The sequence below is a fragment of the Streptomyces novaecaesareae genome (genome assembly GCF_000716875.1).
GTDB lineage: Bacteria > Actinomycetota > Actinomycetes > Streptomycetales > Streptomycetaceae > Kitasatospora > Kitasatospora novaecaesareae.
In genome coordinates, this window is sequence record NZ_JNWQ01000004.1 from 1 (window position 1) to 115,343 (window position 115,343).

The 115,343-nt window shown below is 72.5% G+C and carries 95 protein-coding genes and 1 tRNA gene (1 of these 96 running past the window's edge); 65 read left to right on the top strand and 31 right to left on the bottom strand.

Features of this window, described 5'->3' with window-relative positions; all coding sequences use genetic code 11:
* The 4 genes from OP86_RS02425 to OP86_RS02440 all read right to left on the bottom strand — a co-directional run.
* The coding region (locus tag OP86_RS02425) for a serine/threonine-protein kinase (RefSeq protein ID WP_033330732.1) at positions 1-954 on the bottom strand (954 nt) is incomplete at its 3' end.
* A gap of 273 nt (positions 955-1,227) precedes the next feature.
* Positions 1,228-4,974: a multifunctional oxoglutarate decarboxylase/oxoglutarate dehydrogenase thiamine pyrophosphate-binding subunit/dihydrolipoyllysine-residue succinyltransferase subunit gene (locus OP86_RS02430; protein WP_030254855.1), complete on the bottom strand. Its 3,747-nt coding sequence runs from the start codon at positions 4,972-4,974 to the stop codon at positions 1,228-1,230.
* Positions 4,975-5,207: 233 nt separating this feature from the next.
* Entirely contained in the window at positions 5,208-6,395 is a 1,188-nt protein-coding gene (locus OP86_RS02435) for a sensor histidine kinase (protein ID WP_078588382.1), read from the bottom strand.
* A 117-nt stretch (positions 6,396-6,512) separates the two neighbouring features.
* Entirely contained in the window at positions 6,513-7,250 is a 738-nt protein-coding gene (locus tag OP86_RS02440; RefSeq protein WP_030057574.1) for a response regulator transcription factor, read from the bottom strand.
* Positions 7,251-7,867: 617 nt separating this feature from the next.
* Here OP86_RS02440 and OP86_RS02445 point away from each other — a divergent pair.
* From OP86_RS02445 to OP86_RS02460, 4 genes are all read left to right on the top strand, one after another.
* Positions 7,868-8,590 (top strand): rhomboid-like protein, encoded by a 723-nt coding sequence (locus tag OP86_RS02445; protein ID WP_051829582.1) that lies wholly within the window; start codon positions 7,868-7,870, stop codon positions 8,588-8,590.
* 227 nt (positions 8,591-8,817) lie between these two features.
* Positions 8,818-11,211: an endopeptidase La gene (lon, locus tag OP86_RS02450; protein ID WP_030057572.1), complete on the top strand. Its 2,394-nt coding sequence runs from the start codon at positions 8,818-8,820 to the stop codon at positions 11,209-11,211.
* A 51-nt stretch (positions 11,212-11,262) separates the two neighbouring features.
* Positions 11,263-11,829 (top strand): GtrA family protein, encoded by a 567-nt coding sequence (locus OP86_RS02455; RefSeq protein ID WP_078588383.1) that lies wholly within the window; start codon positions 11,263-11,265, stop codon positions 11,827-11,829.
* Positions 11,830-11,846: 17 nt separating this feature from the next.
* Entirely contained in the window at positions 11,847-13,061 is a 1,215-nt protein-coding gene (locus tag OP86_RS02460) for an ROK family transcriptional regulator (protein ID WP_030254858.1), read from the top strand.
* 72 nt (positions 13,062-13,133) lie between these two features.
* Here the strand turns inward: OP86_RS02460 and OP86_RS02465 are convergent, their stop codons facing one another.
* Positions 13,134-14,171: an ABC transporter permease gene (locus OP86_RS02465; RefSeq protein WP_030254862.1), complete on the bottom strand. Its 1,038-nt coding sequence runs from the start codon at positions 14,169-14,171 to the stop codon at positions 13,134-13,136.
* Between the two features lie 126 nt (positions 14,172-14,297).
* Here OP86_RS02465 and OP86_RS02470 point away from each other — a divergent pair, with 126 nt between their 5' ends.
* Positions 14,298-14,747 (top strand): MarR family winged helix-turn-helix transcriptional regulator, encoded by a 450-nt coding sequence (locus tag OP86_RS02470; RefSeq protein WP_234434749.1) that lies wholly within the window; start codon positions 14,298-14,300, stop codon positions 14,745-14,747.
* 158 nt (positions 14,748-14,905) lie between these two features.
* Positions 14,906-16,456, top strand: coding sequence for an MDR family MFS transporter (locus OP86_RS02475; RefSeq protein WP_030057567.1), 1,551 nt, complete (start codon positions 14,906-14,908; stop codon positions 16,454-16,456).
* Between the two features lie 143 nt (positions 16,457-16,599).
* On the opposite strand, the gene OP86_RS37685 is transcribed toward OP86_RS02475, so the two are convergent.
* Together OP86_RS37685 and OP86_RS02485 are read right to left on the bottom strand one after the other, a co-directional pair.
* Complete coding sequence (locus OP86_RS37685; protein WP_030057566.1) at positions 16,600-16,848, bottom strand: hypothetical protein; 249 nt, start codon at positions 16,846-16,848, stop codon at positions 16,600-16,602.
* Positions 16,849-16,874: 26 nt separating this feature from the next.
* Positions 16,875-18,056, bottom strand: a complete 1,182-nt coding sequence (locus OP86_RS02485) for an inorganic phosphate transporter (RefSeq protein ID WP_030057565.1) — start codon at positions 18,054-18,056, stop codon at positions 16,875-16,877.
* Positions 18,057-18,389: 333 nt separating this feature from the next.
* Here OP86_RS02485 and OP86_RS02490 point away from each other — a divergent pair, with 333 nt between their 5' ends.
* Entirely contained in the window at positions 18,390-19,970 is a 1,581-nt protein-coding gene (locus OP86_RS02490; RefSeq protein ID WP_157849648.1) for an NlpC/P60 family protein, read from the top strand.
* Between the two features lie 111 nt (positions 19,971-20,081).
* On the opposite strand, the gene OP86_RS02500 is transcribed toward OP86_RS02490, so the two are convergent.
* Positions 20,082-22,361 carry an FdhF/YdeP family oxidoreductase gene (locus OP86_RS02500; RefSeq protein WP_030254872.1) on the bottom strand — a complete coding sequence of 760 codons (2,280 nt, stop codon included), beginning with the start codon at positions 22,359-22,361 and terminating at the stop codon, positions 20,082-20,084.
* A gap of 191 nt (positions 22,362-22,552) precedes the next feature.
* Here OP86_RS02500 and OP86_RS32745 point away from each other — a divergent pair, with 191 nt between their 5' ends.
* Positions 22,553-24,457 (top strand): serine/threonine-protein kinase, encoded by a 1,905-nt coding sequence (locus OP86_RS32745; protein ID WP_037777705.1) that lies wholly within the window; start codon positions 22,553-22,555, stop codon positions 24,455-24,457.
* 69 nt (positions 24,458-24,526) lie between these two features.
* On the opposite strand, the gene OP86_RS02510 is transcribed toward OP86_RS32745, so the two are convergent.
* A complete protein-coding gene (locus OP86_RS02510) occupies positions 24,527-26,458 on the bottom strand; it encodes an FAD/NAD(P)-binding protein (protein ID WP_030057559.1) in 1,932 nt (643 codons plus the stop codon).
* A complete protein-coding gene (locus tag OP86_RS02515) occupies positions 26,455-27,423 on the bottom strand; it encodes an amino acid ABC transporter permease (RefSeq protein ID WP_033330736.1) in 969 nt (322 codons plus the stop codon). The genes OP86_RS02510 and OP86_RS02515 overlap by 4 nt, the downstream gene beginning before the upstream one ends.
* Positions 27,424-28,117: 694 nt before the next feature.
* On the opposite strand from OP86_RS02515, the gene OP86_RS02520 reads away from it, so the two are divergent.
* The 6 genes from OP86_RS02520 (at position 28,118) to OP86_RS02545 (ending at position 34,369) form a co-directional block, all read left to right on the top strand.
* Positions 28,118-29,065, top strand: coding sequence for an ABC transporter substrate-binding protein (locus tag OP86_RS02520; RefSeq protein WP_234434750.1), 948 nt, complete (start codon positions 28,118-28,120; stop codon positions 29,063-29,065).
* 28 nt (positions 29,066-29,093) lie between these two features.
* The gene (locus tag OP86_RS02525; RefSeq protein ID WP_033330738.1) at positions 29,094-30,086 is read left to right on the top strand and encodes an amino acid ABC transporter permease; all 993 of its coding nucleotides are present in this window, start codon (positions 29,094-29,096) and stop codon (positions 30,084-30,086) included.
* A gap of 29 nt (positions 30,087-30,115) precedes the next feature.
* On the top strand, positions 30,116-30,868 hold the full coding sequence (locus tag OP86_RS02530) for an amino acid ABC transporter ATP-binding protein (RefSeq protein ID WP_030057556.1): 753 nt from the start codon (positions 30,116-30,118) through the stop codon (positions 30,866-30,868).
* Positions 30,869-30,934: 66 nt separating this feature from the next.
* A complete protein-coding gene (locus tag OP86_RS02535) occupies positions 30,935-31,924 on the top strand; it encodes an ABC transporter substrate-binding protein (RefSeq protein WP_030057555.1) in 990 nt (329 codons plus the stop codon).
* Between the two features lie 190 nt (positions 31,925-32,114).
* Positions 32,115-33,317, top strand: a complete 1,203-nt coding sequence (locus tag OP86_RS02540; RefSeq protein ID WP_051829585.1) for a serine/threonine-protein kinase — start codon at positions 32,115-32,117, stop codon at positions 33,315-33,317.
* Positions 33,318-33,517: 200 nt separating this feature from the next.
* Positions 33,518-34,369, top strand: coding sequence for a fumarylacetoacetate hydrolase family protein (locus OP86_RS02545; RefSeq protein ID WP_030057553.1), 852 nt, complete (start codon positions 33,518-33,520; stop codon positions 34,367-34,369).
* 67 nt (positions 34,370-34,436) lie between these two features.
* On the opposite strand, the gene OP86_RS02550 is transcribed toward OP86_RS02545, so the two are convergent.
* Entirely contained in the window at positions 34,437-35,192 is a 756-nt protein-coding gene (locus tag OP86_RS02550; protein ID WP_106973316.1) for a TetR/AcrR family transcriptional regulator, read from the bottom strand.
* Positions 35,193-35,332: 140 nt separating this feature from the next.
* Here OP86_RS02550 and OP86_RS02555 point away from each other — a divergent pair, with 140 nt between their 5' ends.
* The 3 genes from OP86_RS02555 (at position 35,333) to OP86_RS02565 (ending at position 40,068) form a co-directional block, all read left to right on the top strand.
* Positions 35,333-37,039: a DUF885 domain-containing protein gene (locus OP86_RS02555; RefSeq protein ID WP_030254891.1), complete on the top strand. Its 1,707-nt coding sequence runs from the start codon at positions 35,333-35,335 to the stop codon at positions 37,037-37,039.
* A gap of 256 nt (positions 37,040-37,295) precedes the next feature.
* Positions 37,296-38,834 carry an MFS transporter gene (locus tag OP86_RS02560; RefSeq protein ID WP_234434758.1) on the top strand — a complete coding sequence of 513 codons (1,539 nt, stop codon included), beginning with the start codon at positions 37,296-37,298 and terminating at the stop codon, positions 38,832-38,834.
* A gap of 235 nt (positions 38,835-39,069) precedes the next feature.
* Positions 39,070-40,068, top strand: coding sequence for a trypsin-like serine peptidase (locus OP86_RS02565; RefSeq protein ID WP_051829586.1), 999 nt, complete (start codon positions 39,070-39,072; stop codon positions 40,066-40,068).
* A 164-nt stretch (positions 40,069-40,232) separates the two neighbouring features.
* Here the strand turns inward: OP86_RS02565 and OP86_RS02570 are convergent.
* Positions 40,233-40,304 (bottom strand) — tRNA-Arg (locus tag OP86_RS02570).
* A 198-nt stretch (positions 40,305-40,502) separates the two neighbouring features.
* Between OP86_RS02570 and OP86_RS02575 the strand changes: the two genes are divergently transcribed.
* From OP86_RS02575 to OP86_RS02700, 26 genes are all read left to right on the top strand, one after another.
* A complete protein-coding gene (locus OP86_RS02575) occupies positions 40,503-40,922 on the top strand; it encodes a response regulator (RefSeq protein WP_051829587.1) in 420 nt (139 codons plus the stop codon).
* 94 nt (positions 40,923-41,016) lie between these two features.
* The gene (gene argS, locus OP86_RS02580; RefSeq protein WP_030057548.1) at positions 41,017-42,678 is read left to right on the top strand and encodes an arginine--tRNA ligase; all 1,662 of its coding nucleotides are present in this window, start codon (positions 41,017-41,019) and stop codon (positions 42,676-42,678) included.
* 165 nt (positions 42,679-42,843) lie between these two features.
* Positions 42,844-44,235 (top strand): diaminopimelate decarboxylase, encoded by a 1,392-nt coding sequence (gene lysA, locus OP86_RS02585; protein ID WP_030254902.1) that lies wholly within the window; start codon positions 42,844-42,846, stop codon positions 44,233-44,235.
* A gap of 139 nt (positions 44,236-44,374) precedes the next feature.
* The gene (locus OP86_RS02590; RefSeq protein ID WP_030057545.1) at positions 44,375-45,667 is read left to right on the top strand and encodes a homoserine dehydrogenase; all 1,293 of its coding nucleotides are present in this window, start codon (positions 44,375-44,377) and stop codon (positions 45,665-45,667) included.
* Positions 45,668-45,676: 9 nt separating this feature from the next.
* Positions 45,677-46,774: a threonine synthase gene (gene thrC / locus OP86_RS02595; protein ID WP_051829588.1), complete on the top strand. Its 1,098-nt coding sequence runs from the start codon at positions 45,677-45,679 to the stop codon at positions 46,772-46,774.
* Between the two features lie 377 nt (positions 46,775-47,151).
* The gene (gene thrB, locus OP86_RS02600) at positions 47,152-48,090 is read left to right on the top strand and encodes a homoserine kinase (protein ID WP_030057543.1); all 939 of its coding nucleotides are present in this window, start codon (positions 47,152-47,154) and stop codon (positions 48,088-48,090) included.
* Positions 48,091-48,692: 602 nt separating this feature from the next.
* Entirely contained in the window at positions 48,693-50,792 is a 2,100-nt protein-coding gene (rho, locus tag OP86_RS02605) for a transcription termination factor Rho (RefSeq protein WP_030254906.1), read from the top strand.
* A 140-nt stretch (positions 50,793-50,932) separates the two neighbouring features.
* The gene (locus OP86_RS02610; RefSeq protein WP_063832275.1) at positions 50,933-52,057 is read left to right on the top strand and encodes an LCP family protein; all 1,125 of its coding nucleotides are present in this window, start codon (positions 50,933-50,935) and stop codon (positions 52,055-52,057) included.
* Positions 52,058-52,194: 137 nt separating this feature from the next.
* Complete coding sequence (gene rpmE, locus OP86_RS02615) at positions 52,195-52,416, top strand: 50S ribosomal protein L31 (protein WP_030057539.1); 222 nt, start codon at positions 52,195-52,197, stop codon at positions 52,414-52,416.
* Between the two features lie 147 nt (positions 52,417-52,563).
* On the top strand, positions 52,564-53,640 hold the full coding sequence (prfA, locus tag OP86_RS02620; protein ID WP_030057538.1) for a peptide chain release factor 1: 1,077 nt from the start codon (positions 52,564-52,566) through the stop codon (positions 53,638-53,640).
* A gap of 62 nt (positions 53,641-53,702) precedes the next feature.
* Positions 53,703-54,569, top strand: coding sequence for a peptide chain release factor N(5)-glutamine methyltransferase (prmC, locus tag OP86_RS02625; protein WP_030057537.1), 867 nt, complete (start codon positions 53,703-53,705; stop codon positions 54,567-54,569).
* 87 nt (positions 54,570-54,656) lie between these two features.
* Complete coding sequence (locus tag OP86_RS02630; RefSeq protein ID WP_030057536.1) at positions 54,657-55,304, top strand: L-threonylcarbamoyladenylate synthase; 648 nt, start codon at positions 54,657-54,659, stop codon at positions 55,302-55,304.
* Entirely contained in the window at positions 55,301-55,978 is a 678-nt protein-coding gene (locus OP86_RS02635; RefSeq protein ID WP_078588387.1) for an arsenate reductase/protein-tyrosine-phosphatase family protein, read from the top strand. The genes OP86_RS02630 and OP86_RS02635 overlap by 4 nt, the downstream gene beginning before the upstream one ends.
* A 282-nt stretch (positions 55,979-56,260) precedes the next feature.
* Positions 56,261-57,541: a serine hydroxymethyltransferase gene (locus OP86_RS02640; RefSeq protein ID WP_030254913.1), complete on the top strand. Its 1,281-nt coding sequence runs from the start codon at positions 56,261-56,263 to the stop codon at positions 57,539-57,541.
* 173 nt (positions 57,542-57,714) lie between these two features.
* Positions 57,715-58,995, top strand: a complete 1,281-nt coding sequence (locus OP86_RS02645) for an MraY family glycosyltransferase (protein WP_030254915.1) — start codon at positions 57,715-57,717, stop codon at positions 58,993-58,995.
* 301 nt (positions 58,996-59,296) lie between these two features.
* Positions 59,297-59,740, top strand: coding sequence for a Cg1360 family ATP-synthase-associated protein (locus OP86_RS02650; protein WP_030057533.1), 444 nt, complete (start codon positions 59,297-59,299; stop codon positions 59,738-59,740).
* Positions 59,741-60,025: 285 nt separating this feature from the next.
* Positions 60,026-60,838 (top strand): F0F1 ATP synthase subunit A, encoded by an 813-nt coding sequence (gene atpB, locus OP86_RS02655; protein ID WP_030057532.1) that lies wholly within the window; start codon positions 60,026-60,028, stop codon positions 60,836-60,838.
* A gap of 91 nt (positions 60,839-60,929) precedes the next feature.
* Positions 60,930-61,169, top strand: a complete 240-nt coding sequence (atpE, locus tag OP86_RS02660; protein WP_030057531.1) for an ATP synthase F0 subunit C — start codon at positions 60,930-60,932, stop codon at positions 61,167-61,169.
* A 41-nt stretch (positions 61,170-61,210) separates the two neighbouring features.
* The gene (locus OP86_RS02665) at positions 61,211-61,765 is read left to right on the top strand and encodes a F0F1 ATP synthase subunit B (protein WP_030057530.1); all 555 of its coding nucleotides are present in this window, start codon (positions 61,211-61,213) and stop codon (positions 61,763-61,765) included.
* Positions 61,762-62,577, top strand: coding sequence for a F0F1 ATP synthase subunit delta (locus OP86_RS02670; protein WP_030057529.1), 816 nt, complete (start codon positions 61,762-61,764; stop codon positions 62,575-62,577). The genes OP86_RS02665 and OP86_RS02670 overlap by 4 nt, the downstream gene beginning before the upstream one ends.
* Positions 62,578-62,733: 156 nt before the next feature.
* Positions 62,734-64,308, top strand: a complete 1,575-nt coding sequence (atpA, locus tag OP86_RS02675) for a F0F1 ATP synthase subunit alpha (protein ID WP_030057528.1) — start codon at positions 62,734-62,736, stop codon at positions 64,306-64,308.
* A gap of 32 nt (positions 64,309-64,340) precedes the next feature.
* Positions 64,341-65,255 carry a F0F1 ATP synthase subunit gamma gene (locus OP86_RS02680; protein ID WP_030057527.1) on the top strand — a complete coding sequence of 305 codons (915 nt, stop codon included), beginning with the start codon at positions 64,341-64,343 and terminating at the stop codon, positions 65,253-65,255.
* A 2-nt stretch (positions 65,256-65,257) separates the two neighbouring features.
* The gene (atpD, locus tag OP86_RS02685; RefSeq protein WP_030254929.1) at positions 65,258-66,703 is read left to right on the top strand and encodes a F0F1 ATP synthase subunit beta; all 1,446 of its coding nucleotides are present in this window, start codon (positions 65,258-65,260) and stop codon (positions 66,701-66,703) included.
* A 183-nt stretch (positions 66,704-66,886) separates the two neighbouring features.
* Positions 66,887-67,270 (top strand): F0F1 ATP synthase subunit epsilon, encoded by a 384-nt coding sequence (locus OP86_RS02690; protein ID WP_030057524.1) that lies wholly within the window; start codon positions 66,887-66,889, stop codon positions 67,268-67,270.
* Positions 67,271-67,419: 149 nt separating this feature from the next.
* A complete protein-coding gene (locus OP86_RS02695) occupies positions 67,420-67,920 on the top strand; it encodes a DUF2550 domain-containing protein (RefSeq protein WP_030057523.1) in 501 nt (166 codons plus the stop codon).
* Between the two features lie 44 nt (positions 67,921-67,964).
* Positions 67,965-68,537, top strand: a complete 573-nt coding sequence (locus OP86_RS02700) for a cob(I)yrinic acid a,c-diamide adenosyltransferase (protein WP_030057522.1) — start codon at positions 67,965-67,967, stop codon at positions 68,535-68,537.
* Here OP86_RS02700 and OP86_RS02705 read toward each other — a convergent pair.
* Positions 68,534-69,142 carry a hypothetical protein gene (locus OP86_RS02705; protein ID WP_030057521.1) on the bottom strand — a complete coding sequence of 203 codons (609 nt, stop codon included), beginning with the start codon at positions 69,140-69,142 and terminating at the stop codon, positions 68,534-68,536. The genes OP86_RS02700 and OP86_RS02705 overlap by 4 nt on opposite strands.
* Before the next feature lie 202 nt (positions 69,143-69,344).
* On the opposite strand from OP86_RS02705, the gene OP86_RS02710 reads away from it, so the two are divergent.
* From OP86_RS02710 to OP86_RS02730, 5 genes are all read left to right on the top strand, one after another.
* The gene (locus OP86_RS02710; RefSeq protein WP_030057520.1) at positions 69,345-70,547 is read left to right on the top strand and encodes a sensor histidine kinase; all 1,203 of its coding nucleotides are present in this window, start codon (positions 69,345-69,347) and stop codon (positions 70,545-70,547) included.
* Positions 70,544-71,194, top strand: a complete 651-nt coding sequence (locus tag OP86_RS02715; protein ID WP_030057519.1) for a response regulator — start codon at positions 70,544-70,546, stop codon at positions 71,192-71,194. The genes OP86_RS02710 and OP86_RS02715 overlap by 4 nt, the downstream gene beginning before the upstream one ends.
* Before the next feature lie 211 nt (positions 71,195-71,405).
* On the top strand, positions 71,406-72,275 hold the full coding sequence (locus OP86_RS02720) for a 3-hydroxyacyl-CoA dehydrogenase family protein (RefSeq protein ID WP_030057518.1): 870 nt from the start codon (positions 71,406-71,408) through the stop codon (positions 72,273-72,275).
* 378 nt (positions 72,276-72,653) lie between these two features.
* Positions 72,654-72,977: an STAS domain-containing protein gene (locus OP86_RS02725; protein ID WP_030057517.1), complete on the top strand. Its 324-nt coding sequence runs from the start codon at positions 72,654-72,656 to the stop codon at positions 72,975-72,977.
* Positions 72,978-73,201: 224 nt separating this feature from the next.
* Positions 73,202-75,454, top strand: coding sequence for a hypothetical protein (locus OP86_RS02730; protein WP_051829589.1), 2,253 nt, complete (start codon positions 73,202-73,204; stop codon positions 75,452-75,454).
* 4 nt (positions 75,455-75,458) lie between these two features.
* On the opposite strand, the gene nucS is transcribed toward OP86_RS02730, so the two are convergent.
* Positions 75,459-76,118, bottom strand: coding sequence for an endonuclease NucS (gene nucS / locus OP86_RS02735; RefSeq protein ID WP_030057515.1), 660 nt, complete (start codon positions 76,116-76,118; stop codon positions 75,459-75,461).
* 481 nt (positions 76,119-76,599) lie between these two features.
* Here nucS and OP86_RS02740 point away from each other — a divergent pair, with 481 nt between their 5' ends.
* On the top strand, positions 76,600-76,992 hold the full coding sequence (locus OP86_RS02740; RefSeq protein WP_030057514.1) for an SCO5389 family protein: 393 nt from the start codon (positions 76,600-76,602) through the stop codon (positions 76,990-76,992).
* An 81-nt stretch (positions 76,993-77,073) separates the two neighbouring features.
* On the opposite strand, the gene OP86_RS02745 is transcribed toward OP86_RS02740, so the two are convergent.
* A complete protein-coding gene (locus OP86_RS02745; protein ID WP_030254935.1) occupies positions 77,074-78,222 on the bottom strand; it encodes an LLM class flavin-dependent oxidoreductase in 1,149 nt (382 codons plus the stop codon).
* Positions 78,223-78,613: 391 nt separating this feature from the next.
* On the opposite strand from OP86_RS02745, the gene OP86_RS02750 reads away from it, so the two are divergent.
* On the top strand, positions 78,614-78,937 hold the full coding sequence (locus tag OP86_RS02750) for a hypothetical protein (RefSeq protein WP_030057512.1): 324 nt from the start codon (positions 78,614-78,616) through the stop codon (positions 78,935-78,937).
* 21 nt (positions 78,938-78,958) lie between these two features.
* On the opposite strand, the gene OP86_RS02755 is transcribed toward OP86_RS02750, so the two are convergent.
* Both OP86_RS02755 and OP86_RS02760 read right to left on the bottom strand, forming a co-directional pair.
* Entirely contained in the window at positions 78,959-79,726 is a 768-nt protein-coding gene (locus OP86_RS02755; RefSeq protein ID WP_030057511.1) for an ABC transporter permease, read from the bottom strand.
* Between the two features lies 1 nt (position 79,727).
* Complete coding sequence (locus tag OP86_RS02760; RefSeq protein ID WP_030254937.1) at positions 79,728-80,732, bottom strand: ABC transporter ATP-binding protein; 1,005 nt, start codon at positions 80,730-80,732, stop codon at positions 79,728-79,730.
* Positions 80,733-80,824: 92 nt separating this feature from the next.
* On the opposite strand from OP86_RS02760, the gene OP86_RS02765 reads away from it, so the two are divergent.
* Together OP86_RS02765 and OP86_RS02770 are read left to right on the top strand one after the other, a co-directional pair.
* The gene (locus tag OP86_RS02765; RefSeq protein ID WP_030254941.1) at positions 80,825-81,622 is read left to right on the top strand and encodes an alpha/beta fold hydrolase; all 798 of its coding nucleotides are present in this window, start codon (positions 80,825-80,827) and stop codon (positions 81,620-81,622) included.
* Positions 81,619-81,939, top strand: coding sequence for a hypothetical protein (locus OP86_RS02770; protein WP_033330746.1), 321 nt, complete (start codon positions 81,619-81,621; stop codon positions 81,937-81,939). Before OP86_RS02765 ends, OP86_RS02770 begins: the two co-directional genes overlap by 4 nt.
* 107 nt (positions 81,940-82,046) lie before the next feature.
* Here OP86_RS02770 and OP86_RS02775 read toward each other — a convergent pair whose 3' ends face one another.
* The 3 genes from OP86_RS02775 to mce form a co-directional block, all read right to left on the bottom strand.
* Complete coding sequence (locus OP86_RS02775; RefSeq protein ID WP_030057505.1) at positions 82,047-82,976, bottom strand: coiled-coil domain-containing protein; 930 nt, start codon at positions 82,974-82,976, stop codon at positions 82,047-82,049.
* Positions 82,977-83,083: 107 nt separating this feature from the next.
* Positions 83,084-87,943: a hypothetical protein gene (locus tag OP86_RS02780; RefSeq protein WP_030254942.1), complete on the bottom strand. Its 4,860-nt coding sequence runs from the start codon at positions 87,941-87,943 to the stop codon at positions 83,084-83,086.
* Positions 87,944-88,453: 510 nt separating this feature from the next.
* A complete protein-coding gene (gene mce / locus OP86_RS02785) occupies positions 88,454-88,936 on the bottom strand; it encodes a methylmalonyl-CoA epimerase (protein WP_051829590.1) in 483 nt (160 codons plus the stop codon).
* A gap of 243 nt (positions 88,937-89,179) precedes the next feature.
* On the opposite strand from mce, the gene OP86_RS02790 reads away from it, so the two are divergent.
* The 3 genes from OP86_RS02790 to OP86_RS02800 all read left to right on the top strand — a co-directional run bounded on the left by OP86_RS02790 (position 89,180) and on the right by OP86_RS02800 (position 92,112).
* Complete coding sequence (locus OP86_RS02790) at positions 89,180-90,373, top strand: acetyl-CoA C-acetyltransferase (protein ID WP_030057497.1); 1,194 nt, start codon at positions 89,180-89,182, stop codon at positions 90,371-90,373.
* Positions 90,374-90,455: 82 nt separating this feature from the next.
* On the top strand, positions 90,456-91,412 hold the full coding sequence (gene meaB / locus OP86_RS02795; RefSeq protein ID WP_030057496.1) for a methylmalonyl Co-A mutase-associated GTPase MeaB: 957 nt from the start codon (positions 90,456-90,458) through the stop codon (positions 91,410-91,412).
* A gap of 166 nt (positions 91,413-91,578) precedes the next feature.
* On the top strand, positions 91,579-92,112 hold the full coding sequence (locus tag OP86_RS02800; RefSeq protein WP_030254950.1) for an allene oxide cyclase barrel-like domain-containing protein: 534 nt from the start codon (positions 91,579-91,581) through the stop codon (positions 92,110-92,112).
* 85 nt (positions 92,113-92,197) lie between these two features.
* Here OP86_RS02800 and OP86_RS02805 read toward each other — a convergent pair whose 3' ends face one another.
* The 5 genes from OP86_RS02805 to OP86_RS02825 form a co-directional block, all read right to left on the bottom strand.
* Positions 92,198-92,713, bottom strand: a complete 516-nt coding sequence (locus OP86_RS02805; protein WP_078588389.1) for a MarR family winged helix-turn-helix transcriptional regulator — start codon at positions 92,711-92,713, stop codon at positions 92,198-92,200.
* Between the two features lie 40 nt (positions 92,714-92,753).
* Positions 92,754-93,563 (bottom strand): AIM24 family protein, encoded by an 810-nt coding sequence (locus OP86_RS02810; RefSeq protein WP_030057494.1) that lies wholly within the window; start codon positions 93,561-93,563, stop codon positions 92,754-92,756.
* 248 nt (positions 93,564-93,811) lie between these two features.
* Positions 93,812-94,462 (bottom strand): AIM24 family protein, encoded by a 651-nt coding sequence (locus OP86_RS02815; protein ID WP_030057493.1) that lies wholly within the window; start codon positions 94,460-94,462, stop codon positions 93,812-93,814.
* Positions 94,462-95,100: an AIM24 family protein gene (locus tag OP86_RS02820; RefSeq protein ID WP_033330750.1), complete on the bottom strand. Its 639-nt coding sequence runs from the start codon at positions 95,098-95,100 to the stop codon at positions 94,462-94,464. Before OP86_RS02820 ends, OP86_RS02815 begins: the two co-directional genes overlap by 1 nt.
* 80 nt (positions 95,101-95,180) lie before the next feature.
* Entirely contained in the window at positions 95,181-95,978 is a 798-nt protein-coding gene (locus tag OP86_RS02825; RefSeq protein WP_030057491.1) for a DUF2127 domain-containing protein, read from the bottom strand.
* A gap of 328 nt (positions 95,979-96,306) precedes the next feature.
* Between OP86_RS02825 and OP86_RS37690 the strand changes: the two genes are divergently transcribed.
* On the top strand, positions 96,307-96,624 hold the full coding sequence (locus OP86_RS37690; protein ID WP_030057490.1) for a DUF3817 domain-containing protein: 318 nt from the start codon (positions 96,307-96,309) through the stop codon (positions 96,622-96,624).
* A 111-nt stretch (positions 96,625-96,735) separates the two neighbouring features.
* On the opposite strand, the gene OP86_RS02835 is transcribed toward OP86_RS37690, so the two are convergent.
* On the bottom strand, positions 96,736-98,364 hold the full coding sequence (locus OP86_RS02835; protein ID WP_030254959.1) for a M4 family metallopeptidase: 1,629 nt from the start codon (positions 98,362-98,364) through the stop codon (positions 96,736-96,738).
* A 398-nt stretch (positions 98,365-98,762) separates the two neighbouring features.
* Positions 98,763-100,394 carry a M4 family metallopeptidase gene (locus OP86_RS02840; RefSeq protein ID WP_030254962.1) on the bottom strand — a complete coding sequence of 544 codons (1,632 nt, stop codon included), beginning with the start codon at positions 100,392-100,394 and terminating at the stop codon, positions 98,763-98,765.
* A gap of 496 nt (positions 100,395-100,890) precedes the next feature.
* On the opposite strand from OP86_RS02840, the gene OP86_RS02845 reads away from it, so the two are divergent.
* From OP86_RS02845 to icmA, 3 genes are all read left to right on the top strand, one after another.
* Positions 100,891-101,439 carry a MarR family winged helix-turn-helix transcriptional regulator gene (locus tag OP86_RS02845; RefSeq protein WP_051829592.1) on the top strand — a complete coding sequence of 183 codons (549 nt, stop codon included), beginning with the start codon at positions 100,891-100,893 and terminating at the stop codon, positions 101,437-101,439.
* Between the two features lie 76 nt (positions 101,440-101,515).
* Entirely contained in the window at positions 101,516-101,857 is a 342-nt protein-coding gene (locus OP86_RS02850; RefSeq protein WP_030254965.1) for a DUF3817 domain-containing protein, read from the top strand.
* A 216-nt stretch (positions 101,858-102,073) separates the two neighbouring features.
* Positions 102,074-103,759: a coenzyme B12-dependent isobutyryl-CoA mutase large subunit gene (gene icmA, locus OP86_RS02855; RefSeq protein WP_030057481.1), complete on the top strand. Its 1,686-nt coding sequence runs from the start codon at positions 102,074-102,076 to the stop codon at positions 103,757-103,759.
* A gap of 75 nt (positions 103,760-103,834) precedes the next feature.
* Here the strand turns inward: icmA and OP86_RS02860 are convergent, their stop codons facing one another.
* Positions 103,835-104,386 (bottom strand): TetR/AcrR family transcriptional regulator, encoded by a 552-nt coding sequence (locus OP86_RS02860; protein WP_051829600.1) that lies wholly within the window; start codon positions 104,384-104,386, stop codon positions 103,835-103,837.
* A gap of 522 nt (positions 104,387-104,908) precedes the next feature.
* Between OP86_RS02860 and OP86_RS02865 the strand changes: the two genes are divergently transcribed.
* From OP86_RS02865 to OP86_RS02880, 4 genes are all read left to right on the top strand, one after another.
* Positions 104,909-105,910 (top strand): tetratricopeptide repeat protein, encoded by a 1,002-nt coding sequence (locus OP86_RS02865; protein ID WP_030057479.1) that lies wholly within the window; start codon positions 104,909-104,911, stop codon positions 105,908-105,910.
* A gap of 733 nt (positions 105,911-106,643) precedes the next feature.
* The gene (locus OP86_RS02870) at positions 106,644-107,315 is read left to right on the top strand and encodes a DUF6230 family protein (protein ID WP_030057478.1); all 672 of its coding nucleotides are present in this window, start codon (positions 106,644-106,646) and stop codon (positions 107,313-107,315) included.
* Positions 107,316-107,448: 133 nt separating this feature from the next.
* A complete protein-coding gene (locus OP86_RS33270; RefSeq protein ID WP_051829593.1) occupies positions 107,449-108,099 on the top strand; it encodes a DUF6114 domain-containing protein in 651 nt (216 codons plus the stop codon).
* The gene (locus OP86_RS02880; RefSeq protein WP_030057476.1) at positions 108,096-109,547 is read left to right on the top strand and encodes a hypothetical protein; all 1,452 of its coding nucleotides are present in this window, start codon (positions 108,096-108,098) and stop codon (positions 109,545-109,547) included. Before OP86_RS33270 ends, OP86_RS02880 begins: the two co-directional genes overlap by 4 nt.
* 88 nt (positions 109,548-109,635) lie before the next feature.
* On the opposite strand, the gene pyk is transcribed toward OP86_RS02880, so the two are convergent.
* The 3 genes from pyk to pta all read right to left on the bottom strand — a co-directional run bounded on the left by pyk (position 109,636) and on the right by pta (position 114,543).
* Positions 109,636-111,063 carry a pyruvate kinase gene (gene pyk / locus OP86_RS02885; protein WP_030057475.1) on the bottom strand — a complete coding sequence of 476 codons (1,428 nt, stop codon included), beginning with the start codon at positions 111,061-111,063 and terminating at the stop codon, positions 109,636-109,638.
* Between the two features lie 94 nt (positions 111,064-111,157).
* The gene (locus OP86_RS02890) at positions 111,158-112,381 is read right to left on the bottom strand and encodes an acetate kinase (protein WP_030057474.1); all 1,224 of its coding nucleotides are present in this window, start codon (positions 112,379-112,381) and stop codon (positions 111,158-111,160) included.
* Complete coding sequence (pta, locus tag OP86_RS02895) at positions 112,378-114,543, bottom strand: phosphate acetyltransferase (protein WP_051829594.1); 2,166 nt, start codon at positions 114,541-114,543, stop codon at positions 112,378-112,380. Before pta ends, OP86_RS02890 begins: the two co-directional genes overlap by 4 nt.
* Positions 114,544-114,721: 178 nt before the next feature.
* Between pta and OP86_RS02900 the strand changes: the two genes are divergently transcribed.
* Together OP86_RS02900 and OP86_RS02905 are read left to right on the top strand one after the other, a co-directional pair.
* Positions 114,722-115,003 carry a type II toxin-antitoxin system Phd/YefM family antitoxin gene (locus tag OP86_RS02900; RefSeq protein ID WP_030057471.1) on the top strand — a complete coding sequence of 94 codons (282 nt, stop codon included), beginning with the start codon at positions 114,722-114,724 and terminating at the stop codon, positions 115,001-115,003.
* A protein-coding gene (locus OP86_RS02905) for a type II toxin-antitoxin system VapC family toxin (protein ID WP_030057470.1) crosses the window boundary here: on the top strand, positions 115,000-115,343 show its 5' portion. Its footprint extends 61 nt past the window's final position; the window shows 344 of its 405 coding nt (coding positions 1-344); the start codon lies at positions 115,000-115,002; its stop codon lies off the right edge, out of view. Before OP86_RS02900 ends, OP86_RS02905 begins: the two co-directional genes overlap by 4 nt.

Genomic DNA, 115,343 nt, shown 5'->3' on the forward strand with positions numbered 1-115,343 from the left:
CAGCGGGGTGGGGGGCGTCTTGGGCAGGTCGGAGCGGCGGGGGATCTCGGTGTTGACCTCGCGCGGCAGCCAGTCGTCGCCGAACCGCAGCTGGCCGCCGACCTCCGGGTGGTTGCGGGCGACCTGGATGATCTCGGCGGGCGTCGGGCGGTCCTCCGGGCTCTTCGCCAGGCAGCGCTGGACCAGCTCGCGCAGGTCCGCCGGGACGCCGGACAGGTCCGCCTCCTCGTGCACCACCCGGTAGAGCACCGCGGTGTCCGGGCCGTCGCCGAACGGCGCGGTGCCGCCGGCCACGTACGCGGCCAGGGCGCCGAGCGCGAAGACGTCGGTGGCCGGGGTGACCGGGCGGCCCTGGGCCTGCTCGGGGGACATGAAGGCGGGGGAGCCGATCCGGTAGCCGGTGCCGGTCAGCGCGGTGGCGTCGGCGGCCCGGGCGATGCCGAAGTCGATCACCCGCGGGCCGTCGCCGGCGACCAGCACGTTGGCGGGCTTGAGGTCGCGGTGGACCACCTCGACGCTGTGGATCGCCTGCAGCGCCTCGGCGATGCCGCCCATCAGCAGCAGCACGGTGCGCACCGGCAGGGCGCCGTTCTCGCGCACCACCTGCTGCAGGGACGGGCCCGGGACGTACGCGGTGACCAGCCAGGGGGCGTCGCTGTCCAGGCCGCCGGAGTCGATCACCTGTGCGGTGTAGAGCCCGTGGATCCGCTGGGCGTTGCTGACCTCCTGGGCGAAGCGGCGGCGGAACTCGCCGTCCTCGGCGAACTCAGGGCGCACCACCTTGAGCGCGACCGGGCGCCCGCCCGGGGTGTACGACAGGTAGACCCGGCCCATGCCGCCGGCGCCGAGCCGGGCGAACAGCCGGTAGCCGCCGACCTCCCTGGGGTCGTCCGGGAGCAGTGGCTGGAAGACCGGCGGGAGCTTGCCGGCGTCCCGAGGCGTGTCGGCGGTCATGTGGTGATCCCCCTGGGATTGCGGTGAGGCGTACGGCCGAGGCGGCGGGCGCGATGACGGGCGCCGGCGTCCGACTGGCGAGCCATAACCTATCGATCCGTCAGGAGCTCGTGCACCCGGGCCCCGGATTGGTTGCAGAGCTGCGACCTTGACATGGCTCGGCGGTGAAACGGTTCTCCGTGAAACGAAGCGGCCCCCGCCCTCCCGGATGGGAGGACGGGGGCCGGTGAGCCCTCAGGCGTCAGAGCCCCGACGATTCGGGGCCCCGGTGCGTCAGAGCGAGTAGACCTCTTCGATCAGCGCCTGCTGCTCGGCGGCGTGCCGCTTGGCCGAGCCGACCGCCGGGGACGAGGCCGCCGTACGGGCGACGCGGCGCAGGCGGGAGCCGCCGGCGCTGCGGCCGATGACGACCTGCAGGTGGTCGACCAGGTTCATCGCGATGAACGGCCAGGCACCCTGGTTGGCCGGCTCCTCCTGCGCCCAGACGAACTGGACGTCGTCGCCGTAGCGGGCCAGCTCCTCCTGGAGCTCGGCCACCGGCAGCGGGTAGAGCCGCTCGACCCGGACGATCGCGGTGTCGGTGACGCCGCGCTCGGTGCGGGCGGCCTCCAGGTCGTAGTAGAACTTGCCGGCGGTGATGACCACCTTGCGGACCTGCGCCGGGTCGACGGTGGTGTCGCCGATGACCGGGCGGAACGAGCCGGACAGGAACTCCTCGGTCGCACTCGCCGCGGCCTTCAGACGCAGCATCGACTTCGGGGTGAAGACGACCAGCGGCTTGTGGTGCGGGTTGTGCGCCTGCCAGCGCAGCAGGTGGAAGTAGTTCGACGGCAGCGTCGGCATGGCGACCGTCATGTTGTCCTGCGCGCACATCTGCAGGAAGCGCTCCGGGCGGGCGGACGAGTGGTCCGGGCCCTGGCCCTCGTAGCCGTGCGGCAGCAGCAGGGTGACGCCCGAGTGCTGGCCCCACTTCTGCTCGGCGGAGGCGATGTACTCGTCCACCATGGTCTGCGCGCCGTTGACGAAGTCGCCGAACTGCGCCTCCCACATGACCAGCGCGTTCGGGCGGGTCAGCGAGTAGCCGTACTCGAAGCCCATGGCCGCGTACTCCGACAGCAGGCTGTCGTAGACGGTGTAGCGGGCCTGGTCCTCGGTGAGGTACTGCAGCGGGGTGTAGTCCTCGCCGGTCTTGCGGTCGATCAGGACGGCGTGCCGCTGGCCGAAGGTGCCGCGGCGGCTGTCCTGGCCGGCCAGGCGGACCGGGTGGCCCTCCATGAGCAGCGAGCCGATGGCGAGGGTCTCGCCCATCGCCCAGTCGATGGTGTTGTCCTCGACCGAGGCGGCGCGGCGCTGCAGCTGCGGCAGCAGGCGCGGGTGGACGGTCAGCCAGTCCGGGTGGTTGACCTGGGAGGCGGCGATCCGCTTGACCATCTCCTGGGAGATGCCGGTCTGGATGTTGACCGGGAAGTCGGCCTGCGGCTTGCCGCCGGCGGTCACGGCCGGCGCCTGGGCGGCGTCGCGGACCTCGGCGAAGACCTTCTCCAGCTGGCCCTGGAAGTCCTGGAGCGCCTGCTCCGCCTCTTCCATGGTGATGTCGCCGCGACCGATCAGGCCCTCGGTGTACAGCTTGCGCACCGAGCGCTTCTTGTCGATCAGGTCGTACATCAGCGGCTGGGTGAACGACGGGTTGTCGGCCTCGTTGTGACCGCGGCGGCGGTAGCAGATGAGGTCGATCACCACGTCCTTGTGGAACTCCTGGCGGAACTCGAAGGCGAGCCGCGCGACGCGGACCACGGCCTCCGGGTCGTCGCCGTTCACGTGGAAGATCGGGGCCTCGATCATGCGGGCCACGTCGGTGCAGTACATCGAGGAGCGCGAGGACGCCGGGGCGGCGGTGAAGCCGACCTGGTTGTTGACCACCAGGTGGATCGTGCCGCCGGTGCGGTAGCCGCGCAGCTGCGACATGTTCAGGGTCTCCGCGACGACGCCCTGGCCGGCGAAGGCCGCGTCGCCGTGGATCTGGATCGGCAGCACCGGGAAGGTGGTGCCGCCCTGGTCCAGGATGTCCTGCTTGGCGCGGGCGATGCCCTCGACGACCGGGTCCACGGCCTCCAGGTGGGAGGGGTTCGCGGCGAGCGAGACCTTGATGGTCTCGCCGTCCAGGCCGGTGAAGGTGCCCTCGGCGCCCAGGTGGTACTTGACGTCGCCGGAGCCGTGCATCGACTTCGGGTCGAGGTTGCCCTCGAACTCGCCGAAGATCTTGCCGTACGGCTTGCCGACGATGTTGGCCAGCACGTTCAGGCGGCCGCGGTGGGCCATGCCGATGACGGCCTCGTCGAGGCGGTGCTCGGCGGCGGAGTCGATGGTCGCGTCCAGCAGGGCGATCAGCGACTCACCGCCCTCCAGCGAGAAGCGCTTCTGGCCGACGTACTTGGTCTGCAGGAAGGTCTCGAAGGCCTCGGCCGAGTTCAGGCGGCGGAGGATCCGCAGCTGCTCCTCGCGCTCGGGCTTCGCGTACGGCTTCTCCAGGCGCTCCTGCAGCCACTTGCGCTGCTTCGGGTCCTGGATGTGCATGTACTCGACGCCGACGGTGCGGCAGTACGTGTTGCGCAGCAGGCCGAGGATGTCGCGGAGCTTCATCATCTTCTGGCCGCCGAAGCCGCCGACCGCGAACTCGCGCTCCAGGTCCCACAGGGTGAGGCCGTGCTGGACGACGTCCAGGTCGGGGTGCTTGCGCTGCTTGTACTCCAGCGGGTCGGTGTCGGCCATGAGGTGGCCGCGCACGCGGTACGCGTGGATCAGCTCCATGACGCGCGCGGTCTTGTTGACCTCGTCGTCGTGGGTGGTGGCGACGTCGGTGGCCCAGCGGACCGGCTCGTACGGGATCCGCAGCGACTCGAAGATCTCGTCGTAGAAGCCGTTCTCGCCGAGCAGCAGGCGGTGGATCTCGCGCAGGAACTCGCCGGACGCCGCGCCCTGGATGACCCGGTGGTCGTAGGTCGAGGTCAGCGTCATGATCTTGGAGACGCCCAGGCGGGACAGCGTCTCCGGGGCGGAGCCCTGGAACTCGGCCGGGTACTCCATGGCGCCGACGCCGACGATGGTGCCCTGGTTCTGCATCAGGCGCGGCACGGAGTGCACGGTGCCGATGCCGCCGGGGTTGGTCAGCGAGACCGTGACGCCGGTGAAGTCGTCCATGGTCAGCTTGTTGGCGCGGGCCCGGCGGACGATGTCCTCGTAGGCCTGCCAGAAGCCGAAGAAGTCGAGCGTCTCGGCCTTCTTGATGGCCGCGACGACCAGCTGGCGGTCACCGTTCGGCTTGACCAGGTCGATGGCCAGGCCGAGGTTGATGTGCTCGGGCTTGACCAGGTAGGCCTTGCCGTCCTCCACCTTGTAGCTGTAGTTCATGCCCGGGGCGGCCTTGATGGCCTGGACCAGGGCGTAACCGATCAGGTGGGTGAAGGAGACCTTGCCGCCGCGGGCGCGCTGCAGGTGGTTGTTGATGACGATGCGGTTGTCGATCAACAGCTTCGCCGGCACGGCGCGGACCGAGGTCGCGGTCGGCACCTCCAGCGAGGCGTCCATGTTGGTGGCGACGGCCTTCGCCGGGCCGCGCAGCTGGACCAGCTCGGGGCCGGCAGCGGCGGCGGTGGCGGCCGGGGCCGCGACGGCGGCCTTCGGGGCCGGGGGCGCGGCGGGCGCGGCGGCGAGCGGAGCGGCAGCCGGAGCCGGGGCGGCCGGAGCGGCCGGTGCGGCGGGGGCGGGCGCGGCCGGAGCAGCAGCGGCGGGCGCGGGGGCAGCGGCAGGGGTCGGCGTGGGGCCGGCCTGGGTCGCGGCCTGGGTCACTGGGGTCACCTCGGTACCGGGCTTGTAGTCGGCGAAAAAGTCCCACCAGGCTCGGTCGACCGAGTTCGGGTCCTGGAGGTACTGCTGGTAGATCTCGTCGACGAGCCACTCATTGGGGCCGAAGCCAGTGGAGCTTGCCGAGCTGTTGGGGGTTTCAGGGGACTGTGGCGACACGGCGGCAACCGCCCTCTTCCGCTTCCTTTTGGGATGTTTGGACAGCGGGGATTAAGGCTACGCCCCTGACCAGTGATCGCGCAGTCCCCGGGGGCCAGGCGTCGTCCAGATCACAGTCCTGACCTGCAGTTTGGCTGAAAAAGTACGTTAGGAAGCCGTATCTGAGGGGAAGCGATCGGGCCCGAACAGGCCTGATATTCGGAGGAAACCGGACAAACCCCTACGGAAATTCGCTAACGATCTTCGTATGCGTCTGTGTCGGATCTGTGACAAATGTCCTGGCCCTCGCCCCGGCGCTGCCCGGGCAGGCGGACCTCGATCCGGCAGCCGCGCGGCGACTCGGCCACCGCGATCCGCCCGCCGTGCAGGTCCACCGCCCAGCGGGCGATGGCCAGGCCCAGGCCGGTGCCGCCGTCCGCGCCCGCCCCGGAGGCCGTCGCGGTGCCGCTGCGGCTGAACCGCTCGAAGACCCGGGTGCGGTCGGCCGGCGGGATGCCGGGGCCCTCGTCCTCGACCTCCAGCAGGAGGGCGCCGTGTGCGCCGTCGGGCCGGGCGCGCACCGTCACGGTGCCGCCGGGCGGGGAGTGCTTGCAGGCGTTGTCGACCAGGTTGGCGACCACCTGGTGGAGGCGTTCCGGGTCCGCCACGCCGGTCAGGCCGGACGGGCTGACCTCCAGCGCCAGCCGGACGTCGCCGCGGCGGGAGAAGGCCCCGCCGGCCGTCGCGCCGTCCACGGTGACCCCGCGCAGCACGCCGTCCAGGAACTCGCGCACCTCGAAGGGGCGGGCGTCCAGGTCGACCACGCCGTCGTCGATCTTGGAGAGGTCGAGCAGGTGGGTGACCAGGCGGCCGAGCCGTTCGGTCTGCTCCAGCGCCGCACCCAGCGTCGCCGGATTGGGCTGGACGACGCCGTCCACCACGTTCTCCAGCACGGCGCGCAGCGCGGCGATCGGCGTGCGCAGCTCGTGCGAGACGTTGGCGACCAGCTCGCGGCGGTGCTGGTCGGCGGCCTCCAGGTCGGCGGCCATGGCATTGAAGGCGGCCGCCAGTTCGCCGATCTCGTCGCGCGAGTTCACCTCGACCCGGCGGCTGTAGTCGCCGGAGGCCATCGCGCGGGCGGCCTCCGTCATCTCGCGCAGGGGGGCGGTCAGCCCGTGCGCGAGGAACTGCATGAAGAGCAGCGAGGCGATCATGGAGAAGACCATGATGATCCGGATCTGGGTCTCGGACCGGATCGCCACGACCACCATCCCGGTGGCCAGGAACACGGAGACGATCACGAGCAGGGCGAGCTTGCCCTTGATCGAGCGGACCGGGTCGAGCGGCCGGATGTCGGTCCAGACCCGGTGGGCTGCACGGGCGGCCAGTGTCTGCGGCCGCGCGCCCTCGGAATCCCCGTTGCGTTGCTGTGGAAAGGTCATTGGTCCCCTGTGGTCCCCGCGTGTGTCCCCCCGCGTGGTGGTGCGGCGTCCTGCGGACACGGGCCCCCCGGTGGCCCGTCGCCCGAGGCTCGCCGCGGGACTCGTCGGTGACGAGTCCTAGGAGAGCGGGGCCTCCAGTGCGTACCCGACGCCGTGCACGGTGCGGATCCAGCTGGCGCCGATCTTCCGGCGCAGCGCCTTGACGTGGCTGTCCACGGTGCGGGTGCCGGAGGCGTCGGTCCAGTCCCAGACCTCGGCCAGCAGCTGCTCGCGGGTGAGCACGGCGCGCGGCTGGGCGGCCAGGCAGGCGAGCAGGTCGAACTCGGTCGGCGTCAGGTGGACGTCGCCCGAGGCCAGTCGGACCCGGCGCTGCACGTGGTCGATCTCCAGCTCGCCGAAGCGCAGGCTGCCGAGCGCGGGCGTGCGGGCGGCCTGCTGGGCGCGCTCGACGCGGCGCAGCAGCACGTTGACCCGGGCGGCCAGTTCGCGCATCGAGAACGGCTTGGTCATGTAGTCGTCCGCGCCCACGCCGAGGCCGACCAGCAGGTCCGTCTCGTCGTCGCGCGCGGTCAGCATCAGTACCGGTACCGGGCGCTGGGCCTGGATCCGGCGGCACACCTCCAGGCCGTCGAAGCCGGGCAGCATGATGTCGAGGACGACCAGGTCCGGCTGCCAGGTGTGGAAGCCGTCGACCGCGCCCGGCCCGTCGTGGGCCACGGCGACCTTGAAGCCCTCCGCGCCCAGCCGGGCCGCGATCGACTCGGCGATCGTGGGCTCGTCCTCCACCACCAGCACTCTGCGCTGGCTGCTCACAGTGCCGCCGGTGTTGTGGTTGTCCTGCTGAATTTCTGTCACGGTCACGCCACCGCCCCCAGGGCTGCGGGCCGGCCACCTGTGGGGATGGCGGGGCTCCGCTCGTAGTCTTGTTCCGTCGTGGACTGTGCCGGGTCCGCCGTCCCGTCGCGCGATCGGGAGCGAGGACGGATTGTCGGCCGTCCGCGTCTCCCGCGCACTTCGCAGCGTACGGACAGCGGGTGGTTCCCGGCAGGTGGGCCGGACGTTTCCGGCCCGTGGAGCGGCTGTTCGAGCCGCCCGCGGACCCACTGCACGAGTGGGCACGGGCCGATACCTTACCCGGCGAATTTTCACTGCGTAACGGTACGTATGCAGTCGAGTTGACGCCAAGTCCCCGGTCAGAGGCCCTACTGACGTGTTAATAGGGAGAAGGTCTGGACCAATGCCGGGAATCCGGCAGTCCGTTACGGTGGCGGTCTTCACCGGCTTTTCCCAGGTGCCTCCCAGAACCTCGACGTACCGTGGCCACGACAACACCCGTCCGGGCGGAATCCGCGGCGCGCGCCGGAACGTCGGGCACCGGGCGGGAGCCGTGGCTGCGGGCGTGGAGCGGAGGCGGCATGGCGGGAGTGCGGACGGGGCCCGGCGGGAGCGCACCCGCGGGAGTTCCGTACGGAATGCTCCGGCTCGGCCTGCGCACCGGCGTCGCGCAGTGGCTGCTGGACCGTGTTCCGACGCCCCGGCGCACCCCCTTCACCCTCGGGTACCTCGCCGTCGTCGGTGCCGCCACGACCTTCGCGAGACTCGGTGATCCGGAACTCGTCCAGCGGCTGCAGGAGGCCTCCAGCTCGGACGGGCACAACCTGCTGCACCACCCCTTGCGGGCCCTCCTGCTGAGCGGATTCTGGGTGGCCGGCGAGGTCTGGATGCCCTACCTGTGGGGATTCGCGTTCACCCTCGCCCCGCTGGAGCGCAGGGTCGGACCGGCCCGGGCGGCCGCGGTCTTCGGGATCGGGCACGTCGCGGCCACGCTGCTCTCCCAGGGCGTGGTGATCACCGCGGTGGAGACCGGGCGGATGGCGCCCGAGGTGATGGACTACCTGGACATCGGCGTCAGCTACGGCGTGCTCGCCTGCCTGGGCGCGGTGGCCGGGCTGCTCTCCTGGCGCGGGCGGCTGCTCGCCCTGGGCGGTGCCGGGCTGATGATCGCCGAGCAGATCGCCTCCGACCGGGACGTGGTCACCGCGGTGGGGCACCCGGCGGCGGTGCTCACCGGGGTGGCGCTGTGGCGCTGGCTGCGCCGGGCCGAGCGGCGCCCGCCCCGGCCGCGTCCGGCCGCGGCGACGGCCGGCGGTGCCGCGCCCGCGCGCGGCGGGGCGCACGTGCGGGCCGCGCGCTGAAAGCCGCGCCCGGCGTTCCGTTTACGAATGCTTCCCGCATCCTGAGGATTTCTTGAGAACTTCCCGGTGGTCCCTCCGGAGCACCCCCGGGGGGTGTTTTTGACGGCGCCGCGGCCGGGCTTCCCCGGCCGGACCGTGTTCGCTCACAGCGAACGAGTCACCGGGAACATCCGGCGCTCACCAAGCCTTAGTCAGGTCGACTCAACTTCACTGACTGGGGAGAGATCATGGCATCGACGTCCACTCCGCTCACCCTGCCCGTGCTGCCGCTGGACGACGAGGTCGTCCTGCCGGGCATGGTCGTCCCGCTGGACCTGAAGGACACCGAGGTGCGCGCCGCCGTCGAGGCCGCCCGCTCCGCGGCCACCGGCACCGGCAAGCCGCAGGTCCTGCTGGTCCCGCGGGTGGACGGCTCGTACGCGGCGGTCGGCACGCTGGCCACCGTGGAGCAGGTCGGCCGGCTGGCCGACGGAGACCCGGCCGCGCTGGTGCGCGCCGTGCGCCGGGTCCGCATCGGCGTCGGCACCACCGGCCCCGGCGCCGCCCTCTGGGTGGAGACCACACCGTTCAAGGAGTCCTCGGTCGGCATGCCGGTGGCCGGGCGGGCCGCCGAGCTGGTCAAGGAGTACAAGGCGCTGTCCACCCAGTGGCTGCGCAAGCGCGGCGCCTGGCAGATCGTCGACCGGGTGGCGCAGATCGAGGGCGTCGGCGAGCTCGCCGACAACATCGGCTACGCGCCCTTCGCCACCGCCGAGCAGAAGCTCAAGGTGCTGCTGGAGGCCGACCAGGTCGCCCGCCTGGAGTACGCGCTGACCCTGCTGCGCGACCACCTCGCCGAGGAGGAGGTCAACGACACCATCCGCAAGGACGTCGAGGAGGGCGTGGCCAAGCAGCAGAAGGAGTTCCTGCTCCGCCGCCAGCTGGAGGCCGTCCGCAAGGAGCTGGCCGAGCTGAACGGGGACCCGGCCGACGAGGAGGGCGACTACCGCGCCCGGGTCGAATCCGCCGACCTGCCCGAGAAGGTCCGCGAGGCCGCGCTCAAGGAGGTCGACAAGCTGGAGCGCGCGTCCGACCAGTCCCCCGAGGGCTCCTGGATCCGCACCTGGCTGGACACCGTCCTGGAGCTGCCCTGGAACGAGCGCAGCGAGGACGCGTACGACATCGCCGGCGCCCGCGCGGTGCTGGACGCCGACCACGCCGGCCTGGCCGACGTGAAGGACCGCATCGTCGAGTACCTCGCCGTGCGAAAGCGCCGGGCCGATCAGGGGCTCGGGCTGGTCGGCGGGCGCCGGGGAGGCGCGGTGCTGGCCCTGGTCGGCCCGCCCGGCGTCGGCAAGACCTCGCTCGGCGAGTCGGTGGCCCGCGCGATGGGCCGCAGCTTCGTCCGGGTCGCGCTCGGCGGCGTCCGGGACGAGGCCGAGATCCGCGGCCACCGGCGCACCTACGTCGGCGCGCAGCCCGGCCGCCTGGTGCGGGCGATCAAGGAGGCCGGCTCGATGAACCCGGTCGTCCTGCTCGACGAGATCGACAAGGTCGGCTCCGACTACCGCGGAGACCCGGCCGCCGCCCTGCTGGAGGTGCTGGACCCGGCGCAGAACCACACCTTCCGGGACCACTACCTGGAGGTCGAGCTCGACCTCTCCGACGTCGTCTTCCTCGCCACCGCCAACGTGCTGGAGGCCATCCCCGAGCCGCTGCTCGACCGGATGGAGCTGGTCCGGCTCGACGGCTACACCGAGGACGAGAAGGTCGTCATCGCCCGCGACCACCTGCTCCCGCGCCAGCGGGAGAAGGCCGGCCTCGGCGGCGAGCAGGTCAGCGTGGACGAGGCGGCGCTGCGCAAGCTCGCCGGCGAGTACACCCGGGAGGCGGGCGTGCGCAACCTGGAGCGCTCGATCGCCCGGGTGCTGCGCAAGATCGCCGCACAGGCCGAGCTGGGCGAGCGCGAGCTGCCCACCGCGGTCGGCGCGGACGACCTGCGCGCCCTGATCGGCCGCCCGCACCACGTGCCGGAGGCCGCCCAGGAGCCGGCCGAGCGCCGCACCGCCGTCCCCGGCGTGGCCACCGGGCTCGCGGTCACCGGCGCCGGCGGCGACGTCCTCTACATCGAGGCCTCGCTGGCCGACGCCGAGACGGGCGGCACCGGGCTGACCCTCACCGGGCAGCTGGGCGACGTGATGAAGGAGTCCGCGCACATCGCGCTCTCCTACCTGCGCTCGCGCGGTGCCGAGCTGGAGCTGCCCGTCACCTCGCTGCGCGACCGCGGCGTGCACCTGCACGTCCCGGCCGGGGCCGTCCCCAAGGACGGGCCGAGCGCCGGCATCACCATGACCACGGCGCTGGCCTCGCTGCTCTCCGGCCGCAAGGTGCGCACCGACGTGGCGATGACCGGCGAGGTGTCGCTGACCGGGCGGGTGCTGCCGATCGGCGGGGTGAAGCAGAAGCTGCTCGCCGCCGACCGGGCCGGGGTCACCACGGTGATCATCCCCAAGCGCAACGAGGCCGACCTGGACGACGTCCCGGCCGAGGTGCTGGAGCGGCTCACCGTCCACCCGGTGGCGGACGTGCGGGAGGTGCTGACGCTGGCCCTGGAGCCGGCCGAGGTGCTGGTCGCCGCATAGGGCGGCGTCAACTGAGGGGCCGACGGCATCTCCGCGTGCGAGACTGCGGAGATGCCGTCCCCCACGCAGCGCGCCCTGGCCCGGGTGCCGGACCGGCTGCGCCCCTTCCTGGTGCGACACCGCCGGCTGGTGAAGTTCCTGCTGGTCGGGGGCGGCTGCTTCGCGCTCACCATGGTGATCAACCTCGAACTCAAGTTCACCGTGCTGCAGCACAAACCGGTGGTCGCCCTGACCGTCGCCACCGTGATCGCCACCGTCGTCTCGTACGTGCTGAACCGCAGCTGGGCCTTCCGCACCTGCGGCCGGCAGCGTGAGGCCCTGCTGTTCTTCCTGGTCAGCGCGGTGGCGATCGGCGTCAACGACGTACCGCTGGTGATCTCCCGGTACGTCCTGGACCTGCGCGAGCCGTACGTCAGCTCCTTCGCCCAGGAAGTCGCGGACTTCCTCAGCGGAATGGTCGTCGGCACCTTCATCGCGATGCTGTTCCGCTTCTGGGCGATGCAGCGCTGGGTCTTCACCCGGCTCGCCGAGCCCGCGCCCGCCCGGCCCGCCCTGGTGGCGACGGCGCCCCCGGAACCCGGTTACGCTGCACCCGAGATGCCACGGGACGTGCCGTAAGGGGCGAGGTGAGCCTGATGCGCGAGCCGGACGCCGTCCGGACGGGGCCTGCCAGCCAGCAGGGGATGCGCCGGGCCAACCTGGCCCTGGTGCTCGGGGTGATCGCGAGCGGTCCGCGCTCGCGCGCCGAGGTGGCCGCCGAGACCGGGCTGACCAGGGCCGCCGTCTCCTCGCTCGCCGAACAGCTGATCGCCGACGGCCTGCTGGTCGAGGAGGGCCCCGCCGCCCCCAGCGGCAAGGTCGGCCGCCCCGGCACCGCGCTCGGCCTCAACCCGCTCGGGCCCGGCGGCCTCGGCGCCGAGATCGGCGTCCGGCACCTGGGCGCCTGCGTCGTAGACCTGCGCGGCGAGGTCCGCGCCTGGCGGCGCCAGGAGATCTCCAACCACGGCCGGGAGCCCGCCGCCGTCATGGCCGACCTCGCCCGGCTGCTGCGCTCGGCCGTCGCCGAGGCCGGCCTGCGCCCGGCCGGGCTCGCGCTGGCCGTGCCCGGGCTGGTCGGCTCCTCCGGCGCGGTGCTGCAGCGGGCCGCCAACCTGGGCTGGCGGGACGTCCCGCTGGCCGCCGAACTGCGCGCGGCGCTGCGGCCGGCCCTGGACGGCCTGGCCGAGCTGCCGGTCGAGGCCGACAACGAGGCCAACCTCGGCGGCCTGGCCGAACGCTGGCTGGGTGGCGGCGCGGAGGACTTCCTGTACGTCTCCGCCGAGGCCGGGGTCGGCGCGGGGATCGTGGTCGGCGGCCGCCTGCTGCGCGGGGCAGGCGGCTACGCGGGCGAGTTCGGCCACGTGCCGGTCCACCCCGACGGGCCCCGCTGCGCCTGTGGGGCGCACGGCTGCCTGGAACAGTACGCGGGCGAGGCGGCGGTCCTGCGGGCGGCCGGCCTGGCCGGCGGCCGGGGCGACTGGGTGGCGCGGCTCGCCGACCGCGCCGGGGCCGGCGACGAAGCGGTCCGCGCGGCCCTGGCCGGGGCCGGCTCGGCCCTCGGCATCGCGGCGAGCGGCGCGGTCAACCTGCTGGACCCGGCCGAGGTGGTGCTGGGCGGCGGCTACGCACGGCTGGCGCCCTGGCTGCTCCCCGCCATGCGCGCCGAGCTGGCCGCCCGGGTGACCGTCCGGCCCTGGGCCGACGACCGGCTGGCCGTCTCCCGGCTGGGCCGGCGGGGCCCGCTGCTGGGCGCGGCGGTGGGCGTCGTGCGCGCCGTCGTCGCCGACCCCGGCTCGATCGCGGGCGGCTGACCTCTTCGTCATGCCCCGGAGTGCGGCGAGCCCCCGGCCGGTGGGGCCGGGGGCTCGGCGGAACAGGAGGGCCTACTCGGCGGTGGCGGGCTCGTCCTGCTCGGTGCGGGGGCCGCGCAGCACGGCCAGGAAGGCGATGCCGATGCCGACCAGCGCCCAGATCACCAGGACCAGGATCGGCATCCCCAGGTTGGTCGAGCCGAAGTAGGCGATCGACTTGCTCGCGCTGGCGCCGGCGCCGTTCGGGATCACCGAGCCGATGGCCCGCCAGAACGGCGGCATCATCGGCGCCGGGTAGACCCCGCCCGCGCTCGGGTTGCCCAGGACGACGAAGACCAGCACCGCGATGCCGATGCCGATGATCCCGAACAGGCACTGCAGCGCCATGGTGAAGGCGCCGACCGAGAAGACCACCAGCGCGCCGAGGGCGGACTGGCCGAGGATCGAGCCGGGCAGCGCGTCCAGCACCGGCCCGGCGATGACCGTGCCGCCGATGCCGGCCGCGACCGAGTAGAGCGCCAGGACGCCCAGGCGGATCAGCAGGCGGTGGGTGTTGGCCGGCTTGGAGCCGGCGCTGATGCCCAGGATCGAGGCGACCAGGTAGCCGCCGACGCACCAGCCGATCACCAGGTAGAAGGCGGAGAGGCCGTTGGTGTCGCCCTTGGCGAGCGGCAGGACGTCCTCGACCTTGACCGTACGGCCCTGGGCCTTGTCGATCGCGGTGGTGATGGTCTCGGCGGCCTTGGCGGCGGACGGGCCGCGGGCGCCGCCGACCAGCAGGGTGTCCTCGGTGCCGGTCGGGTTCAGGACCAGCGCGGCGTAGATCTTCTGGTCCTTGATCTGCGCGGTCGCCGTCTCGGCGTCCGGCGCGGTGACGGCCTTGACGGCGTCGTTCGGGACCGCCTCCAGCGCCCCGACCAGCTTGGGGGCGACCTGCGGCGGGGCGACCACCGCGATGGAGAGGTTGTGCGGGGCGGGCTTGTGCAGCGCCCCGATGTAGGAGGTGATGAATCCGAGTTGGAGCAGCAGCACTCCGATCACGAGCAGTGCCGCGCGCGGGGTGACCGCGCTCTTCAGTTCGGCGACGAAACCCTGCCCAGGGGCTGCCATCCACATCTCCTTGCGTATAGGGGGAAACCGGATCATCCAGAGCCGATACTTCATACCATGAAGTAGTTGGCTTGTCGCACCTCCCGTTCCGCGGGTGGGCCGGTGCCGTTGCGCGATACTGGCGCGGTGAGTGACGAGGAAGCCCTGGTGGCGGTGGAGCGCGAGGTCGCGCTGATGTTCCGGCGGGGCCGGGCCAGAGTGGCGGAACTCTCACGCCGGGTGCACCCCGGGCTGGAGGGCATGGCGTACAGCATGCTCGGCTACATCGAGCAGGCCGGGCGGGTCCGGGTGACCGACGTCGGCGTGCACTTCGCGGTGGGCAAGGCGACGGTGAGCCGGCAGATCCGGGCGCTGGAGGAGCTGGGCCTGGTGGCCCGGGAGACGGACCCGCTGGACCGCCGGGCCGCCCTGGTGTCGCTGACCGAGGACGGGCGGCGGCGCTACCTGGCCGCCCGGGACGTCCGGATGGGGCGGGTGCGGGAGATGATCGGCGACTGGTCGCCGGAGGACGTGGTCCGCTTCGGGGAGCTGCTGCGCCGCTTCAACGACGTCCTGGGGGAGGCGCCGGCCGAGTGAGCCGGGCGTTGTCGGTGCGGTGATCGGGGCTCGCGGTGCGGGCCCCTTTACTTGCCCTTGAAGAAAGTTGCCTTATTCAACCATCTCGTCTTATGGTTGCTTAAGGCAACGAACTTTCATGATGCGCGTATCCCGCACGCCAGCGCCGAAGGACCCACATGACCGTGACCACCGGGACCGCGAGCGGCACCGCCGCCGCCGACACCCAACAGATGACCCACCGGCAGGTGATGGAGGCGCTCTCCGGCCTGCTGCTCGGCCTCTTCGTGGCCGTGCTCTCCTCGACCGTCGTCTCCAACGCCCTGCCGCACATCCTCGCCGACCTGCACGGCGGCCAGTCCGCCTACACCTGGGTGATCACCGCGGCCCTGCTCACCCTCACCGCCTCCACCCCCATCTGGGGCAAGCTCTCCGACCTCGCCAGCAAGAAGCTGCTGCTGCAGATCGCCCTGCTGATCTACATCGCCACCTCCGCGCTGGCCGGCCTCTCGCAGAACACCGGTGAGCTGATCGCCTGCCGCGCGCTCCAGGGCGTCGGCGCCGGCGGTGTCGTCGCCCTCGGCCAGATCTGCCTGGCCGCCATGGTCCCGCCGCGCGAGCGCGGCCGGTACAGCGGCTACTTCGGCGCGGTCTTCGCGCTCGCCACCATCGGCGGCCCGCTGATCGGCGGCGTCATCGTGGACACCTCCTGGCTGGGCTGGCGCTGGTGCTTCTACGTCGGCATCCCGTTCGCGCTGGCCGCGATCGTCGTGGTGCAGCGCACCCTCAAGCTGCCGCTGGTCAGGCGCAAGGCCAGGATCGACTACCCGGGCGCGCTGGTCATCACCGCCTCGGTCAGCCTGCTGATGATCTGGATCACGCTGGCCGGCAAGAACTACGCCTGGCTGTCCTGGCAGACCGCGGCCATGGTCGGCGGCGGCCTGGTGCTGGGCGCGCTGGCCGTCGTGGTCGAGCGCCGCGCCGCCGAGCCGATCATCCCGCCGGACCTCTTCAAGTACCGCACCGTCACCCTGGCCGCCATCGCCAGCGTGCTGGTCGGCGTCGGGATGTACGGCGCGACCACCTTTCTCAGCCAGTACTTCCAGCTGGCCCGCGCCAAGTCCCCGACGATGGCCGGCCTGATGACCCTGCCGATGATCCTCGGCCTGGCGGTCTCCTCCGCGGTGGCCGGCCGGCTGATCACCAAGTACGGCAAGTGGAAGGCCTACCTGGTCGCCGGCACCGCGCTGCTCGCGATCGGCTTCGGCCTGCTCGGCACCGCCCGGGCCGACACCGACTACGTGCTGCTCTCCGTGTACATGGCGATCACCGGCGTCGGCCTCGGCCTGACCAGCCAGAACCTGGTGCTCGCGGTGCAGAACACGGTGCCCCGGCACGAGCTCGGCGCGGCCAGCTCGGTGGTCACCTTCTTCCGCACCATGGGCGGCGCGATGGGCGTCTCCGCGCTCGGCGCGCTGATGACCAACAAGGTCGGCCACTACCTGGCGGAGAACCTGGCCGCCGCGCACATCCCGGCCGGGCACGCGGCGGCCGGCGGCGGCATCCCGGACCTGCACAAGCTCCCCGCCCCGATCCTCCCGCTGGTGACGGACGCCTTCGGCCACGGCGTGGGCACCGTCTTCCTCTGGGCGGCCCCGTTCGCGGCGCTGGCCTTCGTCACCGTGCTGTTCATCCGGGAGACCGCGCTGAAGACCACCCAGGAGAACTGACCGGCGGGCGGGAGCCGGCCGGCGGGACGGACCGGCCGGCGACGGGATACGCGAACGGGCCGGGGAGTGTCGAGACACTCCCCGGCCCGTTGCGTCGTGCGCGGGCGGTCCGGGCTGCCTGTCGGCGGCGCGGGCGGTCCGGGCTACTTGCCGGCGATCAGCGACAGGCCGTAGACGACGGCCGCGGCGCAGAGCGCGAAGCAGGTGTACGCGCCGGCCAGGGCCAGCTTCCCGCCGGCCGAGGACTGGGCGCCCTCGCCCTCGCGGGCGGTCAGCGCGGCCTCGCGGCGGGACAGCGCCAGGATGCCGAGCGCGAAGACGGCGACCACGGAGACGGTGACGCCGAAGCTGACACCGGCGGTCTGGGCCAGGGCGTTCCACTTGATGTGCATGGTGAGGGCTCCTCAGTCGGCGGCGCTCAGGCCGCGACCGTGGTCGAGGCGGGGGTGGGGGCGTTCACGCCGGCGGCCGCAGTGACCTCGACCGGGGTGACGTCACTGACGTCGTTGACGTTGTCCGCACCGACCGGCTGACGGCGGGAGATCATCCACATCGCGCCGGAACCGGCGACCAGCACGGCGCCGACCAGGGCGATGCCCCAGGTGCCCTGCTCGGCCAGCAGGGCCGCGCCGCCGGAGACCAGGCCGGCGGCCGGCAGGGTCAGGCCCCAGGTGTAGACCATGCGGCGGACCAGGCTCCAGCGCAGCCGGCCCTTCGGGGCGCCGAGGCCGGCGCCCATGATGCCGCCGGAGCAGACCTGGGTGGTGGAGAGGCCGAAGCCCATGTGCGAGGAGGTCAGGATGACGGTCGCGGCGGCCGACTCGGAGGCGAAGCCCTGTCGCGGACCGATGTCCGCCAGGCCCTTGCCCATCGAGCGGATGATCCGCCAGCCGCCCATGTAGGTGCCGAGCGCGATCGCGCCACCCGCGGAGACGATCACCCAGGTGGGGGGCAGCGCGCCGTGCGGCAGGGCGCCGACCGAGACCAGGGTCAGGGTGATGATGCCCATCGTCTTCTGGGCGTCGTTGGTGCCGTGCGCGAGCGAGATCAGCGAGGACGAGAAGATCTGGCCGGTCTTGAAGCCCTTCTCGGTGCTCGCGTCGCGGCCCTTGCGGGTGATCGCGTAGGCCAGCTTGGTGGCGCCCCAGGACGCCAGGCCGGCGACGAACGGGGAGGCGACCGCCGGGATGATGATCTTGGTGACCACGGTGTCGAAGTTGACGCCGTTCATGCCGACACCGACGATCGTGGCGCCGATCAGGCCGCCGTACAGGGCGTGCGAGGAACTGGACGGCAGGCCGCGCAGCCAGGTCAGCAGGTTCCAGAGGATGGCGCCTGCCAGCGCGGCGAAGATGATCTCGGGATGGACTCCGGCCTTCTCGTTGACGATGCCGCCGGAGATGGTGGTGGCGACCTTCACGGACAGGAACGCGCCCGCGAAGTTGAGGACGGCCGCGATGGTGACCGCGACCTTCGGACGAAGGGCCCCGGTCGCGATCGCGGTGGCGGCCGCGTTGGCGGTGTCGTGGAACCCGTTGGTGAAGTCGAAGGCGAGCGCCGTGATGATCACAACGGCCACCAGGAACGAGATGTGTTCCATACCCAAACAATCGTCGTAGTTGTCGCACGGACGTTGGTGTCGTTCGCGACCGTAGGTCTGCTTGGTAAACGGAAGGTGAACTGAGCCGGGAATCGTGGTTCCGATGGTTGACTGGCGGTGACCGTGAGCTTTCTTCAGGGTGACCTTGATCGCGCTGAGCTGGGCATTGGCGAAGAACGCCCGGGTTCGGACCGGTTTGCTGAGAGCTGTCTCACAGATCGATCGAGAATTAACCTCCCGGTCCGCACGTGCTCTGTTTCCGACGAGTAACACGTGGGAGGATCTGCGGGATCCGGGAGACCGGGACAGGGCACGGGCGGGGAGGACCAACCCATGGGCGGGGCTGCACAGCGAGCGGAGACGGCAGGCGTACGCCCCTGGGTGCGGGCGGCCCTGCGCTGCGGAGCCGTCCTCGCGGCCGCCGCACTCGCCCTGCCGGCCGCGGCCCAGGCCGCCTGGGCCGCACCCGACCCGGGGGCCGGCACGGTCGTCGCCGGCCCGGACCCGCTCGCCGCCGCCAAGGCCACCCTCGGCCCGCTGCTCGACCAGCTGCACGCGCTCTACCAGAGCGCCGAGGCCGCCACCGAGCAGTACAACGGGACGGTGGCCAAGGTCGCCGAGCAGCAGGCCACGCTCACCGACCTCCAGGGCCGGCTGGAACGCCAGCAGAAGCAGGTCGACGCCGGCACCGACATCGCCTCGCAGCTCGCCGCCGCGCAGTACCGCAACGGCGCCGCCTCCGCCTACGCCGAACTGCTGCTCTCCAAGGACCCGTACGAGGCGGTCACCATCGCCGAACTGCTCGCCGCGGCCAGCCGCTCGCAGTCGGAGTTCCTGGACAAGCTGAAGGCCGACCGGGACGAACTCGACGGGCTGAAGAAGCAGACCGAGGACGTGCTGAAGACCACCCAGGCCCTGGTCGCCCAGCAGGACGCGGCCAAGGCCAAGGCCGCCGCCGACCTCACCTCCGTCGAGCAGATGGTGGCCTCGCTGACCGGCGCGCAGCGCACCGAGCTGGAACAGCTGGAGAAGGCCAAGGCCGACGAGGCCCAGCTCGCCTTCCTCGCCTCCGGTGCCCTCGGCAAGGGCGAGCGCACCCCCTCGCTGCAGGGGCGCGGGGCGGTCGCCTTCGCACTGGCCCAGCTGGGCAAGCCGTACCTGTGGGGCGGCATCGGGCCGGACTCCTACGACTGCTCCGGCCTCACCTCGCAGGCCTGGCTGCACGCCGGGAAGCCGATCCCGCGCACCAGCCAGGAACAGTGGGCCCAGCTGCCGCACGTGGCGCTGAACCAGCTGCGGCCCGGCGACCTGGTCATCTACTTCCAGGACGCCTCGCACGTCGGGATGTACATCGGCGGCGGGTTGATCGTGCAGGCGCCGCGGCCCGGGGCGTTCATCAAGGTGTCGCCGATCGGCTCGATGGCGATCCTCGGCGCCGTCCGGCCCGACCCGTCCGGCACGGCCGACGACGCCGGCGGCAGCTGGAAGGTGCCCGAGCTGCCGTCCGGCTGGGACGCCGCCACGCCGATCGCACCGAGCCCGGCCGGCCAGGTACCGGCCCCGCCGGCCACCGGCGGCCCGGCGACGCCGCCGCCGAATCCGGGCACGCCGACCGGCACGCCCACCACGCCCGGCGGGGCGGGCACCCCGACCGACCCGGGCACGCCGTCGGGCACCGGCACGCCGACCCCGACGCAGACCCCGACCGGCACTCCGACGCAGACCCCGACCGGAACTCCCACCGGGACCCCGACCGGGACCCCGACCGGGACCCAGGGCACGTCCACCCCGACCGGCACGGGGAGCCCGGCCGGCACCCCGAGCGGGACCGGCTCGACCGGCGCCACGGCCCCGGGCAGCGCCACCGCGACGCTGCCGCTGGGCACGCTGCCGCTGGGCACGCCGACGCACTGACGGCAGACGCACCGGCCGTACGACAGGAAGGCCGCCCCACGTCCTCGGACGTCGGGCGGCCTTCCTGCGTTCGGTGCGGGGCGGGTGCGCGGACGCGCGCGGGTGCGGGGGCTACTCGCCGCTGTCGGCGGCGAAGCGGATGACGACCGCCTTGGAGGTGGGCGTGTTGCTGATGTCGGCGGTGGAGTCCAGCGGGACCAGGACGTTGGTCTCGGGGTAGTAGGCCGCCGCGCCGCCCCGGGCGACGGGGTAGTGGACGACGCGGAAGTGCGGGGCACGGCGTTCGACGCCGTCCTTCCACTCGCTGACCAGGTCGACGTACCCGCCCTCGGTGAGGCCCAGTTCGGCGGCGTCGGCCGGGTTGACCAGCACCACGCGGCGGCCGCCCTTGATGCCGCGGTAGCGGTCGTCGAGGCCGTAGATGGTGGTGTTGTACTGGTCGTGGGAGCGCAGGGTCTGCAGCAGGAGGCGGCCCGCCGGGACCTCGGGGGCGGTGAGCGGGTTGACGGTGAAGTTGGCCTTGCCGGTCGCGGTGGGGAAGGTGCGGGAGTCGCGGGGGCCGTGCGGGAGGGTGAAGCCGCCGGGGCGGCGGACCTTCTCGTTGTAGTCCGCGAAGCCCGGGACGACCCGGGAGATCCGGTCGCGCAGGGTGTCGTAGTCGCTGGCGAAGTCCTCCCACGGCACGGTGTCCCGCGGACCGAGGACGGTGCGGGCGAGGCGGCAGACGATCGCGGTCTCGGAGAGCAGGCCGGGCGCGGGCGGGCGCAGGCCGCCGCGGGAGGCGTGGACCTGGCCCATCGAGTCCTCGACGCTGACGAACTGGGCGCCGGCGCCGGTGACGTCCCGGTCGGTGCGGCCGAGGGTGGGCAGGATCAGGGCGCGGGCGCCGGTGACCACGTGCGAGCGGTTGAGCTTGGTGGAGACGTGCACCGTCAGCCGGCAGCGCCGCATCGCGGCCTCGGTGACCTCGGTGTCCGGGGTGGCCGCGACGAAGTTGCCGCCCATCGCGAAGAAGACCTTGACCTTGCCGTCGCGCATCGCGCGGATGGTGTCCACCGAGTCGAGGCCGTGCTCGCGCGGCGGCTCGAAGCCGAACTCGTTCTCCAGCGCGTCGAGGAAGGCCTTGGCGGGGCGTTCGAAGATGCCCATCGTCCGGTCGCCCTGGACGTTGCTGTGCCCGCGCACCGGGCAGACCCCGGCGCCGGGGCGGCCGACGTTGCCGCGCAGCAGCAGGAAGTTGACCACCTCGCGGATGGTCGGGACGGCGTGCTTGTGCTGGGTGAGGCCCATCGCCCAACAGACGATGATCTTCTTCGAGGCCAGCACCAGGCGGCCGAGCTCCTCGATCTGCTCCCAGGGCAGGCCGGTCGCGGCGAGCACCTCGGCCCGGTCGGTCTTGCGGGCCTGCGCCTCGAACTCCTCGAAGCCGTGGCAGTGTTCGGCGACGAAGGCGCGGTCGACGCCCTCCTGCTCGACGATCATCCGGTTGAGCGCGCGGAACAGCGCGAGGTCGCCGCCGAGGCGGATCTGCAGGAACAGGTCGGTCAGCTTGGTGCCGTGGCCGACCAGGCCGCGGGCGTTCTGCGGGTTCTTGAACCGCTCCAGGCCCGCCTCCGGCAGCGGGTTGACGCTGACGATGGTGGCCCCGGCCCGCTTGGCGCGCTCCAGGGCGGAGAGCATCCGGGGGTGGTTGGTGCCCGGGTTCTGGCCGGCCACGATGATCAGGTCGGCCTGGTAGAGGTCCTTGAGGCTGACGCTGCCCTTGCCGACGCCGAGCGTCTCGGTGAGCGCCGAACCGGAGGACTCGTGGCACATGTTGGAGCAGTCCGGCAGGTTGTTGGTGCCGAGCCGGCGGGCGAACAGCTGGTACGCGAAGGCCGCCTCGTTGCTGGTCCGGCCCGAGGTGTAGAAGGCGGCGGCGTCCGGGGTGTCCAGGGCGCGCAGCTCCTCGGCGATCAGCGCGAAGGCGTCGTCCCAGGAGACCGGCGTGTAGTGGGTGGCGCCCTCGTCGAGCAGCATCGGCTGGGTGAGGCGGCCCTGCTGGCCGAGCCAGTAGCCCGAGCGCTCGGCCAGCTCGGCGACCGGGTGGGCGGCGAAGAACTCGGCGCGGATCCGGCGCTCGGTGGCCTCCTCGGCGACGGCCTTGGCGCCGTTCTCGCAGAACTCGGCGGTGTGCGTCTTCTCCGGCTCCGGCCAGGCGCAGCCCGGGCAGTCGAAGCCGTTCGGCTGGTTGACCTTGAGCAGGGTGGCGAGGGTACGGCGGGGGCCCATCTGCTCGGCGGCCATCCGCAGGCTGTGGCCGACGGCGGGCAGCCCGGCGGCAGCGTGCTGGGGCGCGGACACCTCGGGGGCGTCCTGCGCCGGGTCGCTCTGCGGGGCCTGCTTGGCCATGACTGCGCTCCTCGGGCTCTGCTGGTCCGGGCCGCCGCACCGTCGCGGGGCCCGGTGCCCATCCTTCCACCTGGCCGGACGCGGGGGGAGGGGCGGAGGGGAGGGGGTGCGGGGTGCAGGGGAGCGGGATGTGGGGTGCGGGGGACGGCGTCGGTAGAGTCGGTCCGTCATGGCGGATGGGGGAGGGGCGCGTGCGAGTCGGTGACGTCCTGGACGGCCGGTACGAGCTGGTGGAGAAGCTCGGCCAGGGCGGCTTCGGAGTGGTGTGGCGGGCCCAGGACACCCGGATGCGCAGGCCGGTGGCGGTCAAGGTGATCGGGCACCACGGCGGGGACCAGGCGAAGGCGGCCCTGCGGTTCGTCCGGGAGGCCTGTGCGGCCGGCAACCTGTCGCACCCGCACATCGTCACCGTGCACGACCTCGGCCAGTGCGAGGTCGGCGACCGGGAGGTCACCTTCCTGGTGATGGAGCTGCTCACCGGCCGCACCTTGACCGAGGTGCTGCGCGAGGGGCTGCCCGAGCCCGCGCTCAGCCTGCGGTGGGGGCGGGAGATCAGCGGTGCGCTGGCCGCGGCGCACGACGCGGGCATGGTGCACCGGGACATCAAGCCGGACAACGTGATGATCACTGACGCCGGGCACCTGAAGGTGCTGGACTTCGGCATCGCCCAGCTGGACACCGGCGCGGGCGGGCTGACCACCACCGGCACGATCGTCGGCAGCCCGGCGTACATGGCGCCCGAGCGGTGGACCGGCGGCCGGGTGGACGGGCGGGCGGACCTGTACGCGCTCGGCTGCGTGCTCGTCGAACTCTTCACCGGCGCACGGCCGTTCGGCGGGGACTCGACACCGGTGCTGATGTATCAGCACCTCAACGAACCGCCCCCGGCACTGGACCCGGCGCAGTTCGGGCTGCCGCCGCAGGTGGCCGGGCTGATCGCGGAGCTGCTGGCGAAGGACCCGGCGAACCGGCCGGCGGACGCCCGTACGGTCGAGCGCAGGCTCGGGGAGCTGGCGGGGTGGCCCGTCGGCGGGGTGGGGGGTGCGGCGACGCCGACGGTGGTGGAGCAGGCCGCGCTGGTGTCTCCGGTGTCGCCGGTTGCGCCGGTTGCGCCGGTGTCTCCGGTTGCGGCGGCAGCAGCGCCGGTGGTGCCGCCCGTGCCGACCGCGCCGCCCGCCGTTCCGCCGACCGCGCCGCCCGCCGTACCCCCCGTCGCGCCGCCCCTCGCCCCGGCCGCGCCGCCGTCGGTGCTGTCGCCGCTCACCACGCCGCCGGTGGTCGCCACGGCGCCCTCCGACGGCGGCCGGGCCGCCCTGCGCGAGCGTCGCTCCGCCGCCTACCGGGCGGCGACCGCGGGCGAGTCGGCGATCCGGCTCCAGGCGATCGCCCAGGAGTGCGTCACCGCGCTCGGCGCCACCGACCGGGACACCCTGTGCACCTGGCGGGACTTCACCTGGTACCTCAGCCGGGCCGGCGACCTGGACGGCGCGATCCGGCTGCTGTCCACCGTGGTGGCGGACATGCGCTCGGCGCTCGGCGCGACGGACCAGGACACCCTCGGCGCCCGGTACCACCTGGTGTGGTGCATCGGCGAGAGCGGGGCGGCCGTCACCGCGATCCGGCTGATGACCGAGCTGCTGCCCGATCTGCACGCCGTCTGGGGCCCGCACGACGCCCGCGTCCTGAAGGCCCGGCACGACCTCGCGGTCCACCACGCCAACCGGGGCGACCTGCAGAGCGCCGTGGTCCAGCTGCACGGGCTGCTGCCGGACCTCGCCCGGGCGCTGGGGGACCGCCACCCGAGCACCGTCCAGGCCTGGCAGGACCTGACCGGCTACCAGCAGCAGCTCGCCCAGGCCGGCCGCAAGGGGGCGGCCGGCGCGCGCCGGGCCCGCGCGCCGAGGATGAACCCGATCCAGGCGCTGGTGCTGGTGCGGCGCCTGCGGGTCTGGGACTTCGCCAACGACCAGGAGGCGCGGGCCTGCATGGACGCGCTGGACCGGGGGATCGGCCTCAAGGGCGTCGCGGACCTCGTGTTCGAGGCCCCGGACCACGTCTCGGACGAGGACCTGGTGGCGGAGATCTTCGGGCCGTAGCCGTAGCCGTAGCCGTAGCCGTAGCCGTAGCCGTCGCCGTCGCCGTCGCTGTCACCCCGCCGCCACCGGTCACGCCGCCAGCGCCGCTGCCGTCGGCAGCGCGGCCAGGGCGCGCAGCAGCGCCCGGGCGGCCGCGTCGTTCTGCCGGAAGGCCGGGGCGTCGGTGCGCGGCCGGGCGAACGCGACGGCCGAGCGCATGCTGGTGTGCGGGCCGAGCGCGGTGCGCCGCGGGTGCGGTGCGCCGCCCAGGGCTGGGTCCAGCAGCCGGCCGTCGGCGGGGGCGATGGTGACCAGGCCGGACCGGTGGGTGTAGTCCGGGTCGTCCACCACCTCCTCCACGATCCGCCCGGCGCGGTGCAGTTCGCGCAGCACCGGGTCGAGGGTGCGGGCCAGCGCGTGCTTGGGCAGGTACGCCTCGACCAGCGCCGTCGCGGTGACGGTGTGCCCGGGCACGGTGGTGCCGGAGGCGCGCCAGGTGCCGGTGGCCTCGTCCCGGTCGACCCGGATTCCGGCGCCGAGGAAGCGCACCACCCCGGCCTCGGAGAGCGCGAGCAGCTGGCGCAGCCGGAAGCCGGGCGGGCCGGAGGCGAGGAAGCCGAAGTAGCCGAAGAACCACGCGTCCAGCTCCTCGGCGATCGAGCGGGCGGTGAGCCGGCCGCTCGCCGCCACCCGGGGGAGCTGGCCGAACAGCGAGAGCAGGGCGAGGAAGGCGCCGAGGTCGGCGCTGTGCGCGGGGTCGGCGCGGCGGTCGGCGTCGGCGGTGACGTACGTGCGCAGGTGGGTCTGGAGCTCCTCGTCGGAGCCGAGTTCGAGGCCGGCCAGCGGGTGGTCGAGCCGTTCGAAGTCGATCCGGTCGGCCGGGTCGGGGACGGCCTCGGCGACCAGGGCGGCCCGTTCGGGGGTGTACCAGCCGTGCCGGTCGTAGCGGGCCAGGAACTCCGGCCAGGGCAGGGTGGCGCGGCCGGGGTGGGCGTGGAACAGCTCGTGGTAGTGCCCGAAGGCGATCTCCTTGGCCATCAGCGGCCAGAAGTCGCGCCGCAGTCGCAGTGGCCCTTCGGTGGCGAGCACGGCGTCCACCGCGGCGGCGTCGAAGTAGCGGGGGAGCGGGGGCGGCGGCCCCTGGAGGCGGTAGCCGGTCTTGGCGTGGTATGGGACGCCGCGCCGGGAGCCGAGGTGGAGCACGGGCTCCCGGCCGGACGGGCGGTAGCGCAGGGCCTCGCCCTCGCCGGTGGGTTCGAAGCGGCCGCCGCGGCCCTCGGTGAGCAGGGCGACCAGGTCGACCGAGGCGAGGCCCAGGCCGCGCAGCACCACCTGCTCGCCGGGGGCGATGCCCGCCAGCTCGGCGGCCACGTCGGCGGAGTAGGCGGGCGGGAGGTGGAAGCGGCCGTGCCGGGCGGCGAAGCCGGCGTCGGCGGCGTGGCGGGGGTGCGGGGCGGAGTCGAGGTGGCCGAGGGTGAGGGCGACGTGGTCGGCGGTGAGGGTCCGGTCGGTGAGGTGGACGGTCTGCGGGCCGTCGGCCGGGCCGTCGATCCGTCGGACGGTGTCCCGGTGGACGGTGACCTCGACGTGCGGCGGCAGGTCGGCGACGGCACGGCGGAACACCCAGTCCAGGTAGGCACTCTGGGCCCGGCGGGTGGGGAAGTCGGTGGGGGCGAGGGTGCGCAGTTCGGCCCGGACGGCCGGGTCGGCGACCTCCCGGTAGGGCGCGAACTCCTCCTGCCGGACGGCCCATTCGGCGAGCGAGGGGCCGGGGCGGACCGGTCCTTCGAGGATGGAGCGCTCGTCGGTGAACATCGTGACGTCCTCGGCCATCGAGTTCATCCGCAGCAGCGGGGACTGGTCGTGGCGCCAGATCCGGCCCGCGCCGGGCGGGTACGGGTCGACCAGGTGGATCGCCAACGGGTGTGTGGCGGGCAGCAGTTCGGCGGCGTTGGCGGCGATCCGCTCCAGCAGGCCGGTCGCCCGCGGGCCGGCGCCGACGATCACGAGCGTCGTCGTCATGCCCCCACCACCCGGCGGTAGGCCGCGCGGGCCCGTTGCAGCGGGGTGGGCGGCAGGCCGTCGCGGGTGGCGCCCTTGGCGAAGTGCCGCTCCACGTAGTACTGGCCGACGGACAGCAGGGTGGTGACCACCAGGTACCAGATGGTGGCGACCATCAGCATCGGGATCACCCGGTACGACTGCAGGTAGACCAGTTGCACCGAGTGGAGCAGGTCGGAGACGGCCAGCACGCTGACGATGCTGGTGCCCTTGAGCGCGCCGATCAGCATGTTCCCGGCGGTCGGCACGATCGCGCGCATCGCCTGCGGCACGACGATCCGGCGCAGCACCCGCCACCGGCCGAGCCCGAGCGCGGCCGCCGCCTCCAGCTGGCCGCGGTCCACGGACAGGATGCCGCCGCGGATCACCTCGGCGGCGTACGCGGTCTCCAGCAGGGTGAGGCCGATGACGGCGGTCAGCGTGGGGCCGATCAGGTTGACCGTCCTGACGGTGACGAACTCGGGGCCGAAGGGGATGCCGAGGCCGAGCGTCGGGTAGAGCGCGCCGATGTTGAAGAAGAACAGCAGCTGCACCAGCGGCGGGGTGGAGCGGAAGATCCAGATGTAGCCCCAACTGATGGTGCGCAGCACCGGGTTGGTGGAGAGCCGCATGGTGGCGAGGACGGTGCCGAGCACGAAGCCGAGGGCGAGGGTGACGGCCGTCAGCCACAGGGTCAGGGTCAGGCCGTTCAGGACGGACCGGGCGGTGAACCAGTCGGCGACGACGCTCCACTGGAAGGCCTTGTTGCGGATCACCGAGTTGACGGCCATCGCCGCCAGCAGCAGCGCCACGGCGGCGGCGACCCACTGGCCGGGCCTGCGGCGGGCGACGATCCGGGCCTCGGGGTCGGGCGGCGGGACGGGGTGGTCGAGGGCGGAGGGGTCGTGGCTGGAAGGGGAGGGCAGGACGTCCTGCGGGGTGGCCATGGCGGAGGCTCCTGGCGGGAGAGCGGACGGGAGTGCGGGCGGGCGGGTACGGCTGCGGTCACGTACGTACGGCCTGGGTGCCAGCCCGCGTCCCTCAACGCGTCCGGCACGGTTGCACTGCACTCCGCCGCGATCGTACGCATGCACGATCGACGGCTGTCAAGGGTGGTCCGGGGTCCGGCGGGGCCGGTCGCAGGGCGACAGGAGATCGCAACAGTGCGGTAACGATGGGTGGTTGACGTACCGCCGAGCCGACTGCTCAACTTGAGGCCATGTACGCCGAGCAGCCCCTGGTCACCCGCGACCACATCGACTTCGGTCGGGTGTGGTCCGCGGCGTGTCGCGGCTGACCCGGCAGCGGGCCGCCCGTCCGGCCCTGATCTCCCTCGGGGAGTCCTCCCTCGGTTTGCCCCGTCGCGGGCCGGGATCCGCCGTCCGCATCTGACGGCTCACCAGGCGCACGCTGCCGCCTTCCACCTCGCACCGCGCTCCCCGTAGTCGTCACGGTCACGTACCCGCGTTCACGGCCGCCCCGCCGCGGCCGCCTCCGGCCTGCCCACCCGCAGCCCACCGGATCCCGCTCACCCGAAAGGTTCCGCCATGCCCGTCGAGTTCCTCGGCATCGCCGCCACCGGCGACGGTTCCGTCCTCGTCCCGGCCCCCTGATCCGTCCCCGCCCCCCGAAAGGCCCCCCGTGAGAACCAGCACCGTCCGCCGCCGCCTGCTCGCGACCACCGCCCTGCTGCCGGTCCTGGCGCTGGCCGCCTGCGGCTCGGACCCGAAGATCGCGGGCGCGGCGGGGGCGGGCGGCCCGGCCGCCACCGCCACCGAGGACGTCGTCTCCGGCCTGGCGAAGTCGGAGACCGCCGCCGCCCTGTTGCCGGAGGAGGTCCGCAAGGCCGGCACGCTGACGTTCGGTTCGTCCTTCGGCGCGCCGCCCAGCGCGTTCTACGCTGACCAGGTCAGCAAGAAGCCCGCCGGGATCGACGTGGACCTCTCCGACGCGGTGGCCAAGCTGCTCGGCCTGACCGTGCAGCGCGAGGAGGCCGCGTTCGAGACCATCCTCCCGGCCCTGGACAGCGGGAAGTTCGACGTCGGCACCGGCAACTTCGGGGTCACCACGGCCCGGCTGAAGACCATCGACTTCGTCACCTACATCGACGACGGCCAGGGCTTCGCGGTGAAGACGGACAACACCGCGATCCAGCCGGTCACCGACCTGGTCCAGCTGTGCGGCCTGACCGTCGGCACCGGCGCCGGCACCACCTTCGAGACCACCCTCAACAGCCGGAAGAACGTCTGCACCGACGCGGGGAAGAAGCCGTACGAGGTCAAGGCGTTCAGCGAGAGCGGCGCGCTGCTGACCGGCCTCCAGCAGGGGCGGGTGGACGTCGAGATGTCCACCATCAACGGCCTGCGCCACCAGGCCGCGCAGGAGGCCTCCGGCACCCGCTTCCTCGGCGAGTTCCACCGCCTCGACGTCGGCTTCGCCTTCAAGAAGGGATCGAAGCTCACCCCGGCCTTCCAGGCGGCGGTCAACCAGCTGATCAAGGACGGGACGTACGAGCGGATCCTGCGCAAGTGGGGGGTCGCCGATTCGGCGATCAAGGAGTCGCAGATCAGCCCGCCCGAGCACGCGTGAGCGCCGACCCCGCCGAAGGAGCCCTCCGATGACCGTCACCACCGAAGCGCCACCGGCCCGCCCCGGACGGGCGGCCGCGGCCCCCGTCGACCTCGACCTCGACGCGCTGGACGGCCTGCGGACCGTCCCCGCCCGGCACCCCTGGCGCTGGGCCGCCGGGATCGCCGCGCTCGTCGTCCTCGCCCAGTTCACCCACGGCCTGGCCACCAACCCGGCCTGGGACTGGGCCACCTTCCGGGTCTACTTCACCGCCGACACGATCCTCCGGGCGATCGGCCGGACCCTCCAACTCACCGCCTACGGCACGGTGCTGGGCTTCCTGCTGGGCGCCGTGGTGGCCGCGCTGCGGCTGTCCCGCAGCGCGATCCTGAGCTCCATCGCCTGGGCGTACGTCTGGGTGTTCCGCTCGATCCCGCTGATCGTCCAGCTGGTGTTCTGGTTCAACCTCTCCTACCTGTACAAGCGGTTCGGGATCGGCATCCCGTTCGGCCCGACCTTCGGCAGCGTCGAGACCGTCGGCGTGCTCAGCGCGCTCGGGGCGGCCGTGCTCGGCCTCGGGCTGCACCAGGCCGCGTTCGCCGCCGAGATCATCCGCGGCGGGATCATCGCGGTGGACGCCGGCCAGCGCGAGGCCGCCGCCGCGCTCGGCATCCCACGCTGGCGGCAGGCGTGGCGGATCGTGCTGCCGCAGGCCATGCGGGGCATCCTGCCGGCCGCCGCCAACGAGGTGATCTCGCTGCTCAAGGGCACCTCGGTGGTCTACGTGATGGCCATCGGCGAGCTCTTCTACCAGGCCCAGGTCATCTACGGCCGGACCGGCCGGGTGGTGCCGCTGCTGATGGTCGCCACCGTCTGGTACGTGGTGCTGACCACCCTGCTGTCGATCGGCCAGTACTACGTCGAGCGCTACTTCGCCCGCGGCGCGCAGCGCACCCCGCCGCCCACCCCGCTGCAGCGCCTGCGGGCCTTCGTCCGCACCACCGCCCGTACCGCCGTCCGTACCACTGGAGGACAGCCGTGACCACGACCCTGACCAAGGCCGCCGCCCCGATGGTGCAGGTCCGCGGCCTGCACAAGAGCTTCGGCCGGCTGGAGGTGCTGCGCGGGGTCGACCTGGACGTGCCGGCCGGCTCGGTGACCGTGGTGCTCGGTCCGTCCGGCTCCGGCAAGTCCACCCTGCTGCGCGCCATCAACCACCTGGAGAAGCTGGACCGCGGCCACGTCGCCATCGACGGCGAGCTGATCGGCTACCGGCGCTCCGGGGACAGGCTGTACGAGCTCAAGGAGCGCGAGGTGCTGCGCCAGCGCACCGGCATCGGCTTCGTGTTCCAGAACTTCAACCTGTTCCCGCACCTCACCGTGCTGGAGAACCTCGTCGAGGCGCCGGTCTCCGCGCTGCGCCGCCCCCGGGCCGAGGCCAGGGCCGCGGCGCTGGCGCTGCTGGAGCGGGTCGGGCTGGCCGACAAGGCGGCCGCCTACCCCCGGCAGCTGTCCGGCGGGCAGCAGCAGCGGGTGGCGATCGCCCGGGCGCTGGCGCTGGAGCCCAAGGTGCTGCTGTTCGACGAGCCCACCTCGGCGCTCGACCCGGAGCTGGTCGGCGAGGTGCTGGACGTCATCAAGGACCTCGCCCGCAGCGGCACCACGATGATCGTGGTCACCCACGAGATCGGTTTCGCCCGCGAGGTCGCCGACACCGTGGTCTTCATGGACGGCGGCGTGGTGGTCGAGCAGGGCCCGCCGGCCGAGGTCCTGGACCGTCCGCGGCAGGAGCGCACCCGGGCCTTCCTGGCCAAGGTCCTCTGACCCGCTCCGTCGCCTCCCCTCCCTCTCAGCCCTTTCAAGTCCCCTTCACCGAGCAGGAGTTCCGCCATGTCCCTACCCCGTCGCGCCCTCGTGACCGCGGCCGCCGCGCTCGCCGCCGCCCTCACCCTGGCCGGCTGCGGCAGCGGTGCCACGGGCGCCGCGGCGGAACTCGCCCCCGGCAAGGGCAGCACCGCGCCGGACGGCACGGTGGTGAACCTGTCGCCGAAGCAGAACCGGGTCGCCACGCCCAAAGTCGACGCGATCGCCGCGCTGGTCCCGGAGGAGATCAGGAAGCGCGGGACGCTGACCGTCGTCGACTCCCTCGGCACCACCCCGCCGCTGGACTTCTACGCGAACGACGACCGGACCGTCATCGGCGTCGAGCCGGACCTCGCCTCCCTGGTCGGCAACGTGCTCGGCCTCAAGGTCGAGTTCACCCCGGTGTCCTGGGAGAACATCTTCGTCGGCCTGGACAGCGGCAAGTACGACGTGGGCTTCTCCAACATCACCGTCACCGAGGCGCGCAAGGAGAAGTACGACTTCGCCACCTACCGGCTGGACATCCTCGGCTTCGAGGCCAAGAAGGGCAGCGGCCTCAAGGTCACCGGCGCCAAGGACCTCGCGGGCCGGAGCGTCGGCGTCTCCAGCGGCACCAACCAGGAGAAGCTGCTGCTCTCGTGGAGCGAGGAGAACGTCCGCAACGGCCTCAAGTCGATCGACATCAAGTACTTCCAGGGCACCGAGTTCTACCTGGCGCTCTCCTCCGGCCGGATCGACGCCTACGTCGGCCCCAACCCGAGCCTCGCCTTCCACGTCGCGCAGAGCGGCGAGACCGAGATCGTGGGCACCTACTCGGGCGGCGGCGCGGACGTCCTCGGCAAGATCGCGGCGACCACCAGGAAGGACAACGGGCTGGTCGGGGCACTCAACGGGGCGCTCGCAGAGGTGATCAGGAACGGCATGTACGGGCAGGTGCTCAAGCGCTGGGGCCTGGACAACGAGGCCGTCCCCACCTCCGAGGTCAACCCGCCCGGGCTGCCCAAGCCCAAGCCGTAGCCGTGGCCGTAGCCCAAGCCGTAGCTGGAGCCGTAGCCGTGGCCGTAGCCCAAGCCGTAGCTGGAGCCGTAGCCGTGGCGAACCCCGGAACATCCGGCCCGGGCCCGTTCACCCGTTCGTCCCCGGCCGCCGCTAAGGTGACCCCTCCGACGGCGAACGCCGGGCGGGCGCGGTCGAGTTGGGGGACGGCATGGAGAAGGGCGACGTGCTCGGCGGTCGCTTCCGGCTGGAGGAACGGCTGGGCAGGGGCGGCTTCGGCGTGGTCTGGCGGGCGACGGACCTGGAGATGCGCCGGCAGGTCGCGGTCAAGATCCTGCTCGCCGAGCACGCCACCGACCGGGAAGCGGTCAGCCGGTTCGTCCGCGAGGCCGAGACGGCCGGCGGCCTCAGCAACCCGCACATCGTGACCGTGTACGACTACGGGCGGACGGCCGTCGGCTCCGGCGAGATCCCGTACCTGGTGATGGAGCTGGTCCGCGGCCGGGCGCTGTCCGAGGTGCTCAGGGGCGGCCTGCCGGACCACGCCAAGGCGCTGCGCTGGATGCGCCACGTGTGCAAGGCGCTGGACGCCGCGCACCGCTCGGGCATCGTCCACCGGGACATCAAGCCCGAGAACGTGATGATCACGGACGAGGGGGAGCGGGCCAAGGTCCTGGACTTCGGCATCGCCCGACTGGTCACCCAGACCGTCCGGCTCACCTCCACCGGCAACGTGGTCGGCACCGTCCCCTACCTGGCGCCCGAGTGCTGGTCCGGCGGCACGGTGGACGGCCGGGCCGACCTCTACGCGCTCGGCGTCATGCTGTACGAGGTCTGCACCGGCGGGCGCCCGTTCCGCGCGGCCTCGGTCGCCGAGTACATCCGCAAGCACCTGGACGAGGTCCCGGCCCGGGTCCGCAGCAAGGACCCGGCGCTGGCCGAGCTGGTCGCCGGGCTGCTCGCCAAGTCGCCCGAGGACCGGCCGACCGACGCCGCCGAGGTGCTGGAGCGGCTGCGCGCGGTCCGGCCGGGGATGCTCCGCCCGGACGACCCCAGCCCGGAGCAGCTGCGCCGGCGGGCCGACCGGGCCTGGCAGCACGGCGCGGCGGGCGAGCCGGCGGAGGCGGTGGAGATCCTCACCGCGCTCGTCCCCGACTTCGCCCGGATCTGCGGCCCGGCCGACCCGCGCACCCTGCGCACCTGCCACGACCTGGCCCTCTGGCTGGCCCGGGACGGCAGCCCGGGCACGGCCGTCGCCCTGCTGGACGAGCTGACGCAGACGCCGGGCGCCGCCCGGGAGGCCCGGGCGGACGCGCGGCGCGACCTCGCGCACTGGCAGCGGGAGGTCGCCAGGCTCGGCCCGGGCCGGCCGCGCGCACTGAGCCTGGCGGTGCTGCTCGGCGTCGGCGGATAGGGCGCGCCTGACGGTTCCCGCCGGGTGTCAACCGTGCAGCCACCCGATCCGGGCCCCTGGCCGGGCCGGGAATCGGGAGGATTTCGCCCATCGGGACGGTCTGGTCCGCCGCCCCGGGGCGTTGGTATACCTCGTTGCCGGACGCGGGAGCGGTGTCCGTGCCGCCCCGTGAGCTGCGACGAAAGGCTGGTGAAGGATCGATGAAGCTCCTGCGCGTCGGACCCCCGGGCGCCGAGCGCCCGGTCGTCCTGGGTGAGGACGGCACCGCGTACGACCTCTCCGGGCGGTCCCGCGACCTCGACGGGGACTTCCTGGCCGGGCTGGACCCGGCCGCGCTGGCCCGGGAGGTGGCCGCCGGCGTCCTGCCGGTGGTGGACCTGGCCGGGCAGCGGGTGGGCGCGCCGGTGGCCCGCCCGGGCAAGGTGGTCGGCATCGGGCTCAACTACCGCGACCACGCGGCCGAGGCCGGGGCGGCGATCCCGGCCGAGCCGGTGATCTTCCTCAAGCCGAGCAGCACCGTGGTCGGCCCGTACGACGAGGTGCTGGTGCCGCGCGGCGGCGAGAAGACCGACTACGAGGCCGAGCTGGCCGTGGTGATCGGCCGCACCGCCCGCTACCTGGACGGGCCCGAGCAGGCCGCCGCGGTGATCGCCGGCTACACGATCGCCAACGACGTCACCGAGCGGGCCTTCCAGTTCGAGCGCGGCGGCCAGTGGGACAAGGGCAAGTCGGCGGAGACCTTCACCCCGCTCGGGCCCTGGCTGGTCACCGCCGACGAGGTGGCGGACCCGCAGGCCCTGTCGCTGCGGCTCTGGGTCAACGGCGACCAGCGGCAGCACGGCAGCACCGCGGAGATGATCTTCCCGGTGCTCGAACTGGTCCGCTACGCCAGCCAGTTCATGGTGCTGGAGCCGGGCGACGTGATCGTCACCGGCACCCCGGCCGGGGTCACCCTGGGCCGCCCCGGCACGCCGTACCTCGCCCCCGGCGACGTCGTCGAGATCGAGATCGACGGCCTCGGCCGCCAGCGCCAGGTGCTCGGCAAGGCGTAGGCCGCGCGGAGCCCCGACCCTTGGCACGGGGGTCGGGCCCCAGAGCCCTCGTCGGGCCCCAGAGCCCTCAGTGCGCCGCCAGCACCGCGCGCAGCCGCTCCGCCCGTGGAGCCTCCGGCCCCTCCAGCGCGAGCAGCCCGGCCAGCACCTGCGCCGTCTGCGGGTCGTGCAGGGCCGTCGCCGCCGCCATCGCGGTGAACTGGTCCACCAGCCAGTCGCGCAGCTCGGCCACCGGCAGCGTCCGCCCCTCGTCCAGCCAGCTCAGCGACGCGCCCTCGACCACCGCGATCCACGAGCGCACCAGCAGCGTCAGCCGCGGCCCGGCCTCCCGCACGCCCAGGTGGCGCAGTGTCCGCCGCAGCGCCGCCCGTCGGACGTCGTCCACGATCGCCGAGGTGCGGGCCGTCTCCACCACCGAACCGCCGCGCAGCAGCGCCGAGTAGCCCGCGTCGTGCTCGGCCACGAACGCGAAGTAGCCGTCCAGCACGGCCGCCAGCTGCTCGGACGGCGTCCCGGCCAGCGGCACGGCGAAGCGGCTGGTCAGCTCCTCGGCGGCGGTGCGCAGCGCGGCCTCGTACAACTGCTGCTTGCCGCCCGCGAAGTAGCGGTAGACCAGCGGGCGGGAGGCCCCGGCGGCCTCGGCGACGTCGTCCAGGCTCACCTCCTCGGGCGGCCGGGAGGCGAACAGCTCCAGGGCGACCGCGATCAGCTGCTCGCGCCGCTGCTGGACCGGCAGCCGCCGGTAGCCGGTGCGGCGCGGGCGCAGGTCGGGTACGGCCGGGGCGGGCACCTGATCGGCTGCCGGGGTGGGGCGGGCGTCCATGGCGGCAGCGTAATGGGTGCCGGACGGAACGGATCCTGTCGCGGCCGAACGGATTTTCGCGGGTCGGCGCGGGTGCGGGGGGCGCGGACCGGGGGCGGCAAAGGGGTTGCAAACCGGCCGTGCCACGAAATGATGTCCGGATGGTTGAAGAACTGATCACCGCCGACGGCAGCACCCCGCGCCGCATCGCCGACGGTTACGTCCGCGCGCTCGCCGAACTCGACCCGCTGACCGCGGTCTACCTCGGCCTCAACCCCGAGGACGACCGGCTGCCCGACCTCTCCCCGGCCGGTGCCCAGGCGATCGCCGACCTCGCCCGCCGCACCCTGGCGCAGCTCGACGAGGCCGAGCGGGCCGGCGCCGCCGACGACGAGGCCGAGCGCCGCTGCGCCCGGCTGCTGCGCGAGCGGCTGACCGCCGAACTCGCCGTCCACGAGGCGGGGGAGCACCTGCGCGCGGTGCGCAACCTGGCCTCCCCGGTGCACGACCTGCGGGAGTCCTTCACCCTGATGGCCACCGGCACCGAGGCCGAGTGGCAGGTGGTCGGCCGCCGGCTGGCGAAGGTCCCGGTCGCGCTGGAGCAGTACCGGCAGACCCTGGCCGCGGGCATCGAGCGCGGCCTGCTGGCCGGTCCGCGCCAGGTGACCACGGTGGTGGGGCAGATCGCCGAGTGGCTGGAGGGGGAGGTTCCGGGCGGCTGGTTCGGGCAGTTCGTCCAGGACGCGCCGCAGGCCCTGCACGCCGAGCTGTCCGGGCACGCGGTGGCCGCCACCGAGGCGCTGGCCGCCCTGCGCGACTGGCTGCGCGACGTGTACGGCCCGGCCGCGGCCGGCACCCCCGACGCGGTGGGCCGTGAGCGCTACCGCCGGTGGGTGCGCTACTGGTCCGGCGCCGACCTGGACCTGGACGAGGCGTACGCCTGGGGCTGGACCGAGTTCCACGACCTGCTCGCCCAGATGCGGGCCGAGGCCGAGAAGGTCCTCCCGGGCGCCGACCCGATGGCGGCGATGGCCTGGCTGGGCACCGACGGCCCCGCCGTCGAGGGCGCCGAGGGCATCCGGGAGCACCTGCAGGGCCTGATGGACCAGGCGATCAGCGACCTCCAGGGCACCCACTTCGACCTGGCCGAGCCGGTCACCCGGGTCGAGTCGAAGATCGCCCCGGCGGGCAGTGCCGCCGCGCCGTACTACACCCCGCCGTCGCTGGACTTCAACCGTCCCGGGCGGACCTGGCTGCCGCTGCTGGGCCGGGAGCGCTTCCCGCTCTGGGACCTCGTCTCGATCTGGTACCACGAGGGCGTCCCGGGCCACCACCTGCAGCTCGCGCAGTGGAACTACGTCGCCGACCGGCTCTCCACCTACCAGGTGAGCCTCGGCGGGGTCAGCGCCAACCTGGAGGGCTGGGCGCTGTACGCCGAGCGCCTGATGGACGAGCTGGGCTACCTCACCGACCCGGGCCACCGCCTCGGCTACCTCAACGCGCAGATGATGCGGGCGCTGCGGGTCATCGTCGACATCGGCATGCACGCGGGCCTGGAGTTCCCGGCGGACTCCCCGTACAAGCCGGGCGAGCCGGTCAGCCCGGAGCACGCCCGCGAGTTCTTCGGGCAGTACTGCGGCCTGAGCGACGACTTCCTGGACAGCGAGCTGGTCCGCTACCTGGGCATGCCCGGCCAGGCGATCGGCTACAAGCTCGGCGAGCGCGCCTGGCTGCGCGGCCGGGCGGCGGCGCGGGCGGCGCACGAGGCGCGCGGCGAGGAGTTCGACCTCAAGGCCTGGCACATGGCGGCGCTCTCGCAGGGCTCGCTGGGGCTGGACGACCTGGTCGAGGAGCTGTCGGCGCTGTAGTCCGTCGTACGGAACCAGGGTCCTGGGGGCTCGTCCCGAAGTCCCAGGACCCTGGTTCTTTTGTCCCGAGAGTCCGATTTGGCGAGGATTTTCCTTGCGATTCCGTCGGGCCGGGGTAAAGGCTGGAAGGCGACTGCGTGACCTCTCCGCCCCACTCCGGAAGGCTCGACCAGTGTCTGTGCAAACCGCCACCGGTCATGAGGACGCGGACCGTCGCCGCTGGTGGGCGCTGGCGGTCATCGCCATCGCCCAGCTCATGATCGTCCTCGACATCACCATCGTGAACATCGCCCTGCCGTCGGCCCAGAAGGACCTGGGCATCTCCGACGCCAACCGGCAATGGGTGATCACCGCCTACACGCTCGCCTTCGGCGGCCTGCTGCTGCTCGGCGGACGGCTGGGCGACCTCTTCGGCCGAAAGCGGGTCTTCACCATCGGCCTGCTGGGCTTCGCCCTCGCCTCCGCCATCGGCGGCGCGGCGGCCTCGCCGGCCATGCTGTTCGGCGCCCGTGCCCTGCAAGGAGCCTTCGGCGCGCTGCTCGCGCCCTCGGCGCTGGGACTGCTGTCGACGACCTTCAGCAACCCCAAGGAACGCAGTACGGCCTTCGGCATCTTCGGTGCGATCGCCGGCAGCGGCGCCGCGATCGGCTTCATCACCGGCGGCCTGCTCACCGAGTACCTGAACTGGCGCTGGTGCCTGTTCGTCAACACCCCGATCGCCGTCGGCGCGGCCTTCGCCGCCTCCTACGTGCTCTCCCGCGACCACATCGCCAAGGGGCGCCGGGTCAGACTGGACCTGCCGGGTGCACTGCTCGGCTGCAGCGGGCTGCTCGCCGTCGTCTTCGGCACCTCCGAGGCCGTGACCCGGGGCTGGGTCGACTGGCTGGTGCTGGGCTCGCTGGGGCTCGGCGTCCTGCTGCTGGCGCTCTTCGTCCTGGTCGAGAAGCGAACCGACCACGCGCTTCTCCCGCTGCACATCGTCGGTGAGCGCAACCGCGGCGGCGCCGCGCTCTCGGTGGGCCTGGCCATGGTCGGCATGTTCGGCCTGTTCCTGTTCCTCACCTACTACCTGCAGGTGATCAAGCACTTCTCGCCGGTGATGTCCGGGGTCTCCTTCCTGCCGATGACCGCCGCGATCGTCACCAGTTCGACGGGCTTCGCGGCACGGCTGATGACCAGGGTGCCGTCCCGCAACCTGATCGCCCCCGGCCTGCTGCTCGCCGCGGGCGGCATGGCCTGGCTGACCCAGATGAAGGTGGACAGCCCGTGGGCGGCCATGGTGCTGCCCGCCCAGCTGCTGCTCGGCTTCGGCATGGGCATGGTGTTCATGCCGTCGATGAGCCTGGCCACCCTCGGGGTCGCCCCGAACGAGGCCGGCGCCGCCTCGGCCACCATCAACTCGGCCCAGCAGGTGGGTGGTTCGTTCGGTACGGCGCTGCTGAACACGATCGCGGCCAGCGCCACCGCGACCTACCTGTCCGCCCGGATCGCCGCCGACCCGCTGGTGCGGGCGAAGGGCGCGGTGCACGGGTACGCGGTCGCCACCTGGGTGGCGATGGGGGTGCTGATCCTCGCCGCACTGGTCGCGTTCCTGATGATCAACCATCGTCCGGAGCCCGGTGAGGCCGCCGCCGTCGAGGGCGGCGCCGAAGCCGCCGCGACAGCCTCCACCGTCCGGGCCGTGGACGGCCGGCCGAGCCCGCGGGCCGCCGCCATGGCCGACGTCAAGGCCAACGTCCGGGCGGGCGGCGAGGTTCGCACGGAAGCGGGGGCGGAGCAGCCACCGGCCGATTGAAACCCGCAGCAAGGTCCTGCAGTCAACCTCCGGCGCCTGCTTGACTCCTGGCCACCGTCCAGGGATCAAGGAGGCGCCGTCGTGCTGCCCGAGACCACGCCCACTGAGGCCCGAGGGGCGCCTGGGTGACGGAATTCTCATCGTCCTCCAAGCCTTCGGTAACGACCTTTCCAGGCGGAGGCGTCATAGTCGTTTGACCGAACGCCGCCACCGAACCCGGGCAGGAGAGACAGGCATGGGGAAGCACCGCCGCAAGAGGTCCGGCCGCCGCCGTCTTCTTGCCCCGTCCCTGTTCACCGCCCTGTCCGCCGTCGTCGTGGCCGCCGCGGTCGCCGGCACGCACGGGCTGGACCTGACCGACGCGACGGCCGCCGGGAAGGCCGCCCGCAACACCCGCGCCGCCGTCGCCCCCACCCCGGCCACGGCGGCACCGGCCGCGCCCGCCCCGGTGGTGGCCCCCACGCCGAGCGGCAGCCCGACCCCGGCCGCCGGCCCGGCGGACAGCCCGACCGCGGGCCCGGTGCCGACCGACTCCGCGTCCTCCTCCACGCCTGCCGCCGCCCCCGACACCCGCGGCGTCGCCCTCGGCGCCACCGCGGCCGCCCCCGCCGCCGACCGCGAAAGCGCCATCGTCGGCGCGCTGTTCAGCGGTTCGGTGGCCGCGGGCAACCACTTCTGCACCGCCAGCGTGCTGCACAGCAGCACCCGCAACCTGCTGCTGACCGCCGCGCACTGCCTCAACGACACCGACGGCGTCACCTTCGCCCCCGGCTACCGGGACGGCTCCGCCCCGTACGGCACCTGGCAGGTGACCGCGATCCACACCACCACCGGCTGGGCCCAGAAGGGCGACGAGGACGAGGACTTCGCGATCCTGGAGACCGCCCCCAACAACGGCCGCGAGGTCGAGGACGTGGTCGGCGGCAACCACCTGGGCGCCGGCGAGCCCTTCGGCGCCACCGTCCGCCTCTACGGCTACCCCGCCGACTCCGAGACGCCCAACCTCTGCACCAACACCACCGGCAAGCAGGGCAGCTACCAGCGGGTCGTCGATTGCCCCTCGTACCCGGGCGGCACCAGCGGCGGCCCCTGGATCAGCGCGACCACCGGTGACGTGGTCGGCGCCATCGGCGGCTACCAGCAGGGCGGCGACGCCGACGACGTCTCCTACAGCGCCTACTTCGACCACACCATCGCAGGCCTCTACATCCAGGTCGAGGCCGCCACCTCCTGAGCCTGCGGGGCGGGAGCGTGCCGGGGCCGGAGCCCGCGGGAGCCGGCCCCTAACCGGGGCCCGAACCGGCCCCGGACCGGTCCCCGGACATGACGAAGGCCCAGATCCGTGGATCAACTCCACTGATCTGGGCCCTGATTACACTCTCGCAATCACTGCGTGAGTGCCCCCGGTAGGATTCGAACCTACGCACCCGCCTCCGGAGGGCGGTGCTCTATCCCCTGAGCTACGGGGGCCTTTCGGCCGGTCGGCGGCTCGCGCTTCCGACGTGGAGAACACTACCAGGCCCGGGCCGTGGTCCGTGCACGGCCCCCTTGGAAGATTTGTAGGGGCCGGGAAGGCGGTCGGGGCGGCCGCGGCGGGCGGGGGAGCGGAAGTGCCCAAAGGCCGGACGGGGCGGCGGGGCCGCGGATACCCTCGGTGAGGTGTCGGGAGTGTCCGGGCGGGTCCTCGTGGTGGACGACAGCGAGGTGATCCGCCAGCTGATCAGGGTCAACCTGGAGCTTGAGGGCTTCGAGGTGGTGACCGCCGCCGACGGCGCCGAGTGCCTGGAGGTCATCCGCCGGGTGAAGCCCGACGTGGTGACGCTGGACGTGGTGATGCCGCGGCTGGACGGCCTGCGGACGGCGGCCCGGCTGCGCGCGACTCCGGACACCAGCCGGCTCCCGATCGCGATCGTGAGCGCCTGCACCCCGGCCGACCTCGACCTGGGGGACACCGTCGGCGTGGACGGCTACCTCGGCAAGCCCTTCGACCCGGCGGACCTGGTGGCTCTGGTCCGCCGCCTGATGCTGCTCGGCGGACCGTCCGGCGGATTTCGCCCTGAGCGAACAGACCGCAGAGATCGCGGCTGAGACCCCCGGCGAGGACGGCGTGGCGGCGCCCGCGGGCGTCTCAACCGGTAAACCGGGTGCGGGCGGGCACCCCGTCTCGCCTACGCTTGGCGTCGTGACCCCCGCAGACCTTTCCCAGGCAATCCAGGCCGCAGTGAGCTCCGCCGTCGAGGCGGGCGAACTGGCCGTCGCCGTGCCCGAGCACGTGACGGTCGAGCGGCCCAAGAACAGGGACCACGGCGACTACGCGACCAACGTGGCCCTCCAGCTCGCCAAGGCGGCCGGCAAGCCGCCGCGAGCCGTTGCCGAGGCCCTGTCGGAGCGCCTGCGAGGGATCACCGGCGTCGCCAAGGTCGACATCGCCGGTCCGGGCTTCCTGAACATCACCCTGGACACCGCCACCGCCGGCGCGCTGGCGCGCACCGTCGTCGAGGCGGGCGAGGCCTACGGCCGCAACGAGGCGCTCAAGGGCCTCAAGATCAACCTTGAGTTCGTCTCCGCCAACCCGACCGGCCCGATCCACATCGGCGGCGTCCGCTGGGCGGCCGTCGGCGACTCGCTGGCGCGCGTGCTGCGGGCCTCCGGCGCCGACGTCACCACCGAGTACTACCTCAACGACGCCGGCGTGCAGATCACCAAGTTCGCCGCCTCGCTGCAGGCCGCCGCGAACGGCCGCGAGGTGCCCGAGGGCGGCTACGTCGGCGAGTACATCGTCGACATCGCCAAGGCGCTCACCGAGGCGATCCCGGGCGTGCTCGACCTCTCCGAGGAGGAGCAGCTGCAGGTCTTCCGCACCGAGGGCCTCAAGCTCATGGTCGGCGAGATCCAGCGCTCGATGGACGAGTTCGGCACCCACTTCGACGTGTGGTTCTCGGAGAAGACGCTGCACGACTCCGGCGCGGTCGAGAAGGCCATCGACCGGCTGCGCGAGCAGGGCCACGTCTTCGAGAACGACGGCGCGGTGTTCCTGCGCACCACCGACTTCGGCGACGACAAGGACCGCGTCCTGATCAAGGCCGACGGCGACAAGACCTACTTCGCCGCCGACGCCGCCTACTACCTCTCCAAGCGGGACCGCGGCGCCGAGGTCGCGCTCTACATGCTGGGCGCCGACCACCACGGCTACGTCAACCGCCTCCGGGCCATCTCGGCCTGCGCGGGCGACGACATGGACCACAACATCGAGGTGAAGATCGGCCAGTTCGTGAAGATGCTTCGCGACGGCGAAGAGGTCCGCATGTCCAAGCGGGCCGGCAACATCATCACGATCGACGACGTGGTCGAGTGGATCGGCGTGGACGCGGCCCGTTACACCCTGGCGCGCTCCTCCACGGACTCGACGATCACGCTGGACATCAACCTGCTGACCAGCCAGAGCAACGAGAACCCGGTGTTCTACGTGCAGTACGCGCACACCCGGATGTGCGGCGTGGCGCGCAAGGCCGCCGAGCTGGGCGTGGACAAGGGCGCGGCCGAGCAGTTCAAACCCGAGCTGCTCGCCACCGAGTGGGAGAACGACATCCTCGGCGCCCTCGGCGAGTTCCCGCGCGTGCTGGCCACGGCCGGTGAGCTGCGCGAGCCGCACCGGGTCGCGCGCTACCTGGAGGACCTCGCGGGCAAGTACCACCGCCTGTACGAGAACTGCATGTTCCTGCCCAAGGGCGACGAGGAGCTCACGGACACGCACCGTGCCCGGCTGTGGCTGGTCGAGGCCACGCGCACGGTCATGGCCAACGGCCTGACGCTCCTGGGCGTGACGGCGCCCGAGCGGATGTAGGAACCACCCCCAAGCGCACTGCGGGGGCGGCACGACGGTCAACGGGGACCGTCGGCCGCCCCTCGCCATAGGTCTCGAAGGATTCACGAGCATGAGTGAGCGAAGCGAACGAATCATTGATGCTGCGCGTGGCGAATGCCCCGCCGAGCGAAGCGAGGTGGGCGCATGAGTCGATCGGCACACCCCGCAGGCCCCCGGCACGGCGACGTGCTCCCCGACGGCCACTACCAGGCCCCGCCGGCGGACCTGAACGCGCTCGACCCCAAGGTCTGGTCCCGCACCGTCACCCGCGACGCCGAGGGCGTGGCCACCGTCGGCGGGATCGACGTCAAGCGGCTGGCGGCCGAGTTCGGCACCCCGGCGTACCTGCTGGACGAGGAGGACTTCCGGGCCCGGGCGCGCGCGTGGCGGGACGCCTTCGGCTCCGACGCGGACGTCTACTACGCCGGCAAGGCGTTCCTCTCCAAGGCCGTCGTGCGCTGGCTGCACGAGGAGGGCCTCAACCTCGACGTGTGCAGCGCGGGCGAGTTGGCGGTGGCGCTGGCCGCCGGGATGCCGGCGGAGCGGATCGCGCTGCACGGCAACAACAAGTCGGTGGACGAGCTGGAGCACGCCGTGAAGACCGGCGTCGGACACATCGTGGTCGACTCGTACGAGGAGATCGAGCGCCTCGCCGCGATCGCCGCCCGCCAGGGCGTCCGGCAGCAGGTGCTGATCCGGATCACCGTCGGCGTCGAGGCGCACACCCACGAGTTCATCGCCACCGCGCACGAGGACCAGAAGTTCGGCCTGTCGCTGACCGGGGGAGCGGCCGCCGAGGCGGTGCGCCGGGTGCTCGGCCACGGCAGTCTGGAGCTGCGCGGCATCCACTCGCACATCGGCTCGCAGATCTTCGACACCGCCGGCTTCGAGGTGGCCGCCCGCCGGGTGGTCGGCCTGCTGGCGCAGATCCGCGACGAGCACGGCGTCGAGCTGCCCGAGATCGACCTGGGCGGCGGCCTCGGCATCGCGTACACCAGCGAGGACGACCCGCGCGAGCCGGCCGAGATCGCGGCCGCGCTGGCCGACATCGTCCGCCGCGAGTGCGCCGCCGCGAACCTGAACGCCCCCCGGCTGAGCGTGGAGCCGGGCCGGGCGATCGTCGGCCCGACGGCGTTCACGCTGTACGAGGTCGGCACCGTCAAGCCGCTGGAGGGCCTGCGCACGTACGTCAGCGTGGACGGCGGGATGTCGGACAACATCCGCACCGCGCTGTACGACGCCGAGTACTCGGTGGCCCTGGTGTCGCGGGCCAGCGACGCCGAGCCGATGCTGGTCCGGGTGGTCGGCAAGCACTGCGAGTCCGGCGACATCGTCGTCCGGGACGCCTTCCTGCCGGCCGACCTGGCCCCGGGCGACCTGATCGCGGTGCCCGCCACCGGCGCCTACTGCCGCTCGATGGCGAGCAACTACAACCACGCCCTCAAGCCCCCCGTGGTGGCCGTCAGGGACGGTGCCGCGCGGGTGATCGTCCGGCGTGAGACGGAGGAGGATCTCCTGCGTCTCGATATCGGATGACGAAATTCTTGTCTCAGATCATGGAACGACCGTAGATCCGCACGGAAAGTCCCCGAGACTGGTACGGACCGAGGTTACCGGCGGCCCCGGAAAAACCCGCCGGAAATAACGAAGCACGATGAATGCAGAGCGGAGTCGGATGATGCGTACGCGCCCGCTGAAGGTGGCGTTGCTGGGCTGTGGTGTGGTGGGCTCCGAGGTGGCGCGCATCATGACGACGACGGCCGACGACCTCGCCGCGCGCATCGGTGCCCCGGTGGAGCTGGCCGGGATCGCGGTACGCCGGGCCGGGCGGGTGCGCCCGGGCGTGCCCGAGCACCTGATCACCACCGACGCCGAGGCCCTGGTCACCCGAGGCGACATCGACGTGGTGGTCGAGGTCGTGGGCGGCATCGAGCCGTCCAAATCCCTGCTCCTGTCGGCCTTCAAGCAGGGTGCCTCGGTGGTCAGCGCCAACAAGGCGCTGCTCGCCAAGGACGGCACCGAGCTGCACGCGGCGGCCGCCGAGGCCGGGGTGGACCTGTACTACGAGGCCGCGGTGGCGGGCGCGATCCCGCTGCTGCGCCCGCTGCGCGAGTCCCTCGCCGGCGACAAGGTCAACCGGGTGCTGGGCATCGTCAACGGCACCACCAACTTCATCCTCGACAAGATGGACACCACCGGCGCCGGCTACTCGGAGGCGCTGGAGGAGGCCACCGCGCTGGGCTACGCCGAGGCCGACCCGACCGCCGACGTCGAGGGCTTCGACGCCGCCGCCAAGGCCGCGATCCTGGCCGGCATCGCCTTCCACACCGAGGTGACCGCGGCGGACGTCTACCGCGAGGGCATCACCGAGGTGACCGCGGCCGACATCGCCTCCGCCAAGGAGATGGGCTGCGTGGTCAAGCTGCTCGCGATCTGCGAGCGGGCGGCCGACGGCGAGTCCGTCACCGCGCGGGTGCACCCGGCGATGATCCCGCTGTCGCACCCGCTGGCCTCCGTCCGCGAGGCGTACAACGCGGTGTTCGTCGAGGCCGAGGCGGCCGGCCGGCTGATGTTCTACGGCCCGGGCGCGGGCGGCTCGCCGACGGCCTCCGCGGTGCTCGGCGACCTGGTCGCGGTCTGCCGCAACAAGCTGGCCGGCGCCACCGGCCCCGGCGACTCGGTCTACACGCAGCTGCCCGCCAAGCCGATGGACCAGGTGGTCACCCGCTACCACGTCAGCCTCGACGTGGACGACCGTGCGGGTGTGCTCGCCCAGGTCGCGTCCGTCTTCGCCGAGCACGGCGTCTCCATCGACACCGTGCGCCAGCAGGGCCGCGACGGCGACGCCTCGCTCGTCGTGGTCACCCACCGTGCCACCGACGCCGCGCTGTCGGCGACGGTCGACAAGCTCCGCGCGCTGGACAGCGTGCGGGACGTGGCCAGCATCATGCGGGTCGAAGGGGAATAAGGAACAGCCATGAACGCCGTTGCCGAGAACGTCGTCCGAGGCGCGCACACCCACCAGTGGCGCGGCCTGATCGAGGAGTACCGGGACCGCCTGCCGGTCACCGCGGCCACCCCGGTGGTCACCCTGCTGGAGGGCGGCACGCCCCTGGTTCCCGCCCAGGTGCTCTCCGAGCGCACCGGCTGCGAGGTCTACCTCAAGGTCGAGGGCGCCAACCCGACCGGCTCCTTCAAGGACCGCGGGATGACGATGGCCATCTCCAAGGCGAAGGAGGAGGGCGCCCAGGCGGTCATCTGCGCGTCCACCGGCAACACTTCGGCCTCCGCCGCCGCGTACGCGGTGCGGGCCGGGATGGTCTCCGCGGTGCTCGTCCCGCAGGGCAAGATCGCCCTCGGCAAGATGGGCCAGGCGCTGGTGCACGGCGCCCGGATCCTGCAGGTCGACGGGAACTTCGACGACTGCCTCACCCTTGCGCGTGAACTGTCCGAGAAGTACCCGGTGGCCCTGGTCAACTCGGTGAACCCGGTGCGCATCGAGGGCCAGAAGACCGCGGCCTTCGAGATCGTCGACATGCTCGGCGACGCCCCGGACATCCACGTCCTGCCGGTCGGCAACGCGGGCAACATCACCGCGTACTGGAAGGGCTACCGCGAGTACGCCGCGGACGGCCTGGCCTCCCACACCCCGCGGATGTGGGGCTTCCAGGCCGCCGGCTCGGCCCCGATCGTGGACGGTCACCCGATCCTCAAGCCGCAGACCATCGCCACCGCGATCCGGATCGGCAACCCGGCCTCCTGGGACTTCGCGCTCGCCGCGCGGGACGAGTCCGGCGGCCTCATCGACAAGGTGACGGACCGTCAGATCCTGTCCGCCTACCGGCTGTTGGCCTCGCAGGAGGGCGTCTTCGTGGAGCCCGCCTCGGCCGCCTCGGTGGCCGGCCTGCTGGCCAAGGCGGAGGCCGGGCTGGTCGACCCGGGCCAGCGGATCGTCTGCACCGTGACCGGCAACGGCCTCAAGGACCCGGACTGGGCGGTGGCCGGCGCGCCGCAGCCGAAGATCGTCCCGATCGACTCCCAGGCGGCGGCCCGCAGCCTCGGACTGCTCGACTAGCGACGGGGCCTGACGCATCGACGGGCCGACCCTTTCGAGGGTCGGCCCGTCACAGTTCTCCGGTGACACTTTTGTGTCAATTCCGCTTCGCATTCCGAGCCGATTTCGCTCCGCTCTTTGACCGGGGAGGGTGTGCATTCCGGCCAGAACCGGCAACACACCAGATCGAAGGCCCACGGGGTGTACCGCTCGGGAACCTCTCTTCGATACTCTGGCTCCGGCCGTGTGGCACATGCCCCGGGCCCGGCACCGTCCGGGCCGCGCCGAAGATCGTGGCAGCCCGCCCCCGACGGGGCCTGCGGCCCTTTCCCCCCACCCCCCACCTCGCACCGACGACGCGCTCCGCGCCGCCCGATTTCCCCAGGAGAGTCCACCGCATGGCCGGTCCCGCGTTCCGTGCCGCCGCCGTCCGGGTCCGGGTTCCCGCGACCAGCGCCAACCTCGGCCCAGGCTTCGACGCCTTCGGACTGGCGCTGGGCCTGTACGACGACGTGGTCGTCCGGGTCGCCGACTCGGGCCTGACCGTCGACATCGCCGGCGAGGGCGCCGAGACGCTGCCGCGCGACGAGCGCCACCTGCTGGTCCGCTCGATGCGCGCCGCCTTCGACCGCCTCGGCGGCCAGCCCCGCGGCCTCGAAGTGGTCTGCGCCAACCGGATACCGCACGGCCGGGGCCTCGGCTCCTCCTCCGCCGCCATCTGCGCCGGCATCGTGGCCGCCCGCGCGGTCACCATCGGCGGCCCCTCGGCGCTGGACGACGACGCGCTGCTGGCCCTCGCCTCCGAGCTGGAGGGCCACCCGGACAACGTCGCGGCCTGCCTGCGCGGCAACTTCACCATCGCGTGGACCGACGAGGAGTCGGCCAAGGCGGTCGCCCTGGAGCCCTCCGAGCAGGTCGTCCCGGTGGTGTTCGTCCCGGCCGCCGAGGTGCTCACCGAGACCGCCCGCGGCCTGCTGCCGAAGACCGTCCCGCTGGCCGACGCCGCCGTCAACGCCGGCCGCTCCGCGCTGCTGGTGGAGGCGCTGACCCGACGGCCCGAACTGCTCTTCGCCGCCACCGAGGACCGCCTGCACCAGGACTACCGCGCCTCCGCGATGCCGGAGAGCGCCGGCCTGGTCGGCGCGCTGCGCGCGGAGGGCATCCCCGCGGTCATCTCCGGGGCCGGCCCGACCGTCCTCGCGCTCACCGACGAGGCGGGCGCCGACAAGGTGCTCTCCTTCGCCGGGCACCACGGCCACGGCGGCGACCCGGCGTTCGCCGCGCACCGGCTGACCGTCGACCGCGCCGGGGCCGTCGTGCTCCCGCTGGACGCCTGAGCAGCCCGTACGGGCCGCCCGTCCGGGCCCGGCGCCGGCACCACGCCGACCCGGGCCCACCGGACACGATTGGCAAGCACAAGGCTGGGGAATGTCTGAGGGGGTCGGTAGTGTTAACCTCATTGCTGCACCAGGTGCCCTCCGGGGCTCGGTGCGCCGCGTCCCGATCCCAGCACTCCACTGCCGTGGAGTCGCGGCGATGCACGGGGCGACGATTCTCCGGGAGCCCACCGCAGCGCGTACGCAGCCTGCCTGCGCGACATGCGGCCGCATCCCGAAGCCGTGACGGCACCTGACTCCCACCCGCGGCCTCCCCCTTGAGGCCAGGACGGGCGGAGCACGGGCCACCGTCACGCGACGGGGGCCCGGGATTCGCAGGGAGCGTGGGGGTTACGCCCTCAGGGGAGGTCGACACACGACCGGCCCACGCGCCAACTCAGCACCACCGTGCTTCATGCACCGCACCTCGCAGCTCTCCCTCGACCGGCTCCCGCCATTCGAGGGATCACCGCCTCGGACCGACGCAGTCGAGCGTTGGTCAGGACAGCACAACCGGTCGCCGAGCCAGACAGGCCGACGTCCGCTCCAGGGAAGGACCCTTAGTGAGCGACTCCACCGATCTGATGGGCGCGCGCCCGGACGCCGAAGCGTCGGACGCAGCCGCCGCCCCCGCTGCCCCGGCGCGGCGCCGCCGCAGCGCTGCCGCGGGCCTGGACGGCATGGTCCTGGCCGAGCTGCAGAAGCTCGCCGCGGACCTTGGCATCACCGGTACCGGACGCATGCGCAAGAGCCAGCTGATCGAGACCATCAAGGAGAAGAGCGGCGGGGACCCGCTGCTCGCCGCCGGTGGCGCCCCGGCCGCGAAGCGCACCGCCGCCAAGGCGGAGGCCGAGGCCCCGGCCGAGAAGCCGGCCCGCCGCACCAAGGCCGCCGCCGCCGCTGCCGCCGTGGAGGCCCCGGCCGCCGCCGAGCCGCAGGCCCAGATCGAGATCCCGGTCCAGGCCGCCGCCGAGACCGCCGCGCCCGCCCGTACCGAGCGCACCCGCCGTCGTGCCACCTCGGCCGCCGGCGCCCCCACCGGCCCGGCCGCCGCCGAGGCCGTGGCCGAGGCCGCCACCGTGACCGTCGCCGAGCCGAAGCAGGCCGAGGGCCGCCCGGCCGAGACCCGCGGCTTCGAGGGCCGTGAGGACGGCCGCGAGAGCCGTCGCGACCGCCGTGACCGCCGCGAGCGCCGTGACACCGGCGAGCGCACCGAGCGCACCGAGCGCCCGGAGGGCGGCGAGCAGGACGGCGACGGCCGCGAGTCGCGCCGCGACCGCCGCAACCGCCGCGAGCGCGCCGACCGCCAGCCCCAGCAGGGCCAGCAGCAGGCCGGTCAGGGCGAGCAGCAGGGCCGCCAGGCCACGCAGACCCAGCAGCCGCAGGCCCAGCAGGGCGGCTACGAGGACGACGAGTTCGGCGAGGGCCGTCGCGGCCGTCGCGGCCGCTACCGCGACCGCCGGGGCCGTCGCGGCCGTGACGGCTTCGAGGCCGCCCCGGGCGTCGTCGAGCCGCAGATCGGTGAGGACGACGTCCTGATCCCGGTCGCGGGCATCCTCGACATCCTCGACAACTACGCGTTCGTGCGCACCTCCGGCTACCTGCCGGGCCAGAACGACGTCTACGTCTCGCTCGCCCAGGTCCGCAAGAACGGCCTGCGCAAGGGTGACGCCATCACCGGTGCGGTGCGCCAGCCGCGCGAGGGCGAGCGCCGCGAGAAGTTCAACGCCATGGTGCGGCTGGACTCCGTCAACGGCATGGACCCGGAGAGCGGCCGCGGCCGCCCCGAGTTCAACAAGCTCACCCCGCTCTACCCGCAGGAGCGGCTGCGCCTGGAGACCGACCCAGGCGTGCTGACCACGCGGATCATCGACCTCGTGTCGCCGATCGGCAAGGGCCAGCGCGGTCTCATCGTCGCGCCGCCGAAGACCGGCAAGACGATGGTGCTGCAGGCGGTCGCCAACGCGATCACCCACAACAACCCCGAGTGCCACCTGATGGTCGTCCTGGTCGACGAGCGTCCGGAGGAGGTCACCGACATGCAGCGGTCGGTGAAGGGCGAGGTCATCTCCTCGACCTTCGACCGCCCGGCCGAGGACCACACCACCGTCGCCGAGCTGGCCATCGAGCGCGCCAAGCGCCTGGTGGAGCTGGGCCACGACGTGGTCATCCTGCTGGACTCGATCACCCGCCTGGGCCGCGCCTACAACCTGGCGGCGCCGGCCTCCGGCCGCATCCTGTCCGGTGGTGTCGACTCGACCGCGCTGTACCCGCCGAAGAAGTTCTTCGGTGCCGCGCGCAACATCGAGAACGGCGGCTCGCTGACCATCCTGGCCACCGCGCTGGTCGAGACCGGCTCGCGCATGGACGAGGTGATCTTCGAGGAGTTCAAGGGCACCGGCAACATGGAGCTCAAGCTCGACCGGAAGCTCTCGGACAAGCGCATCTTCCCGGCCGTCGACGTGGACGCCTCCAGCACCCGCAAGGAGGAGATCCTGCTCGGCAGCGAGGAGTTGGCCATCGTCTGGAAGCTGCGCCGGGTGCTGCACGCGCTCGACTCGCAGCAGGCGATCGAGCTGCTCCTGGACAAGATGAAGCAGACCAAGAGCAACGCCGAGTTCCTGATGCAGATCGCCAAGACCACCCCCGGCTCCGGCGACTGACCGTAGCCGGACGGCTGTCGAAGCACGGAACCCCGGATCGCGCGAGCGGTCCGGGGTTCCGTGCGTTCATGCCCCGGTTGTTCCAGAGTCGGGACAATTGAGGGTCTTTGGATCATGTTGTCCGATTTACTCTGGACCGTATGGCCGAGCACAAGAGGGTTCCGAGTCGCCGCCGCAAAGTCCTGCGGACGGCCGCCTGCGCGTTCGTCGCGCTCGTCGTCCTCGGCGCAGGCGCCGCCGTCTACGCGTACGTCAGGCTCAACGGCAACATCAAGAGCGTCGACATCGACGGCCGCCTCGGCGACGCCCGGCCGCCGGCCGCCACCGACGGCTCCTTCAACATCCTGGTGCTGGGCTCCGACTCGCGCAGCGGCGAGAACGGCGACCTGGCCGACGGGGACACCGGCGACACCGCCCGCTCGGACACCGCGATGGTGGTGCACATCAACCAGGACCACTCGCGCGCGCAGATCGTCTCGATACCGCGCGACACCCTGGTCACCCGCCCCGACTGCACCGACGCGAGCGGCAAGTCCGTGCCCGGCGCCAAGCGCGCGATGTACAACAGCGCCTTCGAGAGCGGCGGCGCGGCCTGCGCGGTCAAGACCACCGAACAGCTCACCGGGCTGCGGATGGACCACTACCTGCAGATCGACTTCGCCGGCTTCGCCCGGGTCGTGGACGCGATAGGCGGGGCCACCGTGACCACCACGGTGGCCATCCACGACAAGGACAGCGGGCTCGACCTGCCCGCCGGGCAGCACCACCTGGACGGGCAGCAGGCGCTGGCCTTCGTCCGCACCCGGCACGGCGTCGGCGACGGCAGCGACCTCGGCCGGATCGAACTGCAGAAGCAGATGGTGAAGTCGCTGCTCCGGCAGGCCGGCGGGGCCGGACTGCTCACCGACCCGGTCAAGCTGTGGTCGATCGGCGACACCGTGACCAAGAGCGTCACCACCGACTCCGCGCTCGGCTCGGTGAACTCCCTGGTGGGGCTCGTCCAGGAGCTCAAGGGGATCGGGCCGGACCAGCTGAGCATGGTCACCCTGCCCGTGGAGACCGCCCCCAGCGACCCGAACCGGGTCGTCGAGCAGCAGCCCCGGGCCGACCAGCTCTGGGCCGCGCTCAAGGCCGACCAGGCCTTCCCGCAGACGGTCGTCTCCGCGCAGCCGGAGAACCCCGCGCAGGCGGCCCCCACGGCTACGCCGACGCCCTCCGCGAAGACCGCGGGCAAGCCCACCCCGAAGGCCACCGCCCTGCGCTGAGCGGGCCCGGAATATCCCGGAACAGGACCCGGTTTGGGAAGATGCGGCCGGTCCTGGCAGACTGGTCCGTCGGTCCCGGTTCACGAGCGGCACTCCAGCCGCCGACCCGGTGCCCTCCCGAAACCTAGGAGAACCCCTTGAAGCCCAACGTTCACCCCGAGTACGTGGTCACCCGTGTGACCTGCACCTGCGGCGCCGAGTTCACCACCCGGTCGACCGAGACCAGTGGCGAGATCCGCGCCGAGGTCTGCTCGCAGTGCCACCCGTTCTACACCGGCAAGCAGAAGATCCTCGACACCGGTGGCCGCGTGGCCCGCTTCGAGGCCCGCTTCGGCAAGCAGCACAGCGCGAAGGCCTAGCGCTCCCTCGGCGCCGGTTCCCGGTGCCCCCGTACTCGTTGTCGGGGGCGCTCGGGGGCCGGCGCCGTTCGCGTCCCACCGTACGTTCCCGCCCCCGTACGTTCCCCACCCCCGCACGATCCGAGCCCCCGGGAAGAAGGCCACCCCATGTTCGAGGCAGTCGAAGAGCTCCTCGTCGAGCACGCCGACCTCGAGACGAGGCTGGCCGACCCGTCCGTCCACGCCGACCAGAACAACGCGCGCAAGCTGGCCAAGCGCTACGCCGAGCTGACCCCCATCACCCGGGTCTACCGGCAGTGGCGGCAGGCCGGCGAGGACATCGAGGCCGCGCGCGAACTCGCCGCCGAGGACCCGGAGTTCCTCGCCGAGGTGAAGGACTCCGAGGCGCGCCGCGACCAACTGACCGAGGAATTGCGGCTGCTGCTGGTGCCGCGGGACCCGAGCGACGACAAGGACGTCATCCTGGAGATCAAGGCGGGCGAAGGCGGCGAGGAGTCCGCGCTGTTCGCCGGTGACCTGCTCCGGATGTACCTGCGCTTCGCCGAGCGGATCGGCTGGAAGACCGAGATCATCGACTCCAACGAGTCCGACCTCGGCGGCTACAAGGACGTCTCGGTCGCGGTCAAGACCAAGGGCAACACCGAGCCCGGCCAGGGCGTCTGGGCCCGGCTGAAGTACGAGGGCGGCGTGCACCGCGTGCAGCGCGTCCCCGCCACCGAGTCCCAGGGCCGCATCCACACCTCCGCGGCGGGCGTGCTGGTCACCCCCGAGGCGGAGGAGGTCGAGGTCGAGATCCTCGCCAACGACCTGCGGATCGACGTCTACCGCTCCTCCGGCCCCGGCGGCCAGTCGGTCAACACCACCGACTCCGCGGTCCGGATCACCCACCTGCCGACCGGTATCGTGGCGTCCTGCCAGAACGAGAAGAGCCAGCTGCAGAACAAGGAGCAGGCGATGCGCATCCTGCGTTCGCGGCTGCTGGCCGCCGCGCAGGAGGAGGCCGAGCGCGAGGCCTCGGACGCGCGCCGCAGCCAGGTCCGCACGGTGGACCGCTCCGAGCGGATCCGGACGTACAACTACCCCGAGAACCGCATCTCGGACCACCGCACGGGGTTCAAGTCGTACAACCTGGACCAGGTCCTGGACGGCGACCTGAACGCGGTGATCCAGTCCTGCGTCGACAAGGACGCGGCGGCCAAGCTCGCCGCGGCCCAAGAGAACTGAGACCGGCGCGCGCCAGCCCACGGGCAGTCCGGAGCCGGAGCGCAGAAAACGAGGTCGTACGGATGAACCTGCTGCTCGCCGAGGTGGCCCAGGCCACCCAGCGGTTGGCCGCGGCCGGCGTGCCGTCGCCGCGCTTCGACGCGGAGGAACTCGCCGCCTACGTCCACAACGTCAAGCGCAGCCAGCTGCACACGGTGAAGGACGCGGACTTCGACGCCCGCTACTGGGAGGCCGTCTCCCGCCGCGAGGCGCGCGAACCGCTCCAGCACATCACCGGGCGGGCGTTCTTCCGCTACCTCGAACTGGCGGTCGGCCCCGGGGTGTTCGTGCCCCGGCCGGAGACCGAGACGGTCGTCGAGTGGGCCATAGACGCGGTGCGCGACATGGACGTGGCCGAGCCGCTGGTGGTGGACCTGTGCTCCGGCTCCGGCGCGATCGCCCTCGCCCTGGCGCAGGAGCTGCCGCGCTCGACCGTGCACGCCTTCGAGCTGGACGAGGGCGCGCTGGAGTACACCCGGCGCAACATCGAGGCCAGCCCGGACCGCGCCCGCGTCACCCTGCACGCCGGCGACGCCACCAAGGCCTTCGAGGACGACCGCTCCTGGGACGGCCGCTTCGACCTGGTCATCTCCAACCCGCCGTACATCCCGCTCACCGAGTGGGAGTACGTCGCGCCGGAGGCCCGCGACCACGACCCGCAGATGTCGCTGTTCTCCGGCGAGGACGGCCTGGACACCATCCGCGGCATCGAGCGGGTGGCCGCGCGGCTGCTGCGCCCGGGCGGCGCGGTGGTCATCGAGCACGCCGACCAGCAGGGCGGCCAGGTGCCGTGGATCTTCAACGAGGAACGCGGCTGGACGGACACCGCCGACCACCGCGACCTGAACAACCGGCCGCGCTTCACGACCGCCCGAAGGGTGGGGTCGTGAACATTGAGCGCAGTACGACCGCGCGTCGGGCTGCGCTGTGACGACCGCTGTGACCGCTGTGAGCCACTCCGGAAGGGGACCGCACCGATGAGCCGCCGCTACGACTGTGCCGATGCCGGGGACCGCGCCACCGGTCTGCGCGAGGCCGCCTCGGCCGTCCGCCGCGGCGAACTCGTCGTGCTGCCCACCGACACCCTGTACGGGGTCGGTGCGGACGCCTTCTCCCCGGAGGCCGTCGGCGAGCTGATGACCGCCCGGGGCCGCGGCCGCACCACGCCCTCGCCCGTCCTGGTCGGCTCGCCGACCACCCTGCACGGCCTGGTCACCGACTTCTCCGAGCAGGCCTGGGAGCTGGTCGACGCGTTCTGGCCCGGCGGGCTCACCCTGGTCGCCCGGCACCAGCCCTCGCTGCGCTGGGACCTCGGCGAGACCCGTGGCACCGTCGCCGTGCGGATGCCGCTGCACCCGGTCGCCATCGAGCTGCTGAACGCCACCGGGCCGATGGCCGTCTCCAGCGCCAACCGGATCGGCGGGGCGTCCCCGCTGACCTGCGACGAGGCCCAGGGCCAGCTCGGCGACGCGGTCTCGGTCTACCTGGACGGCGGAGCGGCCGACCACAGCGCGGCCTCGTCCATCGTCGACGTCACCGGCAAGGTCCCGATCCTGCTGCGGGCCGGCGCGATCAGCGTCGAGCAGCTGAGGGAGGTCGTACCCGACCTGGAGGCCGGCAGTTGACGCCCACCGCCTCGCTCCATGCCGGGCCCGGCATAGCGCCGTACCTGAGCGTGGGCCCCAGGCCGCTGGACCACTTCCGGATCCTGTTCGTCTGCACCGGGAACATCTGCCGCTCGCCGATCGCCGAGCGGCTCACCCGGCGTGAGCTGGACACCCGGCTGAGCCCCCGGGTGGCCGGGCGGATCCTGGTCGAGAGCGCCGGCACCTGGGGCCACGAGGGTGCGCCGATGGAGGACCACGCCGCGACCGTGCTCGACGAGTACGGCGCCGACAGCGGCGGCTTCACCGGCCGCGAGCTGCTGGACGAGCACGTGGTCGAGGCCGACCTGGTGCTCACCGCGACGCTGGACCACCGCGCCCAGGTGATCTCGATGGGCCACGAGGCGGGGCTGCGCACCTTCACGCTGAAGGAGTTCACGCGTCTGGTGCGGACGATAGACCCTGGCACGCTGCCCGACCCCCGGCGCGGCGCCGACGTCACCGAGCGGGCCCGCGCACTGGTCCGGGCGGCCGCCGCCCTGCGTGGCTGGCTGCTGGCCGCCACCCCGGAGTCGGACGAGGTGGACGACCCGTACGGGGCGCCGATCGGCATGTTCCGCAACTGCGGCGAGGAGATATTCCACGCGGTCGACCCGGTGGTCACCGCGCTCACGGGCGTCCCCGCACACCGCTGACCCGCACGGGTACACATACGCGAGCGAGCACGCGAGCGAGCCGAAGGGCCGCGCCGGTGCCGAAAGGGAGAAGCGAGGAGGCCCCGAGATGGGGGTACCCCCGGCCGGAGGCTGGGGGAGAGGGGCATTGGAGCGCCGACCGTCGGCGCCGGTTCGGAGCGGCCCGGAGGCGAGCCGAGCGCCCAAACAGGGGCGGGCCGAACGGCCCCGTCCCGGCGGGCCGGGCGGCGGAAGCAGTCCTAGGCTGGATCCACCCCACCCGCAGCGCCCGGGAGTCCCGCCATGACCGTCACCGATGCCGCGACCGGCCCGACCGCGACGAGGGGGCGCCCCTGGGCGTCCGAGGCCCTGCACCGGGCGGATCCGCAGCTCGCCGACCTACTGGCCGCGGAGGCCGAGCGGCGGGCCGAGACGATCCAGCTGCTGGCGGGGGAGAACCTCACCACCCCCGCCGTCCTGGCGGCCCTCAGCGGCCCGCTGATCGACAAGTACGCCGAGGGCTACCCGGGCCGCCGGCACCACACCGGCTGCTCCCTGGCGGACGCCGCCGAGCTGCTGGCGATCGACCGGGCCCGCGAGCTGTTCGCCGCCCCGCACGCCAACGTCCAGCCGCGGTCGGTGACTTCGGCGATGCTGGCGGCGTACGCGGCGCTGCTGCGGCCCGGCGACGGGGTGCTGGCGATGTCGCTGGAGCACGGCGGCCACCTCAGCTGCGGCTCGCGCGCCAACTTCTCCGGCCGCTGGTTCGCCTTCACCGGTTACGGAGTGCGTGAGAGCGACGGGCTGATCGACCTCGACCAGGTGCGCGAACTGGCCCGGCTGCATCGGCCGAAGGCCATCGTGGCGGGCTCGATCTCCTACCCCCGGCACCTGGACTGGGCGGCGTTCCGGGAGATCGCCGACGAGGTGGACGCCTACCTGATCGCCTCGGCCGCGCAGACCACCGGCCTGGTCGCGGCCGGTGTGGCGCCCTCCCCGGTGCCGTACGCGGACGTGACCGTGGCGGCCACCCACAAGCTGCTGCGCGGGCCGCGCGGCGGCCTGCTGCTGTGCACCGCGGAGCTGGCCGAGCGGATCGACCGCGCGGTGTTCCCGTTCAGCCAGGGCGGCGCGGCGATGAACGAGGTGGCCGGCAAGGCGGTCGCCCTCGCGGAGGCCTCGACGCCCGCCTACCGGGCGTACGCGCAGCGGACGGTGTCCGGGGCGCAGGCGCTGGCGGAGGGGCTTGCAGAGGCCGGAATGCGCCCCCTGACGGGTGGTACCGACACCCACCTGGTGACGGCCGACGTGAGCCCGCTGGGGGTGAGCGGCGCGGAGGCCGAGCGGCGCTGCGCGGCGGCCGGGCTGCTGCTCGGCAAGTGCGCGCTGCCGTACGACCCGGCGCCGCCCGCCGAGGCCTCCGGGATCCGGCTGGGCACGGGCACGGTGACCAGTCAGGGGATGGGCGGGGCGGAGCTGTCCGAGATCGCCGGACTGGTCGCGCGGGTGCTCGCCGGCGGCGCCGTCGCACAGACGGCGGCGCGGGTCCGGGAGCTGGCGCAGGCCTTCGCCGACCGGGCCTGAGCGGGGCCCGTCCACGGGCATCCGGATCTCCTACCCGGGAGGGCGAACCGCGATGCACGTCCCCGGCGTCCGACTCAATAAGGTGTGTGCCGTGGCGACGCACCTCGAACCCCGGGAAGGCAGGGGAGTACCTTCGGTACTTCCCCGTTCGACAGTGATGCAGGAGGCCAGTGGTGCGTGAGTATCTGCTGGTGCTGTTCTGCACCGCCGCGGTCACCTACCTGCTGACCGGCCCGGTCCGGAAGTTCGCCATCGCGGCCGGCGCCATGCCGCCGGTGCGCGCCCGCGACGTGCACCGCGAGCCCACGCCGCGGCTCGGCGGCATCGCGATGTTCGGCGGCCTCTGCGCGGGCATCCTGGTCGCCTCGCAACTCGACAACCTGAGCAAGGTGTTCACCCAGGGCACCGACATCCGCGCGCTGCTGTCCGGCGCCGGGATCATGTTCCTGCTCGGGGTGCTCGACGACAAGTGGGGCGTGGACGCCCTGGTGAAGCTCGGCGGCCAGATGATCGCCGCCGGTGTGATGGTCTGGCAGGGCGTCACGGTGATCACCCTCCCGGTGCCCGGCGTCGGCGCGGTCGCGGTGAGCCCGACCCAGGGCATGGTCATCTCGGTCACCCTGGTCGTCGTCATGGTCAACGCGGTGAACTTCATCGACGGTCTGGACGGCCTGGCCGGCGGCATGGTCTGCATCGCCGCGATGGCCTTCTTCCTGTACAGCTACCGGCTCTGGTACGGCTACGCGATCACCGACGCGGCGCCCGCCGTGCTGTTCAGCGTGCTGCTGATCGGCATGTGCCTGGGCTTCCTGGCGCACAACATGCACCCGGCGCGGATCTTCATGGGCGACTCCGGCTCGATGATGCTGGGCCTGATGCTGGCCGTCGCCGCGATCTCCATCACCGGCCGCGTCGACCCGGACCTGATCAACAACGAGACCGGTTCGCAGACCGCCACCGTGCACGCCCTGGTGCCGATCTACATCCCGCTGCTGCTGCCGCTGACGGTCATCGCGCTGCCGCTGGCCGACCTGCTGCTCGCGGTGGTGCGCCGCACCTGGGCCGGCCAGTCGCCGTTCGCCGCCGACAAGCGGCACCTGCACCACCGGCTGCTGCAGGTCGGGCACTCGCACAGCCGGGCCGTGCTGATCATGTACTTCTGGGCCGCGCTGATCGCCTTCGGCTCGGTGGCCTTCTCGGTGACCAACACCGGCCGCACCGTGGTCCTGACGCTCGCCGGGCTCTGCCTGGTCGGCCTGGTGGTGCTGCTCACCCCGCGGTTCCGGCCGCGGGCGCCGCGGGCGGTGCAGTCCTTCGTCCCGCCGCGGTACCGCCGCCAGTCCTCCGGCCCGATGGCCGAACTCTCGGCGAAGGACAAGCAAATCCTGGGTGAAGCCAGCCGGGAGGGCTCCGCCGAGCGGGCCGACCACGGACCGACCGGTGGCCGTCGCTGACGGGTGAGTTGACGTTCCGTCAGATGCCTTCACCCGTAAGGCGGATCTGCTGCGCCGTTGGTGTGACAGGAGCCACACGTTCATGGTAAAGCTCTCATCAAATAGTTTGTGATACCGTTCACGAGTACCGAGAACACGCCGAAAGAACCTGACAGGTGGATGACTTCCGTCCCTGTCGGTCTCCCTCGACGGGCCCGTCGCTCCTGCGGGCGGCCCTGCGGCGATGCCTCGGTCCCGGTGTCACCCCGCCACCGTCCGTGCCCGTCCCCCGCCACATCGACATGCCGCCGGAGCTGCCGACATGCCGTCCAACGACGCCCGGATCCTCCGAGGCGCCGCGATTCCCACTGCGGCCGCCGGGATCATCGCCATGGCGATCTCCTTCGCCGTCGCCGGCGGGAAGGGGCTGCTCGGCGCCCTCTTCGGCGCGGTGCTGGTGATGGCCTTCTTCAGCTTCGGCCAGATCGCGCTCGACCGACTGACCAGGTCGAACCCGCAGATGATGATGGCCGCGGGGCTGCTCGTCTACACCACGCAGATCCTGCTGGTCGGCATCGTGCTCGCGGTGTTCAAGAATACCGAGCTGTTCAACCGACAGGCCTTCGCCTTCACGCTGCTCGGCTGCGCCCTGATCTGGACGGGCTTCCAGGTGCGCGGTGCACTCAAGGCCAAGACCTTCTACGTCGACACCGACGCCTCGGAAAACAAGGACGACAAGCCCTCCGACACGGGGCGTCAACAGTGACGAGGCCTCACTGTCCCCCCAACGAGGGGGGCGGTGTTTATGCCGCACTGACGGGCTGCTATCGTCCGTCGCAACAACGGAGTACGGGAAGAGGCCTGGTCTGTCCGAACAGCGGACTGATCGCCCCCCGGATCCGCGCAGTCTTCGATGATCCCGCTGTGGTGCAGTCCACTGCCGCGCGGGATCGGCGAGAAACCCATCAAGTTCCAGTGCCGCTCCGTGGCCTCAGGCCACGCCGACACACCGAGGTTGCCGTATCCATGCGTCACGACGAAGGAGTCCGTGGTGAGTGCTGAACTCACGTCCCTCGCCTCAGGCAGTTGCCACTTCGGGGACGCTGGCTGCGGCTTCCCGGCCCCGGGTCTGAACGAATTCGACTTCAAGCCGATCTTCTCGATCGGCAGCTTCTACTTCAACAAGCCGATGCTGCTGTCGATGATCGTCGCAGTGCTGGTGGTCGTCTTCTTCTGGGCCGCGTTCGCCAAGCCGCGCCTGGTCCCCGGCAAGCTGCAGCTGGTCGGCGAGATCGGCTACGACTTCGTCAAGCGCTCCATCGTGCTGGAGACGATCGGCAAAAAGGGCGAGAAGTACGTCCCGATGCTGGTCTCGATGTTCTTCTTCGTGTGGCTGCTGAACATCATGTCGATCATCCCGTTCGCACAGTTCCCCGTGACGGCGGCGATCGCGTTCCCGGCCGGCCTCGCGGCGGTCGTGTGGGTCACCTACATGACGCTGACCTTCAAGAAGCACGGCTTCGTCGGCGGTCTGAAGAACCTCTGCTGGCCGTCGGGCATCCCCGGCTGGGTCATGTTCATCCTGGTGCCGATCGAGTTCTTCTCGAACATCTTCGTGCGCCCCTTCACGCTCGCGGTCCGAGCCTTCGCGAACATGTTCGCCGGCCACCTGCTGATCGTGATGTTCTCCATCGCCTCCTGGTACCTGCTCAGCCCGTCCCTGGGCGCGCTGTACGGCTCGGCCTCGTTCGTCGTCGCCGTCGGCCTGACCGCCTTCGAGCTGCTGGTCCAGTTCCTGCAGGCCTACATCTTCGTGATGCTGGCCAGCAGCTACATCGCCGGTGCCCTCGAAGAGGCGCACTGAGCCCCGAGGCCCTGGCCTCCCATGAACCACCATCCGGAACGCCCGGTGGCCAATCACCACCGGTTCACCACCCCTGCAAAGGACAATTGCAATGACCATGCTCGCTGCTGACGGCGTCGTCGGTTCCATCGCTTCCGTCGGTTACGGCCTCGCCGCCATCGGCCCCGGCATCGGCGTCGGTCTGATCTTCGGCAACGGCGTCCAGGCCATGGCCCGTCAGCCCGAGGCCGCCGGCCTGATCCGCTCGAACATGTTCATCGGCTTCGCGCTGACCGAGGCGCTCGCGCTCATCGGCATCGTCATGCCGTTCGTGTTCGGCACCGGCAAGTAATTCCGGCGTAGACCCTTTCTGAGGAAGGTCCAGATATGAGCATGGCGATCGCCCAGCTCGCGGCCGAGGAGAAGATGAACCCTCTCCTCCCCGCGTGGCCCGAGATCATCATCGGCCTGCTCTGCTTCTTCATCGTCTTCGGTCTGCTCGGCAAGAAGCTCCTCCCCAGCATCGAGAAGGTGCTGTCGGAGCGTCGGGACGCCATCGAAGGCGGCATGGAGCGCGCCGAGGCCGCTCAGGCCGAGGCCCAGGCCCTGCTTGAGCAGTACCGCGCCGAGCTCGCCGAGGCGCGCCACGAGGCTGCCCGCATCGTCGAGCAGGCTCGCGAGCAGGGTGCCGCCCAGCTCACCGAGATGCGCGAGGAGGGCCAGCGCCAGCGCGAGGCCATCGTCGCGGCCGGTCACGCCCAGATCGAGGCGGACAAGAAGCAGGCGACTGCCGCCCTGCGCCAGGACGTGGGCTCGCTGGCCACCCAGCTGGCGTCCCGCATCGTGGGTGAGTCCCTTGAGGAGCACACCCGTCAGAGCGGTGTCATCGACCGCTTCCTGGACGAGCTGGAGGCCAAGGCCGCCGTTGCTCAGGGTGCGGCCAAGTGATCGGCGCCAGCCGCGAGGCCCTCGCTGCCGGCCGGCAGAACCTGGAGAGCCTGACCGACTCCACCTCGGTGGACGCGGCCAAGCTCGCCGAGGAGCTCACCGCCGTCACGGCCGTCCTGGACCGTGAGGTCTCGCTGCGCCGCGTCCTGACCGACCCCTCGCGGTCCGGCCAGGACAAGGCCCAGCTGGTCACCTCGCTGCTGACCGGTCAGGTCTCCGGCGAGGCCGTCGACCTGGTCTCCGGTCTGGTCCGCTCCCGCTGGTCGGGCTCGCGCGACCTGGTGGACGCGACCGAGGAGCTCGCCGCGTACGCCGAGATCATCGCCGCGGACAAGGCCGGCGTCCTCGACGACGTCGAGGACGAGCTGTTCCGCTTCGGCCGGGTGGTGAGCGGCTCGCACGAGCTGCGCGCCGCGCTGACCGAGCCGAAGGCCGGTGCCGTCGCCAAGACCGGGCTGATCAAGAAGCTGCTCGGTGGCCGCGCCAACGCCGGCACCGTCCGGCTGGTCACCGCCCTCGTCAACGTGCCGCGTGGCCGTAGCCTGGAGCAGGGCCTGGAGTCCTACTCCAAGCTCGCCGCCGCGCGCCGCGGCCGCGTGGTGGCCCTGGTCACCACCGCGGTTCCGCTGTCGGACACCCAGAAGGAGCGCCTGTCCGGTGCTCTGGGCCGGATGTACGGCCGCCAGGTCCACCTGAACATCGACGTCGACCCCGAGGTCGTCGGCGGCGTGCGGGTGCAGATCGGCGACGAGATCATCGAGGGCACCGTGTCGAGCCGCCTCGAAGGCGCTCGCCAGTCGCTCGAAGGCTGAGCACCCAAGCAGCACATCCGACCCTCGGTCGGGAAACCGGCTCCCCAAGGAGCCGGCAAAACGTACGGCCGGTTCATACGACCCGGCCGAGAGTCGAGTACTTGCGGCCCTCAATGGCGGGCCGAGGATCGCAAACTAGGAGAGCAGGGAAGCCTGATGGCGGAGCTTACGATCCGTCCGGAGGAGATCCGGGACGCGCTGGCCGACTTTGTCCAGTCGTACCAGCCGGACGCCGCTTCTGTGGAAGAGGTCGGCACGGTCACTGACGCAGCGGACGGTATCGCGCATGTCGAGGGCCTGCCCTCGGTCATGGCGAACGAGCTGCTGAAGTTCGAGGACGGCACGCTCGGCCTCGCGCTGAACCTCGACACCCGCGAGATCGGTGTCGTCGTCCTGGGTGAGTTCGGCGGCATCGAAGAGGGCCAGACCGTGCGCCGCACGGGCGAGGTCCTCTCGGTTCCGGTCGGCGACGGCTACCTCGGCCGCGTCGTGGACCCGCTGGGCAACCCGATCGACGGCCTCGGCGAGATCGCGGCCACCGGCCGTCGCGCCCTGGAGCTGCAGGCCCCCGGCGTCATGGCCCGCAAGTCGGTCAAGCAGCCGCTGCAGACCGGTATCAAGGCCATCGACGCGATGACCCCGATCGGCCGCGGCCAGCGCCAGCTGATCATCGGCGACCGCCAGACCGGCAAGACCGCGGTGGCCGTCGACACGATCATCAACCAGCGTGACAACTGGCGCTCGGGCGACCCGGAGAAGCAGGTCCGCTGCATCTACGTCGCCGTGGGCCAGAAGGGCTCCACCATCGCGTCCGTCCGCGGCGCCCTGGAGGAGGCCGGCGCGCTGGAGTACACCACCATCGTGGCTGCTCCCGCCTCCGACCCGGCCGGCTTCAAGTACCTCGCCCCGTACACCGGTTCGGCCATCGGCCAGGAGTGGATGTACGACGGCAAGCACGTCCTGATCATCTTCGACGACCTGTCGAAGCAGGCCGAGGCCTACCGCTCCGTCTCCCTGCTGCTGCGCCGCCCGCCGGGCCGCGAGGCCTACCCGGGCGACGTCTTCTACCTGCACTCCCGCCTGCTGGAGCGCTGCGCCAAGCTGAACGACGCCCTGGGCGGCGGCTCGATGACCGGTCTGCCGATCATCGAGACCAAGGCCAACGACGTCTCGGCGTACATCCCGACCAACGTCATCTCGATCACCGACGGCCAGTGCTTCCTGGAGTCCGACCTGTTCAACGCCGGCATCCGCCCGGCCGTGAACGTCGGTATCTCGGTCTCCCGCGTCGGTGGCTCCGCCCAGATCAAGGCCATGCGCTCGGTCGCCGGCCGTCTGCGCCTGGACCTCGCCCAGTACCGTGAGCTGGAGGCCTTCGCCGCCTTCGGTTCCGACCTGGACGCGGCCTCCAAGGCCCAGCTGGAGCGCGGTGCGCGCATGGTCGAGCTGCTGAAGCAGGGCCAGTACCAGCCGTTCCCGGTCGAGGAGCAGGTCGTCTCCATCTGGGCCGGCACCACCGGCAAGCTGGACGACGTCCCGGTCGCCGAGATCCGCCGCTTCGAGCGCGAGTTCCTGGACCACGTCCGCCTGCAGCACAAGGACCTGCTGGCCGGCATCGTCGAGACCGGTCTGCTCGCCGACGGCACCGTCGACGCGCTGACCAGCGCGATCGACGCGTTCAAGCAGGGTTACCAGACCGCTGACGGCAAGCTGCTCTCCGAGCAGGCCTGAGTCCGGTAGCGAGGGAAAGGACGTAACGACCCATGGGAGCACAGCTTCGGGTCTACAAGCGCCGGATCCGCTCTGTCACCGCGACGAAGAAGATCACCAAGGCGATGGAGATGATCTCCGCGTCGCGCATCGTCAAGGCGCAGCGCGCGGTGGCCGCCTCCACTCCGTACGCCGATGAGCTCACCCGGGCGGTGACGGCGGTGGCCACCCGGTCCAACGCCAAGCACCCGCTCACCACCGAGAACCCGAGCGCCAAGCGCGCCGCCGTGCTTCTGATCACGGCGGACCGCGGCCTGGCGGGCGGCTACTCGACCAACGCCATCAAGGCCGCGCAGACGCTCACCGAGCGCCTGCGTGGTGAGGGCAAGGACGTGGTGACGTACATCATCGGCCGCAAGGGTGTCTCGTACTACACCTTCCGCAACCTCGCGGTCGAGGCGTCGTGGACGGGCTTCTCGGACAAGCCCACCTACGGCGACGCGAAGACCGTGTCGGCCGGCCTGATCGAGGCCTTCACGGCCGAGACCGGCGGTGTGGACGAGCTCCACCTGGTCTCGACCGAGTTCGTGTCGATGCTGACGCAGAACGCGGTGGAGGCCCGGCTGCTGCCGCTGAAGCTGGACGAGGTCCAGCTCAGCGACCAGACGCCGGCCAAGGCGGAGATCTTCCCGCTGTACGACTTCGAGCCGTCGGCGGAGGGCGTCCTGGACGCGCTGCTGCCGCGGTACGTCGAGAGCCGGATCTACAACGCGCTGCTGCAGTCGGCCGCTTCCGAGCACGCCGCCCGCCGCCGCGCGATGAAGAGCGCGACGGACAACGCCGGCGAGCTCATCAAGTCGCTCACGCGGCTTGCCAACTCGGCCCGTCAGGCCGAGATCACCCAGGAAATCAGCGAGATCGTCGGCGGCGCCAACGCCCTCGCCGACGCTAGCCGCGGGAGCGAATGAGTATGACCACCACTGTTGAGCCGACCACGGCGACGGGCCGCGTCGCGCGGGTCATCGGCCCGGTCGTCGACGTGGAGTTCCCCGTCGACGCGATTCCGGACATGTTCAACGCCCTGCACGTCGAGGTGGACAACCCCGACGGCACGGGCAAGAAGATCCTCACCCTTGAGGTCGCCCAGCACCTCGGCGACGGCATGGTCCGCGGCATCTCGATGCAGCCGACCGACGGCCTGGTCCGCGGTTCGCAGGTCTCCGACACCGGTGCCGCGATCTCGGTGCCGGTCGGCCAGATCACCAAGGGCAAGGTGTTCAACGCCCTCGGTGACGTGCTGAACGTCGACAAGGACGAGTTCGAGTCGCAGGTCGAGGTCCGGTGGCCGATCCACCGCAAGGCCCCGGAGTTCAAGGACCTCGAGTCCAAGACCGAGATGTTCGAGACCGGCATCAAGGTCATCGACCTGCTCACCCCGTACGTCACGGGTGGCAAGATCGGTCTGTTCGGTGGTGCCGGTGTCGGCAAGACCGTTCTGATCCAGGAGATGATCTACCGCGTCGCCGAGAACTTCGGTGGTGTGTCGGTGTTCGCCGGTGTCGGCGAGCGCACCCGTGAGGGCAACGACCTCATCGACGAGATGGTCGACTCGGGCGTTCTGGACAAGACCGCGCTGGTCTTCGGCCAGATGGACGAGCCGCCGGGCACCCGTCTGCGGGTCGCGCTGTCCGCGCTGACCATGGCGGAGTACTTCCGTGACGTCGAGAAGCAGGACGTGCTCCTCTTCATCGACAACATCTTCCGGTTCACCCAGGCCGGTTCCGAGGTGTCGACCCTGCTCGGCCGCATGCCCTCCGCGGTGGGCTACCAGCCGAACCTGGCCGACGAGATGGGCCTCCTGCAGGAGCGCATCACCTCGACCCGCGGTCACTCGATCACCTCGATGCAGGCGATCTACGTCCCCGCGGACGACCTGACCGACCCGGCGCCGGCCACCACCTTCGCCCACCTGGACGCGACGACCGTTCTGTCGCGCCCGATCTCGGAGAAGGGCATCTACCCGGCCGTCGACCCGCTGGACTCCACGTCCCGCATCCTCGACCCGCGGTACATCGCGCAGACCCACTACGACACGGCCATCCGTATCAAGGGGATCCTGCAGAAGTACAAGGACCTCCAGGACATCATCGCGATCCTCGGTATCGACGAGCTGTCCGAAGAGGACAAGATCACGGTGCACCGTGCCCGTCGCATCGAGCGCTTCCTCTCGCAGAACACCTACGTGGCGAAGCAGTTCACCGGTGTCGAGGGTTCGACCGTCCCGCTGTCGGAGACCATCGAGGCCTTCAACTCGATCGCGGACGGCAAGTACGACTCCGTCCCCGAGCAGGCCTTCTTCATGTGCGGTGGCATCGAGGACCTCGAGAAGAACGCCGCCGAGCTGGCGAAGAAGTAATCGCGGCCGGTAGCAGCGAGTGACCGTGAGGGGTGGGCCCCAACCCTGGGACCCACCCCTCGCGTCGCATCGGCTGTGATTCCGGTCAAATCCGTGCCGCCGGTTTCATGCCGGAGGCGCGGGGCCGTTATTCTTACCGAAACTCCCGAGTAATCGGGGGTTGCATGAGCCTAGGAGCCCACGTTGGCTGAGCTGCACGTCGAGCTGGTCGCAGCCGACCGCAAGGTGTGGTCCGGTGCGGCCACCATCGTCGTCGCCCGTACGGCCTCCGGTGACACCGGCATCATGCCGGGTCACACCCCGGTGCTGAGCGTGCTGGAGACCGGTCCGGTCACCATCCGCACGGTGGACGGCGGCACCGTGATCGCCGCGGTGCACGGCGGCTTCATCTCCTTCGCCGACAACAAGCTGTCTCTGCTCGCGGAGATCGCCGAGCTGGCGGACGAGATCGATGTCGCGCGCGCCGAGCGCGCACTGGAGAAGGCCAAGTCGGACCTGGACGAGCACGCCGAGCGGCGTGCCGAGGTCCGGCTGTTCGCGGCGCGCGGCCTCAAGGCCCACGCCTGAGTGTGCCGGACCCCCGGCTTGGCGGGGTCGACCGACGGTCCCGGGGACGCGCGAGCGTGACCCCGGGACTGTCGTCGTAGTTGGTAGGTCAGCGCGGTCGCTTGATACGACCGCTACGGGGAACGCGGGTAGCGAGGAGGTAGGTGAGCATGGTCCTCGCGCTTGTGGTGTGTGCGGCGGTCGTGGCCTTGGGTGTGATCGGCCTGATGGCCTTCGCCGTGCGCCGCCGCCTGATCCAGCGGGTGGGCGGCACGTTCGACTGCAGCTACCGGCTGAAAATGCCCGCGGACGCCTCGACGCAGCCCGACCTCGACGAGAACGGCAAACCCACCTCCGCCCCGGTCCCCCCGACCGACGGCAAGGGGTGGGTTTTCGGTATCGGCCGGTACAGCGGCGACTCGATCGAGTGGTTCCGGGTCTTCTCGTACGCCCCGCGTCCGCGCAAGGTGCTGCCGCGCCGGGAGATCGAGGTGCTCGGCCGGCGCTACCCGGAGGGCCAGGAGGAGCTGGCGCTGCTCTCCGGCTCGGTGGTGCTGCGCTGCCTGCACAACGGGGCGCCGCTGGAGCTGGCGATGAGCGAGGACGCACTGACCGGCTTCCTCGCCTGGCTGGAGGCGGCCCCGCCCGGTCAGAGGGTGAATGTCGCGTAGGTGCGGGGTTAACGCCGCCTAACCTGCCGGGCTAGGGTGGCCGCATGGTCAATCTGACGCGCATCTACACCCGTACCGGCGACGACGGCACCACCGCGCTCGGGGACATGAGCCGGACCACCAAGACCGACCCGCGGCTGATCGCGTACGCCGACGCCAACGAGGCGAACGCGGCGATCGGGGTGGCCCTCGCGGTCGGGGCGCTGCCCGAGGACGTGGCGGCGGTGCTGGTCCGGGTCCAGAACGACCTGTTCGACGTCGGCGCCGACCTGTCCACCCCGGTGGTCGAGGCTCCGAAGTACCCGCCGCTGCGGGTGCTGCAGTCCTACGTCGACCGGCTGGAGGGGGACTGCGACCACTACCTGGAGCAGGTGGAGAAGCTGCGCAGCTTCATCCTGCCCGGCGGCACGGCCGGCGCGGCCCACCTGCACCTGGCCTGCACGGTGGTGCGGCGGGCCGAGCGCTCCACCTGGGCGGCGATCGCGGAGCACGGCGACACCGTCAACCCGCTGACCGCGAAGTACCTCAACCGGCTCTCCGACCTGCTGTTCATCCTGGCCCGGGTGGCCAACAAGGAGCGCGGCGACGTGCTCTGGGTCCCGGGCGAGAACCGCTAGGAGATCTTCTCCGGAGCCTGCTCCGGGGCCTTCTCCTGCGCCACCACGCGGCCGTTCTCGACCCGGACGCCGGCCGGCGCCTCCTTGGGCCACAGCGAGTAGCAGCCCGCCACGACCACGTTGACCACGGCCGCGATGCCCAGCTTGAGGTACCACTGCAGGAACGTGCCGTAGTGGGCGGAGCCCGCGGAGAGCGGGACGAGCAGGGTGATCAGGCCGAGCGTGATCGCGGCGGAGACGACGGTGCGGCCGGCGACCTGCCACTCGTACCTGGTCCGCTCCGGGCCGTACTTCGGCGAGGGCAGCGGCTTGGGGCCGCCGGCGAAGCGGTGCAGGAAGTGCCGGTCGGCCCAGCGGACCAGCGAGGGGCCGTACCCGACCGAGAAGCCGGCGTAGCTCGCGGCGAGCGCGTGCATCCAGCCCGCCTCGGTACCGCCGCGCAGGTCGAGCACGGTGAGCGCGTACAGGGCGAGGTCGACCACCGGGAGGCCGAGCAGCAGCACGGTGCTGGTGCGCCGCCACCGCAGCAGGTAGCGGGCGGAGAGGGCGAGGCCGAGCACGATCCACCAGGAGATCTCGGCCGCGACGATGAGGGTGACGATCACGTTCTGCTCCAGGGCGTTCGGCGGTCTGGGCCTGTCTCCTGGGCCCGGCAAGAGCCCAGGAGACAGGCCCAGACTCCAGCCTCGTGTGCGGGTGCGCCCGTGTCGTCGTCGCGCGGTGCCGTCCGGGCCTGCATCTTTCGATGTAGCGGCCTCCTCCGTGGACCTGAGCGGGGTGGGCCGCCGGGGATGGTGAGATGGGGGAGTGCTCGTACCGTCCGTCTCCCCGCGCCGGTTGGACCGGCTGATCGCCCTGGCCGGGCTGCTCGGCGGCGCCGTGCTGATCGCCTTCAAGGTGTACGACCGGGCCGACCGCCTGCCGTTGTGGTCGGTGGTGCTGCCGATGCTGGTGATGGCGGGACTGGAGCTGGTCCGGCGGACCCGGCCGGTGCTCGCGGTGTCGCTGGGCGGGCTGGCCTTCGCGGCCAGTGTGTTCGCCGGCAGCCTGCTGGCGACGACGATCATGTACACCGATCTGCTGTACGCGGCGGTGCTCTACGGCACCCGCCGGATGTCGCGGGTGCTGCACCTGACCGGCGGTTCGACCGTGCTGGTGCTCTCCAGCCTGGCCTGGTACGCGGGCGGCACCGCGGCCGGACTGCTGATCGTGGTGGTCAGCTCGCTGGTGTTCCTGGCGCCGGTGTGGACCGGCGACCTGGTGCGCAAGCACCGCCAGGAGGCGGAGACCGAGCGGCTGCGGGCCGAACAGACCGCGCTGCTCTCGGAGATGGACCGCCGGGAGGCGGTCGGTGCCGAACGGGCTCGGATGGCACGGGAGTTGCACGACGTGGTGGCCAACCACCTGTCGGCGATCGCGATCCACGCCACCGGCGCGCAGTCCGTCGCCAGGCGCCGGCGCCTGCCCGAGGACGACCCGCTGGTGGAGGTGCTGGCGGTGATCCGGGAGAACAGCGTCCAGGGATTGGCCGAAATGCGTCGCATGATCGGACTGCTCCGGGACAGCGGCGGGGGAGAGGTCGACGAGTCGTACGCGGCGCCCGACCTGGCCGCGGTGGACGCCCTGCTGGCCAAGGCCCGGGCGGCCGGCCAGGACGTCGGGCTGGAGTTCGAGCTGGCCGAGCACGGCGAGCGCGGGGAGGTGCCGGTGCCGGTCGGGCTGGCCGCGTACCGGATCGTCCAGGAGTCGCTCACCAACGCGCTCAAGCACTCCGGGCCCGGACTGGTCCGGCTGCGGCTGGAGTTCGGGCCCGAGGACCTGCGGATCGCCGTCGACAGCCCGTACCGCGGTGAGCCGGGCCGCGGACTGCCCGGGGCCCGGGCCGGGCTGGTGGGCATGGCGGAGCGGGCCGGGCTGCTCGGCGGCAGCTTCGAGGCCGGGCCCGAGGACGGGTACTGGAGCGTGCGCGCGGTGCTGCCGCGGGTACGGGAGAGCGAGGGGCGGGCATGACGATCCGGGTGCTGGTGGCCGAGGACCAGGCGGCGGTACGGGCGGCGCTGGTGATGATCCTGCGGGCCGAGCCGGAGTTCGAGGTGGTCGGGCAGGCCGCCGACGGCGAGGAGGCCGTCCGGCTCGCACTGGAGCTGCGGCCGGACGTGGTGCTGATGGACGTGCAGATGCCCCGGCTGGACGGCGTCTCGGCGACCCGCGAGGTGGTCGCCGCCGGGGCCGCCCAGGTGCTCGTGCTGACCACCTTCGACCTGGACGAGTACGTCTACGGCGCGCTGCGGGCCGGTGCGGCCGGGTTCCTGCTCAAGGACCTGGAGGCGGACACCCTGGTCGAGGGCATCCGGACGGTGGCCCGCGGGGACGGCATGCTGGCGCCCTCGGTGACCAGGCGGCTGATCGGCGCCTTCGCCCGTCCGGGCCGGCAGGTCGGGCCGGAGGCCCGGGAGGCGGTGGCCGGGCTGACCGGCCGTGAGCGGGAGGTGCTGGCCTGCATCGGCACGGGGATGTCCAACGGGGAGATCGCGGCCCGGCTGGAGATGGCCGAGGCGACCACGAAGACGCACGTCAGCCGGATCCTGGCGAAGCTGCGGCTGCGCAGCCGGGTGCAGGCGGCGATCCTGGCCCAGGACCTCGGGCTGACCATCTGACCGTCCGGCCGTCTGACCATCTGACCGTCCGATCGGCTACTTGGGCGGCTGACCAGGTCGGTTGCAGATCACACTCCCGATTGCTATTGCGGGAGGGATTCGGGCACTAGAGTCCCGGGGACGAGCGATGCGGCTCTCCGGTGGTGACCCCTGCCCTGAGCCGCCTTCAGGGCCCGCCCGCGGGGCGGCGACGGCATCGGGAGACCCAGCCATGAGCAATGCGTCCAGCAAGCAGATCGCCGTGATCGGTGCCGGCCTGATGGGCGCCGGCATCGCCCAGGTGTCCGCGCAGGCCGGCCACCCGGTGGTGCTGCGGGACGTCACCGAGGAGGCGCTGCAGCGCGGCCTCTCGGGCATCCGCGCCTCCTACGAGAAGTTCGTTGCCAAGGGCAAGCTGAGCGCCGAGGACGCCGAGGCTGCGCTGGGCCGGATCACCACCACCACCGACCTGGGCGCCGTCGCCGAGGCCGACATCGTGGTCGAGGCCGTGTTCGAGCAGCTGGACGTCAAGGAGGCCGTCTTCCGCGAGCTCGACAAGCTCGCCAAGGACGGCGCCGTGCTGGCCTCCAACACCTCCGCCATCCCGATCACCCGGATCGCCGCCACCACCCAGCGCCCGGAGTCGGTCGTCGGCGTCCACTTCTTCTCGCCGGTCCCGATGATGAAGCTGGTCGAGCTGGTCCGCGGCTACAAGACCAGCGACGAGACGCTGGCCACCGCCCGCGCCTTCGCCGAGGGCATCGGCAAGGAGGTCGTGGTGGTCAACCGCGACGTCGCCGGCTTCGTCACCACCCGCCTGATCACCGCGCTGGTCATCGAGGCCGCCAAGCTGTACGAGTCGGGCGTCGCCACCGCCGAGGACATCGACACCGCCTGCCGCCTCGGCTTCGGCCACGCGATGGGCCCGCTGCAGACCGCCGACCTGACCGGCGTGGACATCCTGCTGCACGCCGCCCGCAACATCTACACCGAGACCCAGGACGAGAAGTTCGCCGCCCCGGAGATCATGGCCCGCATGGTCACCGCCGGCGACCTGGGCCGCAAGAGCGGCCGCGGCTTCTACCCGTACGAGGGCAAGTAGCCGACAGGGCGTGGTCTCCGCACGACACGCCCTAGGGCGGATGACCAGGCGGGCCGTGCGATCGGAGCATCGTACGGCCCGCTCCGCCGAGGGCGGGTGAGTTTCCTCACGCCGGGTGCCGCAGACGGGTGATTTGGGCGGTAATCGAGCGTAGGTCTGGAGACTTCCTGCGTATATTCCCTCGGACGAGTGAAGTTGCTTCAGATCCGGCCGGAACCAGCAACCTGCGGAGCCGGTACACCGTCAGATGAGGGAACCCGGCATTCCGACCGGGTCCGGGTGTGGGGCCACGGCCCGCCCGGAACACCCCCCGCTCCCGCCCCCGGTACGGCCGGGGCGGACCCGCCCGCACCGGCCGTCCAGGCGAAGGAGGAGAGCATGCGCATCACCGGCGACCACACGGCGCTGGCCATCGAAGGCCGCCTCGACGTGCGCACCGCTGCCGACGCGCGGGCCCAACTGCACCAGGCCGTGGACGGCGGCCTCGGCGACCTCGTACTCGACCTCGCCCGGCTGGAGTTCTGGGACGCCACCGGCCTCGGCGTGATCATGGGCACCCACCGGCGGGCCGGCCGGATCGGCCGGCGCCTGGTGCTGCGCTCCGTCCCCGCCCAGCTCCAGCGGCTGCTGGTGGCCACCAAGTTGCACCGCATCCTCGCCGTCGACGGCGGCATCGCCGAGGCGCACGGAGTCGTGCTCTGAGGCCTGCCCGGTAGGCGCTGTCCCGGTAGGCACTGTCCCAACTCCCCAGGTCAGCGCCCCGCACCGGCGCCCGGCCCCGGACCGGCCTGCACGGGCGGGCCCGGATGTGCGAGAGTCTGCCCGTCAGAAGACGGCGACAGGCCCCGAGACCGCCCGCGGCCGCGACCGGGACGTCAGCCGGCCGGCGCGGGGCGCCGGCGGCCGAGCACGATGCGGAGCAGAACGTGGCACAGCCATCCGGGGAGTTCCGGCAGGAGGCGGTCCGCACCCGCGGCGGTGAACTGGTCTCCGGCGGCCTGCTGGTGGGAGTCGGCGCCCCGGACGGATCCGAGGCCCGGCCCTGCCCCGAGGAGTGGCAGCCCCGCCCGCGCCGGATCGGACGCAGCGAGCCCGCCCGCGGCCCGGTCGGCGGCGTCGGCCGGGCGGTCGGCCCGCTCGCGCTCGGCGCCGGGCCCGCCGACCTGCCGCTGCTGGACCGCGAGGCCGACATCGCCGAACTCCTCGGCCTGCTCGCCGAGGGCCGCTCGATACGCCTGGTCGGCCAGGCCGGCTCGGGCCGCAGCGCGCTGCTGTCGGCCGTCGCCGAAGCCGCCGCCGACCTCGCCCCCGGCGGTGTCGTCCAGCTCTGCGGCCACCGCCGCACCGCCGCCGACCTGCTCCAGGACCTCTTCGCCGCCACCCACCACGCCCCCGGCTACCGGCCCGACCCCGCCCGGCTGGCCGCCCACCTCGCCGAGGTCGCCGCGGTCGTCGTGATCGACGCGGCCGAGCCCTCCGACGCCGAACTGGAGCACCTGCTCGCCACCGCCCCCGGCTGCGCCTTCCTGGTGTCGGTCGCCCCGGACAGCCCGCCGCCGGCGGCCGGCTCCCGGATGCAGGACCACCTCGTCGCCGGGCTCTCCCGCTCCGCCTGCCTCGCCCTCACCGGCCGACTGGCCGGACGGCCGCTGGACGTCGCCGAGAAGGCCTGGGCGGTGGACCTCTGGTTCGAGTCCGAGGGCCTGCCGCTGCGCTTCGTCCAGGCCGCCGCCCTGCTGCGCCAGCGGGACGTCGCCGTGGACGCGCTGGTCGCCGCCGAGGACGACCGGATGGACGTCTTCGGCGCCGTCCGGGAGCCCGTCCGCGACGCCGACCCGGCGGTCCGCGAGGACGCGCTGCGCCGCACCGTCCCGCTGCCCTCCGTCGCCGAGACCGCCTCGCCCGCCGTCCGGCTCGCCAAGGGGCTGAGCGAGCCCGCGCAGGCCGTGCTGCGGCTCGCCGTCGCGCTCGGCGGCGAGTGCCCCACCGCGCCGCACCTGCCCGCGCTGATCGACGTCGGCCAGGGCGAGGCCGCCCTCGCCGAACTCGCCGACGCCGGGCTGGCGGTGTCCATCGGCGGGCACCACCGGCTGACCGCCGGCGCGCTCGAACTGCTCGCCCCGCACTGGCCGCCGCTCGGCTGCGTCGACGGCGCCGCCCAGCACTTCGCCTGGTGGGTCGGCCACAGCTCGGTGACGCTGGAGCAGATCGCCGCCGAGGCCGAGGTGGTGATCGGCGTCCTGCTCGCCGACCGGACGGCCGGCCGCCACGAGGCGGTGGTCAAGCTCGCCCGTGCGGCGGCGCCCGCGCTGGCCCTGGCACTGCGCTGGGGCGCCTGGGAGCGGGTGCTGCAGCTCGGCCTGGAGGCGGCCCGCCGGGCCGGCTCGCCGAGCGATCAGGCCTGGTTCCACCACGAGGCGGCCGTGCACGCGATCTGCGTCCAGCAGCCGTCCCGGGCCATCGCCGAGCTGGAGACGGCGCTGACCCTGCGGGCGACCGCGGGGGAGCAGCGCGGGGTGGCCTCCGCGCGCCGGATGCTCGACCTGCTGCGCGCCGACGGGCGGCAGCTGCCGGCCGCCGCGCCCGCGGCGCCCAGCCGGCCGGTCATCCGCAAGATCGCGGCCCGGGTGCCGGCCCGGCTGAAGTCCAGCCGGCGGCGCCGGGTGGTCGTGGTCTCCACGGCCGTCCTGACCCTCGGGGTGCTCGGGACGGCGGTGGCGATGAGCTTCAGCGGGCCGGACGACCGTACGGGCAAGGACCCGCACAGCGGCCGGCTGGACGACGGCGGCGCCCGGGACGCGCCCTTCCCGCAGCCCTCCGGCAGCGGCCCGGGCACGGCCGGCCCGGCGCCGAGCAGCCCGGCGGGGCAGGGCGGCAGCCCGGAGCCCTCGGCGAGCGGCAGCGCGTCGCGCTCGCCGAGCGCCACGCCGTCGAAGAAGCCGAGCTCCTCGCCGGGGGCGACCGGGTCGCAGGCTCCGCAGCAGCCGCAGCCGCCCGCACCGGGCCAGCCGCAGCCGCCGGCGCCGCAGCCGCCCGGGCCGCAGCCGACGAAGCCGGTGCCGAGTCAGCCCACGACGTCTCCGGTGACGTCCCCGAGCGGCCCGTCGACGCCGCCGTCCGCGACGCCGACGACCCCGAGCGGGTCGGCCAGTCCGACCGCCTCGCCGTCGCCGAAGTGACCGGTCAGAACAGCTTGAGCTTGTCGTCGTCGATGCCGCGCAGCTCGTCGTAGTCCAGGACCACGCAGCCGATGCCCCGGTCGGTGGCCAGGACGCGGGCCTGGGGCTTGATCTCCTGCGCGGCGAAGACGCCCTTGACCGGGGCCAACAGCGGGTCCCGGTTGAGGAGTTCGAGGTACCGGGTGAGTTGCTCGACGCCGTCGATCTCGCCGCGGCGCTTGATCTCGACGGCCACCGTGGCGCCGTCGGAGTCGCGGCAGAGGATGTCGACCGGGCCGATCGCGGTCGGGTACTCGCGGCGGATGAGCGACCAGCCGGCGCCGAGTACCTCCATCCGGTCCGCGAGCAGCTCCTGCAGGTGTGCTTCGACGCCGTCCTTGATCAGGCCCGGGTCCACCCCGAGCTCGTGGGACGAGTCGTGCAGCACCTCCTCCAGCGTGATGATGAGCTTCTCGCCGGCCTTGTTCTCCACCGTCCAGACCCCGTCGGCCTCCTTGAGGGCGCACGGCGGGGACATCCAGTTGAGCGGCTTGTAGGCGCGGTCGTCGGCGTGGATGCTGACGCTGCCGTCGGCCTTGACCAGGATGAGCCTGGTGGCGGAGGGCAGATGGGCGGAGAGCCGACCGGCATAGTCGACTGAGCAGCGGGCAATTACGAGACGCACGGTCGACCACGCTAGCCCACCGGGGCCAGTTGATGCGATTCCGCGACGACGGGGTGAAGAAAGCGCGAACCCCGCGAACATTGAGGTTCAGCGGTTCCGCTCCCTTCCGTCGAGGTCTGGCGCCCATCCCCTCGGGTCGCTACGGTGTGTGACGGCACGCTTGCGGGATCGCTGTCAACGGGGATGGAGAGTTCAGATGAACGATCCGGCAGGATCCGGCCAATCTCGTGTACCACGGCGTATTTCCGGAGCAATCCACAGGAATGACCGGCCCGCTCCGCCGTTGACTGCCACGCTGTTCTGAGCGCTGTCGGTGTTCGGGACGTCACGTCCCGTGCCGCCGCCGCTGGTCGCGAAGGTGCCGGAAACGCCTGTCCCACGGTGTTCCGGACACCCCACACGATGTCGCCAACCCTCACCTGAGCTTGGACTACGCACGACCACCCGGGCGCCGCGCGGGTGGACCGCGAGAGGAGAATCCATGTCGCTCGACGTCTCACCGGCCCTGCTGGAGAAGGCCGAGCGGGGCGAGGTCGACGAGCGGGAATTCGTCGACTGCGTCCGCGTCTCCCTGCCCTACGCCTGGGACCTGATCAGCTCGCTGGTCGCCCAGGCGAAGGTCGACGGCACCGACTTCGCCGACAACCAGGTGCCGCCGCCCAGCGAGCAGGCCCGGGGCCAGCTGCTGCGCGCCCTGGCCAGCGATGCCATCCGGGGCGCCCTGCAGCGCCACTTCGGCGTGCAGCTGGCCTTCCAGAACTGTCACCGGGTGGCGGTGTTCCTGCCCTCGGAGGCCAACGAGGCGCGGTACACGCGCTTCACCTCCGTCCGGGAGCAACTGCTCAACCAGTCCGAGGAGCTGCGGGACTGCTGAGCGGCACCACCACCGCCACGGCGCCGGCCACCCCCGTCCCCCTAATCGGGGGGAGGGGGCGGCGGCGCGTGGGGCCATGACCTAGCCCAGTTGCGGCAGGACCTCGGAGCCGAGCCGGGCGATGTTGTGCAGGGTCGCCTCGTGGTCGCCGCTGCCCTCGGCGAGCAGGGCGAACCGGCGGATGCCGGTCCGCTCGGCGGTGGCCAGCAGCCGGTCGGCGCACTGCTGCGGGGTGCCCACCGCGTGCAGGTCGCAGAGGAGTTCGGTGTACTGGCGCGCGTCGCGCATCTTGCGCTCGCGGCCGTCCACGGTGCGGTGCGCGCCGAGCCCGTAGTCGAACCAGCCGGGCATCGCGTTCAGCAGGGTGGACCGGGCCGCCGCGGCGCGGTCGTCGACCTGGGCCACCCCGGCCGCGACGTGCCGCAGGCTCACCCGGCGCAGCTGCTCCTCGCTGCGCCCGGCGGCCAGCCAGGAGGCGCGGTACAGCTCCAGCATCCGCAGCTTGTCCTCGTCCCCGGAGTGCATGCCGAGCAGCATCGGCAGGCCGCGCTCGGCGGCCAGCTTCACCCCGCCGGGGGAGGTGCAGGCGACCACCACGGGCGGACCTGCCACCGGCCGCCCGGTGACGGTGAGCTCCTCGCCGAGGCCCTCCTCGTCCTGGCGCTGGCGCGGGAAGCGCACCGTGCCGGTCTGCTCGCCGAGGCCGAGCCAGCTGCTCAGGGGGGGCCGCCGCACCGGTTCGGTGGCCCGGGGCACCACCGCCACCTCGGGGAAGGCGAACTGGGGGCCGTCCGCGCCGACCCGGGAGCCGCGCAGCCAGCGCAGCAGCAGGTCCAGCCGCTCCGGGAAGCCGTTCTCGAAGGCGCCCACGCCGTCGCCGAACACGTCCAGGTCGATCCACGGCCCGCCGCGGCCGACCCCGAGCGTGAAGCGCCCGCCGGAGGTGAGGTGCAGCAGCGCGGCCTGCTCGCCGAGGGCCACCGGGTGGCGGGTGGAGAGCACGCTGACCGCCGTGCCGACGCCGATCCGGCGGGTGCGGCCGAGCAGCAGCGCGGCCAGCGTGGCGGCGTCCGGGCAGACCCCGTACGGGACGAAGTGGTGCTCGGCCAGCCAGACGCTGTCCAGGCCCGCGTGTTCGGCCTCGACGGCGGACCGGACGGTGCGCTCCAGTGCCTCGCCGTGGCTCTGCCCGGGGAACTGCGCGGACAGCAGGAACAGGCCGACCCGCACCGGCGCGGTGTTCGCCGGCAGGGCCGCGGTGCGCTGGGCCGCGGGCAGCGGCTCGCCCGCGACGGCCGTCACCGGGGGGACGGAGCTCAGCGCCGGCCCGGGCGCGGGCGGCCGGACCCCGACGGGTCGACGGGTCTCGGCACGGGCGCTGGTCTTGGTCATCCTTGGGCCTCCTCGGGTGCGCGCAGGGTCTGCGGGCCCCGCCTCTCCCCCTGTGGGTATCCGATGTCATGTGCCAATGGCACGCTGAGCCCCGAATTTCCCCGATGATCGGGTGGATCTCGGCAAAAACGCCGGAGCACCCGGCGGAGCCGTGATAGTGGCCATTCGGGAGGCCGGCCGGCCGTAGGCTGGAACGGCCCCAGAGCCCCCGGAAGAGAGGCAGTCCGCCGTGTCGCCGCGCCGCAATCGGATCAAGAGCGCCGCCCCCCACGAGAGCACCGAGCCGGCCGCTCCGCTCGGCGGATCGCTGCGCCGCACCGAGAGCTATCAGGGCGACGACTGGGTGGTCCAGACGGTCGCCGGGACGTCGGGGCGGTTCTACCGCTGCCCGGGGTGCGACCAGGAGATCCCGCCGGGCGTGGGCCACGTGGTGGCCTGGCCGATGCACGGCGCGGGGGTGGACGACCGGCGGCACTGGCACCGCGCGTGCTGGGGAGCGCGGGAGCGCCGGGCCTCCAACGTGCTGCGAGGCCGCGGCGCTCCGCGGTACTGACGGTCCTGGCCCGGAACTCCGTTACGCGTCCCGCTGCTTGAGCACCAGCGCGCCGCCGGCCAGGGCCGCGGCCGTCCAGGCGAGGCAGATCAGGAAGCCGGGCCACGGCCCGTACGGCTGGCCGTGCTGCTCGTACACCAGCAGCATCCGCGAGCCCGCGTAGTCGGGGAAGTAGTGGGCCAGGGTCTTGACCTTCGGCACCGCCGAGAGGATCGGCGAGAGCAGGAAGAAGAACGGCACCAGCACCCCGAGCGCGAGCGTCTGGTTGTGCAGCATCGTGGTGACGCCCGCCGAGAACAGGCAGAGCATCGTCAGGTACAGCGCGGCGCCGAACACCGCGCGCAGCACGTGCGGTTCGCCGAGCGTGGTGGAGTGCGAGCCGAGCAGTGACTGGCCGACGAAGAAGGTGACGAAGGCCGTTACCAGCGAGACCACCAGGGCGAGCGTGCCGAGCACCGCGGCCTTGCCGCCGAGCAGGGTCGCGCGCTGGGGGACGGCGGCCAGGGTGACCCGGATCATGCCGCTGCTGTACTCGTTGCCGATCGCCAGCACGCCGAAGACGATGATGGCCAGTTCGCCGAGCATGATGCCGGCGAAGGCCGTCCCGGTGGCGTCGAACGGGGACTGCTCGTTGCGGCGGAACTCGGTGAAGTTGTTGTTGGTGAGCAGGGACAGCAGCGCGCCGATGCCGACGGTGACGACGAAGGTCAGCGCGAGCGTCCAGACCGTCGAGCGGACGCTGCGGATCTTCGTCCACTCGGAGCGCAGGATCGCCGGGAAGGACGCCATCTCAGTTCTCCTCCTGCCGTGCCGCGGCGGTCTGCCGGGCGCCGTCCGCCTTCCATCCGGCGCCCCAGGTGCCGGGTGCGCCGGCCGCGTCCCGGCCCGGTCCGTCGCCCGCGTGGTATTCCACCGAGTCGGCCGTCATCTGCATGAACGCCTCCTCCAACGAGGCCTGCTGCGGGCTGAGTTCGTGCAGCACCACGCCGTTGGCCGCGGCCAGTTCGCCGAGCCGCGCGAGGTCGCCGTCGACCACCTCCCAGGAGCCGTCCGGGCCGGGTTCGTGCCGCAGTCCGGCGCCGGCCAGGACGTCGAGCAGCCGTTCGGGCTCGGGGCTGCGCAGCCGTACGGCGGAGCGGGAGTTGCGCCGGATGAACTCCGGCATCGGCAGGTCGGCGAGCAGCCGGCCCCGGCCGATGACCACCAGGTGGTCGGCGGTGACGGCCATCTCGCTCATCAGGTGGGAGGAGACGAAGACCGTCCGGCCCTCGCCGGCGAGGCGCTTCATCAGGTTGCGGATCCAGAGGATGCCCTCCGGGTCCAGGCCGTTGACGGGCTCGTCGAACATGACGATCTCCGGGTCGCCGAGCAGTGCCGAGGCGATGCCCAGGCGCTGGCCCATGCCGAGGGAGAAGCCGCGGGCCCGCTTGCGGGCGACCGGGGTGAGGCCGACCAGGGCGAGCACCTCGTCCACCCGGCGCTCCGGGATGCGGTTGCTCTGGGCGAGCCAGAGCAGGTGGTCGCGGGCGGTGCGGCCGGGGTGGACGGCCTTGGCCTCCAGCAGTGCGCCGATGTACTTGAGCGGCTCGCTGAGTTGCCCGTAGCGCCTGCCGTCGATGGTGACCCGGCCGCCGGTGGGGCGGTCGAGGTCGAGGATCATGCGCATGGTGGTGGACTTGCCGGCGCCGTTGGGGCCGAGGAAGCCGGTCACCACGCCCGGGGGCACCGTGAAGCTGAGCCGGTCCACCGCGAGCGTCTTGCCGTAACGTTTCGTCAGGTCGTGCAACTCGATCATTCGCGCTCCCTTGCTCCTTGGCAGATTAGGACAAAGCGGATATCGCGGCCCGCTGAGTGGGCCCGCCGGGCGTGCCGGAATACGGTGGGCGCATGACCGAGCTCCCCTCCGCAGTGTCCGTCCGCGAGAGCGGTACCGGAACACCCCTCGTACTGCTGCACGCCTTCCCGTTGAACGCTTCGATGTGGTCGTCCCAGCTGGACGCGCTGCCCGGTCTCACCGGGGACGGAGCCCGGGTGCTCGCCCCCGACCAGAGAGGGTTCGGCGGCACCGAACTGGGCTCCGACGAACCCTCGCTGGACGTCGTCGCGGACGACCTCGCCCTGCTGCTGGACGCCGCCGGGATCGAGCGCGCCGTGGTCGGCGGGCTCTCCATGGGCGGCTACGTGGCGCTGGCCTTCGCCCGCCGCCACCCCGGGCGGCTGTCCGGCCTGCTGCTGGCCAACACCCGTGCCACCGCCGACACCGACGCCGTCCGGGCCAACCGGGAGCGGATCGCGGCCGCCGTCACCGCGCGGGACAGCGTGCAGCTGCTGCTGGACGAGCAGGTCGTGGCCGGGCTGCTCGGGCCCGACTCGCAGCACCTCGTGGAGCGGGTGCGGACGATGATCGCCGCCGCCTCGCCGGCCGCCGCCGCCTGGACCCAGCGGGCCATGGCGGCCCGCCCGGACGCCCGGGACGTGCTGGCGGGCCTCCGGGTGCCGGTCGCGGTGGTGACGGGCGCCCAGGACGCCCTGATGGAGCCGGAGGAGGCCGAAGGGATGCTGCGGGCCCGCCCGGACGCCGAACTGACCGTCATCCCCGGGGCGGGCCACCTGAGCGCCCTGGAGGCGCCCGAGGCCTTCGACGCCGCCGTCCGCGCCCTGCTGGACCGGGTGGCCGCCGAATGAGTCAGGAGAGCCAGGACGCGGCCGCCTGGGACTTCTCGGCGCTGGAGGTGACCGGCCGGATGACCGTGACCAACCGGGGCGAGGGGCTGCTCGAACTGACCCTCGAACCGCTCGGCGAGGACTACTGGATGCGCCCGGGGGAGACCTTCATCGTCACCTCGTACGGCGACCACGGGTCCGGGCACCCCTTCGAGGTGCAGTACTGGCCCGACTCGGTGTCCGTCTGGTGCACCTCCTGGTTCGGCACCGTATCGGACGACGAGGGCAACCAGCTCAGCAGCGGCCACCAGCGGCCCGACGGGGCCTACCCGAGGTAGTGACGCGGAGAAAGCCGACAGGCCCTCACCCGGGAGGGTGAGGGCCTGCGGTACGGCGGTGCCGAGGGGTCACTGCGCACGAGACAGGGGCACGTGCGGCAGCGGCGTCAGCGCGACTGCTGGGCGGGCACGCCCATGGTGTCGTCGTTCGGCAGCGAGGCGGCGGCCACGGCCGCACCGGTCAGCGTCGCCAGCATCTCGCGGACGTTGGTCAGCTGGGCGTTGATGCTGTCGCGGCGGTTGGTGAGCGCCGCCAGCTCGCGCTCGGATTCGCTGCGGATGCGGTCCGCCTTGGCGTTGGCGTCCGCCACGATGTCCTCGGACTGGCGCTGGGCCGTCTCGACGGTCTGGCGGGCGCGGCGCTCCGCGTCGGTGCGCAGCTTCTCGGCCTCCAGACGCAGCTGCTCGGCCCGGTGCTCGATCTCGGCCAGGCGCTTCTCGGCCTTGGCCTGACGGGCGGCCAGGTCGCGCTCGGACTGCTCGCGGCGCTTGGCCAGGTTGGTCTCGAACTCCAGGGCGGCCTGGGCGGCCTTGGTGCGGGTCTCCTCGAAGAGGGCGTCCGCCTCCTCGCGCTTGTTCTGGGCGTCCTTGTTGGCCTCGGCACGCAGCTGGGCGGCGTCGCTCTTGGCCTTGTCGACGATCCGCAGACCCTCGTCCTCCGCCTTGGCCTTGCGGTCCTTGGCGTAGTTCTCGGCCTCGGTGCGCACCTGCTGGGCGGCGGCCTCGGCGAGCTCGCGGTGCTGCTCGGCGGCGCGGTGCGCCTCGTCGCGCAGGTCCTTGGCCTCCTCCTCGGCGAGTCGCAGGATCTTCTCGACCCGGGCACCGAGACCGGCGTACGAGGGCTCCTGCTCGACCACGGCCGCCTGGGCGGTCTGGGTCTCCAGGTGGAGCTCCTCGATGCGCTTCTCCAGCGCGCTGATCCGGGTCAGGGCACTGTCACGGTCGGCCACCAGCTTGGTGATCCGCTCGTCGACCTGGGCACGCTCGTACCCACGGCGCACCAGGTCGAAGCCGTGAGGGGAGTGACTGTCGCTCATGGGGTTCTGGGCTTCCTGTCGTCAAACCGCTGAGGTGGTTGAGGGAATCCTGACACGGTACCGGAGTGTCGACGGCGAAATGCCGTTGTCTCGCGGACAATGTCCGCTCAATCGGGTGGTGAGCTCTTGGAGCGATTGCCACCCGATCGGGGGGAGCCAACTCCGGCACCGGCCTTGGCACCCCCGTCCTTCTTGTTACTGCTTCCCCCGTTGACCTGGGCGACCGGTGACGGCGCCTCGAAGGCCTCCAGCGCGGACAGGACGTCCTGGACCCTGGAAATCTCGGTGTTGATGTCCTTGCGGCGGCGCACCAGCTCGTCCAGCTCGCGCCGGCCCTCGTCGGTGACCCGCTTCGCCTCCGCCTTCGCCTCGGCGAGCAGCCGCTCCGCCTCCGCCTTCGCCAGCTCGACCTGCTCGTCCGCGGACCGGTCCGCGTCCCGCAGCCGCTTCTCCGCCTCGGCGGACGCCTTGTCCAGCCGCTCCTCCGCCTCGGCCTCGGACGACTGCAGCTTCGCCTCGGCCTTCTCGATGAGCGACTCGGCGCGGTCGGTCGAGGTGGCGAGCTTGGTCTCCGCCTCCTTCAGCAGGCCCTCCGCCTTGCGGACGGCCGAGAGACGGACCTTGCTGGCCTCCGCGGAGGCCTCCGAGGTGAGCTCGCTCGCGCGGTCCTCGGCGGCGGCGACCAGGGCGGCGGCACGGTCCTCGGCCTCGGCGACGGTGGCCACCGCCTGCTCCTCGGCCTCGGTCAGCTGCTCCTGCGCGGCCGTCACCAGCGCGTCCACCCGCTCGCCGGCCGACTTCATGGCCGCCGCGTTCTCCTTGCGGGCCCGCTCGTGCAGCGCCTCCACCTCGGCGTCGGTGCGCTCGCGCAGCTCCTCGGCGCGCTCGCGGATCGCGGTGGCGTCCCGGCGGGCCTCGGCGAGCAGCGTGTCGGCGTCGGAACGGCCCTTCTCGACCTCGGCCTGACCGGCCGCCTCGCCGGCGGCGACCAGCCGGTCGGCCTCCTTGCGGGCGGCGGCGACCATCGCGTCGGCCTGCTCCTCGGCGGCGGCGGTGGTGGCCAGCGCGGTGGTCTGGGCGTCCTCGCCGAGCGCCTCGGCGTCCGCGAAGGCCTTCTCCAGAACGGAGTTGGCCTGGTCTCGGGTCGCCTTGTCGAACTGCTCGGCGGCCTCCCGGGTCTCCGCGTCGAAGGCGTTCGCGCGGGCGTGGGTGGCGCTGTCGTACTCGTCGGCCAGGGTGCGGGTGGCGAGGGCGTACTCCTCGGCCTCGGCGCGCAGCCCGGCGGCCAGCTCCTCGGCGTCGGCGACCGTACGGGCGCCCTGGGCCTCGGCGTCCGCCACGGTACGGGCGGCCTGCGCCTGCGCCTCGGCGCGCAGCTGCTCGGCGGCCTCCTGGGCGGCGCGCAGCTCGGCCTCGGCGTCCGCGCGCAGCTGCTCGTCGTAGGCCAGGGCCTCGGCGCGGCGGCGGTCGAGCTCGGCTTCGGCGGCCTCGCGGTCTGCGGCCAGCTCCAGCTCGGTCTGCTCGCGCAGGGCGGTGGTCTCGGCCTCGGTGCGGGCGCGCAGGTCGGCGCTGTAGGCGTCGGCGGCGGTGCGCTGCTCGGTGGTCTCGCGGTCGGCGAGCTCGCGCTGTTCGGCGGTCTCGCGGTCGGCGAGGTCGCGCACCTCGGCGGCGTAGGCCTCGGCGGCGGCCCGCTGTTCGGCGGTCTCGCGGTCGGCCAGTTCGCGCTGCTCGGCGGTCTCGCGGTCGGCGAGCTCGCGCACCTCGGCGGCGGCCTGCTCGGCGGCCGCGCGGACCTCGTCGGCCTCCTGCTCGGCGGCGGCCTTGAGCCCGGCGATCTGCTCGGCGGCGGCCTCGTGCATGCCGGCCACCGACTGGCGGACCTCGGCGGCCTCCTCCTCGGCGACGGCGATCAGCTCGGCGCCCTCGGCCTTGGCGGCGGCGATCAGCTCGGCGCGGTCGGCCTTGGCCTGCTCCAGCTCGGCGCCGGCCTCGGCACGGATGTCGTCGGCGGTGGCGCGGGCCTCGGACAGCTCGCGGCCGGCCTCGGCCCGGACGGTCTCGGCCTGCTCGTTGGCCAGCGCCAGCTCGGCGGCGGCCTTCTCGCGGACGGCCTTGGCGTCCTTGGCGGCCTCCGCCCGGCGCTGCTCGGCGCCGGCCTCGGCGCGCTCCAGCAGCTCGTCGGCGGCCTGGTGCTGCTCGGTGGCGTACGCGTCGGCGGCCTGGCGGACCTCGGCGGCGTGCCGCTCGGCGGTTTCGCGCTGTTCGGTGGTCTCGGCGGTGGTGCGCTCGGTCAGCTCGGTGGCGTGCTGCTCGGCCTCGGTGCGGACGCGGTCCGCGTAGGCCTCGGCCGCCTCGCGTTGCTGCGCGGTCTCGCGCCGGGCCAGGGCCCGCTGCTCGGCGGTCTCGGCGGCGGTGCGCTCGGTCAGCTCGGCGGCGGCCTGCTCGGCCTCGGCCCGCAGCTCGGTGGCGTACGCGTCGGCGGCCTGGCGGACCTCGGTGGCGTGCCGGTCGGCGGTTTCGCGCTGTTCGGTGGTGTCGGCGGTGGTGCGTTCGGTGAGGTCGGCGGCGTGCTGCTCGGCTTCGGTGCGGACGCGGTCGGCGTAGGCCTCGGCCGCTTCGCGCTGCTGGGCGGTCTCGGCGGCGGTGTGCTCGGTCAGCTCGGCGGCGGCCTGCTCGGCCTGCTCGCGGGCGGCCTGGGCGGCGGCCAGCTGCTCGGCGGTCTCGGCGCGTTCCCGGTTCAGCCCGGTGGCGGCGTCCTCGCGCTCGCGGCGGCTCTCCTCGCGCAGCGCGTCCGCGACCGCCTCGGCCTCGGCCCGGGTACGGGCGGCCTCGGTGTCGGCCTCGGCGCGCACCCGGTCGGCGTCCGCCACCGCGGCGTCCCGGACGGCGTTCGCCCCGGCCTGCGCGTCGGCGGTCACGGCCTCCGCCGCGGCGTTCGCCTCGGCGCGTACCCGCTGGTCGAACTCCGTTGCCTCGCGCCGCAGTTCGGCGGTCTCGCGCTCGGCGGCGGTGCGGTTCTCGGCGGCCGCGGCCTTGGCGGCGGACAGTGCGTCCTGGCCCTGCTGCTCGGCGGCGGCGGTGATCTTCTCGGCCTCGGTACGGGCCCGGGCCAGGGTCTGCTCGGCCCGGCCCTGGGTCTCGGCGGCCTGCTCCTGGGCCTGCTCGCGCAGCCGCTCGACCTCGCCGGCCGCGCCCGCGCGCAGCTCGTCCGCGTCGGCCTTGGCCTTGGTGAGCAGCTCCTCGGCGTTCTTCGCCGACTCCTCGATCTGCAGCACGGCCTGGCGGCGGGCCTCGCCGCGGACGCGCTCGGCCTCGGCGGCGGACTGGGCGCGCAGCTCCTCGGCCTCGGCACGCAGCCGGGCCGCCTCGTCCTGCATCTGCTCGATCCGCTCGCGGATCGCGGCGGCGTCGTCCAGGGCGGCGTTCTGGGCCTGCTCGACCGCGGCCTGGGCCTGCTCGCGCAGCCGCTGCGCCTCGGCGGCGGCCTCGGCGCGGATGCGCTCGGCCTCGGCGGCGGCCTCGCTCCGGGCGGTCTCGGCGTCCTGGTTGGCCCGGCCGAGCACCTCCTCGGCGGTCTTGGCGGCCTTGGCGAGGTGGACGGTCGCGTCCTTGGCGCCGGCCGCCCGGCCCTCCTCCTCGGCCTGGCCGCGCAGCCGCTGCGCCTCCGCCTCGGCCTGCGCCCGCAGCCCGGCCACGTCCCGCTCGGCCTGGGCGCGCAGCTCGGCGATCGCGGCCTCGGCCTCGGCGCGCAGCTCGGCGGCGACCGACTCGGCGGTGGCCCGCAGCCGCTCGCTCTCCTCGGCGGCGGCGGCCTTGGCGGCGTCCGCCTCGGCCTGCTTGGTGGCGGCCTCGGTGCGTACGGCCCGGGCCTCGGCGCGGATCGCCTCGGCCTCCTTGGTGGCCTGGGCCACCATCCGGGCCACCTCGGCCCGGGCGGTCTGCGAGCGCTGCTCGTTGGCGGCCTCGCCGTCGGCGACCTTGCGCTCGGCGGCGGCCTCGGCGTCGGCCTGGAGCTGCTCGGCGGCCTGCTCGGCCTGCGCGCGCAGGGCGGCGGCCTCGTGGCGGGTGCGCTCGGCCTCGGCGATCGCCTCGGCGCGCAGCCGCTCTATCTCGGCCTTGGCGGCGGCGAGCTGCTGCTCGGCCCTGGCCTGTTCGACGGCGGCCTGCTCCTTGAGCCGGCCGATCTCGGCGTGCGCGACGGTCAGCTGCTGTTCGGCGGCGACATGCGCGGCGGCCAGCTCCTGCTGGGCCTGGCCGCGGGCGGCGTCCACGTCCGCGGCGGCCTGGGCGCCGGCCTGCTGGGCCTGCTCGGAGGCGGCGCGCAGCAGGCGCTCGGCGTCGCTCTGGGCGCGCTGGAGCGCAGCCTCGGCGGCGGCGTGGGCCTCGCCGCGGGCGGCGTCCACGTCGGCGGCGGTCTGGGCGCGGGCCTGGTCGGCGAGGGCGACGGCCTCCGCGCGGGCGGCGGCGACCATCCGCTCGGCCTCGACGCGGGCTTCCTGCAGCAGGCGCTGGGCCTCCTGCTCGGAGCCGGCCCGGGTCTGCTCCGCCCAGCCGTTGACGTGCTGCTCGGCGTTGCGGCGCAGCTCGGTGAGCTCGTCCTCCAGCTGGCGGCGGCGGGCGGTGAGCTCGGCCTCCAGCCGGGCGGTGCGCTCGGCGGCCTCGGCCATGATCCGCTGGGTGGCGGCCTGGGAGTCGCGCAGCTGGCGCTCGGCGTCGGCGCGCAGCTGCTGGGCCTGCATCTCGGCGGTGCGGAGCATCTGCTCGGCCTGGCCGGAGACGGCGTCGAAGGCGCGCGGCTGAGCGAGCATGCGACGGGACTCGTGCAGCTTCGCCCGCAGCACCTCCACCTGGTAGGCGAGGTCCTCGGCATGCTCGACTGCCTTGTCCCGCTCCTTCCGAGTCCGACCCATCTCGGCCTCGAACTGGGAGAGGTGATCGTCAGCCTCGTAGCGGTCGTTGCCCCGCACTCCGCGGTCCCATCCATCTCCTGGTCGCGTCCTCGACCCGGCCGGTCCAGGGCTCCCGTTTCCCGGGGGCCGGTCCGACTGGTCCTTGCATCCACGGCTCCCGGACGCCCCCTGCCAAGCCGGGGCCGCCCGCCGCGGTCGTCGGAATCCGGGGCGTAGGAGCGCGGGGGTACCGCGTTCCCCCGTCCGAGTGGACTCCTGGGCGAACTCTTGCCTTGTGGAGAATGGTGACAGATCCGTCTAGCGACTGTTCAGCCGTGCCCGCGTAATGGACTCCCCTTGCGACGGGCCGACCGCCGGAGGGCGGGCAGGCCTGTCTTCGGCCGTGCCCGTCGCCTCCGTCCCCCGGAGTCTTCGCGCACTTGGGCATTGTAGTGGGAGCGCACTGTGGGGGAATGGCCGCAGGGGGGTTTTCCGGCTGTCCCGGCCAGGTTACTGACGGGTCATGACCGACGGGCCGTCGGGCGCCGCCGGGGCGGGCGGCACCCTGGGGCCGGTCCTGGGGGCGATTCAGTGCTCCTCGTCGGCGCTCTGCGCGGCCTCGTGGGCGTCGTGCTCGGCGTCGTGGGCGCCCTGCGCGGAGGTGACCAGCTCGGTCAGCACGCCGCCGCAGTCCTTCGGGTGCAGGAACGTGATCCGCGAACCCATCGAGCCGATCCGCGGCTCGTCGTACAGGACCCGGATGCCCTTGGCGCGGATGGCCTCGGCGTCGCCGTCCACGTCCGCGGTGCCGAAGGCGATGTGGTGCACGCCCTCGCCGTTCTTCGCCAGCCACTTGGCGACGGTGGAGTCCGGCCGGGTCGGCTCCAGCAGCTGGAGGTAGGAGGCGCCGCCGTCGTCCGTGCCGTTGATCCGGAGCATGGCCTCGCGGATGCCCTGCTCCTCGTTGACCTCGGAGTGGAAGACCTCGAAGCCGTAGGTGGCGCGGTAGAACTCGACCGTCTTGTCGAGGTCTCGGCAGGCGATGCCGATGTGGTCGATACGGGTCAGCACGGCGACCTCCGGGAATCGGGATGAGGGTGGCACCAGTGCAGCGCATGGCCCGCGGCGGACGCCAGCTACCGTACGTGCGAGCCTGCTCACACGTACGGGGTTCACCCGGACCGCGTCGGCGCGGTGTTGACTGGATGGTGCCAGTGCGCTCGATCACACCGTCGCTCCGGTGACGGGCGGGTAACAGGTCAGTACATTGAGCGGCATCCTCACCTGGCCACGACGTGCGAAGGGGCTCGTCCCATGACCAACACCACCTCTGTGATCGTCGCCGGTGCGCGGACCCCGATGGGCCGCCTGCTCGGTTCCCTCAAGGGCTTCTCCGGCGCAGAGCTCGGCGGCGTCGCCATCAAGGCGGCCCTGGAGCGGGCCGGCATCACCGGGGACCAGGTCCAGTACGTGATCATGGGCCAGGTGCTGCAGGCCGGTGCCGGCCAGATCCCGGCCCGCCAGGCCGCCGTCAAGGCCGGCATCCCGATGAACGTCCCGGCGCTGACCGTCAACAAGGTCTGCCTCTCCGGCCTGGACGCCATCGCGCTGGCCGACCAGCTGATCCGCGCCGGCGAGTTCGACATCGTGGTGGCCGGCGGCCAGGAGTCGATGACCAACGCCCCGCACCTGCTGCCCAAGTCCCGCGAGGGCTTCAAGTACGGCGCGATCGGGATGCTGGACGCCATGGCGTACGACGGCCTCACCGACGCCTACGAGAACATCCCGATGGGCGAGTCCACCGACAAGCACAACACCCGCCTGGGCATCCCGCGCGAGGCGCAGGACGAGATCGCCGCCGTCTCCCACCAGCGGGCCGCCAAGGCGCAGGCCGACGGCGTCTTCGAGGCCGAGATCGTCCCCGTCGCCATCCCGCAGCGCAAGGGCGAGCCCGTCCTGTTCAGCCAGGACGAGGGCATCCGCGCGGACACCACCGTCGAGGGCCTGGCCAAGCTGCGCCCGGCCTTCACCAAGGACGGCACGATCACCGCCGGCACCTCCTCGCAGATCTCCGACGGCGCCGCCGCGGTGGTCGTGATGAGCAAGGCCAAGGCCGAGGAACTGGGCCTGACCTGGCTCGCCGAGATCGGCGCGCACGGCAACGTGGCCGGCCCGGACAACTCGCTGCAGTCGCAGCCGTCCAACGCGATCAAGCACGCGCTGGGCAAGGAGGGCCTGGAGGTCTCCGACCTCGACCTGATCGAGATCAACGAGGCGTTCGCCGCCGTCGCCTACCAGTCGATCAAGGACCTGGGCGTCTCCTCGGACATCGTCAACGTCAACGGCGGCGCGATCGCGCTCGGCCACCCGATCGGCATGTCCGGCGCCCGCGTGGTGCTGAGCCTGGCGCTGGAGCTGCAGCGCCGCGGCGGCGGCGTCGGCGCGGCCGCGCTGTGCGGCGGCGGCGGCCAGGGCGACGCGCTCATCGTGCGCGTCCCGAAGGCCTGATCGCTGATCTGATCTTCGGGGCTGCGGACCGCCACAAGCGGTCCGCAGCCCCTTCGGCGTACCCATACGCGAGGAGCTCCTGATGATCGATGTCGCCACGCTGGTCGAGCAGGCCCGGGAGGGCCGGCCGCGGGCCGTCGCCCGGCTGATCACGCTGGTCGAGAACGCCGCCCCGCAGCTGCGGGAGGCGATGGCCGCGCTCGCGCCGTACACCGGTCAGGCCTACACGGTGGGGCTGACCGGCTCGCCCGGGGTCGGCAAGTCCACCTCCACCTCGGCGCTGGTCTCCGCCTACCGGCGGCTCGGCAAGCGGGTCGGCGTCCTGGCCGTCGACCCGTCCTCGCCGTTCTCCGGCGGCGCGCTGCTGGGCGACCGGGTCCGGATGCAGGACCACGCCACCGACCCCGAGGTGTTCATCCGCTCGATGGCCACCCGGGGCCACCTCGGCGGGCTCTCCTGGGCGGCGCCGCAGGCACTGCGGGTGCTGGACGCGGCCGGCTGCGAGGTGATCCTGGTCGAGACCGTCGGCGTCGGGCAGTCCGAGGTCGAGGTCGCCGCCCAGGCCGACACCACCGTGGTGCTGCTGGCCCCCGGGATGGGCGACGGCATCCAGGCCGCCAAGGCCGGGATCCTGGAGATCGGCGACGTCTTCGTGGTCAACAAGGCGGACCGGGACGGCGCCGACGCCACCGCGCGGGAACTCAACCACATGCTGGGCCTCGGCGAGGCCCGCGAGGCGGGGGACTGGCGCCCGCCGATCGTGAAGACCGTCGCGGCCCGCGGCGAGGGCGTGGACGAGGTGGTCGAGGCGCTGGAGAAGCACCGCGCCTGGCTGGAGGAGCACGGCGAGCTCGCGGTGCGCCGCCGCCGCCGGGCCGCCGAGGAGATCGAGGCGATCGCACTGGCCGAGCTGCGCGCCCGGATCGGCGACCTGCGCGGGGACCGGCACCTGGCCGCCCTGGCCGAGCGGGTGGCCGGCGGCGAGCTGGACCCGTACGGCGCGGCCGACGAACTGGTCGCGGGCCTCACCCGGGGCTGAGCGGCCGGCAGTGCCCAGCGTTGCGCAGGAAGTCGGCCGGACCGACTTCCTGCGCAAGCGCCTCCCGTCCAAGTTGGTCCGACTGGTCGGACCTTCCGGTGGGTCGTGCCGGGACGACCCCCGGCGGCGGCAGGACCGAGGTTATGAATGCGTCACCTGACCATCCGTGAGCATCAACCTCAGGAGCCACCCGATGCGCCCCATCAGAGCAGCTTGTCTCGGCACGGCCAGTGCGCTGGTCACCCTTCTCGCCTGCGCCCCTGTCGCGGCTGCTGCGGCAGACAACGATTCCACCCACGCCAAGGGCAGGGACCGGGTCATCACACTCATCGGCCGGCTCGCGCAGCAGACGCGTTTCCCCGTCAATCCCGGCGGCGCCCCGGCCCAGGGTGATCGGACCGTCTTCCGCTCGATCCTCTTCGACCAGGCCGACAACAGGGTCGGCGAGACCGACGGCACCTGCACCACCACCACCGTCGACAACGGCGGAGCGGAGGAGTGCGTCGTGACCTACAACCTCCCGGGCGGCCAGCTCGCCGTGCAGGGGATGGTCTTCGGCATTCTCAACCCGGGCCCTCCCCCGTCGTTCGACAACGGGATCACCGGTGGTACCGGGGCATTCGACCGGGCCCGTGGCTCGGTCCACGCCGACACGATCGCTCCGGGCACGAGGCGCTTCACGATCGACCTCGACCGCTGACCGGTCCCGCGCTGCTTCCGGCGGCCCCGCCAACTCGGCGGGGCCGCCGTCGCGTCACGTTCTCCGCGGTGAGGGGCCGCAGCGGCTACGGCTTGCCGCGGAGGCCGCGGAGGTGGTCGGCGATGGGGGAGAGGGCGTCGAACATGGCGTCGAGCTGGTCCGGGGTGAAGCGGTCGATGAAGTGCGCCCGGACGCTGCGTACGTGGTCGGGGGCGACGCGCTGCATCGTCTCCCAGCCCTGTTCGGTGAGGTGGGCGAAGAGGCCGCGGCGGTCGCCGGGGCACTCCTGGCGCAGGACCAGGCCGGCGGTCTCCATCCGGGTGATCTGGTGCGAGAGCCGGCTCTTCGACTGCAGGGTGGCGGTCGCGAGGTCGGTCATGCGCATCCGGCGGTCGGCGGCCTCGGAGAGGACGACCAGGATCTCGTAGTCGTTGATCGCCAGGTTGTGGGGCTGGAGTTCGCGGCCGAGCTGGTACTCCAGCAGCTTGGCGACCTCCAGATGGGCGCGCCACATCCGCTGCTCCCTGGCGGTCAGCCAGGGAGTCTCCTCCTCGGGCTGCGGCGGAGGGTTGTCCGCAGTGTCGATCGTGTGCGTGTCCATAGCACCCAGCATAGCCGATTTAGTTCAATCTTGTACAAGTTTACAGGCCGAAACGTCGGCCGAGGTCGCCCAGATTACCCAGGCCCGGCACGTTGGGGTTGCCACCGCCGTGCCCGGCCGAACCCGGCTGGGGCGGGACCCCGCCGACCGGGACGCCCGCCTCGGCGCCCACCACGCCGACCGAGCGCTCGGCCATCAGCTTCTCGCTGGACTGCAGCAGCACCTGGCCGGCGCCGATGAACTCGAACTGGTGCTCCTCGCCGGAGGCGCCGCCGATGCCGGTCAGCCGCCGCAGGCCGCCGATCAGCCCGTGCATGTAGTCGTGGTCGTAGTGGTGGCACGGCGCCGGGCAGTCCGCCCAGCCCACCAGCGCCTGCGGATCCACCCGGATCGGCGGCTCGACGAAGTGCACCGGCCCGTTGGAGGCGGCGACGAAGCGGCCGGTGCCGATCAGGGTCAGGAAGCCCGGGATGATCGACTGCTTGAGCCGCAGCGTCGGGTCGAAGGCGAGCAGGTTGCCGGAGCGGACGGTCAGGTTGCCGTCCTCCAGGTCGTAGGAGTTGAGGTCGAAGGCCCGGTCGGCCAGCAGCAGCTTGCCGCGCCCCTCGGCGACCACCCAGTCCGAGGCGTGCATCGGTGAGTTGAAGTGCTGCCCGAGCATCCGGTCGACCATCCCGGCGCCGACGCCCTTGAAGGTGATGTCGCCGTAGTAGGCGACCATCTTGCCCTTCTGCAGGAAGTAGGACCCGTTCAGCTCAACCGAGAAGGAGTACGGGTTGACGTTGTCGTTGACCGGCAGGCTGTACACGTCGTGCACCACCGGGCCGGCGCCGCCGTGCGCGGCCGGCAGCGGGGCGACCGGGCCGCCGAACTGCTCCTGGGCGTACGGCTGTTGGTACGGCTGCGGCGGCTGGTGCGGCTGCCCGGGCGGGGGCGGCGGATAGCCGCCCTGCGGGTACCCGCCCTGCTGCGGGTGACCGGGCTGCGGGTAGCCCGGCTGCGGGCCGTGGTTGGGCGGGGGCGGCGGCGGGACGGCGAAGCCGGGCTGGGTCGGCTGGTCGTGCGGGGAGCCGTACGGGGGCTGCGGCGGGTAGGACATCAGAGCTTCTCCTCGCTCGCCTGGACGTACACCGCGCCCTGCCCGGACAGCTCCAGCTGGAACGCCTCGCCCGAGCCGCGGCCGATCATGTCGCGCCAACCGACCGCGGCGGACAGCTTGTTGCGGACGTCGCCGCGGTGCGCCACGTACGCCTGCGGGTCGACGTGCACCGCCTGGCCGGGGACGATCGGCAGCTCGAAGACGCCGCCGTGGGCCATCACCGCGACCGAGCCGTGGCCCTCCAGCTTGGTGGTGAACAGGCCCTGGCCGGTGACCTGCCCGCGGACCATGCCCATCACCCCGCCCTGCGAGCCCATGAACATGGTGGACTGCCGCAGCGTGCCCTCGAAGGCGAGCAGGCGGTCCGCCTCGACGTACAGGGTGTCGCCGAGCAGGTCGATCACGTGGACGTGGTGGCCGCCGTGGCCGAACATGACCCGGCCCTGGCCCTCGACGGTCATCAGCGGGGTGTCCTCGTTGGCGACCCGCCGGCCGATCATCGACATCACGCCGCCCTGGCCGCCGGTGATGTTCGGCGTGAAGCGGACGTCGCCGCTGTACGCGAGCATCGCGCCGCGCTGGCTGAACAGCCGCTGCCCGGGCACCACCTGGGCCTCGACCATCTTGCCGTTGATCTTCGTGAAGCCCATCAGACGTCACCCCCGATGGTGACCTTCTCGGAGGGCTGCACGTACACCAGGCCCTCGCCGGTGAACTCGACCTGGACGGCCTCGCCGCCGCCCTCGCCGATCACCGTGGTCCAGCCGGCGCCCGACTTCAGGCTGCGGTGCAGGTCGCCGGTGTGCGCCACGTAGGCGCCCGGGTCCACGCGCAGCGGCATGCTCTTGTCGACCCGCAGGATGATGGCGGGCCCGTTGGAGGTGACGGCGGCCCAGCCGTGCCCCTCCACCTTGGTGGTGAAGAGGCCGTTGCCGGAGGACATGCCGTTCAGGCCGGTGAAGCTGGTGCCGGTGTGCAGGCCCGCCTCGGTGCAGAGCAGGTTGTCCGCCTCGACGTACAGCGTCTCGCCGTTCAGTCTGACCAGGTTGATCTCGGTGGCCTTGTCGGCGAAGTAGCAGGTGCCCTGGCCCTTCACCTCCATGACGGTCATCTTTTCGCCGGTCAGCCGGCGGGCGACCATGCCGCGCAGGCCGTCCCCGCCGCCGGTGAGCTTCTTGAAGGTCATCTGCCCGGTGTAGGCGACCATGGAGCCGTGTCTGGCCTTGACGGCGTCCCCGGTCAAGTCGACGGCGAGCACCCGCGATCCCTGGAGTCTGAACTGAGCCACGGCCGCAATCTAGCCGCTGCGGCCGTGGCCCGGGGAGGGTGCGGGGCCGAACTGGTACGGGGCTGGGACAAACGCGCCGGTCAGGCCCGGGCGTGCGCCCCGTGTTCGGGGCGCGGAACCGTGCCGGCCGCCTGCTCGACCTCCAGCAGGGAGGCCGAGTGGCGCTCCGCCTCGAAGGCCACCACGCCGCCGCGGAGCCCGAACAGGCGCTTGGAGAGCATGATCCAGAGGACGGCCGCGATGTTCAGCAGCAGGGTGCAGATCTTCACCGCGCTGACGTGCTCGCTCAGCTCGTAGCCCTCCAGCGGCAGGAAGGCGGCGGTGGCGACCACCGTCAGGTACTCGGCCCAGCGCTTGTTCAGCCAGAGGCCGACCGCCTCGACGATCTCGATCAGCGCGTAGGCCAGCAGCGCGCCGGCGACGATCAGCAGGGTGCTCTTCTTGAAGTCGAAGGTCTTGCGGATCGTCTCGACGATCGGGGCGTGTTCGAGGTCCCAGTGGAAGTGGTCGGTGACCGGCCTGAAGACGGTCAGGTTCTCGTCGAAGACCCGGTGCACCGCGTCCTGGCTGTTGGAGAACTTCCAGACGCCCCACGCCACGACGATGATCAGCAGCCCGCGCAGCACCCGCTCGACGGCCAGGAAGCGCAGGATGAACAGGTCGCGCAGCGCCTTGCCGCGCGGCACCAGCGGCGCGTCCGCGGCCGGCCCGGAGCCGTGCGGGGCGCCCAGCGCGAAGTCCCCGCAGCGCAGGCAGCGCCAGGCGTCGCCGACGGCGGTGGCGGTGTGCAGCCGGGAGGCGAGCTCGGGCTCGGTCGGCGCGTAGGTGATGTGGCCGCGCTTGGCGCAGGTCCTGCGGTCCCAGTCCCGCTTGAACATGTGTGGCTACCCCCGTGTGCGATGCGTCGGCGCCCGGATCGGTGGGCGCGCGGGCAGCAGGATAGGGGTTCCCGGTGACGGGCGGTCGCGCTCGGCCTCGTTCTGGGGCACGGCTGTGACAAGCCGGGCGGGCGCCACGGGCGCTACGGGCGCTCTGCGGCGGCCACGGGCGGGGCTGCGGGCGGGCGCCGCGGGCGTTGTGAGATCGGGCACGGCGCCCACCCCCGGCCGGGGGCTCGGACATGTGCTCGGTGATAATGGCCGGAAGGCTTGTGAGTCGCTTCACAAGCGCGCCCGCGCCTCCGACCCCCGTATTGAGGTACCCCACGTGAACAGCAGCGCCGTCCACCGCCTGCGCCTGGTCTCCGGCCCCGAAGGGGTCTCGTTCATCCTGCTGCTGATCTGCTCGGTGCTGAAGCGGACGACCTCCTTCGACGCCGTCCCGGTGATGGGCATGGTCCACGGGATCCTGTTCATCCTGTACGTGATCTTCTGGATCCTGGCCTGGCAGACGCAGAAGTGGGACGCCAAGCGCGGCATCCTGCTGTTCGTCCTCTCGGTGCTGCCCACCGGCGGCTTCTTCGCCGAGCGGATGCTCGCCCGCGAGGAGCGCGGGGAGCTCGAACCCGCTGCCGCCACCGCCTGAATCCCGCTTCGCGGACGGTCGACAGGCTGCCGCGGCCTCCTCTCCCAAAGGGCCGCGGCAGCCTGTCGCCGTTTCCTACCGGTGGTGGCTCCTGTCCGTGGCGGCTAGGTCCTAGTTGACGTTCACCGCGCTCCAGGCCGCGGCCACCGTCTTGTACTCGGTGCTGGTCGCGCCGTACAGGTCGGTGGCGGCCTTCAGGGTCGCCGTGCGGGCGGCCTTGTAGTTGGTGGTGGAGGTCATGTAGACGGTCAGCGCGCGGTACCAGACGGCCGCCGCCTTGGTGCGGCCGATGCCGGTGACCGTCGAGCCGTTCGACGTCGGGCTGTTGTAGCTGACCCCGTTGATCACCTTGGCGCCGCTGCCCTCGGAGAGCAGGTAGAAGAAGTGGTTGGCGACGCCCGAGGAGTAGTGGACGTCCTTGTTGCCGACGCCCGAGGACCAGTAGTCGGCCGAGGCGCCGTCCTTGGAGGGCTTGTCCATGTAGCGCAGCGGGGTGCCGTTGCCGTTGATGTTGAGCTTCTCGCCGATCAGGTAGTCCGGCGGGTCGGCGGGCAGGTTGGCCGACCACTCGACCATGGTGCCGAAGATGTCCGAGGTGGCCTCGTTGAGGCCGCCGGACTCGCCCGAGTAGTTCAGGCCGGCGGTGGCGGAGGTGACGCCGTGGCTCATCTCGTGGCCGGAGACGTCGATGGCGGTCAGCGGGTGGGTGTTGCCGGAGCCGTCGCCGTACGTCATGCAGAAGCAGGAGTCGTCCCAGAACGCGTTGACGTAGCCGGTGCTGTAGTGGACCCGGCTGGCGGCGCCGACGCCGTTGTTCTTGATGCCGCTGCGGCCGAAGGTGTTCTTGTAGTAGTCCCAGGTGGCGGCGGCGCCGTACTGGGCGTCCACGGCGGCGGACTCGCGGTTGGACGGCAGGCCGTTGCCCCAGGAGTTGGTGGTCTTGGCGAACAGCGTGCCGCTGCCCGAGGTGCCGCCCTTGAGGTCGGTGGTGGACTGGTTGCCCCGGGAGGCGTCCTTGAGCTGGTAGCTGGAGCCGCTCTGGGTGGTGGTCAGCGTGACGGTGCCGACGTTGACGCCCTTGCCGGTGCCGGTGGCGGTCTGCACGTGCTCCTGGCTGGCGAGGACCTGGCCGGTGGCGGCGTCGGTGACGACCTCCTGGCGGCTCGGGGTGCCGTCCGCCCGCTCGCCGGTGACCACCGTGCGGTGGGCCAGCCGCGGGGCGCCGTCGGCCGCCCAGACGACCAGCTCGGTCGCGTCGGCGCCGTCGACCCTGGTGAGCGCCGCCTCGTCCTCGTCGGCGGCGGTGCCGACCGTCGCCCGCACCGCGGCGGTGGCCCGCTCGGCGGCCTGGGGCGCGGCGAGGCCCGGGGTCAGGCTGGGCACGGACAGCCGGCCGGCGAAGGCCCGGTCGACCGAGCCCACCGAGCCGTCGGCCTTCTGGTGGACGACCAGGTCGCCGCCGATCACCGGCAGGCCGGCGTAGGTCCGTTCGTACCGGAGGTGGCGGGTGCCGTCCCGGTCCACCACCACGTCCTTGGGCACCAGCTTCTCCTGGCCGCCCAGGGCCAGGGCCTGCGCGACCGGGGCGCTCTGCCCGGCGGCGAGCGCGAGCAGCGCGGACTGCTGCTGCTCCGGGGCGGGGGCGGCGGCCTGGGCGGCGGGGACGGCGGCGATCTGGACGACGCCGGCCAGCAGGGCGGTGGCGGAGAGTACGGCTCCGACCGTCAGCTTTCGCTTCACGTACGGGGGTTCCTTCCACGAGACCCGCGGGTGCGTGCGGGTGCGCCGCGTACCGGGGCGCCGGTTGACGCCGTGGGGCGGTAGGGCGCGGACGTGCTGCTCCCGTGCGGTACCTGACGCTCCGCCTGATGGGTGGGGGTGGCGGAGGTCGGACGGGGCTTTGGTCAGAAGCATGACAATCGTTGGCAGGAATGGACAGGCCGCCTCCGAGGATTGGCCAGGAATCGCCAAGTCGCGGTGCGGATGGTTCGGTTGCCGTGCATTGCCCGGAATCGCCGGTTCGTCCCCCTGGCGGAACTCCGCCAGCCGGGCGGCCTTGACAGCCCCCGGTACGGGCGGACGCCCGGGGCCTACCCTCCGACGAGGCCCCGGGCGTCCTGATTCGCTTGCGCCGTACGTCAGTTGACGTTGACGCCGCTCCACGCGGCCGCGACCGCGTTGTACTCGGCGCTGCCGGCGCCGTACAGGTCGCTCGCGGCCTTCAGGGTGCCGGTGCGGGCACCCGCGTAGTTGGTGGTGGAGGTGAAGTAGACGGTCAGCGCGCGGTACCAGATCTGCGCGGCCTTGGCCCGGCCGATGCCGGTGAGCGTCGAGCCGTCGGCGGTCGGGCTGTTGTAGCTGAACCCGTTGATGGTCTTCGCGCCGCTGCCCTCGGAGAGCAGGTAGAAGAAGTGGTTGGCCACGCCCGAGGAGTAGTGGACGTCCAGGTTGCCGACACCGGAGGACCAGTAGTCGGCCGAGCCGCCGTCCTTGCTGGGCTCGTCCATGTAGCGCAGCGGGCTGCCGTCGCCGTTCAGGTCGATCAGCTCGCCGATCCAGTAGTTCGGCGGGTTGGCGGGCAGGTTGGCGTAGAACTCGACCATGGTGCCGAAGATGTCGGAGGTGGCCTCGTTGAGGCCGCCGGACTCGCCGGAGTAGTTGAGGTTGGCGGTCGCGGCGGTCACGCCGTGGCTCATCTCGTGGCCGGCCACGTCGATCTCGGTGAGCGGGTGGGTGTTGCCGCTGCCGTCGCCGTAGGACATGCAGAAGCAGGCGTCGCTCCAGAACGCGTTCACGTAGTTGGAGCCGTAGTGGACCCGGCTGGTCGCGCCGACGCCGTTGTTCTTGATGCCGTTGCGGCCGAAGGTGTTCTTGTAGAAGTCCCAGGTGGCCGCCGCGCCGAACTGGGCGTCCACGGCGGCGGACTCGGAGTTGGACGCCAGGCCGTTGCCGAAGCTGTTGGTCGAGTTGGCGACCAGCGTGCCGCTGCCGGAGGTCCGGTTCTTCAGGTTGACGGTCGACTGGCCGCCGCGGGTGGCGTCCTTCAGCTGGTACGAGGTGCCGCTCTGGGTGGTGGTCAGCGGGACGGTGCCGACGAAGACGCCCTTGCCGCTGCCCGAGGCGGTCTGCACCTGCTCGTGGGTGGAGAGGACCTGGCCGGTCGCGGCGTCGGTCACCAGCAGCTGGCTGCTCGGGGTGCCGTCGGCGCGCTCGCCCTCGACGGTGGTGCGGTACGCCAGGCGCGGGCTGCCGTCGCTGGCCCAGACGACCAGCTCGGCCTTGCCGGTCTGGTGCACGGCCGTCAGGGGGGACTCGTCCTTGTCGGCGGCGACGCCGACGGTGGCCTGCACGGCGCCGGTCGCCTGGGCGGCGGCCTTGTCGGCGGGGATCTGCGGGCTGAGGCTCGGCAGGGCGATCTGCGCGCCGGTGGCCTTGTCCACGGAGGTGGTCGAGCCGTCCGCCTTCTGGTGCACCACCAGGTCTCCACCCAGGACCGGGAGCCCGGCGAAGGTGCGCTCGTAGCGGAAGTGGCGGGTGCCGTCGGCGTCCACCACGGCGTCCTTGGCCACCAGCTGCTCCTGGCCGCTCAGGGCCAGGGAGTGGGCCAGCTTGCCGGCCTGGCCGTTCGCCAGGGCGAGCAGGTCGGCGAGCCGGTCGCCGGACCGGGCGTGCGAGACAGGGTCCGCCATGGCCGTGCCGCCCACCTGGACGACACCGGTGAGCAGGGCGGTGGCGGAGAGTACGGCGACTGCGGCGAGCTTTCGCTTCACGGACGAGTCCTTCCGGGAAACCGCGTGTGGGCGCGGTCGCACCTCGTCCCGGGGGCCGGGGTCGGCACCTGAGGGGCGGGACGGGCACTGACGTGCGAGGCCCCGAGCGGTCGAACGGCTGGCCACCGGTGGGTGGGGGTGGTGGCTACCGGACGGGGTTGGCGGAAAGCATGACAATCGAGCAAATGAAATGACAGGTCTTGCTCATGAATTGGCCAAGTCCCGCCAAGGCAAAGGAATGTGAACGGGTCGGCAAAAGGGGCGAATCACCCCGCCTTGCAGCGGGTTGCCGTCCGAACCGAGGCCTGCCGAAGCGGCGTTGGCGCGATCGGCGACCAACCCCGTTGCGCCGCAGGCCCGTTGCGGTACGTTCACATCGCTGCAATGTCCTGGTATGGACCTGGCCGTCCGATTGGCGGGATCCCGCCACGTGTCCCGCTTGTCCACCATCAGGACAGCTGGTATCACCCGCTCCGTACGCCGGTACGGTTGGAAGGTGGCCAAGCCCCTCGCTCTCGACTTCGACCCGATCGCCCGCGCCGACGAGCTGTGGACCCGCCGCTGGGGCGGAGTCCCCTCGATGGCGGCGATCACCTCGATCATGCGCGCCCACCAGATCCTGCTGTCCCGGGTGGACGCGGTGCTCAAGCCGTACGGGCTGACCTTCGCCCGCTACGAGGCACTGGTGCTGCTGACCTTCAGTCGGACCGGGGAGCTCTCGCTCTCCAAGGTCGGCGAGCGGCTCATGGTCCACCCGACCAGCGTGACCAACACCGTCGACCGCCTGGAGCGGGCCGGCCTGGTCGCCCGCCGCCCCAACCCGCTGGACGGCCGCGGCGTGCTGGCCGCGATCACCGAACGCGGCCGCGAGGTGGTCGAGGAGGCCACCCGGGAGCTGATGGCGATGGAGTTCGGGCTGGAGGAGTACGGCCCCGAGCAGTGCCGCCAGGTGTTCGAGCTGCTCAGGCCGCTGCGGGTCGCGGCCGGCGACTTCGACGAGTCCCGCGGGGCCGCGGCGGAGGGGGCTGCGGAGGGGAGGCTGTGAGGGCGGCTACCCTCGTGGGAGCGGTGCGCGGATCCGGGCGTACCCGCCGAAACTGCCGAGCGAGGCGAGGAAGAGTATGAAGGCGACCCCCCTGCTGGGCTGGTACCGGGCCCTGGCGATTGCCACCGGTGTGGCACTGCTGGTGTTCTGCGGCTTCATGGTCGCGAAGTACGGCTTCGGCAAGGCCGAGGAAGTGACCACCTACGTCGCGATGCTGCACGGCTACCTGTACATCGGGTACTTCGTGGTGACCTTCCTGCTCGGGCAGAAGCTGAAGTGGCCGCTCGGCCGGCTGGTGCTGACCCTGGCGGCGGGGTGCATCCCGTTCCTCTCCTTCGTCTTCGAGCGCAAGGTGGCCGGCGAGGCCGCCGAGAAGCTGACGGCGGGCGCGGGTGCCCGCCAGCCGGCCGGCGTCTGAGCCGAGAACCCGCGAGAGGGCCCCTTCCCCACATCGGGGGAGGGGCTCTCTCGGCGTTCCGGGGTGCTCCCCGCTCTCCCCGTCGCCCGCCGGAGGCGCCCCCCTCCGACCTGCTGCCATCGACAAGTACTAGGACGTCCGAGTAAATTAGTAGGACGTCCTAATAGCTGTGCCGCCCCGTCGCCGTGGCGGCCGTACGGAGCGGAGTTCGGGGTCATGGACGCCGAGGAGATCGAGCGCGGACGGCAGCGCTGGCAGCAGCGGTACGACAAGGCCCGCAAGCGGGACGCGGACTTCACCACCCTCTCCGGCGACGAGGTCGAGCCGGTCTACGGCCCGCCCGCCGGGCAGGCCTACGAGGGCTTCGAGCGGATCGGTTGGCCGGGCGAGTACCCGTACACCCGCGGCCTGCACCCCACCGGCTACCGGGGCCGCACCTGGACCATCCGCCAGTTCGCCGGCTTCGGCAACGCGCAGCAGACCAACGAGCGCTACCGGATGATCCTGGACGCGGGCGGCGGCGGCCTCTCGGTCGCCTTCGACATGCCCACCCTCATGGGCTACGACTCCGACGACCCCAAGTCGCTCGGCGAGGTCGGCCACTGCGGCGTGGCCATCGACTCGGCGGCCGACATGGAAGTGCTGTTCCAGGGCATCCCGCTCGGCGAGGTCACGACCTCGATGACGATCAGCGGCCCGGCCGTCCCGATCTTCTGCATGTACCTGGTCGCCGCCGAGCGCCAGGGCGTGGACCCGGCGGTGCTCAACGGCACCCTGCAGACGGACATCTTCAAGGAGTACATCGCGCAGAAGGAGTGGCTCTTCGCCCCCGAGCCGCACCTGCGCCTGATCGGCGACCTGATGGCGTACTGCGCCGAGGGCATCCCCGCGTACAAGCCGCTGTCCGTCTCCGGCTACCACATCCGCGAGGCCGGGGCGACGGCCGCGCAGGAGCTGGCGTACACCCTGGCGGACGGCTTCGGCTACGTCGAGCTGGGCCTGTCCCGGGGCCTGGACGTGGACGTCTTCGCGCCCGGCCTGTCCTTCTTCTTCGACGCGCACCTGGACTTCTTCGAGGAGATCGCCAAGTTCCGCGCCGCCCGCCGGATCTGGGCCCGCTGGATGCGCGACCGCTTCGGCGCCAAGACCGACAAGGCGCAGTGGCTGCGCTTCCACACCCAGACCGCGGGTGTCTCGCTCACCGCGCAGCAGCCGTACAACAACGTGGTCCGCACCGCCGTCGAGGCGCTGGCCGCGGTGCTCGGCGGCACCAACTCGCTGCACACCAACGCCCTGGACGAGACCCTGGCGCTGCCCTCCGAGCAGGCCGCCGAGATCGCCCTGCGCACCCAGCAGGTGCTGATGGAGGAGACCGGCGTCGCCAACGTGGCCGACCCGCTGGGCGGTTCCTGGTACGTCGAGGCGCTGACCGACCGGATCGAGCAGCAGGCCGAGGCGATCTTCCGGCGGATCCTGGACAAGGGCCGGGAGGACCACGAGATCGGCCCGATCACCTCCGGCATCCTGCGCGGCATCGAGGAGGGCTGGTTCACCGGGGAAATCGCCGAGGCGGCCTTCCAGTACCAGCAGGGCGTGGAGAAGGGCGAGAAGCGCGTGGTCGGCGTCAACTGCCACCCGCGCAGCGTCACTCCCGAGCTGGAGATCCTGCGGGTCAGCCACGAGGTCGAGCGCGAGCAGGTTCGCGTGCTGGGCGAGCGCAAGGCGGCGCGGGACGAGGCGGCCGTCCGGGCCGGGCTGGACGCCATGCTGGCGGCGGCGCGCTCGGGCGAGTCGATGATCCCGCCGATGCTGGACGCGGTGCGCGCCGAGGCGACGCTGGGCGAGATCTGCAACGCGCTGCGGCAGGAGTGGGGGACGTACCAGGAGAACGCGGCGTTCTGACCGCGTGACCGTCACGTGAGCGGCGGAGCCGCCGTACGGATTTCCGTACGGCGGCTCCGCCGTGCCCGGGTGCCCTCAGCCGGTGGCGAGTGCGCCGAGCAGCAGGTCGGTGAAGCGGCGGGTCCACGCCGGGGTGATCGGCTCGCCGCTGACCAGGACGCGGTGTTCGACCGTGCCCGCGATGGTGTCGAAGATGATGTCGACCTCCTCGCGGGCCGACTCGGCGTCGGTGTCGGCCTCCAGTTCGCCGCGCGCCTGGGCGGCCGCCCGGCCCTGGCGGACCAGCCGCTTCTGCGGGTCCACGATGGCCTCGCGGATCCGGCGGTGCAGCTGCCGGTCGCGGATGCCCTCGGCGAACAGCGCGAGCAGCGCGGCCTGGGTCTCGGGGCGGGCCAGCAGGTCGGCGAACTGGGCCACCACGGCCTCGATGTCGGCCCGCAGGCTGCCGAGGTCGGGCATCACCAGTTCGTCGAAGAGGGTGGCGACGGCGTCGACCACGAGCTCGTTCTTGGACGGCCAGCGGCGGTAGAGGGTGGTCTTGGCGACGCCGGCCCGGCTCGCCACGTGGCCCATGGTCAGTCCGCCCCAGCCGAGTTCGGCGAGGGCCTCGCGGGTGGCGTCGAGGATCGCGCGGTCGGCGGCGGCGCTGCGCGGTCGGCCCTTGGCGCGGGCGGCGTTGGCGGCCTCCGGGGCCGTCGTGCTCGCGGCGGCCGGGGCGGTGCTCGCCCGGGCCGGGCACGCCGGGCGCAGGCTCTCCGGGCTCGCGGGGGGCTGGGCGGCCGGCACCGGGCCTCCTTGCGCTGTACTGGTAAGTAACTTGGGTGGGGCAGGTAACGGTAGCGACTGTTGGCCGATTCGGGCAGCCGGGCCGCCCGGGAAAGTGGGGCAGGTCACGTCCCCGAACCGTCGGTTGGGCTTGCGGGCGGGGCACCGGCTCCAGTTACGCTACGACTCGTAGCGAAAGCAGTGACAACCAGGCGCCGCACCCGTGGGACGGGGCGGCGCAGGCGCGGGTGGGGATCCGCGCCGAACGGTTCAGGCTACCGGGGGAGGGGCGCCGCGACCGGAAACCCGCACCGCGCGGCCCGCGCGGGGCGACTTTCCCGAGGTTGGTGCCCGCGAGCAGCGCGGACGGGGGAGGATGGTGCCATGCAGCCACGGAATTCGCGTCTCAACAGCTCCGCCCTGCGCGGTGCGGTCGACCTCGCCGCAGTGAAGGCGGCCGGCGAGGCCGCCCAGAAGGCCGAGCAGGCCCGGGCCGAGCGGGCCCGTCAGGCGGCCGCCGCCGAAGCGGACGGCTCCGCCGTCGCCCAGCCCGTCCACCAGCTCGTCATCGACGTCACCGAGGACACCTTCGAGGCCGAGGTCGTCCAGCGCTCCACCGAGGTGCCGGTCGTCATCGACTTCTGGGCCGAGTGGTGCGGCCCCTGCAAGCAGCTCAGCCCGATCCTGGAGGGCCTGGCCGAGGAGTACGCCGGCCGCTTCGTGCTCGCCAAGATCGACGTGGACTCCAACCAGCTGCTCGCCCAGCAGTTCGGCATCCAGGGCATCCCGGCCGTGATGGCCGTGGTGGCCGGCCAGCTGGTGCCGCTGTTCCAGGGGGCGGAGAGCGCCGCCAACGTCCGCAAGGTGCTGGACCAGCTGATCCTGGTCGCCGAGCAGCGCTTCGGCGTGTCCGGCCCGTCCGGCGGCGCGGTCGCCCCGGGCGAGGTCCCGGCCGCCGCCCCGCAGCGCCCCGAGGACCCGGCGCTGTCCGCCGCGCACGACGCGCTGGACGCCGGCGACCTGGGCGGAGCCATCCAGGCGTACAAGAACGTGCTGGCCGACGAGCCGGGCAACACCGAGGCCAAGTTGGGCCTGGCCCAGGCCGAGCTGCTGCAGCGGATCGAGGGCCTGGACCTGCAGTCCGTCCGGGCGGCGGCCGCCGCCGACCCGAAGGACGTCGGGATCCAGCTCCAGGCGGCCGACCTGGACCTGGTCGGCGGCCACGTCGAGGACGCCTTCGGGCGCCTGGTGGACACCGTCGGGCGGACGGCCGGCGAGGACCGGGACGCGGCCCGGCTGCGCCTGCTGGAGCTGTTCGAGGTGATCGGCCCGGAGGACCCGCGGGTCGTCGCGGCCCGTGCGGCGCTGGCGCGCGTGCTGTTCTGAGTCCGGTTCGGGCCCGGTTCGGGCCCGGCTCGGTCCGGTTCCGGCGTGTGCTCTGGCACGGCGGATGACCTGCGGTGTCGCCGGGTGATTTGGCGACAATCCGGTCAACCGGACAGACGTTTACCAAATCTTGATTTCACCCGTGGGTGGTCACACACAGTGACCACCCACGGGTGTTTCGCTCGTGTTTCCGGTAGATTTCGCCGTCACGATTCCTCCAAGACGTCACGCACGGTGCAAATCGCACGCATTTCATGATCGACGTCACCGGATGTTGCATTACCCGTCAGTAAGGCACCTCTTGTGCTTCGCCCGGGATTCAAGCACGATCGGCGACGCCCGGTCCCAGACTCCACACCCTCCGACAGCCGGTCGGCACGCGGAGCGCGGGATCCCCACCGGGCGATCCGCCGGCCCCGGCCGGCGGTAGGGAGGGCAGGGGGGTATCCGCGGTCCCACGGCGGTTCCTGTCCTTCGACCGGCCGCGCGGCCCTGCGCGGTCGCTGGTTGTCGCTCGGGGGTGATCGCCGATGTCGTCGGTCCTGCCCGCCGCCCCACAAGGACGGCCGGCGCTCGGCCGGGAGGGCCGCTGTACGCAGGCCGCTCCCGCGTCCGACGACGCCCAAGGCGCTCTCCGCTACCGAGGACGTAGCTCTCTCCCATCCCAGGCCCCCACCGGCGCTGGACGCGCCGCCGGGGAGCCGGAGATGTACGTCCTAGAAGGAGGACTCGCATGTCCCAGACCTACGGCAAGACCCGCTGGAAGCGCTTCGCCCTGGTGATGGTGCCGAGCGTCGCGGCCACCGCGATGGTCGGCGTCTCGATCGCCAACAGTGCGCTCGCCGCCTCGTTCAGCATTTCCGGCCAGCAGTTCAAGGTGAGCACCACGCACCTGGACGGCAAGAACTTCTCCCAGTTCGGCACCGTCGACATCGAGGCCAACGGCGCGCCGCACCCGGTCGCCGTCTCGGCCTTCGACTCGGCGGACATCACCAACCTGTGCCAGTCCGTGGTGACCGACCTGTCCGCGTTCGGCCTCGGCAAGATCACCCTCCAGCTGAACGCCGGCGGCCCGGGCAGCAAGCCGGTGCACGCCGACAACCTGCTCATCGACCTGGAGCAGCTGAAGGCCGACGCGACCTTCAAGAACATCAACATCGGCCAGGACGCCTCCACCCTTCCCGGCGCGGCGACCCAGGGCTGGAAGCCTCACCAGAAGGTCACCGGGGCGGGTGGCGGCAAGGGTCTGCCGACCGGTGCCACCGGCTTCGCCCAGGCCGCGGACTCGGCCATCCTGGACAACGTCCAGCAGACCGCCCGCGCCACCTCGGCCGGCAACTTCGTGCTCAGCGGCCTGAACCTGTCGCTCAAGCACGGCGACGGCCCGGGCAACGAGTGCTTCTGAGCCCTTCCTGACGGTGCGCCGACGGGCGCGCCCGAGTGACGGGTCTTTCGCGGGCCGGGGGCGGCGGGGCTACCGCCGTTCCCGGCCTCATGCCAATTGTTCTTCCCTCGTAGCGATGTCGAGGAGCTGCACCATGTCCAGCGCAACGGTCGAACCCCGGACCAGTCACCAGACCCCGATCGGGTGGCTCTGGCGGCACTTCCGTGATTTCCGCCGCACCCGGCCCTTCTGGGGCGGCCTGCTGGCCATGATCGCCGGCGGCCCGATCCTCTACTTCCCGTACGCGCACCTGTCGCTCGGTGGCCTGACCATCGCGATGTCCACCACGGCCGGCGCCGGGTCGATGATCATCGGGGTCCTGATGATCATCCTCGGGCTCACCGGGTGGTTCCAGCCGGCCGTCCGGGTCTTCGCGGGCATCGCGACCATCCTGCTCACGCTGGTCTCGATCCCGGTCTCCAACCTGGCGGGCTTCGGACTGGCGCTGCTGCCGGGCCTGATCGGCGGCGGCCTGATGGTCTCCTGGGCGCCGCTGCCGGAGCCGAAGGCCGAGTCGGCGCACGGGCGCCGCCGCAAGGGCAGGGCGGCCGAGGCCGGGAACGCCGTGGCGGAGAGCGTCGCCACCGAGCCCGTCGCTGCGGAGCCCGCTGCCGACGCGCCCACCGCCAAGCTGCCCGCCCAGGGCGCGCCGCAGCAGTCGGGCGCCGAGCCGGGCGCCGAGCCGGCCGCCGGTGCCGCCCTCCCGAAGCAGGCCGGCGCCGCCGACCCGGAGGAGGCACGGTGACCGGGCCGGCCGAGCAAGCCGACGGCGCGGCCGTCCCCGGGCAGCGCTCCGGCCGGCACGCGGCCCCGCGCACGCCCGTACGGGTCCGGCTGAGAGGCCGCGCGCTGGCCATGGCCGCGGTGCCGACCGCGCTGCTGATGGCCGCCGCCTACACGCCCAGCCCGGCGCTGGCCGAGTCCGCGGCGGGCAAGCCCTGCGGGAACGCGCCGGTCGCCGTGCCGGACGTCGCGCCGATCGAGACGCCCGTCCCCAAGAGCGAGCTGCCCGAGCCGCCGCCGGGCCCGTCCACCGCGCCGAGCACGGCGCCGGGGACGGCGCCCACCACCGGCCCGACTTCGGTGCCGACCCACACGCCGACCCAGGTGCCGACGCAGGTGCCGACCGGCGCCCCCGCCCAGCTGCCCACCTCGCCGGTCAAGCCGCCGTCCGCCTCCACGCCGACCACCGCGCCGCCCGCCGCCCGCTCGGCCGCCACCGGCGGCTCGGGCACGACGAGCGCGGTCCACCAGGACGCCGGGACCGGCACCGGCACGGTGGCTCAGACGGGGCTGATCGACGACATCGTCGGCGGCATCAACCGCCTGCTGAACCCGAACGGTTCGCCCAGCCCGAGCCCCAGCCCGACGGCCGGCCCGTCCACCGCGCCGAGCACGGCGCCGGCGACTACCCCGGCCGCCCCGGCCCCGCGCGCGGGCACCCCGGCCCAGCCGGCCCCGACCACTCAGCCGCAGGCCCAGGGCGCCGCGCCGTCCGCGGCCCAGCCCGCCGGCGGCGCGCCCTCGTCCGCCGCGACACCGACCGGGAAGGCGAGCCCCAAGGCGACGCCCACCGCGGGCGCCTCCGGCACCGCCTCGCCCACCGCGGGCGCCTCCGGCTCGCCCACCGGGACGCCCACCGCCAACCCCAACTGCGCCGTGGACACCCGGAGTCTGACCGCCGGAGCGGCCGCCTCCGGGCAGGTCGTCCCGGAGCAGAACTGGACGCTGAACACCAGCCGGCTCGCCCTGCACGGCTCGGCCTTCCACGGCGTCTACGACGTGAAGACCCCGACCGGCACCAAGCGGGTGCTGAAGTTCGTGGTCGACAGCGTGGACATCGACAATCTCGACATGTCGACCCTGGAGGGCAACGGCGTGACCTTCCACGTCCAGGGCGCCCCGGGCTCCACCTCGACCATGCGCAACGGCCAGGTCACCATGTACGTGGAGCGGCTGTCCGGCCACCTCTCCAAGGTGCTCGGCCTGCCGATCCCGATCGACCTGGGCGAGATCACCCTCACCCCGGACACCCTGCCGCGCTGGCTGTACGACCTGATCGGTGCCATCCCGATCCCGCTGGACCTGGAGCTGACCGGCGTCACCGCCAAGCAGGCCGGCCAGTTCGGCGGCAGCCTGCATATCCCCGGGATGCACCTGTTCAACGACAACGCGCCCTACAGCGACAAGTAGGCGCCGAGCAGCGGACGTCGAGGAAGAACGCCCGTGGGGCGGCCCTCCGAGGAGGACCGCCCCACGGGCGTTCGGGTGTGACGGGTGCTCACTCGCCCCGGGTGCCCAGGTGGTGCACCTGCACCATGTTGGTGGTGCCGGGGATGCCGACCGGCACACCGGCGGTGACGATGACGGTGTCGCCCTCGTCGAGCCGGCGCATCTTCAGCAGCTCACGGTCGACCTGGGCCACCATCGCGTCGGTGGTGGCCACCTGCTCGGTCACGTACGCCTCGACGCCCCAGCTCAGCGAGAGCTGGTTGCGGGTCGCGCTGTCCGGGGTGAAGGCGATCACCGGGATCGGCGAGCGGTAGCGCGACAGGCGGCGGGCGGTGTCACCGGACTTGGTGAACGCGACCAGCGCCTTGCCGTCGAGGAAGTCGCCCAGCTCGCACGCGGCGCGGGCGACCGAGCCGCCCTGGGTGCGCGGCTTGCGGCCCGGGTTGAGCGGCTGCAGGCCCTGGGAGACCAGCTCCTCCTCGGCCCTCTCGCAGATCCGGCTCATGGTGCGGACGGTCTCGATCGGGTACTTGCCGACGCTGGACTCGGCGGAGAGCATGACCGCGTCGGCGCCGTCCAGGATGGCGTTGGCGACGTCGGAGACCTCGGCGCGGGTCGGGCGCGAGGCGTGGATCATCGACTCCATCATCTGGGTGGCGACGATGACCGGCTTGGCGTTGCGGCGGGCCAGGGTGACCAGCTGCTTCTGGACCAGCGGCACCCGCTCCAGCGGGTACTCCACGGCGAGGTCGCCGCGGGCGACCATGATGGCGTCGAAGGCGAGGACGATCTCCTCCATGGCCTCGACGGCCTGCGGCTTCTCGATCTTGGCGATGACCGGCACCCGGATGCCGACCTCGTCCATGACCTCGTGGACGTCCTTGATGTCGTCCGCGTTGCGGACGAAGGACAGGGCGATCATGTCGACGCCCAGGCGCAGCGCGAAGCGCAGGTCGTCCTTGTCCTTCTCGGACAGGGCCGGCACGTTGACGGCCGCGCCGGGCAGGTTGATGCCCTTGTTGTTCGAGAGCACGCCGCCCTCGATGACCACGGTCTTCACCCGCGGGCCGTCGACGCTGACGACCTCCAGGGCGATGACGCCGTCGTTGATCAGGATCGGGTCGCCGGGCTTCACGTCGCCGGGCAGGCCCTTGTAGGTGGTGCCGCAGATGTGCTGGTCACCGGGGACGTCCTCGGTGGTGATGGTGAACTCGTCCCCGTTGTCGACGGTCACCGGCCCGTTGGCGAAGGTCGCCAGACGGATCTTCGGACCCTGGAGGTCGGCCAGGACGCCGATGGCCTTGCCGGTGTCCTCCGAGACCTGGCGGACCTTGCGGTACCGCTCCTCGTGGTCCGCGTGGTTGCCGTGGCTCATGTTCAGTCGGGCGACGTTCATGCCCGCCTCGACGATGGCCTTCAGCTGTTCGTAGGAGTCCGTCGCCGGACCCAGGGTGCAGACAATTTTCGCTCGGCGCATATGGATCAGTCTATCCGTTCGTGTTATGGGCGCATTCGGCACGGACCGGGAGGAATCGCCGACGAATAATCCCGAGGAGCGAGACAATTCCGTGTCAGTCCTCGGACTGTTCACCTTCCCGGTGCACCAGGGCGAAGGCCTGTCGGGCGATCTCCAGTTCCTCGTCGGTCGGCACCACCGCGACCGCCACCCGGGCGAACTCGGGCGAGATGATCCGGGCCTCGCCCGAGCGCACCGAGTTCAGCTCCGGGTCCACGGCGATGCCCAGCTCGTCCAGCCCCGCGGTGGCCGCCGCGCGCACCGGCGCCGCGTTCTCCCCGACCCCCGCGGTGAACGCGATCGCGTCCACCCGGCCGAGCACCGCGTAGTAGCCGCCGATGTACTTGCGCAGCCGGTGGACGTACGCGTCGAAGGCGAGCCGGGCGTCCGCGTCCCCCTCGTCCGCCCGCCGCATGATCTCGCGCATGTCGTTCTCGCCGCACAGGCCGCGCAGGCCGCTGCGGCGGTTGAGCAGGTCGTCGATCTCGTCGATCGACAGGCCGCCGACCCGGTGCAGGTGGAACACCACGCCGGCGTCGATGTCGCCCGAGCGGGTGCCCATGACCAGGCCCTCCAGCGGGGTCAGGCCCATCGAGGTGTCCACGCAGCGGCCGCCGCTGACCGCCGAGGCGGAGGCGCCGTTGCCCAGGTGCAGCACGATCACGTTGACCTCGGCCGGATCCTTGCCGAGCAGCCGCGCGGTGGCCCGCGAGACGTACTGGTGCGAGGTGCCGTGGAAGCCGTAGCGGCGCACCCGGTGCTCGTCGGCGACGGCCTTGTCGATCGCGTACCGGGCCGCGTACTCGGGCATCGAGGCGTGGAAGGCGGTGTCGAAGACGGCCACCTGGGGGAGGTCGGGGCGCAGCGCCCGGGCCACCTCGATGCCGGTGATGTTGGCCGGGTTGTGCAGCGGGGCGACCGGGATCAGCCGGCGGATCTCCCGGAGCACCTCGTCGGTGATCACGGTCGGCTCGGTGAACCGCTTGCCGCCGTGCACCACCCGGTGGCCGATCGCGGCCAGCTCGGGGGAGTCCAGCCCGAGGCCGTCGGCGGCCAGCTCCTCGGCGACGGCCTTGAGCGCGGCGGAGTGGTCCGGGAAGGCCAGCGACGCCTCGCGCCGCTCGCCCGTGCGCGGGGTGTGCACCAGGCGGCCGCCGGCCTCCCCGATCCGCTCGACCAGCCCGGAGGCCATCCGGGCGCCGTCCAGCATGTCGATCAGCTGGTACTTCACCGACGAGGAGCCGGCGTTCAGAACGAGAACGCGCGTTCCTTCACTCATGCCTGCGGCTCCTTGTGGTCGGTACGGTCCGAGTGGTCCGAGTGGTCCGAGTGGTCCTGCGACTGGATGGCGGTGATCGCGACGGTGTTGACGATGTCCTGCACCAGCGCCCCGCGCGAGAGGTCGTTGACGGGCTTGCGCAGCCCCTGCAGCACCGGGCCGACCGCGACGGCCCCGGCCGAGCGCTGGACGGCCTTGTAGGTGTTGTTGCCGGTGTTGAGGTCCGGGAAGATCAGCACGGTCGCCCGCCCGGCCACCGCGGAGCCCGGCAGCTTGGTGGCGGCGACGTGGGCGTCCACCGCCGCGTCGTACTGGATCGGGCCCTCGACCAGGATGTCCGGCCGCAGTTGACGGACGATCTCGGTGGCCTTGCGCACCTTGTCGACGTCCGCGCCGGAGCCGGAGGTGCCGGTCGAGTACGAGAGCATCGCGACCCTCGGCTCCACCCCGAACTGGGCGGCGGTGGCGGCGGACTGGATCGCGATGTCGGCCAGCTGCTGGGCGTCCGGGTCGGGGTTGACCGCGCAGTCGCCGTACACCAGCACCTTGTCGGCCAGGCACATGAAGAAGACGGAGGAGACGATCGAGGCACCCGGCGAGGTCTTGATCACCTCGAAGGCGGGCCGGATGGTGGCCGCGGTGGAGTGCACCGCGCCGGACACCATGCCGTCCGCGATGCCCTCCTGGACCATCAGGGTGCCGAAGTAGGAGACGTCGGTGACCACGTCCAGGGCCAGCTCGACGGTCATCCCCTTGTGCGCCCGCAGCCGTGCGTACAGCTCGGCGAACTGGCGGCGCAGCGGGCTGGTGGTCGGGTCGACGATCCGGACCTGGGCGCGGTCGGCGCCCGCCTGCGCCTGCGGCAGTTCGATGCCGAGGCTCGCGGCCTTGCGGCGCACCGCGTCGACCTCGCCGAGCAGGGTCAGGTCGCAGATGTTGCGGCGCAGCAGGATCTCGGCCGCCCGCAGCACCCGCTCCTCGGTGCCCTCGGGCAGCACGACGTGCCGGCGGCCGGCCCGGGCGCGCTCCAGCAGCTCGTGCTCGAACATCATCGGGGTGACCCGCTCGGACCGGCCGACCTCGATCCGGTTGGTCAACTCGGCGGTGTCGACGTGCAGTTCGAACAGGCCGAGGGCGATCTCGGCCTTCCGCGGGCTGGCCGCGGTGAGCTTGCCCTCCAGGTGGGTCAGGGTGGCGGCGGTCGGCCAGCTGCCCTCCGGGACGACCGCGACCGGGGTGCCGGGGGCGAGCCGGGCGGCCAGGGCCATCACGTTCGGCCCCGGGTGCTGGCCGAGCGTCAGCAGCACCCCGGCGATCGGCGGGGCGCCGGCGGCGTGCGCGGCCAGCGAGCCGACCACCAGGTCCGCGCGGTCCCCGGGGGTGACGACCAGCGCGCCCTCGGTCAGCGCGTCGAGGAAGGTCGGCAGCATGGCGCCGCCGAAGACGTAGCCGCGCACGTCCCGGGCCAGACCGGCGGCGTCGCCGAGCAGCACCTCGGCGCCGGTCGCCTCGACCAGCTGCGCCACGGTCGGCGCGGCCAGGGCCGGCTCCTCCGGGATGACGTAGGCGGGGATCGGCAGCGTCTCGGTGAGCCCGCGCTGGATCCGCTGCTTGGCACCCGGGGCGACCCGGTTGGCGATCATCGCCAGGGTCTCGCAGCCGAGGTCGGTGTACGCCCGGTAGGCGTTGCGCACCTCGGCGATCACGGCCTCCGGGTCCTCGCTGTGCCCGCCGACCACCGGCAGCACCGCGGCGCCGAACTCGTTGGCGAGGCGGGCGTTGAAGGCCAGCTCGTCCGGGATGTTGGTGTCGGCGAAGTCGGTGCCGAGCACCAGGACGGCCTGGCAGCGCCGCTCCAGCGCGCGGAAGCGGTCGACCAGCACGGAGACCAGCTCGTCCTGCCCCTGCGCGGCCTGCAGCGCCGCGGCCTCCTCGTAGGTGAGGCCGTACAGCTCGGCGCTCGGCAGGTCGATCCGGTAGCGGCCGTGCAGCAGCTCGACCACGTGGTCCGAGCCCGGCTGCCCGGGCGCGGCGGCGTGCACCAGCGGGCGGAAGACCCCGACCCGGTCCACCTGGCGGGTGAGCAGTTCCATGACCCCGAGTTCGACCGCCTGTCGGCCGTCCCCCCGGTCGATCCCGGTCACGTACACGCTGCGCGCCACGTGGGTGTCTCCGTCCCGTCGTCTCGGAAGGTGGTCATATCGACCATACCTTCGCACCCCGAACAGCCGTCCGCGAGCAGAGCCGCCCTGCGGGGGCAAGGGGAGAAGGTCCTGGGCTCGGGGTTTGCGCTGCCGCCTGCCCTTGATGTACCTACATGATGTAGTTACATTGGCTGGTATGGAGACCATGGGACTGCGTGAGCTGAACCAGAACCCGTCCAAGGCGGTCGCGCGGGTCCGGGCCGGGGCGACGATCGTCGTCACCGACCGCGGGCGGCCCGTGCTGAGACTGGTGCCGGAGGAGCCCCCGGTGACGACCCTCGAACGGATGATCGCGGCCGGCGAGGTCACGCCGCCCGTCGAGGAGGGCATGCCCGAGCTGGCCCTCGACCTGCTGCCGGGCCTCGACAGCCTCTCGGACCTCCTGATCGAAGACCGTGACCGGGAGCGGAACCGTTGATCTACCTCGACTCGTGCGCGCTGCTGAAGTTCATCAAGCCGGAGCCGGAGACGGCCGCACTGCGGGCGTGGCGGCAGGAGCTGCCCGCCGGGACGGAGCTGATCACCAGCGAGCTGGCCCGGCTGGAGATCACCCGCACGCTGCTCCGGGCGGGCCTGGCCCACCAGCAGGTCCCCTACTACGTGGACCAGGCGCTCCGGGGCGTCCATCGGGTCGACCTCAGCAGTACGGTGCTCGCCCGGGCGCTCTCCTACCGCACCCCGCGCCTCGGTTCGCTGGACGCGCTGCACCTGGCCAGCGCGGACCCGTTCCGTACGGAGCTCACCGAGTTCATCACATA

Bases quoted from the DNA above. Each gene is read 5' to 3' on its own strand.
- atpD (WP_030254929.1), top strand. From the start codon at position 65,258: ATGACCACCACTGTTGAGCCGACCACGGCGACGGGCCGCGTCGCGCGG.
- OP86_RS02725 (WP_030057517.1), top strand. From the start codon at position 72,654: ATGCGCATCACCGGCGACCACACGGCGCTGGCCATCGAAGGCCGCCTC.
- OP86_RS02700 (WP_030057522.1), top strand. From the start codon at position 67,965: ATGGTCAATCTGACGCGCATCTACACCCGTACCGGCGACGACGGCACC.
- OP86_RS02555 (WP_030254891.1), top strand. From the start codon at position 35,333: ATGGTTGAAGAACTGATCACCGCCGACGGCAGCACCCCGCGCCGCATC.
- lysA (WP_030254902.1), top strand. From the start codon at position 42,844: ATGAGTCGATCGGCACACCCCGCAGGCCCCCGGCACGGCGACGTGCTC.
- OP86_RS02775 (WP_030057505.1), bottom strand. From the start codon at position 82,976: ATGAGCGACAGTCACTCCCCTCACGGCTTCGACCTGGTGCGCCGTGGG.
- OP86_RS02760 (WP_030254937.1), bottom strand. From the start codon at position 80,732: ATGATCGAGTTGCACGACCTGACGAAACGTTACGGCAAGACGCTCGCG.
- lon (WP_030057572.1), top strand. From the start codon at position 8,818: ATGGCATCGACGTCCACTCCGCTCACCCTGCCCGTGCTGCCGCTGGAC.
- OP86_RS02490 (WP_157849648.1), top strand. From the start codon at position 18,390: ATGGGCGGGGCTGCACAGCGAGCGGAGACGGCAGGCGTACGCCCCTGG.
- OP86_RS02515 (WP_033330736.1), bottom strand. From the start codon at position 27,423: ATGGCCACCCCGCAGGACGTCCTGCCCTCCCCTTCCAGCCACGACCCC.
- atpE (WP_030057531.1), top strand. From the start codon at position 60,930: ATGACCATGCTCGCTGCTGACGGCGTCGTCGGTTCCATCGCTTCCGTC.
- thrB (WP_030057543.1), top strand. From the start codon at position 47,152: ATGGCCGGTCCCGCGTTCCGTGCCGCCGCCGTCCGGGTCCGGGTTCCC.
- OP86_RS02485 (WP_030057565.1), bottom strand. From the start codon at position 18,056: ATGGAACACATCTCGTTCCTGGTGGCCGTTGTGATCATCACGGCGCTC.
- OP86_RS02465 (WP_030254862.1), bottom strand. From the start codon at position 14,171: ATGGCAGCCCCTGGGCAGGGTTTCGTCGCCGAACTGAAGAGCGCGGTC.
- OP86_RS02445 (WP_051829582.1), top strand. From the start codon at position 7,868: ATGCTCCGGCTCGGCCTGCGCACCGGCGTCGCGCAGTGGCTGCTGGAC.
- OP86_RS02720 (WP_030057518.1), top strand. From the start codon at position 71,406: ATGAGCAATGCGTCCAGCAAGCAGATCGCCGTGATCGGTGCCGGCCTG.
- OP86_RS02475 (WP_030057567.1), top strand. From the start codon at position 14,906: ATGACCGTGACCACCGGGACCGCGAGCGGCACCGCCGCCGCCGACACC.
- OP86_RS02435 (WP_078588382.1), bottom strand. From the start codon at position 6,395: ATGACCTTTCCACAGCAACGCAACGGGGATTCCGAGGGCGCGCGGCCG.
- OP86_RS02900 (WP_030057471.1), top strand. From the start codon at position 114,722: ATGGAGACCATGGGACTGCGTGAGCTGAACCAGAACCCGTCCAAGGCG.
- OP86_RS02770 (WP_033330746.1), top strand. From the start codon at position 81,619: ATGAGTCAGGAGAGCCAGGACGCGGCCGCCTGGGACTTCTCGGCGCTG.
- OP86_RS02850 (WP_030254965.1), top strand. From the start codon at position 101,516: ATGAAGGCGACCCCCCTGCTGGGCTGGTACCGGGCCCTGGCGATTGCC.
- OP86_RS02665 (WP_030057530.1), top strand. From the start codon at position 61,211: ATGGCGATCGCCCAGCTCGCGGCCGAGGAGAAGATGAACCCTCTCCTC.
- OP86_RS02610 (WP_063832275.1), top strand. From the start codon at position 50,933: ATGGCCGAGCACAAGAGGGTTCCGAGTCGCCGCCGCAAAGTCCTGCGG.
- OP86_RS02525 (WP_033330738.1), top strand. From the start codon at position 29,094: ATGACCGTCACCACCGAAGCGCCACCGGCCCGCCCCGGACGGGCGGCC.
- OP86_RS02890 (WP_030057474.1), bottom strand. From the start codon at position 112,381: ATGAGTGAAGGAACGCGCGTTCTCGTTCTGAACGCCGGCTCCTCGTCG.
- OP86_RS02500 (WP_030254872.1), bottom strand. From the start codon at position 22,361: ATGGCCAAGCAGGCCCCGCAGAGCGACCCGGCGCAGGACGCCCCCGAG.
- OP86_RS02870 (WP_030057478.1), top strand. From the start codon at position 106,644: ATGTCCCAGACCTACGGCAAGACCCGCTGGAAGCGCTTCGCCCTGGTG.
- OP86_RS02650 (WP_030057533.1), top strand. From the start codon at position 59,297: ATGCCGTCCAACGACGCCCGGATCCTCCGAGGCGCCGCGATTCCCACT.
- OP86_RS02680 (WP_030057527.1), top strand. From the start codon at position 64,341: ATGGGAGCACAGCTTCGGGTCTACAAGCGCCGGATCCGCTCTGTCACC.
- OP86_RS02790 (WP_030057497.1), top strand. From the start codon at position 89,180: ATGACCAACACCACCTCTGTGATCGTCGCCGGTGCGCGGACCCCGATG.
- OP86_RS02640 (WP_030254913.1), top strand. From the start codon at position 56,261: ATGACCGTCACCGATGCCGCGACCGGCCCGACCGCGACGAGGGGGCGC.
- OP86_RS02455 (WP_078588383.1), top strand. From the start codon at position 11,263: ATGCCGTCCCCCACGCAGCGCGCCCTGGCCCGGGTGCCGGACCGGCTG.
- pyk (WP_030057475.1), bottom strand. From the start codon at position 111,063: ATGCGCCGAGCGAAAATTGTCTGCACCCTGGGTCCGGCGACGGACTCC.
- icmA (WP_030057481.1), top strand. From the start codon at position 102,074: ATGGACGCCGAGGAGATCGAGCGCGGACGGCAGCGCTGGCAGCAGCGG.
- prfA (WP_030057538.1), top strand. From the start codon at position 52,564: ATGTTCGAGGCAGTCGAAGAGCTCCTCGTCGAGCACGCCGACCTCGAG.
- atpA (WP_030057528.1), top strand. From the start codon at position 62,734: ATGGCGGAGCTTACGATCCGTCCGGAGGAGATCCGGGACGCGCTGGCC.
- thrC (WP_051829588.1), top strand. From the start codon at position 45,677: ATGAACGCCGTTGCCGAGAACGTCGTCCGAGGCGCGCACACCCACCAG.
- OP86_RS02695 (WP_030057523.1), top strand. From the start codon at position 67,420: ATGGTCCTCGCGCTTGTGGTGTGTGCGGCGGTCGTGGCCTTGGGTGTG.
- OP86_RS02565 (WP_051829586.1), top strand. From the start codon at position 39,070: ATGGGGAAGCACCGCCGCAAGAGGTCCGGCCGCCGCCGTCTTCTTGCC.
- OP86_RS02805 (WP_078588389.1), bottom strand. From the start codon at position 92,713: ATGGACACGCACACGATCGACACTGCGGACAACCCTCCGCCGCAGCCC.
- OP86_RS02740 (WP_030057514.1), top strand. From the start codon at position 76,600: ATGTCGCTCGACGTCTCACCGGCCCTGCTGGAGAAGGCCGAGCGGGGC.
- OP86_RS02560 (WP_234434758.1), top strand. From the start codon at position 37,296: ATGATCGTCCTCGACATCACCATCGTGAACATCGCCCTGCCGTCGGCC.
- OP86_RS02540 (WP_051829585.1), top strand. From the start codon at position 32,115: ATGGAGAAGGGCGACGTGCTCGGCGGTCGCTTCCGGCTGGAGGAACGG.
- OP86_RS02815 (WP_030057493.1), bottom strand. From the start codon at position 94,462: ATGGGCTTCACGAAGATCAACGGCAAGATGGTCGAGGCCCAGGTGGTG.
- OP86_RS02755 (WP_030057511.1), bottom strand. From the start codon at position 79,726: ATGGCGTCCTTCCCGGCGATCCTGCGCTCCGAGTGGACGAAGATCCGC.
- OP86_RS02510 (WP_030057559.1), bottom strand. From the start codon at position 26,458: ATGACGACGACGCTCGTGATCGTCGGCGCCGGCCCGCGGGCGACCGGC.
- meaB (WP_030057496.1), top strand. From the start codon at position 90,456: ATGATCGATGTCGCCACGCTGGTCGAGCAGGCCCGGGAGGGCCGGCCG.
- OP86_RS02545 (WP_030057553.1), top strand. From the start codon at position 33,518: ATGAAGCTCCTGCGCGTCGGACCCCCGGGCGCCGAGCGCCCGGTCGTC.
- OP86_RS33270 (WP_051829593.1), top strand. From the start codon at position 107,449: ATGTCCAGCGCAACGGTCGAACCCCGGACCAGTCACCAGACCCCGATC.
- prmC (WP_030057537.1), top strand. From the start codon at position 53,703: ATGAACCTGCTGCTCGCCGAGGTGGCCCAGGCCACCCAGCGGTTGGCC.
- OP86_RS02765 (WP_030254941.1), top strand. From the start codon at position 80,825: ATGACCGAGCTCCCCTCCGCAGTGTCCGTCCGCGAGAGCGGTACCGGA.
- OP86_RS02630 (WP_030057536.1), top strand. From the start codon at position 54,657: ATGAGCCGCCGCTACGACTGTGCCGATGCCGGGGACCGCGCCACCGGT.
- OP86_RS02550 (WP_106973316.1), bottom strand. From the start codon at position 35,192: ATGGACGCCCGCCCCACCCCGGCAGCCGATCAGGTGCCCGCCCCGGCC.
- OP86_RS02715 (WP_030057519.1), top strand. From the start codon at position 70,544: ATGACGATCCGGGTGCTGGTGGCCGAGGACCAGGCGGCGGTACGGGCG.
- OP86_RS37685 (WP_030057566.1), bottom strand. From the start codon at position 16,848: ATGCACATCAAGTGGAACGCCCTGGCCCAGACCGCCGGTGTCAGCTTC.
- OP86_RS02460 (WP_030254858.1), top strand. From the start codon at position 11,847: ATGCGCGAGCCGGACGCCGTCCGGACGGGGCCTGCCAGCCAGCAGGGG.
- OP86_RS02865 (WP_030057479.1), top strand. From the start codon at position 104,909: ATGCAGCCACGGAATTCGCGTCTCAACAGCTCCGCCCTGCGCGGTGCG.
- OP86_RS02825 (WP_030057491.1), bottom strand. From the start codon at position 95,978: ATGTTCAAGCGGGACTGGGACCGCAGGACCTGCGCCAAGCGCGGCCAC.
- OP86_RS02535 (WP_030057555.1), top strand. From the start codon at position 30,935: ATGTCCCTACCCCGTCGCGCCCTCGTGACCGCGGCCGCCGCGCTCGCC.
- OP86_RS02530 (WP_030057556.1), top strand. From the start codon at position 30,116: ATGGTGCAGGTCCGCGGCCTGCACAAGAGCTTCGGCCGGCTGGAGGTG.
- OP86_RS02590 (WP_030057545.1), top strand. From the start codon at position 44,375: ATGATGCGTACGCGCCCGCTGAAGGTGGCGTTGCTGGGCTGTGGTGTG.